The sequence below is a fragment of the Rhizobium sp. Leaf311 genome (genome assembly GCF_001423445.1).
In the GTDB taxonomy this organism is placed as follows: domain Bacteria; phylum Pseudomonadota; class Alphaproteobacteria; order Rhizobiales; family Rhizobiaceae; genus Agrobacterium.
Map to the genome: position 1 here is coordinate 882,903 of NZ_LMNZ01000004.1, position 94,938 is coordinate 977,840.

The 94,938-nt window shown below is 56.4% G+C and carries 86 protein-coding genes, 3 tRNA genes and 1 pseudogene (1 of these 90 cut by a window edge); 43 read left to right on the top strand and 47 right to left on the bottom strand.

From position 1 onward, the window contains the following. Positions 1-900 carry the 5' portion of an extracellular solute-binding protein gene (locus ASF69_RS10000; RefSeq protein WP_062587280.1) on the bottom strand. The gene continues 927 nt to the left of window position 1, outside the view, so 900 of the gene's 1,827 nt are visible here — the first part of the coding sequence; the start codon lies at positions 898-900; its stop codon lies beyond the left edge, outside the window. A gap of 319 nt (positions 901-1,219) precedes the next feature. On the opposite strand from ASF69_RS10000, the gene ASF69_RS10005 reads away from it, so the two are divergent. Then, positions 1,220-1,867, top strand: a complete 648-nt coding sequence (locus tag ASF69_RS10005) for an invasion associated locus B family protein (protein ID WP_062587098.1) — start codon at positions 1,220-1,222, stop codon at positions 1,865-1,867. Positions 1,868-1,946: 79 nt separating this feature from the next. On the opposite strand, the gene hspQ is transcribed toward ASF69_RS10005, so the two are convergent. From hspQ to ASF69_RS10025, 4 genes are all read right to left on the bottom strand, one after another. After that, positions 1,947-2,276, bottom strand: a complete 330-nt coding sequence (gene hspQ, locus ASF69_RS10010) for a heat shock protein HspQ (protein WP_062587099.1) — start codon at positions 2,274-2,276, stop codon at positions 1,947-1,949. Positions 2,277-2,346: 70 nt separating this feature from the next. Continuing rightward, a complete protein-coding gene (locus ASF69_RS10015; protein ID WP_062587100.1) occupies positions 2,347-3,273 on the bottom strand; it encodes a DMT family transporter in 927 nt (308 codons plus the stop codon). A gap of 117 nt (positions 3,274-3,390) precedes the next feature. Continuing rightward, positions 3,391-4,800 carry a type I glutamate--ammonia ligase gene (gene glnA, locus ASF69_RS10020; RefSeq protein WP_062587281.1) on the bottom strand — a complete coding sequence of 470 codons (1,410 nt, stop codon included), beginning with the start codon at positions 4,798-4,800 and terminating at the stop codon, positions 3,391-3,393. Positions 4,801-4,866: 66 nt separating this feature from the next. After that, positions 4,867-5,205 carry a P-II family nitrogen regulator gene (locus ASF69_RS10025; RefSeq protein ID WP_007753933.1) on the bottom strand — a complete coding sequence of 113 codons (339 nt, stop codon included), beginning with the start codon at positions 5,203-5,205 and terminating at the stop codon, positions 4,867-4,869. A 346-nt stretch (positions 5,206-5,551) separates the two neighbouring features. On the opposite strand from ASF69_RS10025, the gene ASF69_RS10030 reads away from it, so the two are divergent. Next, a complete protein-coding gene (locus ASF69_RS10030; protein ID WP_062587101.1) occupies positions 5,552-7,027 on the top strand; it encodes a bifunctional ADP-dependent NAD(P)H-hydrate dehydratase/NAD(P)H-hydrate epimerase in 1,476 nt (491 codons plus the stop codon). Here the strand turns inward: ASF69_RS10030 and ASF69_RS10035 are convergent. Further along, positions 7,024-8,064: a GlxA family transcriptional regulator gene (locus ASF69_RS10035; RefSeq protein WP_062587102.1), complete on the bottom strand. Its 1,041-nt coding sequence runs from the start codon at positions 8,062-8,064 to the stop codon at positions 7,024-7,026. The genes ASF69_RS10030 and ASF69_RS10035 overlap by 4 nt on opposite strands. Before the next feature lie 33 nt (positions 8,065-8,097). Between ASF69_RS10035 and ASF69_RS23070 the strand changes: the two genes are divergently transcribed. Then, positions 8,098-8,349: a hypothetical protein gene (locus ASF69_RS23070; protein ID WP_156462018.1), complete on the top strand. Its 252-nt coding sequence runs from the start codon at positions 8,098-8,100 to the stop codon at positions 8,347-8,349. A 111-nt stretch (positions 8,350-8,460) separates the two neighbouring features. Then, complete coding sequence (locus ASF69_RS10040) at positions 8,461-8,886, top strand: response regulator (RefSeq protein ID WP_062587103.1); 426 nt, start codon at positions 8,461-8,463, stop codon at positions 8,884-8,886. A gap of 55 nt (positions 8,887-8,941) precedes the next feature. Here the strand turns inward: ASF69_RS10040 and glgX are convergent, their stop codons facing one another. Next, complete coding sequence (gene glgX, locus ASF69_RS10045; protein ID WP_062587104.1) at positions 8,942-11,026, bottom strand: glycogen debranching protein GlgX; 2,085 nt, start codon at positions 11,024-11,026, stop codon at positions 8,942-8,944. 126 nt (positions 11,027-11,152) lie between these two features. After that, positions 11,153-11,275, bottom strand: a pseudogene (locus ASF69_RS23585) (DUF1127 domain-containing protein); the annotation flags it as partial. A 296-nt stretch (positions 11,276-11,571) separates the two neighbouring features. Between ASF69_RS23585 and ASF69_RS10055 the strand changes: the two are divergent. The 3 genes from ASF69_RS10055 to ASF69_RS10065 all read left to right on the top strand — a co-directional run bounded on the left by ASF69_RS10055 (position 11,572) and on the right by ASF69_RS10065 (position 13,677). Continuing rightward, the gene (locus ASF69_RS10055; protein WP_062587282.1) at positions 11,572-12,468 is read left to right on the top strand and encodes a LysR family transcriptional regulator; all 897 of its coding nucleotides are present in this window, start codon (positions 11,572-11,574) and stop codon (positions 12,466-12,468) included. 116 nt (positions 12,469-12,584) lie between these two features. Next, complete coding sequence (locus ASF69_RS10060) at positions 12,585-12,746, top strand: hypothetical protein (RefSeq protein ID WP_062587106.1); 162 nt, start codon at positions 12,585-12,587, stop codon at positions 12,744-12,746. 208 nt (positions 12,747-12,954) lie between these two features. Then, entirely contained in the window at positions 12,955-13,677 is a 723-nt protein-coding gene (locus ASF69_RS10065; RefSeq protein WP_244475445.1) for a phosphodiester glycosidase family protein, read from the top strand. Between the two features lie 12 nt (positions 13,678-13,689). On the opposite strand, the gene ASF69_RS10070 is transcribed toward ASF69_RS10065, so the two are convergent. Then, on the bottom strand, positions 13,690-14,043 hold the full coding sequence (locus tag ASF69_RS10070) for a hypothetical protein (protein WP_062587108.1): 354 nt from the start codon (positions 14,041-14,043) through the stop codon (positions 13,690-13,692). Between the two features lie 651 nt (positions 14,044-14,694). On the opposite strand from ASF69_RS10070, the gene ASF69_RS10075 reads away from it, so the two are divergent. Then, positions 14,695-16,098, top strand: coding sequence for an L-serine ammonia-lyase (locus ASF69_RS10075; RefSeq protein WP_062587109.1), 1,404 nt, complete (start codon positions 14,695-14,697; stop codon positions 16,096-16,098). A gap of 54 nt (positions 16,099-16,152) precedes the next feature. Continuing rightward, a complete protein-coding gene (locus ASF69_RS10080; RefSeq protein ID WP_062587110.1) occupies positions 16,153-16,587 on the top strand; it encodes a DUF1489 family protein in 435 nt (144 codons plus the stop codon). 123 nt (positions 16,588-16,710) lie between these two features. On the opposite strand, the gene ASF69_RS10085 is transcribed toward ASF69_RS10080, so the two are convergent. The 3 genes from ASF69_RS10085 to ASF69_RS10100 form a co-directional block, all read right to left on the bottom strand. Next, on the bottom strand, positions 16,711-17,322 hold the full coding sequence (locus tag ASF69_RS10085) for a transglutaminase-like cysteine peptidase (RefSeq protein ID WP_062587111.1): 612 nt from the start codon (positions 17,320-17,322) through the stop codon (positions 16,711-16,713). 555 nt (positions 17,323-17,877) lie between these two features. Continuing rightward, positions 17,878-18,489, bottom strand: coding sequence for a PilZ domain-containing protein (locus ASF69_RS10095; protein ID WP_062587113.1), 612 nt, complete (start codon positions 18,487-18,489; stop codon positions 17,878-17,880). An 81-nt stretch (positions 18,490-18,570) separates the two neighbouring features. Next, a complete protein-coding gene (locus ASF69_RS10100; RefSeq protein ID WP_062587114.1) occupies positions 18,571-19,140 on the bottom strand; it encodes a PAS domain-containing protein in 570 nt (189 codons plus the stop codon). A 315-nt stretch (positions 19,141-19,455) separates the two neighbouring features. On the opposite strand from ASF69_RS10100, the gene ASF69_RS10105 reads away from it, so the two are divergent. Together ASF69_RS10105 and ASF69_RS10110 are read left to right on the top strand one after the other, a co-directional pair. Beyond that, positions 19,456-20,232 carry a rhomboid family intramembrane serine protease gene (locus tag ASF69_RS10105; protein WP_062587115.1) on the top strand — a complete coding sequence of 259 codons (777 nt, stop codon included), beginning with the start codon at positions 19,456-19,458 and terminating at the stop codon, positions 20,230-20,232. A gap of 127 nt (positions 20,233-20,359) precedes the next feature. Beyond that, entirely contained in the window at positions 20,360-20,794 is a 435-nt protein-coding gene (locus ASF69_RS10110) for a CBS domain-containing protein (RefSeq protein WP_062587116.1), read from the top strand. A 65-nt stretch (positions 20,795-20,859) separates the two neighbouring features. On the opposite strand, the gene ASF69_RS10115 is transcribed toward ASF69_RS10110, so the two are convergent. From ASF69_RS10115 to folE, 3 genes are all read right to left on the bottom strand, one after another. Next, positions 20,860-21,822, bottom strand: coding sequence for a patatin-like phospholipase family protein (locus tag ASF69_RS10115; protein WP_062587117.1), 963 nt, complete (start codon positions 21,820-21,822; stop codon positions 20,860-20,862). Between the two features lie 146 nt (positions 21,823-21,968). After that, positions 21,969-22,433 (bottom strand): phosphoribosyl-AMP cyclohydrolase, encoded by a 465-nt coding sequence (hisI, locus tag ASF69_RS10120; protein WP_062587118.1) that lies wholly within the window; start codon positions 22,431-22,433, stop codon positions 21,969-21,971. Positions 22,434-22,515: 82 nt separating this feature from the next. Next, the gene (folE, locus tag ASF69_RS10125; RefSeq protein ID WP_062587119.1) at positions 22,516-23,142 is read right to left on the bottom strand and encodes a GTP cyclohydrolase I FolE; all 627 of its coding nucleotides are present in this window, start codon (positions 23,140-23,142) and stop codon (positions 22,516-22,518) included. A gap of 259 nt (positions 23,143-23,401) precedes the next feature. On the opposite strand from folE, the gene ASF69_RS10130 reads away from it, so the two are divergent. The 5 genes from ASF69_RS10130 to ASF69_RS10150 all read left to right on the top strand — a co-directional run bounded on the left by ASF69_RS10130 (position 23,402) and on the right by ASF69_RS10150 (position 27,161). Then, positions 23,402-23,842: an iron-sulfur cluster assembly scaffold protein gene (locus ASF69_RS10130; protein ID WP_062587283.1), complete on the top strand. Its 441-nt coding sequence runs from the start codon at positions 23,402-23,404 to the stop codon at positions 23,840-23,842. Between the two features lie 3 nt (positions 23,843-23,845). Further along, positions 23,846-24,229 (top strand): membrane protein insertion efficiency factor YidD, encoded by a 384-nt coding sequence (gene yidD / locus ASF69_RS10135; protein ID WP_062587120.1) that lies wholly within the window; start codon positions 23,846-23,848, stop codon positions 24,227-24,229. 5 nt (positions 24,230-24,234) lie between these two features. Beyond that, positions 24,235-24,666 (top strand): DUF2267 domain-containing protein, encoded by a 432-nt coding sequence (locus tag ASF69_RS10140; protein ID WP_062587121.1) that lies wholly within the window; start codon positions 24,235-24,237, stop codon positions 24,664-24,666. 110 nt (positions 24,667-24,776) lie between these two features. After that, positions 24,777-26,783 (top strand): threonine--tRNA ligase, encoded by a 2,007-nt coding sequence (gene thrS, locus ASF69_RS10145; RefSeq protein ID WP_062587122.1) that lies wholly within the window; start codon positions 24,777-24,779, stop codon positions 26,781-26,783. A 72-nt stretch (positions 26,784-26,855) separates the two neighbouring features. Continuing rightward, positions 26,856-27,161 carry a hypothetical protein gene (locus ASF69_RS10150; RefSeq protein ID WP_062587123.1) on the top strand — a complete coding sequence of 102 codons (306 nt, stop codon included), beginning with the start codon at positions 26,856-26,858 and terminating at the stop codon, positions 27,159-27,161. A gap of 15 nt (positions 27,162-27,176) precedes the next feature. Here the strand turns inward: ASF69_RS10150 and ASF69_RS10155 are convergent, their stop codons facing one another. Further along, positions 27,177-28,157 (bottom strand): hypothetical protein, encoded by a 981-nt coding sequence (locus tag ASF69_RS10155; protein ID WP_062587284.1) that lies wholly within the window; start codon positions 28,155-28,157, stop codon positions 27,177-27,179. A 109-nt stretch (positions 28,158-28,266) separates the two neighbouring features. Here ASF69_RS10155 and ASF69_RS10160 point away from each other — a divergent pair, with 109 nt between their 5' ends. The 3 genes from ASF69_RS10160 to ASF69_RS10170 all read left to right on the top strand — a co-directional run bounded on the left by ASF69_RS10160 (position 28,267) and on the right by ASF69_RS10170 (position 30,730). After that, positions 28,267-28,848: a nitroreductase gene (locus tag ASF69_RS10160; RefSeq protein WP_062587124.1), complete on the top strand. Its 582-nt coding sequence runs from the start codon at positions 28,267-28,269 to the stop codon at positions 28,846-28,848. Beyond that, positions 28,848-29,456, top strand: a complete 609-nt coding sequence (locus ASF69_RS10165) for a flavin reductase family protein (RefSeq protein WP_062587125.1) — start codon at positions 28,848-28,850, stop codon at positions 29,454-29,456. Before ASF69_RS10160 ends, ASF69_RS10165 begins: the two co-directional genes overlap by 1 nt. A gap of 140 nt (positions 29,457-29,596) precedes the next feature. Continuing rightward, positions 29,597-30,730: a DUF2336 domain-containing protein gene (locus ASF69_RS10170; protein ID WP_244475435.1), complete on the top strand. Its 1,134-nt coding sequence runs from the start codon at positions 29,597-29,599 to the stop codon at positions 30,728-30,730. A gap of 3 nt (positions 30,731-30,733) precedes the next feature. On the opposite strand, the gene ASF69_RS10175 is transcribed toward ASF69_RS10170, so the two are convergent. After that, positions 30,734-31,144 (bottom strand): hypothetical protein, encoded by a 411-nt coding sequence (locus tag ASF69_RS10175; RefSeq protein ID WP_062587126.1) that lies wholly within the window; start codon positions 31,142-31,144, stop codon positions 30,734-30,736. Between the two features lie 114 nt (positions 31,145-31,258). Here ASF69_RS10175 and ASF69_RS10180 point away from each other — a divergent pair, with 114 nt between their 5' ends. Together ASF69_RS10180 and ASF69_RS23075 are read left to right on the top strand one after the other, a co-directional pair. After that, positions 31,259-31,714, top strand: coding sequence for a GNAT family N-acetyltransferase (locus tag ASF69_RS10180; RefSeq protein WP_062587286.1), 456 nt, complete (start codon positions 31,259-31,261; stop codon positions 31,712-31,714). A 144-nt stretch (positions 31,715-31,858) separates the two neighbouring features. Continuing rightward, on the top strand, positions 31,859-32,470 hold the full coding sequence (locus ASF69_RS23075) for a hypothetical protein (protein WP_156462019.1): 612 nt from the start codon (positions 31,859-31,861) through the stop codon (positions 32,468-32,470). A 25-nt stretch (positions 32,471-32,495) separates the two neighbouring features. Here ASF69_RS23075 and ASF69_RS10190 read toward each other — a convergent pair whose 3' ends face one another. Next, positions 32,496-33,689, bottom strand: a complete 1,194-nt coding sequence (locus ASF69_RS10190) for an AI-2E family transporter (RefSeq protein ID WP_062587128.1) — start codon at positions 33,687-33,689, stop codon at positions 32,496-32,498. A gap of 227 nt (positions 33,690-33,916) precedes the next feature. On the opposite strand from ASF69_RS10190, the gene ASF69_RS10195 reads away from it, so the two are divergent. Then, on the top strand, positions 33,917-35,644 hold the full coding sequence (locus tag ASF69_RS10195; RefSeq protein WP_062587129.1) for an ABC transporter ATP-binding protein: 1,728 nt from the start codon (positions 33,917-33,919) through the stop codon (positions 35,642-35,644). Positions 35,645-35,652: 8 nt separating this feature from the next. Here ASF69_RS10195 and ASF69_RS10200 read toward each other — a convergent pair whose 3' ends face one another. Next, entirely contained in the window at positions 35,653-35,886 is a 234-nt protein-coding gene (locus ASF69_RS10200; protein ID WP_062587130.1) for a hypothetical protein, read from the bottom strand. Between the two features lie 158 nt (positions 35,887-36,044). Here ASF69_RS10200 and ASF69_RS10205 point away from each other — a divergent pair, with 158 nt between their 5' ends. From ASF69_RS10205 to ASF69_RS10215, 4 genes are all read left to right on the top strand, one after another. Beyond that, positions 36,045-37,304, top strand: a complete 1,260-nt coding sequence (locus ASF69_RS10205; protein ID WP_062587131.1) for a glycerate kinase — start codon at positions 36,045-36,047, stop codon at positions 37,302-37,304. A gap of 89 nt (positions 37,305-37,393) precedes the next feature. Beyond that, positions 37,394-37,522: a hypothetical protein gene (locus ASF69_RS23750; RefSeq protein WP_280136381.1), complete on the top strand. Its 129-nt coding sequence runs from the start codon at positions 37,394-37,396 to the stop codon at positions 37,520-37,522. 129 nt (positions 37,523-37,651) lie between these two features. Continuing rightward, the gene (locus ASF69_RS10210) at positions 37,652-37,852 is read left to right on the top strand and encodes a hypothetical protein (RefSeq protein WP_062587132.1); all 201 of its coding nucleotides are present in this window, start codon (positions 37,652-37,654) and stop codon (positions 37,850-37,852) included. Between the two features lie 390 nt (positions 37,853-38,242). Continuing rightward, positions 38,243-39,217, top strand: coding sequence for an alpha/beta fold hydrolase (locus tag ASF69_RS10215; protein ID WP_348271376.1), 975 nt, complete (start codon positions 38,243-38,245; stop codon positions 39,215-39,217). Between the two features lie 123 nt (positions 39,218-39,340). Here the strand turns inward: ASF69_RS10215 and ASF69_RS10220 are convergent, their stop codons facing one another. From ASF69_RS10220 to ASF69_RS10235, 4 genes are all read right to left on the bottom strand, one after another. Next, positions 39,341-40,003, bottom strand: a complete 663-nt coding sequence (locus tag ASF69_RS10220; RefSeq protein ID WP_062587134.1) for a TetR/AcrR family transcriptional regulator — start codon at positions 40,001-40,003, stop codon at positions 39,341-39,343. 146 nt (positions 40,004-40,149) lie between these two features. Next, complete coding sequence (locus tag ASF69_RS10225; protein WP_062587287.1) at positions 40,150-43,959, bottom strand: vitamin B12-dependent ribonucleotide reductase; 3,810 nt, start codon at positions 43,957-43,959, stop codon at positions 40,150-40,152. 688 nt (positions 43,960-44,647) lie between these two features. Then, entirely contained in the window at positions 44,648-45,145 is a 498-nt protein-coding gene (gene gpt / locus ASF69_RS10230; protein ID WP_062587135.1) for a xanthine phosphoribosyltransferase, read from the bottom strand. Positions 45,146-45,278: 133 nt separating this feature from the next. Further along, entirely contained in the window at positions 45,279-46,136 is an 858-nt protein-coding gene (locus ASF69_RS10235; protein WP_062587136.1) for a GGDEF domain-containing protein, read from the bottom strand. A gap of 482 nt (positions 46,137-46,618) precedes the next feature. Between ASF69_RS10235 and ASF69_RS10240 the strand changes: the two genes are divergently transcribed. The 3 genes from ASF69_RS10240 (at position 46,619) to ASF69_RS10250 (ending at position 47,923) form a co-directional block, all read left to right on the top strand. Continuing rightward, positions 46,619-46,693: transfer RNA gene (locus ASF69_RS10240), tRNA-Glu, on the top strand. A 164-nt stretch (positions 46,694-46,857) separates the two neighbouring features. Then, positions 46,858-47,301 carry a VOC family protein gene (locus tag ASF69_RS10245; protein WP_062587137.1) on the top strand — a complete coding sequence of 148 codons (444 nt, stop codon included), beginning with the start codon at positions 46,858-46,860 and terminating at the stop codon, positions 47,299-47,301. Positions 47,302-47,392: 91 nt separating this feature from the next. Continuing rightward, positions 47,393-47,923 carry a lipocalin family protein gene (locus ASF69_RS10250; protein ID WP_082469668.1) on the top strand — a complete coding sequence of 177 codons (531 nt, stop codon included), beginning with the start codon at positions 47,393-47,395 and terminating at the stop codon, positions 47,921-47,923. Between the two features lie 71 nt (positions 47,924-47,994). On the opposite strand, the gene ASF69_RS10255 is transcribed toward ASF69_RS10250, so the two are convergent. Together ASF69_RS10255 and ASF69_RS10260 are read right to left on the bottom strand one after the other, a co-directional pair. Then, positions 47,995-48,840, bottom strand: coding sequence for a PhnA-like protein (locus ASF69_RS10255; protein WP_112961830.1), 846 nt, complete (start codon positions 48,838-48,840; stop codon positions 47,995-47,997). 251 nt (positions 48,841-49,091) lie between these two features. Beyond that, entirely contained in the window at positions 49,092-49,964 is an 873-nt protein-coding gene (locus ASF69_RS10260; protein ID WP_062587139.1) for an ATP-binding protein, read from the bottom strand. Between the two features lie 233 nt (positions 49,965-50,197). Here ASF69_RS10260 and yajC point away from each other — a divergent pair, with 233 nt between their 5' ends. The 5 genes from yajC (at position 50,198) to ASF69_RS10285 (ending at position 55,037) form a co-directional block, all read left to right on the top strand. Beyond that, a complete protein-coding gene (gene yajC, locus ASF69_RS10265; RefSeq protein WP_062587140.1) occupies positions 50,198-50,554 on the top strand; it encodes a preprotein translocase subunit YajC in 357 nt (118 codons plus the stop codon). A 62-nt stretch (positions 50,555-50,616) separates the two neighbouring features. Next, on the top strand, positions 50,617-53,181 hold the full coding sequence (gene secDF, locus ASF69_RS10270; RefSeq protein WP_062587141.1) for a protein translocase subunit SecDF: 2,565 nt from the start codon (positions 50,617-50,619) through the stop codon (positions 53,179-53,181). Beyond that, positions 53,181-53,573: an Mth938-like domain-containing protein gene (locus ASF69_RS10275; protein WP_062587142.1), complete on the top strand. Its 393-nt coding sequence runs from the start codon at positions 53,181-53,183 to the stop codon at positions 53,571-53,573. The genes secDF and ASF69_RS10275 overlap by 1 nt, the downstream gene beginning before the upstream one ends. Positions 53,574-53,588: 15 nt before the next feature. Beyond that, complete coding sequence (locus ASF69_RS10280; protein ID WP_062587143.1) at positions 53,589-54,437, top strand: phytoene/squalene synthase family protein; 849 nt, start codon at positions 53,589-53,591, stop codon at positions 54,435-54,437. A gap of 93 nt (positions 54,438-54,530) precedes the next feature. Next, entirely contained in the window at positions 54,531-55,037 is a 507-nt protein-coding gene (locus tag ASF69_RS10285; RefSeq protein ID WP_082469669.1) for a hypothetical protein, read from the top strand. Here ASF69_RS10285 and trmFO read toward each other — a convergent pair. The 3 genes from trmFO to ASF69_RS10300 all read right to left on the bottom strand — a co-directional run bounded on the left by trmFO (position 54,977) and on the right by ASF69_RS10300 (position 62,016). Further along, entirely contained in the window at positions 54,977-56,458 is a 1,482-nt protein-coding gene (trmFO, locus tag ASF69_RS10290) for a methylenetetrahydrofolate--tRNA-(uracil(54)-C(5))-methyltransferase (FADH(2)-oxidizing) TrmFO (RefSeq protein ID WP_062587144.1), read from the bottom strand. The two genes, ASF69_RS10285 and trmFO, sit on opposite strands and share 61 nt — an antisense overlap. A 310-nt stretch (positions 56,459-56,768) precedes the next feature. After that, complete coding sequence (locus tag ASF69_RS10295; RefSeq protein ID WP_062587145.1) at positions 56,769-59,282, bottom strand: FAD-dependent oxidoreductase; 2,514 nt, start codon at positions 59,280-59,282, stop codon at positions 56,769-56,771. A gap of 160 nt (positions 59,283-59,442) precedes the next feature. Next, positions 59,443-62,016: a mechanosensitive ion channel family protein gene (locus ASF69_RS10300; RefSeq protein WP_156462020.1), complete on the bottom strand. Its 2,574-nt coding sequence runs from the start codon at positions 62,014-62,016 to the stop codon at positions 59,443-59,445. A 152-nt stretch (positions 62,017-62,168) separates the two neighbouring features. Here ASF69_RS10300 and ASF69_RS10305 point away from each other — a divergent pair, with 152 nt between their 5' ends. The 3 genes from ASF69_RS10305 to ASF69_RS10315 all read left to right on the top strand — a co-directional run bounded on the left by ASF69_RS10305 (position 62,169) and on the right by ASF69_RS10315 (position 67,816). Continuing rightward, positions 62,169-62,420 (top strand): GlsB/YeaQ/YmgE family stress response membrane protein, encoded by a 252-nt coding sequence (locus tag ASF69_RS10305; protein WP_062587290.1) that lies wholly within the window; start codon positions 62,169-62,171, stop codon positions 62,418-62,420. A 161-nt stretch (positions 62,421-62,581) separates the two neighbouring features. Continuing rightward, positions 62,582-62,657, top strand: a tRNA-Lys gene (locus tag ASF69_RS10310). A 773-nt stretch (positions 62,658-63,430) separates the two neighbouring features. Beyond that, entirely contained in the window at positions 63,431-67,816 is a 4,386-nt protein-coding gene (locus tag ASF69_RS10315; protein WP_162238070.1) for an Ig-like domain repeat protein, read from the top strand. Positions 67,817-67,867: 51 nt separating this feature from the next. Here the strand turns inward: ASF69_RS10315 and ASF69_RS10320 are convergent, their stop codons facing one another. Continuing rightward, a complete protein-coding gene (locus tag ASF69_RS10320) occupies positions 67,868-68,704 on the bottom strand; it encodes a phage tail protein (RefSeq protein WP_082469671.1) in 837 nt (278 codons plus the stop codon). A 178-nt stretch (positions 68,705-68,882) separates the two neighbouring features. Continuing rightward, positions 68,883-69,719 carry a phage tail protein gene (locus ASF69_RS22730; protein WP_082469672.1) on the bottom strand — a complete coding sequence of 279 codons (837 nt, stop codon included), beginning with the start codon at positions 69,717-69,719 and terminating at the stop codon, positions 68,883-68,885. 976 nt (positions 69,720-70,695) lie between these two features. Here ASF69_RS22730 and ASF69_RS10335 point away from each other — a divergent pair. Then, positions 70,696-70,908 (top strand): hypothetical protein, encoded by a 213-nt coding sequence (locus ASF69_RS10335; RefSeq protein WP_062587149.1) that lies wholly within the window; start codon positions 70,696-70,698, stop codon positions 70,906-70,908. Between the two features lie 154 nt (positions 70,909-71,062). Here the strand turns inward: ASF69_RS10335 and ASF69_RS10340 are convergent, their stop codons facing one another. After that, complete coding sequence (locus tag ASF69_RS10340) at positions 71,063-72,130, bottom strand: NAD(P)-dependent alcohol dehydrogenase (protein ID WP_062587150.1); 1,068 nt, start codon at positions 72,128-72,130, stop codon at positions 71,063-71,065. Positions 72,131-72,244: 114 nt separating this feature from the next. Then, positions 72,245-72,970 (bottom strand): lipoyl(octanoyl) transferase LipB, encoded by a 726-nt coding sequence (gene lipB / locus ASF69_RS10345; RefSeq protein WP_062587151.1) that lies wholly within the window; start codon positions 72,968-72,970, stop codon positions 72,245-72,247. A 188-nt stretch (positions 72,971-73,158) separates the two neighbouring features. Here lipB and ASF69_RS10350 point away from each other — a divergent pair. Both ASF69_RS10350 and ASF69_RS10355 read left to right on the top strand, forming a co-directional pair. After that, positions 73,159-73,243, top strand: a tRNA-Leu gene (locus ASF69_RS10350). Positions 73,244-73,417: 174 nt separating this feature from the next. Beyond that, complete coding sequence (locus ASF69_RS10355) at positions 73,418-74,566, top strand: hypothetical protein (RefSeq protein ID WP_062587152.1); 1,149 nt, start codon at positions 73,418-73,420, stop codon at positions 74,564-74,566. A 90-nt stretch (positions 74,567-74,656) separates the two neighbouring features. On the opposite strand, the gene ASF69_RS10360 is transcribed toward ASF69_RS10355, so the two are convergent. Together ASF69_RS10360 and purL are read right to left on the bottom strand one after the other, a co-directional pair. After that, complete coding sequence (locus ASF69_RS10360; protein ID WP_062587153.1) at positions 74,657-74,890, bottom strand: BolA family transcriptional regulator; 234 nt, start codon at positions 74,888-74,890, stop codon at positions 74,657-74,659. Between the two features lie 19 nt (positions 74,891-74,909). Next, positions 74,910-77,144, bottom strand: a complete 2,235-nt coding sequence (purL, locus tag ASF69_RS10365; RefSeq protein ID WP_062587154.1) for a phosphoribosylformylglycinamidine synthase subunit PurL — start codon at positions 77,142-77,144, stop codon at positions 74,910-74,912. Between the two features lie 275 nt (positions 77,145-77,419). Here purL and ASF69_RS10370 point away from each other — a divergent pair, with 275 nt between their 5' ends. Next, positions 77,420-79,252 carry a HAMP domain-containing methyl-accepting chemotaxis protein gene (locus ASF69_RS10370; protein ID WP_062587155.1) on the top strand — a complete coding sequence of 611 codons (1,833 nt, stop codon included), beginning with the start codon at positions 77,420-77,422 and terminating at the stop codon, positions 79,250-79,252. A gap of 78 nt (positions 79,253-79,330) precedes the next feature. Here ASF69_RS10370 and ASF69_RS10375 read toward each other — a convergent pair whose 3' ends face one another. From ASF69_RS10375 to purC, 4 genes are read right to left on the bottom strand one after another with little or no spacing between them, the layout of a single operon-like run. Further along, complete coding sequence (locus ASF69_RS10375; RefSeq protein WP_062587156.1) at positions 79,331-79,741, bottom strand: hypothetical protein; 411 nt, start codon at positions 79,739-79,741, stop codon at positions 79,331-79,333. Between the two features lie 59 nt (positions 79,742-79,800). Next, on the bottom strand, positions 79,801-80,472 hold the full coding sequence (purQ, locus tag ASF69_RS10380) for a phosphoribosylformylglycinamidine synthase subunit PurQ (protein ID WP_062587157.1): 672 nt from the start codon (positions 80,470-80,472) through the stop codon (positions 79,801-79,803). A gap of 16 nt (positions 80,473-80,488) precedes the next feature. Then, positions 80,489-80,731 carry a phosphoribosylformylglycinamidine synthase subunit PurS gene (purS, locus tag ASF69_RS10385; RefSeq protein WP_062587158.1) on the bottom strand — a complete coding sequence of 81 codons (243 nt, stop codon included), beginning with the start codon at positions 80,729-80,731 and terminating at the stop codon, positions 80,489-80,491. Between the two features lie 17 nt (positions 80,732-80,748). Next, a complete protein-coding gene (purC, locus tag ASF69_RS10390; protein WP_062587159.1) occupies positions 80,749-81,513 on the bottom strand; it encodes a phosphoribosylaminoimidazolesuccinocarboxamide synthase in 765 nt (254 codons plus the stop codon). A 246-nt stretch (positions 81,514-81,759) separates the two neighbouring features. Here purC and ASF69_RS10395 point away from each other — a divergent pair, with 246 nt between their 5' ends. After that, the gene (locus ASF69_RS10395) at positions 81,760-82,101 is read left to right on the top strand and encodes an ATPase inhibitor subunit zeta (RefSeq protein ID WP_062587160.1); all 342 of its coding nucleotides are present in this window, start codon (positions 81,760-81,762) and stop codon (positions 82,099-82,101) included. A gap of 284 nt (positions 82,102-82,385) precedes the next feature. Here ASF69_RS10395 and ASF69_RS10400 read toward each other — a convergent pair whose 3' ends face one another. The 9 genes from ASF69_RS10400 to bcp form a co-directional block, all read right to left on the bottom strand. Then, on the bottom strand, positions 82,386-82,955 hold the full coding sequence (locus ASF69_RS10400) for an alpha/beta hydrolase (RefSeq protein WP_062587161.1): 570 nt from the start codon (positions 82,953-82,955) through the stop codon (positions 82,386-82,388). Between the two features lie 64 nt (positions 82,956-83,019). After that, on the bottom strand, positions 83,020-84,327 hold the full coding sequence (gene purB / locus ASF69_RS10405) for an adenylosuccinate lyase (protein WP_062587162.1): 1,308 nt from the start codon (positions 84,325-84,327) through the stop codon (positions 83,020-83,022). Between the two features lie 118 nt (positions 84,328-84,445). Next, entirely contained in the window at positions 84,446-85,123 is a 678-nt protein-coding gene (gene rpe, locus ASF69_RS10410) for a ribulose-phosphate 3-epimerase (protein WP_062587292.1), read from the bottom strand. A gap of 83 nt (positions 85,124-85,206) precedes the next feature. Then, the gene (locus tag ASF69_RS10415; protein ID WP_062587163.1) at positions 85,207-86,280 is read right to left on the bottom strand and encodes a branched-chain amino acid ABC transporter substrate-binding protein; all 1,074 of its coding nucleotides are present in this window, start codon (positions 86,278-86,280) and stop codon (positions 85,207-85,209) included. Positions 86,281-86,410: 130 nt separating this feature from the next. After that, positions 86,411-86,833 carry an NUDIX domain-containing protein gene (locus ASF69_RS10420; protein WP_062587164.1) on the bottom strand — a complete coding sequence of 141 codons (423 nt, stop codon included), beginning with the start codon at positions 86,831-86,833 and terminating at the stop codon, positions 86,411-86,413. A gap of 2 nt (positions 86,834-86,835) precedes the next feature. Next, positions 86,836-88,335, bottom strand: a complete 1,500-nt coding sequence (locus tag ASF69_RS10425; RefSeq protein WP_062587165.1) for a DEAD/DEAH box helicase — start codon at positions 88,333-88,335, stop codon at positions 86,836-86,838. Between the two features lie 208 nt (positions 88,336-88,543). Further along, positions 88,544-89,815: a M23 family metallopeptidase gene (locus ASF69_RS10430; RefSeq protein WP_062587293.1), complete on the bottom strand. Its 1,272-nt coding sequence runs from the start codon at positions 89,813-89,815 to the stop codon at positions 88,544-88,546. Positions 89,816-89,887: 72 nt separating this feature from the next. Next, entirely contained in the window at positions 89,888-90,709 is an 822-nt protein-coding gene (locus ASF69_RS10435) for a ferritin-like domain-containing protein (RefSeq protein ID WP_062587166.1), read from the bottom strand. Then, positions 90,710-91,177 (bottom strand): thioredoxin-dependent thiol peroxidase, encoded by a 468-nt coding sequence (gene bcp / locus ASF69_RS10440; RefSeq protein ID WP_062587167.1) that lies wholly within the window; start codon positions 91,175-91,177, stop codon positions 90,710-90,712. It abuts the gene before it with no gap. A 177-nt stretch (positions 91,178-91,354) separates the two neighbouring features. Between bcp and ASF69_RS10445 the strand changes: the two genes are divergently transcribed. Beyond that, positions 91,355-94,753: a DUF3971 domain-containing protein gene (locus tag ASF69_RS10445; RefSeq protein WP_062587168.1), complete on the top strand. Its 3,399-nt coding sequence runs from the start codon at positions 91,355-91,357 to the stop codon at positions 94,751-94,753. Positions 94,754-94,938: the final 185 nt, after the last annotated feature.

Genomic DNA, 94,938 nt, shown 5'->3' on the forward strand with positions numbered 1-94,938 from the left:
ATTGTAGGCTTGCCCCCAGTGAGACGTGTCCGATGTGCCGTTGATCGCGTCGCCTTCAGGATAAATGTCGATATCGCCCTTTTTGAAGGCTTCGAACATGGTGGTGACCTGCAGGAAATAGATGATGCTGATCTCATCGTAATTGTCGAACCCGACTTTCGCAGGAACATCCTTGCCCCAATAGTTCGGATCACGCTCCCAAACGACCCGCTCGCCGGGGCGCAGCGTCTTGATTCGGTAGGGGCCGGAACCGATGACGGGCGACAGCCCCGCCTGCTCAAAGGTTGCCGGATCAATCCCGTGCTGCGGCAGAATGGGGGTCGATGATGCGAGAATGAGGGGCGTTTCGCGGTTGGCGTTTTCGTTGAAGGTGAAGCGCACGCCATGCTCTCCAACCTTCTCCATCTTCTCAACGCCGCTCAGCCTGCTGTTGAAAGGCGGACGGCCTTTTTCCTTCAGAAGATTAAAAGTGAAAATCACGTCATCCGGCGTTACCGGCTTGCCATCCTGCCATTTTGCCTTGGGGTTCATGTTGAACTGGATATAGCTGCGCTCGTCGTCCCACTCCGCACTTTCAGCGAGCAGACCGTAAAGCGAGAAAGGTTCGTCGTTCGAGCGCTGCATCAGCGGCTCATATAGAAGGTTGCCGAATTCCGGATCCCACACACCGCGCGCAGTTGTGCGCATACCCTTCAAAACAAAGGGATTGAGGCTGTCGAAGGTGCCGACGACACCGTAGGAAACACGTCCGCCTTTTTTGACGTCGGGCTTCACATAGGGAAAATTCTTGAAGTCGGCGGGCAGGGCAGGATGACCATGCATCGAAATTCCATGAAGGGGTTCCGCCAACGCCAGACCTGAAAAAAGAAGGGCGGGGATGAACGCCAAGAGGCTTCGCATATTGATGTCCTGTCGCATTCGGGCCGTTTGTTTGGGATTGCTTTGCCGGGAATGGGCGGCCCATCTTGTATTGATTCCCGCCGGAATGTATCACACCCAACTATGGCAGGCATCCGACGAGATAAAATCTCTTGATGCCAAAAGAAAAAGTTGAAGAAGTGCTGGATATCGCCGCCGACGGGATGTAACAGGGTTGCCGAAACCGTCGGGTCACGCATTTGCCTCATTTAAACGACAGTGGAACGGGCAGACGGATACCGGTGATGTTGAGCAGCTCGAATTTTCTGCTTCGCATAAAAATTTAGGAGACGGAACTCTTATGACGAAATTCGCAAACACATTCACCCGTGCAGGCTTGTCTGCTCTCGTTCTTTCGCTGGGTGCCGTGTCTGCTCCAGCCGTATCTCAGGCTCAGCAGGCTGCCGCACCGGCTGGCTCGCCGCCACTTGGCTGGTTCAAGACATGCAGCAAGCAGGAAGACAATGATGTTTGCGTTGTGCAGAACGTCGTTCTCGCCCAGAACGGTCAGATGATAACGGCTGTTGGCCTCATCAGCGTTGAAGGCAAGGTCAACCGCAAGCTTCTGCAGGTTTCCGTTCCGACCGCGCGTCTCCTGCCTCCTGGTGTCATGATGCAGATCGACGGTGGCAAGGGTCAGAAGCTTGATTACGCCGTCTGCCTTCCCGACAAGTGCACCGCCGAAGTGCCGCTGACGGACGCCATGATCGCCAGCATGAAGAAGGGCACCGAGATCGTTTTCACCTCGATCAACTTCCGCCGTGCGCCAAACCCGATCAAGATCGCGCTCAGCGGCTTCACAGGTGCCTATGACGGTCAGCCAATCACCCAGTCCCAGCTTGCTGAAAGCCAGCGTTCCCTCCAGGAAGGAATGCAGAAGAAGGCTGAGGAAGCCCGCAAGAAGCTGGAAGCTGCGCAGGACGCTGCCAAGACCAAGCCTGCAAACTAAGACATCATCCAGATACAGAAAAACCGGCCTTGTTTCAGGGCCGGTTTTATTTTGACTTGGACTTGGCATCACTGAGAAATCAGTGGGTCATTGCAGCCTTGGCACGCAATTCACCATTTGGCGCCTTGTCGAATATGCGGGTGATGTTCGGATTGCGCAGCGGTCGGTCGCTCTCGTCGTGTATCAGGTTCTGTTCCGATACATAGGCGACATACTCCGTCTCATCATTCTCGGCCAGCAGGTGGTAAAACGGCTGGTCGCGATCGGGGCGGATTTCCGCTGGAATGGCATTCCACCATTCTTCGGTGTTTGCGTATTCGGGGTCTACGTCAAATACCACACCGCGGAACGGAAACACCTTGTGGCGAACAACCTCGCCAATCGTAAATTTTGCGTCTCTTTGTTTCATGGCATGAACATCCTTTCCCCATACAATTTGGGGTAAAATATCAAAATATCAAGATATCTTGTGTCAATACTCAATGCCTGCGCCGTAACTTTTCAAGTGGAGCGGTGGCCAGCACCACGCCGCCCGTTACCAGCACTATGCCGAGGGCATGATAATCTTCGAACTGCTCTCCTAGAAACACGACTGCCATGACGATCGAAACCGGCGGCATCATGTAGAGCGTTATTCCTGCAGTGGCCGGGCCAAACACCCGCACGGTGTGGGTGAAGCAGTAGAATGCAAAGATCGACGCGAAGACGATGATGCCGGCAATCTTCGCCCAGGCCGTGAGCGATGCCGGCAGCAATCCGCCGTGGGCAATTTCAATGGCTGCAGGTGGTATCAGAACAAGCGCGCCGGAGAGAGCAATCAATGTGAAAAGGCTGAGAGACATCATTTCCCTGGCGGCGGGATCACGCAGGAGCAGCGAATAGATCGCGAAGGACACTGAGGCTACGAGAATGGCGATATCGCCGAGATTGAAGTTGAGATGAAGCAATTGAGCCGGATCGCCCTTCAAGACGATTGCGACGACGCCCGAAAATGCAACGACCATGCCCACCACTTCGAGACGCCTGATGGCGCGTCCGTAGAGAATGCGCTGGAACAGGATGATGAACAGGGAAGAGGTCGTGTAGATCAATGTGCCATTGGCGGCTGAGGTCAGGGTGAGGGCCCAATAGACAACGCCGCCACAGATGCCCATGCCGAGAAAGCCGAGGATGAGCCAGAGCGCGGTTTTTCGACGGACGAAGTTCCAGCAGGCACGCCAATCGCTAACGACAAATGGCGCTACCAATACAGCCGAGAAGAACCAGCGCAGGAATGCCGTCGTGAAGGGCGAGACTTCGCCGATGACGCCGCGACCGAAAATGACATTGCTTGAAAAGAAGAAGGGAACCGCAAGGAATATCAACCAGTCTCGCAGGCGAGGGGCGGTGTCTGGTGCTGAGGACATGAATTTTCCGGCAAGGCTGCATTATCAACGCGGTGGTGGGATGGTCAGGCACACCCGTTGACGTGACCCTCCAAAAAAGAGAAAGGCGCCCTTTGAGGCGCCTTTCCTGTAAGCTGATCAGGCCGAGTAGTACATGTCGAATTCGACCGGGTGAGGGGTCATTTCGAAACGCATGACTTCCTGCATCTTCAGTTCGATGAAGGCATCGATCTGGTCGTCATCGAAAACGCCGCCAGCGGTCAGGAACTTGCGGTCCTTGTCGAGGCTTTCAAGCGCTTCACGCAGCGAGCCGCAAACTGTCGGGATCTTTTTCAGTTCCTTTGCAGGCAGGTCGTAGAGGTCCTTGTCCATAGGCTTGCCAGGATGGATCTTGTTCTTGATGCCATCGAGACCAGCCATCAGCATGGCGGCAAAGCCGAGATACGGGTTCTGTGCTGGATCCGGGAAACGGACTTCGACGCGCTTTGCCTTCGGGTTGGAGCCGAAAGGAATGCGGCAGGATGCAGAGCGGTTACGCGCGGAGTAAGCCAGCAGAACCGGTGCTTCGTAGCCTGGAACCAGACGCTTGTAGGAGTTGGTCGTCGGGTTCGTAAACGCGTTGATGGCCTTGGCGTGCTTGATGATACCGCCAATGTAGTACAGGCAGGTTTCAGACAGGCCCGCATATTCGTCGCCAGCAAAGGTTGGCTTGCCACCCTTCCAGATGGACTGGTGAACGTGCATGCCGGAACCGTTATCGCCGAAGATTGGCTTTGGCATGAAGGTTGCGGTCTTGCCGTAGGCATTGGCGACCTGATGCACGACGTACTTGTAGATCTGCATCTTGTCGGCGCTGGAAACCATCGTGTCGAACTTCACACCCAGCTCGTGCTGCGCGGACGCAACTTCGTGGTGGTGCTTCTCAACGACAACGCCCATTTCGCCGAGAACGGTCAGCATTTCAGAACGCATGTCCTGAAGGCTGTCGACCGGAGGAACCGGGAAGTAGCCGCCCTTGACGCGTGGGCGGTGGCCCAGGTTGCCGGTCTCATAGTCTGTGTCGTCGTTGGATGGCAATTCGGACGAATCAAGCTTGAAGCCTGTGTTGTATGGGTCGGCCTTGTACTTCACGTCATCGAATACGAAGAATTCAGGCTCAGGACCAACGAACACGGTATCGCCGATACCGGAGGCCTTGAGGTAGGCTTCGGCCTTCTTGGCTGTGCCGCGTGGGTCGCGGTTATAGGACTCGCCGGAGACGGGGTCGAGAATGTCGCAGAGAATAACCATGGTGGACTGCGCGAAGAACGGGTCCATGTGAACCGTTCCCGTATCAGGCATCAACACCATGTCGGACTCATTGATTGCCTTCCAGCCACCGATCGACGAGCCGTCGAACATGACGCCATCGGTAAACATGTCTTCGTCGACGCAGGCAATATCCATTGTGACGTGGTGCAGCTTGCCCTTTGGGTCAGTGAAGCGCAGGTCCACGAACTTTACGTCGTTGTCCTTAATCTGCTTGAGAATATCGTTTGCAGTCGTCATTTGAAACTTTTCCTTGAGTGTTTTGATAACAAGGCGAAGCCCCAGCATTTGCCGGGTTTCGTATTTTTATATGGCGTCGACGCCTGTTTCGCCCGTGCGGATACGAATGACTTCTTCCACGTTGGAAACGAAAATCTTTCCGTCACCAATGCGTCCGGTCTGGGCTGCATTGCGAATGGCCTCAATAACGGCATCCGCATTTTCATCCGCGAGCACGACCTCGACCTTCACTTTCGGCAAAAAGTCGACGACGTATTCTGCGCCGCGATAAAGTTCCGTATGGCCTTTTTGACGACCAAAGCCCTTGGCTTCCGTAACCGTTATTCCCTGTAGTCCGACTTCCTGAAGGGCTTCCTTCACTTCATCGAGCTTAAAAGGCTTAATGATCGCTTCGATCTTTTTCATGAGAAAATATCTCTCCGCTTCTCCCGTTAAAGCGGTCTTTCCGCTCTGCCACAAGAATGCACGTATCGTGCCAGATCGGAAGCGGGTTTAAATAAAAAATCTTCAAAAAATGGCTGGACATCGGCGAATTTTGCTCAACTTGCGCGCTTCAATGGATAATTTGGCTCTCCAACCCATCATTTTTCACTGATTTTTCTCAATATCGCCAGAATTCACAGGATCGCGGATTTCGCCGACGAGACAGTGAAGTGTGGTAAAAATAAGCAAATGCACAAAAAGTAGACTCGCTAAAATGCCTATTTTTGCGCCGATTGCCTTTTGCGAAGTTTTGCGGTGATTATGGGCGATGATGTCCTTGCTGAACTACGCCCTGATAGAACCCGACGCCATGGCACGTGTTGATAAACGTGCAGAAGAAAGCGGCATTTCTGTTGCCGCGCTGATGGAGCGAGCGGGGCAGGCGGTCGCGGCCAGCGCCCTTGCGCATTATCCCCAAGCGCTGCGCTTTGTCGTTCTCTGCGGTGTCGGTAATAATGGCGGCGATGGTTTCGTTGCTGCACGCGCCCTGAAAGAAAGCGGTGCTGAGGTTGCCGTCTACGTCTTTGGTGATATTGGCAAATTGAAAGGCGCGGCGAAGCAGGCCTTCGATTGCGTCGGAATGTCCTTTACTTCTCTTGGCGACTACCGACCCATTGCGGGTGATGTCGTGATCGATGCAATCTTCGGAGCGGGTCTTTCGCGGGATGTGCCGTCGCAGGTCGCAGATATCATCGACGATATCGAGCGCGCGGCCTTGCCGGTCATAGCCGTCGATCTGCCTTCCGGGCTCTGCGGCAAGCGTGGCATCCCTCTTGGCAGGGCATTTCAGGCGCAGCGCACGGTTACCTTCATGGCGCGCAAGCCGGGCCATGTGCTGATGCCGGGCCGGTCACTATGCGGAGACATGGAGGTCTTCGATATCGGCATTCCTCGCCGTATTCTCATGGAGGGGCGCGGGTCGATCTTTGAAAACCATCCCGGGGTGTGGGCAGCTGCGTTCCCGAAGCCGGATGGAGAAACGCACAAATTCAAGCGTGGACATCTGACCGTATTCTCAGGTCCGTCCCATGCCACCGGTGCTGCGCGAATGGCTGCGATGGCAGGTTTTCGCGCCGGGGCTGGAATCGTGACGGTGGCGACGCCGCATGAAGCGCTTGGGGCTTTATCCGCATCTTTGACCGCCGTGATGGTATCCGGCATCGAAACGGAAGAGGAATTGATCGACTGGCGCGATGATAAACGCCACGCGACCTATGTGCTCGGCCCTGGTTTTGGCGACCTTGATAGGGCTCGGGCCTTTGTGTCCCTGTTGCGGGACAAGGCTCTGGTGCTGGATGCGGACGGCATTACGGCGTTCAAGGATGAGCCGCAGAGATTGTTTGACCTTTTCGCGGCCAATGCGCCGCGTATCCTGACGCCGCACGAAGGAGAGTTCGCGCGGCTGTTCCCTGACATTGCTGCGGACAAGACGCTTGGCAAGGTGGAAAAGGCGCAAGCCGCAGCTGCTGCCTGCAACGCCGTCATTGTCTACAAGGGGGCAGATACGGTCGTTGCGGCCCCGGATGGTAGGGCCGTCATCAACGCCAATGCGCCAACCTATCTCGCAACGGCGGGTTCTGGTGATGTGTTGGCAGGGATTGCAGGCGGTCTTCTGGCGCAGCAGGTTCCGGCCTTTGAGGCGGCTGCCGCCGCCGTCTGGCTTCACGGCGAAACCGCACAGAAACTGGGGCCGGGGCTTACCGCCGAAGATCTGGCTGCGGCGGTTCGGCCTTTTCAGCCCTAATGCGCCGGCTTGCCGTGGCTGGCGACAGCCGCCATGCGAGAGGCACTCATCACCAGCTTGCGTTCAGCGCGTTCCTGTTGCGGGGTGCGATTGTAGATTTCCCGGTAGCATTTGGAGAAATGGGACGCGGAGACAAAGCCGCAGGCCACCGCAACTTCAACCACCGGCATGGCGGACTGGACGAGCAGATGGCGCGCCCGGTCCAGACGGATCTCCAGATAGTAGCGGGCGGGCGATCGTCCCATTTCCTGACGAAAAAGCCGCTCCACCTGACGGCGGGAAAGATCGGCATCTTCGGCTATATCGAGAAGCGACAGAGGCTCCGAAAGATTGCTCTCCATTAACTCGATAATCGAGAGGACCTTGTCATTCTGTACGCCCAGGCGCGCGCGCAGTGGTAGGCGCTGGCGGTCATGGGGATTGCGAACGCGGTCTGTCAGTTGCTGTTCGCAAACGCGGTTGACGAGGTTTTCGCCAAAATCCTGACCGATGAGGTTGAGCATCATGTCGAGCGATGCGGTGCCGCCAGCGCATGTGTAGATGTTGCTGTCGACCTCATAGAGATCGGCATAGACCTCAACCTGGGGAAAGGCTTCGGAAAAGCCGGGCAGGTTTTCCCAGTGAATGGCGCAGCGTTTGCCATTTAACAGGCCGGCCTGCGCCAGCACATGTGCGCCGGTACAGAGGCTGCCCACCGCAATGCCGCGATTGTTGGCTTCCCGCAGCCAAGCATTCACGGATTTGTTGCCATATTGCTCGATATCGATGCCGGAACAGATCAGCACCATATTCGGGCGGTTTTCGCCGCTGACCGATTTGCGCTCTTCTGCCAGCGAAGTGTTGGCCTCCAGTGCAATTCCGCTGGATGAGGCGACCTTCTCGCCATCGGCAGAGGCAAGGCGCCACTCATATGCGGCATAGCCGAGCATACGGTTGGCGATGCGCAGCGTTTCTACCGCCGCCGTGAAAGGCAGCATGGTGAACTGCGGAACCATGAAAAAGACGACAGTGCGTTTCTTGGGAGGAGTTTTGCTCATTATGACCATGCTCCATTGCGGAAACGCAATTCCTTGCTTGGAAAAGGCCCGCTGTATATCTCATTTGCGACACTTGCAGCGCAAGATACGACGGCGTTGATCTCCTGTCAAAAAAACAACAGCGGGTGGATGGTCTTGACGACCGTCAGCTATGGCAGCGTGCTTAGGAGGGCAGGCTCCCGTCCGGGAGCTTCTGCCGATATTTTGCATTTTATTAATATTGTTTTCAATTTTTCGGCGCAGCCTTTCAGCACTATCGCCGAGTTGCGCGTTCTATCGACGTGATGAAATGGCGGACGACATCACAGACCGCCGCTTCATCTTTTGTTTCAGCATCGGGTTGCCCAAGAATGGCATTGCCGTTCCTGCCAGGTGCCTTCGAGCGGAGTATTGCGTATGCATGAAGTTGGCCTGACCGTACTGGTCGTAGACGACGAACCGATTCTGAGATTTACCCTTGCGGATGCGCTCGAAGAGGCGGGATATACCGTGCTTGAAGCGTCCAACGTTCTTGAGGCTGTCGCCGTGATCGGTAAGGTGCCTCAGATATCGGCGGTCATTACCGATATCGATATGCCGGGCGGCCTTTCCGGGCTGGATCTGGTAAAGATGCTGAACAACTGCCAGGAGCATATTTCCGTGATCGTAACATCTGGCGGTCATGCGCCGGATGCTCTGGAGTTGCCAAGCGACGCACGCTTTTTCAGCAAGCCCTACCATTTCGACGACATTTTCTTCGCGCTTAAGGCCGCCATTGCGTCCAAAGAACAGGTGCGGAAAAAACGGGGTATTCGTCTGGCTGGCACTCAATCCCTTCAGTAGTCAAAGCAAAACGCCGGAGTTTCCTCCGGCGTTTCTTATTCGTCTGACCCAGAACTTATGCTGCGCGAAGCAGTACCAGGCTGCGGCCTTCGGCCGTGTAGATTTCGCCGTTGGCGATGTTGTTCGAGGGCGCGTCAGGATCAGCGGTCGTTAGCTCGATCGCCCAGCCATGATCTGCATCCGGCAGCTTGAATTCCACGGCACCGTCATGCGGGTTGAACAGGATCAATACGTCCTTCCATTCTTCCGTAGCGTCGTCACCCATTTGGCCGCCGCTGGTCAGTCGCAGACCGAGCGTGGTGCTGCCGAGGTCTTCCCACTGCTCCCGCGTCTGCTCGCCACCGCCGGGATTAAGCCATGTGGCATGGGTGCCGTCTCTCCAGCTGTCTCGACGCAGGATTGAATGCGTCTGGCGCAGTTCGATAAGCCTTGCCGTAAAGCTGCGCAGGGCTTCCGCGCTTGTTGGGAGATTTTCCCAATGGACCCAGCTCAACTCGCTGTCCTGGCAATAGCCGTTATTGTTGCCCATCTGGCTGCGACCGAACTCATCGCCCGCCAGAAGCATCGGCGTTCCATGGGAAAGCAGGAGGGTGGCAAGGAAGTTTCGCTTCTGGCGGTCACGCACCGCGGTGATGTTTTCATCATCGGTCGGGCCTTCGACACCGTAATTGAAACTGCGGTTGTCGTTATGACCGTCGTTGTTGTCTTCCCCGTTCGCATCATTGTGCTTCTCGTTATAGGAAACGAGGTCGTTCAGGGTGAAGCCGTCATGCGCGGTGATGAAGTTGACGCTGGACCAAGGCCTGCGGCCACGCAGGTCGTAGACATCGCCTGAGCCGAGCACACGAGCTGCGAAGTCGCCCGCTGTGCCATCTTCGTCCTTCCAGTATTCGCGGACAGTATCGCGATACTTGTCGTTCCACTCCGCCCAGCCCGGTGGAAAGCCGCCAACCTGATAGCCACCCGGACCGATATCCCAGGGCTCTCCGACCAGCTTCAGCCTGGACAGCACAGGATCCTGCCCAACCGCGTCGAAGAAACCGCCACGCTGGTCGAAGCCTTCCGGCTCACGTCCAAGGATCGTGCCCAGATCGAAGCGGAAACCATCGATATGCATGTCATCAGCCCAGTACCGCAACGAGTCGGTTACGAGCTGCAGGACGCGCGGATGTGATGTGTTTACCGTGTTTCCCGTGCCGGTGTCATTAATGTAGTAACGCGGCTGGTCTGGCATCGTGCGGTAATAGGAGAAGTTGTCGATGCCTTTGAAGGAAAGGGTCGGGCCCATCTCGTTACCTTCCGCTGTGTGGTTATACACAACGTCCAGGATTACCTCGATGCCGCCATCATGGAATGCCCGGACCATGTCGCGAAAGCCTGCCATGCCCTTTGGCCCGTAGTAGCGCGACGCGGGGGCAAAAAATGCCAGTGAATTGTAGCCCCAGAAGTTCTTAAGACCCTTCTCCAGAAGATGGGAATCATCCGGGAAGTAGTGAATGGGCAAAAGTTCTACGGAGGTGACGCCGAGGCTTTTGATATAGTCCACAATTTCCTTGTCGCCCAAACCCTCATAGGTACCGCGAAGCTGTTCGGAAATCTTCGGATGCAGCTGCGTGAAACCCTTGACGTGGGTCTCGTAAAAGATCGTCTTGGACCACGGGACGTTCGGCTTGCTATCTCCCGCCCAATCATAGGCGGAGGGATCAACCACACGGCATTTCGGCATCTTGGCGGCGCTGTCACTCTCATCAAAGGAGAGATCTTTTTCTTCGGCGTCCAGCTTGTAGCCAAATTGCTCCGTACCCCAATCGATATCACCGACGAGTTCGCGCGCATAAGGGTCAACAAGCAGCTTGTTCGGGTTAAAGCGGTGGCCGTTTTCGGGATCGTAGGGCCCATGTACACGGTAACCGTAGAGCGCGCCGGGCTTCAGACCGGGAATATAGCCGTGCCAGATTTCATTGGTGAATTCAGGCAGGGTAATGCGTTCGATTTCGGTTTTTCCGCTCTCATCGAAGAGGCACAGTTCAATACGTTCGGCATGGGCGCTGAAGATTGCAAAATTGACGCCGTCACCATCGAAATTGGCGCCAAGGCGGGTAAAGTCGCCGGGTAAAATTGTGGAACCGAACTGGGCCATTGATATCCTCGTGCTTGATTGGGGCAGGGGGAAATGTGGTGGCCGGTCATTGGTTCCGCAGCGCAAGAAAAAGCCCGCCATGACATATCTGGCGGGCTTTCTATTTAAGGCGTTTCGTCGTGTTTTTCAGCGAACAATACGCGTTGCTTTCTTGTCCGTTGTCGGCCATCCAATATCCTTCAATGTTTCTGGCGGAAGCGCTTCAAGTGCACGCATTGTCTGTCTGCGAGCCCAAGCTGTATTGACAGCTCTCCAGAGCCCGACGAGCCTATCGGTATGCAGCAGGTCCCTCCTCGGGCGTCTGCCATGGGTTATGATAACGGTCATTTCGATACTCCTTTCATCTGCATCTGTGCTTTCTGACAATCAAGATATGCGCTCGAGTGGGGCATCAATCAATCGAATGGTTTTGATGTCATTCATGATGAATTTTGATGGTTTCTTCGACGCATTCTCTGTCTGGCTTTAGAGGATCGAGCATTATTGACATTCAATCAAACGAAATGATATCGATGTATTGATCAGAAAAATTGAAGGCATTCGCCATGACAATTTCCTTCAGGCAGCCGCTGCCTCTTCTCGACAACGATATCTTGCGCACCTTTGTCGCGATTGCAGAAACCGGGAATTTTTCTACCGCTGCAGAGGTCGTCTTTAGAACGCCTTCAGCGGTGTCAATGCAGATCAAGAAGCTGGAAGAGCAGTTGAAGACGACGCTCTTCCTGCGCGATGCGCGGTCCGTCACGCTGACGGCGCATGGAGAGACACTGCTAACCTACGCGCGCCGCATGATCGCTCTTTCCAACGAAGCCGTTTCGCGCTTCGTCATGCCTGAACTTACGGGTGTCGTGCGGCTGGGCGCGCCGGAAGATATTGGGGAGCGGGGACTATTGCCCGGCATTCTCAAACGCTTTGCGGAAGCCTTTCCGGCCATTATGGTGGATGTGACGATCGATGCCAGCTCGCAGCTTTATCGCCGTATGGATGAACACAGGCTCGACCTCGCCTTGGTCAACTGCGCGTCGCTTCCGATGCGCGATACGGGCGAGGTTCTGATGCGGGAGCGACTGGTTTGGACGGGTGCCAGATGCGGCACCGCGCATCTGCGTGATCCTTTGCCCATCTCTATCTGGGAGGATGGATGCATCTGGCGCTCAGAGGCCATCAACTCACTTGAGAAGGAAAACCGGCGTTATCGTGTCGCATATCTAAGTGCCCACACCATGGCGCAAAAGGCGGCTATCGAAGCAGATCTGGCTATCGCTCCGCTTCCGCGCTCCTACGTACAAGACGACATGGTGATTCTGAGCGAAAAGGATGGTTTGCCGGAGCTTGGCTGTTTCGATATCCGCCTCATTCTCGCGGATAATCCAACGCGTCCGGTCCAGGCCGTCGCAGACAGCATCCGCAATGCGTTCAGGGATGTTGCGCTCCCGGTCTAATCAACGCGTGTTATTTTGACAGCGTTGCGGAACCGCTCTCGATTTCGTGCGTTATCTGCGCGCAATCCAGATCATCGTCTGCCGCGAGTGCGCAGACACAAGGGGAGTTTCCACGCATGTCGACACGTTTCTTCGCAACCATTGCAGCCGTTTTCGTTACTCTTGTTTCCCTTAGCTCCTGCGGCAATACGATCCGCGGCGTAGGCCAGGACGTTGCAGGCACTGTGGATGGCACGCAGGCTGCTGGACGCACCGTCGACCGCGCTGCCCGTCGCTAATTCTATCCCACTAATTTCTTTAAAGCCGGCGACGCTCTCGCCGGCTTTTTTGCGCGTCACGATATTGTCAGTGGAGTGGCATAGGAAACGCATCGCCTTGCCCGCGCCGCCGTATTCCAGCTTTGTTTCTCAGGTTAGGAGGCAAGGCGCGTCACACCAGCCTTCACCGCGAGCCATGATCAAGAGATTCTTTCGCTACCTGCTGCCAATGCTGCTTTCGTCTGCGGCTAATGCCTCTCAACTTCCCAGCGACTGCCAGTCAATCGATCATATGGGAGGCCGCTACACCGTATGCAGCTTTGATCCAGCAAAAGCGAAGATAAGGCTCTATCAATGGGATGCCGTCGCTGGAAAGCCTTATGGGTCGTTCGAGGCGCTCTCCTCCGCACTCTGGCGTCAGCACAGCTTTGTAACCTTTGCCATGAATGCCGGAATGTACCACCGAGATTTATCGCCGGTTGGCCTGCACATCGAAAACGGTGTCGAAAAAACGCCGATCAGCACCTCCGGCGGCTGGGGCAATTTTCATATGCAGCCGAACGGCGTCTTCTTTATAGAAGGCGACAGGGCAGGCGTGCTGGAAACAAGCGCTTATCTCAACGCCAATCTCAAACCTGATGTCGCAACGCAATCAGGTCCGATGCTGGTCATCGAAGGGCAACTTCATCCACGATTTTTGCCGCAGAGCGACAGCCTGAACACGCGCAACGGCGTGGGCGTTTCCGCCGACGGCATCGTGCACTTCGCAATTTCGGAAAATCCAGTGCGTTTCTACGATTTTGCAACGTTGTTTCGCGACCGGCTTGCGACCGCGAACGCACTTTATCTGGACGGCAGTATTTCCAGCGTCCACATACCCGCCGCCAACCGCCGCGATAGCTGGCACCCAATGGGGCCCATTATCGCGGTTGTCGAGAACGTTCCGGATTGACTGTAGAAAGCGTCAGATAGGCGCCTTCGGATAGGCTTTTTCCAGCCCACGGGATTTCGAAAGCCCCGCACGAAATGCGGTATAGGCAGCGTGTTGGCTGCTCTTAGACACTTCATGCAGACGGATCTGCATCCGAGCAGGGGCGTTCTCGCCAAACCACTCGCCGCACTTTTCCAGTTTCAATGAGTTCAGAAACCGGGCCTGCGATTGCTGATCGAGAAAAATATGAAGACCTTCCAACAGGTTTTCTTCCTGAAGGGCATTTTCCAGAAGAAGTTTCAGCCAGGACTGATCCTCGGCACTCATGGATGCGATCTTGGCTGCGACCGTATCGCGATCAGGAAAAGATGACGCGTTTGCCTGCATGTTTCTCACCGCTTTGCTTGTTGGTTTTTGCCCGATAATCCAGATCAAACATGTCTTCAAGACTGTGAACAACTCAAATGTGTAAAAGGCCAAAAATGCGCGGCCTTATACACATCTCCCGCTTTGATGATGAACAGTTTCCAACCGGAATTTACACTTTGGTCTAAATTGAGACGGAGCGGCATCGTGGCTGTGTCGAAGTGATCCACTAAGATATTGCTTTTTATTAAACCTATGCAGCCAGTGAATAGCAGCTCGCCGAATGCGCCTTGCTTTAGCCGTTTTTTGCATTTGCGTTCGTCACAAGATTTTAATAAATGGTTCACCACTGGGCCGACGGAAGAGCGGTCTGGAGAGTGAACACGTTGGAGTAATCATGGAAGAAACTGCACAGAAATCCTGCTGGGCTGTCACACTACGCGCACTCGCAGGCTTTGCCGCTTTCCTCGCTTTGACCTACATTTTTGGTAGCCCGTAACAATCTCCGTTAAAAGTTTTAGATATGGCAGCACGGTTTCCTTACAGGAACCGTGCTGTTTTCGTTTCCGCTGGATGTCGCAGCCTGCCTATCTCGTGCCCATATTAGGTGTGGCGCATTGCGGTGGTTGAGATAAACTGGCGTAATAAGTCTATTTATAGGGCAGGACGCATATGTTTCTTTCGGTATTCGACGTTTTCAAGATCGGTATCGGACCTTCCAGTTCGCATACGATGGGACCCATGTCGGCGGCGAACCGGTTTCTTGACACGATATTGTCTGACGAGTGGCCCCGACCGGCGGGCGCGACTGTATCGGCCATCAAGGTCAGCCTGCACGGGTCGCTCGCCTTTACCGGCATTGGTCACGGGTCCGGCCGTGCCGTCATTCTTGGCTTGACCGGCGAGCGTCCGGATCTTGTCGATCCCGATGCAATGGACCGTCTTGTGCTGGAAGTCGAAACGCGGGGCCGCGTGACGCCTGCAGGCCACCCGACCTATGCCTTCCGCCCGGCGGAAGATCTGGTTTTCGATAAGAAGAACCCTTTGCCGGGCCATGCCAATGGCATGACGTTTTCAGCCTATGACACTCAGGGCCGGATGCTGCTGAAGAGGATTTACTATTCGGTCGGCGGGGGATTTGTCGTTACCGATACAGAACTTGAGGCAATGCGCCAGCGCGGCAAGACTGTGGATAACGGACCCAAGGTTCCCTATCCCTTCGCGACGGCGAGGCAGATGCTTGAAATGGCCAACAGTTCCGGGCGAACCATTGCCCAGATGAAGCGCGCCAATGAAGAGACTGTCATGACGCGACAGGAGCTGGACGAGCGACTGGATCAGATCTGGGACGCAATGAACGGCTGTATAGAACGCGGCCTGAAAGGCGAAGGCATCATGCCCGGCGGCCTGAAGGTCAAGCGTCGCGCCCGTTCCATCCATGACAAGCTGAACGCCGAATGGCGCAGCAATCGCCTCAACCCGGTGCTGGCCAACGACTGGCTGAGCGTTTACGCCATGGCCGTCAATGAGGAGAACGCCTCGGGAGGACGCGTCGTGACAGCTCCAACCAATGGCGCTGCGGGCGTGGTGCCTGCCACCGTGCGCTATTTCCGCCATTTCCATGAAGACGCGACGGTGGACGACATCAGGGATTTCCTGCTGACCGCTGCCGCTATTGGCGGGATCATCAAGCACAATGCATCCATCTCCGGCGCGGAAGTCGGCTGTCAGGGTGAGGTGGGCTCCGCCGCTGCCATGGCGGCAGCCGGTCTTGCCGCTGTCATGGGCGGCTCTCCGGCGCAGGTTGAAAATGCAGCAGAAATTGCGCTCGAGCATCATCTTGGCATGACCTGCGACCCGATTGCCGGGCTGGTGCAGGTTCCCTGTATCGAGCGGAATGCACTCGGTGCGGTCAAGGCAGTCACGGCGGCGTCACTGGCTTTGAAGGGCGATGGAGAGCATTTCGTGCCACTCGATGCCTGCATTGAAACCATGCGCCAGACCGGCAACGACATGAACGAGAAATACAAGGAAACATCGACCGGCGGCCTGGCCGTGAATGTGGTGGAGTGTTGACAGGCACAACCTGCCAACGCTTGACGCAAGTGCTAAAACAGCCTTGATAGAGCCATGGCTCTTCATCTCATAAAGCTTTGCGTCGGCGCGGATTCGATCGAGGATGTGCGCGAGTGGGTCTCACACCGTTGCCTGACTGCGATTGCAGCCGGCCTGGAGCCGCACAGCGTTCACACAACACGCATGTTTCCCAAGCGGACCGAGGAACTGCTCGACGGCGGCTCTCTTTATTGGGTCATCAAGGGGCAGGTTCAGGCCCGGCAGACGCTTCTCGATATCCGCCAGTTCAAGGGTGAGGATGGCATCAGTCGTTGCGATCTCGTTCTGGGGCCGGAAGTCATTGAGACCTCGCCAGCACCGAAGCGTCCTTTTCAGGGGTGGCGATATCTCAATGCAGAGGAAGCTCCCCGGGATCTTGGCGGACAGTCGGTTGGCGAAGACATGCCTGCCGATCTTAGACGGGAACTGGCGGAACTCGGGCTATTGTAGTTCCCTAAAAAAAGGGCCGGTTCCGGGGCAACGAAACCGGCCCTTTGGCACGGTCAATCCGGGACGGGGTGCCCTGACCAGCCATAACTTGCAACGGGCTGACAACGTTTCGCTCCGCTGTCCTTACCCCTTGATGCCTGCGACCGCGTTGACGTTACGGCCATCCTGAACCTTCACCCAGCGACCAGGGTTCGTGCTGTCCTGGCGCTTGAGGTAGGTGTATTCGGTCTCCGACCACTCCATCACCTTGTTGCGCAGGTTATCGAGAATGAAGTCGCCGCGGTCGGTCCGCACCGTCAATACCGCATGACCGGAACCGTTAGGCTGCAGAACCACGGTGATCAGCAGGTCGGAGGGCGCAATACCCTTGTTCATGAGCATTTTGCGCTTCAGCAAAACATAATCTTCACAATCACCAACGGTGGTCGGATATGCCCAGCGTTCCTCGACGCCGTAGATCTCCATGTCTGTCATCGGCGTGACCGTGGTGTTAACGGTATAGTTCACATCGAGAATCGTCTTCCACGTCTCTTCAGTCAGACGCAGTGGTCCTCTGTCGCCGGATGTCGCCTGGCATTCGCTCTGATAGGTCTGGCAAAATTCATAATGACCAATCGGCGGATTGGCTTTGCCCATGACACGCATTGCTGCTGCTGGTGATGCTTCTGCTTGGCCCGCAAATGCACCGGCGATCATTGCTGCAATCATAAAACCAAAACGGCTGATGTTTTTCATCTTCTTTTCTCCCCGTTGTGAGGAGAATATTGCCATGAATATTTTTAGCGTCAGAAAACATCGGCGCTAGAATTCGAGCTTAAATTTAGGAAAAACTTCGATTTATTTGAGTTTGTTTTGATTTGTATTTTCATAAAATTTAAATGGCATTTTATCTTTTGCCTTCATTTTTTTGATGATGATTTTGATTAAGTCACTGATATAAAATAATAATATCAGAATATTTATTAACGCGGATGCATTCCGGATGCAGATATTTCCCCTCTTTAGGGTTGCTTTACTATACTTGCGATCGAAATATGTACGTCGTGCGGTTGCTGCTAAGAAAATCCCGCGCAAAAATCGACTTTTGGTTGTCGGAATGTGGATCTAATTCCCGCATTTTTCATGCAGATTTTCTAAAATTTTTTGAGTTTCCCAGAATGGTACGGTTTTATAGCGTTCGGAAACGGCTGTGGCGCCGTTCTATGCGCCGTTCAGTGTCGCTAGAATCATAAAAAAACCGGCTGCGCGTGGGCGCGGCCGGTGTTCGTATTCTTTCCGAAGCTGAAAAGTTCAGAGAAACTCGATGAGGGCGTCGCGCGATTGGACGGCATCGAACTCGATAGCCACACCTTCCATGAAGTGGCGCACAATGCGACCGGCCATATTGCCAAGGCGCACATTGCTTCCAAGCGCAGGGCGTATGTCGATTTCCACAGCGGCGCCGGAAAGCGAAAGGTCGATGATGCGACATGGCGCAATGTTTCCATCGCTCAGCATCAGGTCCGCGCGAGGATTGCGCGGTGTCAGACGGTCATGGCGACGATCTTCCGGCAGTCCGAGTGCGTGGCGCTTGGCAATCCAGGCAAGCTGTGCAGCCAGTTTTTCACGCTTGCGCTCGGTAGCGCTGATAGCGATGACAAAGCCGTCTGGTGTAAGTGACTTTACAATACCTTCAACGCGACCAATGTGCTGTAGATAAGCGATGATGCGGTCACCATTTGCCGGGCGCACGAAGCACGAGATTCGAGCCTTTTCCGCGGTCATATCATGTGCGACGCAATCAAACTCGTCCTGCGAAGGCACCATCAGCCTGCCTGTCAGCGGCACGGGCAGAACCTCTGCGGTGGGCGCTTCCACGTGACGAGTGGCAAAGGCGACGGTGTTTGATCGGGATGAGAACATGGGCGGTACAATAAAGAGTGATGATGCCTACTCTTTACAGGCGGCGAGTTAACAACCCGTTCCGGCACAAAGCGCCCATAATCATCCTCTTTCCCATAATGGGACGGTGCGGCCTTTTGTCCATAGACTCATAGGCGGCACGAAGAATGAGTGTGTCACGGGAACTTCAAGCAGCCTGCTTGACCGGAGGGTCAAGGGGGCAAATGGCTGTCCAAAATCCTGAAGAGGCTGATCCGAAACCAAAGCTCCAAGCAGTCTTGGTGCCGAGTCAGGTTGTGCTGCGAGGGGAAGGAGCAACATCTCAAACTCCTGCGATGCCTGCCCAGTTGCGTTTTCTGCCTGGATTTCGAATAGAACAGGTCGTGCGCGTTCCATTACGCCTTGCGCGATGCGACAGGCGTAACCGGCGGAATCCTCCTGCCACAGCGCGTTGAAAACGTTGTCGCGCAGATCGCGATGGAAGAGATTATAAAGACGCGTACCCGTCAGGCGGAAGACCAGCGAACCGTCGTCCATTTGCGTGAGAACGAAAAGGTCTGGAAGAAGGTGACGAATGGCCGACGGATCGATATCGGCGCGTGCTGGTGCCGTGCGACTCCCGCGCCGATCATTCCAATAGGAGAAAATCTCCCTGCCGCTCTTCGTCCTCATAGCATCGCCTCCTTGAAAGGCTCTCGGCTTTATCTAGACGCCATCGTCAGTTTGCGTCTGTGGTTTCCGAATGCTGAATCTGCTGCTGGGCAAATGGTGTGTCGTCCTGCACCCGTATCGTTCTGATACAGATTTCGACCCGGCTTCGGTGTTCACTCTCATACAAGCGATTTCCGTGCCACGCGTCGCTCGCGCACGTTGTCGTCCTGTGACATTGGGTCGAAATGTCCATTTGCACGGTGCTTCTTTTTAAGGGTCCGTTACTATATTGCTCAGCGGAAACATTGATCTTGCGACGCGAAGGAATACTGGCTCATGGCCCATGACGAAGGCGACATACCGGGACACGGCGAAAACACATCGCCAGCCGCACCACCGAAAACGCCGGTATTCAACCTTCCCGGAGCTCTCGTTGCCATTCTCGCCATTATGGTTGCCGTCCATCTGATCGCGACATATCTGCTTTCGGACGAAAGCTATGGCTATTTCCTTTTCACTTTCGGCTTCATACCGCTGCGCTATGCCATCCCGTTTTCACAGCAAGGACTGGAGTGGCTGTGGACCCCCGTAACCTATTCATTTCTCCATGGCGGTATCGAGCACATCCTGTTCAACGGGCTCTGGTTGATGGCGTTCGGAGCGCCAGTGCTGCGTCGGATTGGGACGTTACGTTTCATTCTGCTGTGGTGCGTATCCGCTGCCGTTTCTGCCTTTGGCCATGCCTGGCTGCACTGGGGCGACGAGACCGTATTGATTGGCGCGTCAGGCGTTGTTTCGGCCCTCATGGGCGCAGCCTGCCGGTTTGCTTTTCCTGCACGGGGCGGTCGTTACCATCCATCAGTCGGGCACCTTCTGCCGCGGCAAAGCATCCTGCAGGCGCTTTCCAACCGCACCGTTTTGATTTTCACACTCATGTGGCTGCTGGGAAATGTTCTCATCGCGGTTGGCATACCGCTGTTTGGAGACGTGGGGGGAGAGGTGGCCTGGGACGCCCACATCTTCGGTTTCATGCTGGGGTTCCTGTTCTTCGCCCTGTTTGACCGCAGTGCCAGAAGCCACGCGGACCGGCAGCAAAACCACTCAATCGATTGAAGTCTGGACGCTGCCGGGAAACATATTGCAATCCCGGTAACGCTGGCGCACCATTGCCCTGTCGTATGATCGTGCGTTTGTGGAGGAGACGCGACGCACGGTCTCGTACACAATGACAGGAGGAACCATGCCGATTTTTGTGAAGGAACTTCTCGACCTGAAAGGCCGCGACGTCGTGACTGTCGGGCCGGATATGTCGGTGGGAGATGCGGCCGCAACCTTGCATGAGCACCGCATTGGCGCGGTTGTCGTGACCGATCAGGACGGTGCCATTCTCGGCATCTTTACAGAACGCGATCTTGTAAGAGCCATCGCAACCCAGTCCTCTGCCGCCCTGCAGGCCAAGCTTGCGGATGTGATGACAAGGAATGTGACCCGCTGTCACGAGGGATCAAGCACGGACGATCTCATGGAGCTTATGACCGGTGGCCGGTTCCGCCATTTGCCGGTTGAAGCCAATGGCCGCCTTGTCGGCATCATATCGATTGGCGACGTGGTGAAGGCAAGAATAGGTGAGATCGAGGCGGAAGCCGAACACATCAAATCCTATATCACCGGGTAACCAAAAGACGCATTGGTACGTCACTCGGAAGTGCGCCTGGTGCGGGCTTCCGATGATCGATCGCGTCACGTCGGCTGGAAGACCTGCTGCATCCGTTGCAGTTCGGGAATTCTGGATCTGGCCTCTTCATAGCCGCGTTCAATGGATTCAGCTGCCCGATGGAATTCGGACAGGCCGATATGATTGATGCGGGGGTGAAGGGTCAGATCAGGCGGGTCTCCGGCAAGACGCGAGCGGGAAATGCGGTCCTGAATGATGTTGAATGCCTGCACCATGACGCCGGGAAGCCCGACCCTTGAGGATGGATCCGCAGCCGGTTTGCCAGTGGCTTCTGGTGAGGGCGTCGCAGCGCCAGCAGCATGCTTGACGACGGCTGAACGACCAAAGATATCGTAATTGAGGTTTACCGCCACCACCAAAGCCTGCTCATAGGCACGGCAGACGGAAACCGGCACCGGGTTGACCAGCGCGCCATCAATCAGCGTGCGGCCATTGCAACGGACCGGTTCAAAAATACCGGGCAGCGCGTAGGAAGACCGAAGGGCGGTAATGAGATCGCCCTGGTGCACCCAGACTTCGTGCCCGGTTTTCAGTTCGGTGGCGACCGCGATGAATGGATGCTCCAGATCTTCGATGTTGAGTCCAACGAGATGTTCCTGCATCCGCTTGGTCAGACGCATTCCGCCAAAAAGGCCACCGCCGCCGATGGTGAGATCGAGAAGCCCTGCTATGCGGCGCATGGTCAGAGAGCGGGCAAAGTCCTCGAGTTCGTCCAGCTTTCCTGCAAGATAGCACCCGCCCACAAGCGCACCGATGGATGTGCCCGCGATCATGCCGATCTTGACACCTGCCTCATCCAAAGCACGCAAGACGCCGATATGCGCCCATCCTCGTGCCGCGCCGCCACCGAGGGCAAGTGCAATTCGGTTGGATGCGATTGGGGGCATGGAGGAGGGCGCCTGATCGATGGCTTTCTCCGAGGACGTCGCGCCCGCCGCGTTTTCGCGGTTCATTCCCCAACCCAACATATTCTGCTCCCAATAACCGTGCGGACAGCGACAAGGCGCTTGCCAGCTTGCGCAGACATGCGCACATCACGGACGTCCGCAGACCTCCTGACATCTGTCATATTCGTAGCAAAATGATAAAAAACCGAAAAGATCGCCGGTCCCGTTTACTCTTTGCCGGGCTGGCCGCGGTAGGTTTCTTCAGGGTCGAAGTGGCGCGTGTCGTCGGTAATGGTCGTTACCGCTTTGCCGTCTTGCAGCGACACCGTGCGGTAGAAGCAGGAGCGACGACCGGTGTGGCATGTCGCGTCATGGCCCGCAACCGAAACCTTGAGCCAGATGGCATCCTGATCGCAATCGACGCGTATTTCCTGAACGGTCTGGAGATTGCCGGACGTCTCACCCTTCTTCCAGATCTTGTCGCGCGAGCGGCTGTAATAATGGGCAATCCCTGTCTCGAGCGTCAGCGTCAGCGCCTGCGCATTCATATGCGCCACCATTAACAGTTCGCCATCCTTGATGTCGGTGACGACTGCGGTCACAAGGCCGTGGGCATCGAATTTTGGCGTAAAGAGACCGGAAGCCTCAAGCTCTTTCTTGTCCGAAGGCGCGGGCGGGAATGTCGAAGACATGAGACCTCTCGTATGAAAGGGAATATATTGTGTGCCAAAGCAAAAGGGCGGCTAGCGCCGCCCTGTGAGACCGGTCTTGATCTTAGCGATTGTAGACCATGGACATGAACCGTGCCTGCTGGGCGGGTTCGGTCTTGAATGTGCCGGAGAAGCTTGTTGTCAGGGTGGTGGAACCCTGCTTCTGGACACCGCGCATGGACATGCACATATGCTCTGCGTCGATCATGACAGCCACGCCGCGAGGCTTGAGCTTGCTGTCGATAGCCTGAGCGATCTGCGCTGTCATTGTTTCCTGGGTCTGCAGACGACGACCGTAGATTTCCACGACACGCGCGATCTTGGAAAGACCGAGGACTCGGCCCGCTGGCAGATATGCGACATGCGCCTTGCCAGTGATTGGAACCATGTGATGTTCGCAATGGGAATAGAAGGGGATGTCGCGCACCAGAATGATGTCGTCGTAACCGCCGACTTCTTCGAATGTGGTTCCAAGAACATCGTTTGCGTCGAGTTCATATCCACTGAAGAGCTCGCGGTAAGATTTTGCGACCCGTTTTGGCGTATCGAGCAGACCTTCGCGGTCCGGGTTGTCACCCGCCCAGCGAAGCAAAACGCGTACAGCCTCTTCAGCTTCCGCCTGCGTTGGACGAGGGTTTGCGGCGCCGTTCTGGGTGCCAGCACCGGGGAAATTCTTCACGATTGCATCCATTTCTTGGTCTCCCGATGCGGTTCAAGGCCGCACCTGAACATGGGTTACGGCTAAAATTCAATATGCCGCGCCTGCTATCTGGTTGTTTTCGGGCAATTTGGCAAGCCTGTCGTCATTTTTTCGGTATCTGAACCATTAAAATGAACCCACCTTGATGACGCCACCGCCGCATAACATATAATGAAGTGATCAAGCAGAGAACCCCCGCCAAATGCAATGCAGCCTTTCGGATCGGCAGGCTGCGCGAATGGACGAGCCAATGGAAGACATTTACAACAATCGTATTCTGGAATTCGCGGGCAACATTCCGCTGACGGGAGCCATGCCGGATGCGGATGCCAGCGCGCAGAAACATTCCAAACTCTGCGGCTCCAAGGTCAAGGTTTATATCAAGCTTCGCGATGGCAGGGTGTCGGATTTCTCGCACGAGGTTAAGGCTTGCGCGCTTGGGCAGGCTTCGTCGTCCATCATGGCCCACCATGTGATCGGTGCCACCAGCGAAGAACTGCGCCAGGCGCGCAGCGATATGCTGGCCATGTTGACTGCTGACGGCGAGGGCCCGGATGGCCGGTTCCTCGACATGCGCGTTTTGAAACCGGTCAAGGATTACAAGGCGCGGCACGCCTCAACCATGCTGACTTTCGACGCGATCTGTGACTGTCTGGACCAGATCGAAGCTGAACAGCGCCTTCCGGCTTGACCTGTGTGCAGCGATCCGAACTGCCAACACGACGGACCAACAGGCGGGCAGGGCAGCCGATCCCGTAACTGGTCAGGGCATTTTCCAAAGACTCCGGGTCGGCTGCTGGGAATGGGTTTTATCCGTTTCTACCAGTTGGTATTTTCCGGCTTCATCGGCAATTCCTGCCGACACATTCCGACTTGCTCTGAATATGGCTATGAGGCTATCGCGCGGCATGGTTTCTGGGCCGGCGGCTGGTTGACGCTGTTTCGTGTCGCGCGTTGCGGGCCCGGCGGCACCAGCGGTCTTGACCCGGTTGCGGAAAGACTGGACGATAGCTGTGTCTGGTGGGCCCCCTGGTCCTATTGGAAGCAGGGGCGAAAGGTATTCAACAGGGGAGAGTGACCGCTATGCCCATGCCCATGGAATATCGTCAGGCATCGGTGGATTTCGACCGCTTCATGGAGGAATTGAAAGAGGTCTCGATGCTGCGAACGTCGCATCAGGCGTACACCATGCTTCAAGCCGTTTTTCAGGTGTTTCGCCGCCGGTTGACAGTCCAGCAGGCTATCTCCTTTGCAAATGCTCTGCCGCCTGTTCTTCGCGCAATTTTTGTCAGCGATTGGGATACGAATGAAGAAAAGCGAGAATTCGGTACCGAAGCCGAGATGATGGCAGAGGTGCGCGCGTGGCGCCACAATCACAACCTCTCGACCGATTCGGCCATTCGCGACGTCGGAGAGGCATTGCGCCGCAGCCTCGATCCGGAAGTCTTTGGCCGCGCGCTTGCGAAACTGCCCGCAGAGGCTGGTGAGTTCTGGCAGTTGCCGGTGCTGTCTTAAAATTCTTTACTCAATGGCCATTCCGCTTTATCACCCGCGCGTTCACTTTCCGGTGTAGCCGGTCAACATCACCACCCGCATTCGTTGGCGGGACTGGACAGGAGATTTCAATGTCAGAAGCCGTTTCCCTCACATTCCCAGATGGTTCCGTTCGCCAGTACCCGGTCGGCACGACCGGTCGCGATGTCGCCGAATCCATTTCCAAGTCGCTTGCAAAGAAGGCCGTCGCGATTGCGCTGGATGGCACCTTGCGCGACCTTTCCGATACCATCGCCGACGGCAAGATCGAGATCGTCACCCGTGACGACAAGCGCGCTCTGGAACTGATCCGCCACGATGCCGCTCACGTGATGGCCGAAGCGGTTCAGGAACTGTGGCCCGGCACGCAGGTCACCATCGGCCCTGTTATCGAGAACGGCTTCTACTACGACTTTGCCAAGAATGAGCCCTTCACACCGGAAGATCTGCCGAAGATCGAAAAGAAGATGAAGGAAATCATCGGCCGCTCCAAACCGTTCACGCGGGAAATCTGGAGCCGTGAGAAGGCCAGGGAAGTCTTCGCGGCCAAGGGTGAGAGCTATAAGGTCGAACTCGTGGATGCGATTCCCGAGGGGCAGGACCTCAAGATCTATTATCAGGGCGACTGGTTCGACCTTTGCCGTGGCCCACACATGGCCAACACAGGACAGATCGGCACCGCCTTCAAGCTGATGAAGGTTGCCGGCGCCTATTGGCGTGGGGACAGCAACAACCCGATGCTGACGCGTATCTACGGCACTGCCTGGGCTACGCAGGAAGAACTGGACCAGTATCTCCACATTCTGGCAGAAGCGGAAAAGCGCGATCACCGGAAGCTGGGCCGTGAAATGGACCTGTTCCATTTCCAGGAAGAAGGCCCGGGCGTCGTATTCTGGCACGGCAAGGGCTGGCGCATGTTCCAGACCCTGACGGCTTATATGCGCCGCAATCTCGAAGGCACCTATCAGGAAGTCAACGCGCCGCAGGTGCTGGACGCTTCGCTGTGGGAAACTTCGGGCCACTGGGGCTGGTATCAGGAAAACATGTTCGCCGTGAAATCGGCCTATGCCTTCACCCATCCCAAGGATGAGGAAGCCGATAACCGCATCTTTGCGCTGAAGCCCATGAACTGCCCAGGCCACGTTCAGATCTTCAAGCATGGCTTGAAGTCTTACCGTGAACTCCCTGTTCGCCTTGCGGAATTTGGAAACGTCCACCGCTATGAAGCATCTGGTGCCTTGCACGGGCTGATGCGCGTTCGCGGTTTCACGCAGGACGATGCGCATGTCTTCTGCACGGAAGAGCAGATGGCAGCAGAGTGTCTGCGTATCAACGATCTCATCCTGTCCGTTTACAAGGACTTCGGCTTCGAAGAAATCGTGGTCAAGCTGTCGACACGGCCTGAAAAGCGCGTTGGTTCCGACGAGGTCTGGGATCGCGCCGAAAGCGTCATGACGGATGTTCTCAAATCCATCGAGGAGCAGTCCGGCGGACGCATCAAGACGGACATTCTGCCGGGTGAGGGCGCGTTCTACGGTCCGAAGTTCGAATACACCCTGAAGGACGCCATCGGTCGCGAATGGCAGTGCGGCACCACGCAGGTTGACTTCAACCTGCCGGAACGCTTCGGTGCCTTCTACATCGATCAGGCCTCGGAAAAGCGCCAGCCGGTCATGATCCACCGCGCCATCTGCGGCTCGATGGAGCGGTTCCTCGGCATCCTCATCGAGAACTTCGCCGGTCACATGCCGCTGTGGTTCGCGCCGCAGCAGGTCGTGGTCGCCACGATCACCTCCGATGCGGATGATTACGGCCGCGAAGTCGCAGAAGCTCTGCGCGATGCAGGTCTGACCGTCGATACGGATTTCCGCAACGAGAAGATCAATTACAAGGTCCGCGAGCACTCCGTCAGCAAGGTGCCCGTCATCATCGTCTGCGGCAAAAAGGAAGCGGAAGAACGCACCGTCAACATCCGCCGCCTCGGCTCGCAGGCCCAGACGTCCTATACGCTGGACGAAGCGATTGCAAACCTCGTGGATGAAGCGACACCGCCGGACGTCAAGCGCAAGCGGGCTGCCAAGGCTGCCAAAGCGGCATAAGCAGAAGATAGGAAACGGCGCTCAAGGGCGCCGTTTTCATGTCATGCGTCTTAAAAATGAGAGCAGGACTCGATGTTCACCGAGAAGAGCTTTTCCCACATCAGGAATGAGAGAGATTTCCTGAGAATGCAGTCACTGCTGGCGGATCTGGTCATCCCGCTAAGAAACATAGTCGCTGCCGAGCTCCAGCGCGGAAACAAGATCGCCGATGTCGGTAAGGACTATCCTGACAACGGGTCTGTCCATGTCACGATGCGGGATAGGTTTGATGACAGATACGCGTCGAAAGACGCCCTGTTTTCGCTATGCGACGACCCGCACTATTGGCACGCGGATTATTCGAGCGTCACGCATCCACGTCATCTTTTGATTTGCTGACGTTTTCACCTAAGCCTATTCAAAATCGCCAGTTGTCTCGTCCGGGGCCTGGTCCTTCATCAGGACTTCAACATCCGAGTCCTGTCCACCAGCCACCCTGAAGTTGCGCTGGTAGACCTTTTCCTTATTGCGGGCGATGGCGGTGTATTCGCCGTCGGCAAGCACCATGGTGGAAAAGGCGCTGACGCTTTCGTTGACGATGTCGCCGGAGCCGGTCAGGACCGACCAGGCGGTATCGGCAATGGCTTCGCCGCCATGTTCGGAAACAAGTTTCAGCGTCACCTGCGCAGCATGGTGCTGGAGTGTAGCTTCCGTCAGCTTGCCCGCTTCGACCTGAATGTCGGCGCGCACAACGGCATTGATGCCGCCATATTCCGAGACGACATGATAAGTTCCGGCGTTAAGGCGGATGACGGTATTGGGTTTGACGTCGGACATCACCAGACGCCGCTCGCCATCTTCCTGCGTGTCGGATGAATAGACGGAGAATTTTAGCTGGTTAGGCGAAATGCGCTTATCGGTCCCAACAACCGCGTTCAGCACGAAGCCGCCTGCATCGAGTATGAGAACCTGTTTGTCGATCTTGCCGCTGGTTGGCACGCTGACCTTCTTGGTCACGCCCGCGCGTCCGAAGGAGACGTTGACGAAGTAATCGCCGGGCGACAGGTGAAATTCTGCCGAACCGCCCTCCGAACTCGCGAGCATGGGAAGCTTGCCGTCAGGGCCGGGGATGGGGCTGAACACCCGCCAGGCCAGCCCTTCCATCATCGGCTCGCCGTCGTTGGTCAGCTTTGCTTCCATCACGACATCGCGCGATTTGTCTTCTTGCAGGGCCGGAGAAATTGGAGCGCTGAAGGCATTCAGCTTCGGCATCTTCGGCGTGCCGCCCAATTGCTTGAAGTCCTTGAAGGCGTCTTGAGAGAAGGCGACATTGTGCAGCGCAAGGCTGGAAACCAGCGCGACGCAAAGGCCGGTCGCAATTTTGATGGACGTCATTTCTCTCAACCGGATTGACTTCTTGTTTTTCTGGGACCACTTCAAACGCAATGCCGTGGCGATTTCAAGGCCCTTAATTTCAGTTGTACGACAATGGAACGGTTCTGACATGAAAGACAATATCACTCTCATCGATTATCTGAATGTTCGGCGCTCGACGCCCGCTTTGCAATTGACGGAGCCGGGCCCGGATCGTCGCGAAATCGAGGAAATACTGCGTCTGACCGTTCGCGTCCCCGACCACGGCAAGATCGCTCCATGGCGCTTCATCGTCTATCGCGGAGAGGAGCGCAAGCGTTTGGGTGAAGCGGCTCTGAAGCGTGCGCTGGAAAAGACACCGGACCTGGGTCCCGAATATCAGGAGGTGGAGCGCACGCGTTTTACCCGTGCGCCCGTCGTCATCGCAGTGGTCAGCACGGCTGCCCCCCATGCCAAAATTCCGGAATGGGAACAGGTCATGTCCGCCGGTGCCGTGTGCCTCAATATGTTGTTTGCGGCCAACGCCAACGGTTTTGCCGCAAACTGGCTGACGGAATGGGTGTCCTATGACGAAGCCTTCCTGCCGGAACTCGGCGTCCAACCTGGCGAAAAGGTTGCGGGTCTGATGTTTATCGGTTCCACGACGTTTCCTGCAGTCGAGCGTCCGCGTCCGGAACTTGCGGATGTCGTGACATGGATTGGTGAAAGCTGATGTTTTACGCCACTGACAAAAATCTTCACGGCCTGCCGCACGATCCTTTCAAGGCGATCGTCGCGCCGCGGCCGATCGGCTGGATTGGATCGAAGGGCAGGGATGGCACGCTCAATCTCGCGCCCTATTCCTTCTTCAATGCCGTGTCGGACGCACCCAAATTGGTGATGTTTTCCTCCAGCGGCCACAAGGATAGCGTTCGCAATGTCGAGGAAAGTGGCGTTTTCACTGCAAATCTTGTCAGCCGCCATCTGGTTGAGCAAATGAATACCTCGTCCGCCCCTGTTGCGTACGATGTCAACGAATTTGAGCTTTCCGGGCTGACGCCAAAGCCCGGCGAGCTCGTTGACGCACCCTTTGTCGGGGAAGCCTATGCGGCGCTGGAATGCCGCGTAACGCAGATTATCCAGCCGGTCGATGTCGATGGGGTGAAGGCGCAGAGCTGGGTCGTGTTCGGCCAGGTTGTCGGCATTCACATCGATGAGGCCGTAATAAGGGACGGGATGATCGATATGGCAATCGCCCGTCCGATAGCGCGCATGGGTTACAGGGATTATTGCGATGGCGGCGCAGAGGTCTTCCAGCTGACGAGGCCCGGTGCGCGCTAAGAGACATTAGCAACAGTTAAATTTTATGGTGAACCAAACGTAAACCATTTGCCCTTACTTCTATAGCTCTGATGGCAGCAAACCTTTCTGAGGGACGGACTGCTGCTGGTCGTCGGTGCTGTCTGGTGTTGGGGCGTAGGTTGATAGTACAAGCATTTCTTCGTTGGGCTTCCAAGGCTGGAGCAAATGATCGCTCCAAGGCGGCTACTGCGCTTGCTCAGGCATATCTGGAATCTTCGCTGCCAACGGATCGGCAGGCGAGCGCTTACGACGCCATGACATTTCTGCTGGATGACCCGTCACCCAAGGTTCGACTGGCCCTGGCCGAAAAGTTGGCCTTTTCGCCCGATGCGCCCCATCCGATTCTTTTTACCCTTGCGCAGGACCAGCCGGAAATTGCCTGCGTCGTGCTGGTGCATTCCCCCGTTTTGCGGGAAACGGATCTTGTAGATCTGATCGGGACTGGCACAACGATTACGCGCGCCATGATCGCCGCGCGCCCTGCGCTCGAAACGGGTGCCTGCGCCGCCATGGCAGAAATTGGCGACGCACTGGAGATTTCCGTCCTTCTGGAAAATCGCAGCGCCTTCATGACGCCTTTTGCCCTGCGCAGGATCGCAGAGAGACATGCGGCTGACGCCGAAATCCGTGACCTCTTGCTGCGCCGCGAGGACTTGCCGGTGGATGTCCGCTATATGATCGTTGGGCACATCGGGGCTGCTCTGGCTGCGTCAAACCTTGTGCGCCACACCATGACGCAGGCGCGTGCCACCAGCGTCATCCGCGAGGCATCGGAAGCGGTAACCGTGGCGCTGGCAGACGATGTGGAGGCAGAAAGCCTGCCTTGCCTCGTGGAGCAACTGCGCGACCGTGGTGAGTTGACGCCTGCTTTCCTGATGAATGTTCTGTGTTCCGGCAAGCTGGAATTCTTTGCTCTGGCTGTTTCCGACCTGTCAGGCCTTGCAGACCGCCAGGTCCGTGCAATCTTGTCGACTGGAAGGCACCACGCGCTGAAGGCACTCTTTCTGTCGATTGGTCTTACCGGGCCGATCCTCGATATCTTCATGGAAGCAACGGTGCTCTGGCGCGATATCGTCGTCACACCATATTCCAATCCAATCGCTGACCTGTCGTCGGACCTGCTCGCCAAATTTTCCGGTGTCGAAACTGATCCGACGACGCGGGAGTTGCTGCATATGGTTGAAAGACTGCGGATCAATCAGCAAAGACAACGCGCCCGCTCGTTGGGTGATCTCGTCGCAGAAGCTGCGTAAAGCTTATTTCGAGAAACGTCGGGCGATCCAGGAATAGCTGTCTTCCACCATGCGTACGGGCTTGCCCAGCACTTCCTTTACGCCCTCGGTTGACGGCAGGATCCTGCGGACGCGGGTGATGGCGCTCTGCGTCAGTGTCTGCTCTTCCTGCTGCGCAAGTGCGGGCGGAGTTGCTGGCGCTTCGGGCGTCTGATCTTGGGTGTTGGCCGTTTCGGTTCCGGGTGCATCGGGCGTCTGGCACACCGCAACCACCACCGGGTAGGAGGCGTTCGCGAAATTAACGAGCTGCTTTTCCGATTCGGCATCGCATAGTTCGATACTGGTCCACCGCTGCTGCAGCGTCGCAATATGTTGGCAATCGGTCGCGCTGTCGTCGCAGCCGAGAATGGTCATCAAAACAAGCGCAGTTCTCATTTTCGCTCTTTTGCCCCTGGAAGAGAAATTGTCTTATCTGTGCGCATGATCTAGAGAAATTGCAGTCTTATTGCGACAGAACGAGCGCCTTCCCACAAAATAATGGAACTGAAAATGCCTGTGTCCATCACATTGGAAAGCCCACGCCAGCCGGAAATAATCCGGCTTCTGGAGATGTCCGATGCCTACGCGGCATCGCTTTATCCCGCGGAAAGCAACCATCTGGTCGATATCGCAACTTTGGAGCAGCCGAATGTCTCGTTCTTCGTGGCCCGCAACGAAGGCGAGATTGTCGGCTGTTGTGCACTTGTGGAAAAGGGTGATGGGACTGCGGAAATCAAGCGACTGTTCGTGGACCCGCAGGCGCGCGGAATGAAGATCGGCAAGCTCATGCTTGAGGCACTGGGAGAGCTTGGACGTCAGCACGGCGTGAAAGCGATTCGGCTGGAAACCGGCATCAGCCAGCCGGAGGCCATCGGACTCTATCGCAAGGCGGGTTTCGTGGATATCGAGCCCTTCCCACCCTACAAGCCGGACCCTCTCAGCATGTTCATGGAGCTGAAAATATAGGTCGGCCGGTAAACGCGATGTTTACCAAGAGTTGACTATAAATACCATCAATGGTAGAAAAACTACGTTTATATTTCGCATGAGGTGAAGGTAACGCTTTGGCTTGCCGCTGATGAGCGACGGCGGCCGAGTTGGGGTGCGGAAATGACGTTGGTCTCAAATCCAAATTCAACTGCTTTACTGATTTTGCAAAAAACAAATATCAACCAAGTTACAGATCAGAAAATATCTCTCTCATCATCCAATCTGGCGGCCGCCTCAATCAGTGCCAAATCTTCGATTGGTGTTACAGCTCAGCCTTCGCAAGCGGAGTCGAAGATTGCTGGCGCTTTATACAGTGTGAATAGTGTCAGTGTGACGGAGATGAAGCTCGATCTCATCGACAGGACTGGCAAGGCACTTGGTGTAAACCAGGAGGACTATGCCTCTAGAGATGAGTTTGTCGATGCGATGCGTCGGGCCCTGGGCAAGTTGAAAATTGAAGGCGGAATGGCCGCCGTTATGGCGCTGGAGAAAGAGCTTGGTTTGGACAAGCTTGACGTGTCTGTCGACGATGTTATTGCAAGCGCCGCCGATCCTGATAGCAACGATAAGTTGACGAAGGCTCTGAAAGAAGAAGCTGGCATTCTCTCTGATGAAGAGGGAAATGAAGAAGAAGTCGAAGGTGAAGGCGAAGACGAGGACCAAGCCTCAGCTGTCTTTCAGGCAGATGAAATCGGTCTCTATAGCGCCGTTACGCTGATAGCGCAGGCTTAAACCTGGTTCTCCAAAGGCGGTAGCGTCAGATTGCCGTCTTTCTCAGCGGCGGAGGTTCGTCAATTGCGACCTCCGTCTCCAGCACTTCATTCTCCGTAGCCGAAAGTTCAACTTCGCGAACCCATTCGCGCCATACGGCGACCAGCAGGGCCATCAGGACCGGGCCGATAAACAGGCCAAGGAAGCCCATAGTCTTCACGCCGCCGACAAGGCCGAAAAATGTTGGCAGGAACGGCAACTTGATAGGGCCGCCGACGAGGCGAGGGCGAATAGTCTTGTCAACGATAAAGAGTTCCACCGAACCCCAGGCAAAGAGCCCGATGCCCGCGCCGACAGAGCCGCTGGCGACCAGATAGACCGAAACGAGCGTGAAGGACAGCGGTGCACCGCCGGGAATGAGCGCCATGACACCGGTCAGCACGCCGAGCGTGACCGGCGAGGGGACGCCAGCAATCCAGTAGGCGATACCCAGAATGATTCCCTCGCCGATGGCAATCAGGGTCATGCCGGTAACGGTGGAGCTGATGGTTGCCGGAACAACGCGGGAAATTCTCTCCCAGCGGGTCGGCAGAATGCGTTCGCCCACAAGATCGATCTGGCGCGCGAATCCCACACCGTTGCGGTAAACAAAAAACAGCGCAATCAACATGAACAACAGAGTGAGAATCAGGTGGAAGGCACCATTGCCCGCTGCAACGATAGCGCGGTAGATGTTGCCGATATTCGCGCCACTGACCAGCTGAATGACTTCGCCGATTGCGCCGGGCGTACCCACATAGCGAACCCATTGCTCACTCATCCATGATCCCACGCCGGGAAGCGCAGCAATCCACTGCGGAACGGGGGCTCCGGTCTTGTTGACCTCAACCGCCCAGCCGAACCATTCGCGGACTTCGCTGGCTGTATAGGATGCGGCAATAAAGATCGGCACGATGAGGAAGGTGATGATCAGCAGCAGCGCGATGGTTGCGCCAACCGTGTTGTTGCCGCCAACCCGGCGCAACAGCTCTCGGTAGACAGGCCAGCTCGCAAAACCGATGACCAGTGCAGCCAGAACCGGCACAAGAAAACCATAGAAGAAATAGATGCCAGCCGCGACAATAAGAACCAGAAGCCAGCGCGCCGCAGAAATGGACGGTACCAGCGCGGTGCGTGCATGTGAGGCTGGGCCGAGCCAACGGGGCTCGCCGGTTTTCCTTGGAGTGTCAACCTTACTCAAAATCGCGTCTCTTTCGCATTCCCCGGACAGATTTTTATTCTGTCATCATTTGATGGACAGTTTACAGCATATTCTGCCAGCATTTCGTTTTTATAGTGTTCGCATATCCTACTGAACGATTTTGGTAAAAATAACGCAAGCAGCCTTGGCCTCGTTCACTGAATATGAGAATTGAGGACATGTTTTGCAAACTTGATGGCGGTCCTCAACCGTTATGGATTTAGACCATGCTTTCCAGATTCTTCTCTTACTACCGGCCATATAGAGGGCTGTTCATTCTGGACTTCTCATGCGCAGTGCTGTCGGGCCTGCTGGAACTGGGATTTCCGATGGCTGTGAAGGCTTTCGTGGATTTTCTTCTGCCGGCTGGGGACTGGTCTCTCATTCTTCTCGCCTCTATCGGTCTTCTCGTTATCTACGTCTTGAACACCGGCCTGATGGCGATCGTCACCTATTGGGGGCATATGCTTGGTATCAATATCGAGACCGATATGCGGCGCCACGCATTCGACCATCTGCAAAAGCTCTCGTTCCGATTTTTTGACAATCAGAAGACCGGTCATCTTGTCGGCCGGTTGACCAAGGATCTCGAAGAAATTGGCGAGGTGGCGCATCACGGTCCGGAAGATCTTTTCATCGCCCTCATGACGTTCCTCGGAGCGTTCTTGCTTATGCTCTCCGTCAACGTCCCGCTGGCGCTCATCACCGCTGCCATTGTACCAATCACGGCGTGGGTAACGAGCCGTTACGGCAGCCGCATGACCAATAATTTCCGCGCACTTTACGGGCGCGTCGGGGCCTTCAACGCCCGCATTGAGGAAAACGTTGGCGGAATGCGCGTGGTCCAGGCCTTCGCCAACGAGAACCACGAACGTGCGCTGTTCGAAACCGAGAACCAGCAGTACCGCCAGACAAAACTCAACGCCTATAAGATCATGGCTGCCAGCACGTCACTCAGCTATATGAGTATGCGGTTGACGCAGATGATCATCATGATTTGCGGTGCCTGGCTTGTCTTGACCGGTGACCTGACCAATGGTGGTTTCATCGGCTTTTTGCTTCTCGTCAATGTGTTCTTTCGCCCCGTCGAAAAGATCAACTCCGTCATAGAAACCTATCCCAAGGGCATTGCCGGTTTTCGCCGCTTTACCGAATTGATTGACACCGACCCCGACATTACGGATGCGCCGGATGCGGTGGATGCACCTGTGTTGAAAGGCAACATCTCGTACAGCAATGTCAGTTTTGGCTATAGCGATGGCAAGCAGGTGCTCAGCAACATCGATCTGGCGATCAAGGCGGGAGAGACGGTTGCTTTCGTGGGTCCGTCGGGCGCGGGCAAGACGACGCTCTGCTCTCTGCTGCCCAGATTTTATGAGGTGTCAGGTGGATCTATCACCATTGACGGGATCGATATCCGCAAACTGAAACTGGCCTCTCTCCGCAGTCAGATCGGCATCGTTCAGCAGGATGTCTTCCTCTTTGGCGGCACGATCCGTGAGAATATCGAATATGGCCGGCTGGGAGCAAGCGAGGCCGAGATTTGGGAAGCTGCCCGCCGCGCGCGTCTGGACGGTGTGATAAGCGAGATGCCTGATGGGATGAACACAATCATCGGCGAGCGGGGAGTGAAACTTTCCGGCGGGCAGAAGCAGCGTATGTCTATTGCGCGAATGTTTCTGAAAAATCCGCCTGTGCTCATTCTGGATGAGGCAACTTCGGCGCTCGATACGGAAACGGAACGGGCGATTCAAGCGTCGCTGGGCGAGTTGGCGAAGGGGAGAACCACTCTCGTCATCGCGCACAGGCTGGCGACGATCAGGGACGCATCACGCATTGTTGTCGTGGATGAGACTGGTATCGTTGAAACCGGTAATCACGGCGAACTGATCGACGCCAAGGGGCCGTATAGCCGTCTTTACCACGCCCAATTTGGGGCTCAGTTGCTCGCTTGATGCGCGCTTTAGGGCTGGCTTGGACTTTCGATGCCGGGGTTCGAATCCGGTTTCCCGGGATGTGACGTAACGAGGTAGGTCACAGCAATCGCACAGGCCGCAGCAATCAGGCAGAAGATAAGGGCAAGTGTGAAGCTCCAAGGTTTGGATTTGCGCCGAGACCAGACGAACCTGCGGCCGCGTAACCGTTCCTTGTCCGGATTGTTGTGATATTCCGGCCCCAGATTTTCCGTGTTTGCCATGGCTCCCTCCGATACACAGGTCGATCTAGGTGGCAACGCCTCAAGGCCAGAGAAGTTCAATCGCGCTGCCAGATTGGACCACCGTGGACTTGCGAAGCTTGCCTGCGCCGGTCATGCTGTCGCAAACAGCGCGCGTCTTTTTTTGAGGGAGGACAACATTGGTCTTTGAGCCACGGGCTTTTCTGAGGGATTTATTCTTTGCTGCTGTCAAAGCAGCAGACCCTTACGAGGCAATCGTTCGTCATCTTCCGCAGCCTCCAAAGGGTCGCACGATCATCATCGGGGCGGGCAAGGCCTCGAGTCAGATGGCTGAGGCATTTGAGCGCGCATGGCCGCATCCCCTCGAAGGTTTGGTGGTGGCGAGACACGGGCCTGTTGCCGCTTGCGAACGAATTAAAGTCATTCAATCCGCGCACCCCGTTCCTGATGTCGCAGGCCTGGATGCCTCACAGGCATTGATGGCCTCCCTCGAAGGGCTAACGAAGGACGATCTTGTCATCGCGCTTATCTCGGGCGGTGGATCCTCGCTTTTGCCCGCGCCTCCGGCGGGATTTGAACTTGCCGATGAAATTTTGTTGAACAAGGCTCTCCTGGCCTCCGGTGCCCCGATTTCCGCAATGAATGTGGTGCGAAAGCATTTTTCGCGCATCAAAGGTGGCAGGCTTACAGCGCTTGCCCATCCGGCCAGGGTCGTCAGCCTTGTTGTGTCTGATGTGCCCGGCGACAATCCCGCCTTCGTTGCCTCAGGGCCGACAGTGCCGGACGAGGGGAGTGCGCAGGACGCAATCCGGGCTATCCGCGATTATCGGATCGATTTACCGGAACGGATGGTAGAGAGCATCTCACATGCCACCGCCCCCATGCCGGGCGACAATATTTTCGCCCGCAACGAAGTGCACGTCATAGCCTCGTCGCGTGTGTCGCTCGAAGCGGCAGCGGAGCTCGCACGACAGCGCGGTGTCCATCCGCTCATTCTTTCAGACAGTATCGAAGGCGAAGCGAAGGATATTGGACGTATGCACGCCGCACTTGCGCGGGAGTTTGCTAGCAGCGCTGCCTTCAAAAAACCGATGGTTCTCCTTTCCGGCGGTGAAACAACGGTCACCATTGGCAATGGCGGCTATGGCAAGGGCGGCCGCAATACGGAGTTTCTGCTTTCCGCAGCACTCGACCTGCAGGATGTGGCCGGCGTCACCGGTCTTGCAGCTGACACGGATGGGATCGATGGTTCGGAGACCAACGCTGGCGCATTCTGTGATGGCGGCAGCATTGCGCGCATTCTTGCCGCTGGCGGCGAAGCGCGAAGATTTCTGTCTGGTCATGACGCGTGGTCTGCCTTTGATCTGGCGGGCGATCTCTTCGTTTCAGGCCCGACCGGAACGAATGTGAATGATTTCCGCGCTTTTTTCGTGGGTTGAGCATCTGCCTTTGCATGCCCGCCAGAAAGCGCTTGCCTTTACAGTTCAGATGGCCGCTAAGTTGACAAACCAAACCGGGAGGATATTCGATGGCCAAGGGTCAAGTTCGCAGCAACAAGGAAATCAGAAAGCCGAAAAAGGACAAGGTGGCTCCCGCCGCTGCTCCCACACTCGGTTCGCAGGTGAAAGCCAGCGAAAGCACGACGAAGAAGAAGTAAACAGGCGCCGAATGTAACTCCGGTGCCCCGTTGGGCACTGGAGTTCAGCGCAACAGCCGCAGAGGGCTGTTTTGAAAGACGCAACACGGCTGCATCTGTCAGCCATGGAGAACCGACATTATCAAGATCATGGTTTTGCTGCACAGCGCTAACGGCACCGACTGGCAGTCCCCACCCAAAGGCACCGGCCTGAAGACGCTTGCTGAAGCCGAAGAGCAGGGCTTCATCCAGATCCGCGGTGAATTTCAAAAACGCCAATTCCGCCTGACAAGTCTCGGCCTTGAATACGTGAACCGCGACAAGCGGCGGCTGGAAGCACGCCGTATGTGACGCATCGAACCGGAGCTGCCTTGCCTGAGATGGGAGGGCGGTTCGGCCATGTTGCAAGGCAGCGCAGCTGCCGGCCACCCATCCTGCGCATCTTGATTTGTCTTTTCGTCAGCAATCACGGCGGTTGGTCTCAACCTTATTTCATCACATACAAGCTTTTACGCTCCGCTTCGCTTTAGAGTGATCGATGCTTCCGCGTGCTGTCGCCTAGATTTCGGCGCACCGCTGCAGACCTTGTCATTTCTGCCGTACCTCAGGAAATGCCTCGCTGGCGTTGGCGTACTTGTACGCTCCATCTGACGGTTACACTCACATGTCGACTGCTGTCGGTCAGGGAAAAATCCTGGAGTGCTCACAAAAATATTCGCCCATTGACATTTGAAAACCGTAGTGTTTTGTAATTATGGACAGCACGTCGCCGAGGCAAGGTTCACGCCGGACGGATGCTGCCATAGGGAGAAACGCATGTTTAAAGATATTGAATTTCCGGTTTCCGGTACCGTTTTGCGTGGGCGGCTTTTCCTGCCTGAAAACACAACCGGCCCTGTTCCAGTGGTTATTGCCCATTCGGGAATCGGCAGTGTTGCCGAGGGTATTCACAGGGATGCCCCACACTATACCGGCGTTGGGCTCGGTGTGCTGTTTTACGATCATCGTGGCTACGGCTTGAGTGGAGGGGAGCCACGTCAGCTCGTCGACCCCTGGCAGTTCGGTCGCGATCTTCGAGACGTCATCACGCATCTGTCGTTGCGCCCCGAAATTGATGCCAGCCGGATTGCCGTTTGGGGCATCAGCCTTGGTGGCCAGGTCGCGCTGTTCGTGGCAGGAACCGACCGTCGCGTTGGCGCTGTTGTTGCGCTCGTTCCGCCAGTTTCTGGTTTTTCTGCAAGAAAATTGTTTGCCCCAGAAGCATTGAAGCGACTGGAAGACGCGATTTACGCAGACCGTGATGCGCAGATGCGGGGTGAGCCGCCCGTTACCTTGCAGGTTATTGGCGAGCAGAAGCCCGGCGGCCCTCCGGTCATGTTTACCGATCCATCCGGCATCGAATTCACCAAACACTACAACGACATTCCAAGCTTCCGCAACGAACTGGCGATCGCTTCGCTCGACCGGCTGTTCGAAATGGAAACGCCTGCTTACGCAGAGCGCATCAAGGCGCCTCTCTTGCTGGTGCTCGCCTCTCAGGACACCGTTGCGCCAGTTGAGGATGCGCGGAAGATGTTTGAGATGGTTCCCGGTGAAAAGGAGCTGCTTGAATATCCCGGCCAGCACTACGGCATCCTTCTCGATCGATATCCAGAAATCGTGGCGCTTTCTGCTCGGTGGATAGCGAAGAAATTCGGCCTGGAGGCAGGCGAGTAAAGACCGGCCTCGGCAGGCGTGCTGCGTCTTGCTGAAGTCTACACAAGTGTCGCCCGGTAACCGGGCGGCATCTTATCGGGTGGCCCGTCATTGGATTTATGATCCAGACGTCCGCGATGGGGCCTACCGGGAGGGCGGTAGTCCCAGCCCCGATGACATCATCGCAACCGCAGCAGATGCGCGGCGTGAAAGCTCTTCGTTTCGCAACTCTTCGGCCTTGTCCGGAAAACCAAGGTAGCGAACAAGCGCGTCTCCCAGAGTGGCCCCCAACAGAAGATCCGCAACGGACTGGGCCGTGCCGGCAATGCTTATTTGCCCGCGTTCCATCAACAGTTCCAGACGTTCAGCAACCATGCGGGTCAGAACGTCATAGGCATTTTCGAAGAAATTCTGTGTCACGTCCGGCAGGCTTCGAGCTTCGGCTATAGCAAGTCTCGCCAAGGCAATCCGGCGCGGCTCGAGAAGAAAATGGGCAATGTGGAGCAGCGTATCGCATAAAACCTTGCGAGGATCGTCTTCATCGGCAATCAGCGGCAATGGCGGAACACTGTTCTGGAAATCCACGACGGCTGTGAATATGTCGCGCTTGTCGGGAAAAGTCTCGTAAAGCGTCCGCTTTGACATGCCCGCGCGCTCCGCAATGCGGACCATCGTCGTGTTGACGTAGCCGACCTCCACGAACAGCGCTTCCGCAGCATCCAGAATTCGCGCTCGACGTTCCTGCGCGGTCAATACCGGAGGGCGACCCGCACGAGGACCTTCTGCTTTGGCTTTGATCGATTCCATGCTTGCGTTTGCCTATTCATAGCGCGACAGCCGACAGTCTTGGCGCCCGGATTATGGTTCCTCTGGAAGTAAGAAACGAAAAAGGGCGGCTGATATCAAGCCGCCCCACTTCGATTACTCCATTAGAGATGGAGCACAGGTGTCAATCAAGAGCATCCGCTCGTTGCACCGCAAGTGTCGCACTTTTCGCATGTGCCGTTCCGCACCATGGTGAAGTTCTGGCACTCGGAGCACATGTTGCCGGTGTAGCCCTGGGCAATCGAGCGCATACGGCGTTCGGCTTCCTTTTTCTTGGCTTCCGTCTTGGCAGAGGCTGCGTCGGCGGCGGCTTTGTCGGAGAAGAGGGCGGTGGCTGCCTGTTCGGATTCGGTGGCCAGTGAGTCTTCTGCGATTTCTTCAGCCTGTTCCTTGGCGCGTTCCTCGTAATCACGCTTGAACGCGACGACTTCCGAGGTGGAAGCGGCAATGGCTGGCTCGAGCTTGCGGACGGTGTTGCCGGAGATCTGCGTCACGTTGCCGGAAGCGCGGGCAGGGGCGGCGGTGGCCGATCCCTTGGGCTCGGAAGCCGTACGCTCGCTGCCACTGCCGGAAACCAGCGTCGGCTTGTAACCGCGGGTCCAGCCGGTGGACAGAAGGTTTGTCTTGCCTTCCTGAATGCCCTTTCCGAGTGCCGTCTGCGAGAAGTCCGACGTATCCACGTGGGCCAGATCATGACGGCCAAGGTAGGAGACGGCGAGTTCGCGGAACACGTAGTCGAGGATCGATGTCGCATTCTTGATCGCGTCATTGCCGATGACCATGCCGGCTGGTTCGAACTTGGTGAAGGTGAAGGCCTCCACATATTCTTCCAGCGGCACGCCATATTGCAGGCCGAGCGAGATGGCGATGGCGAAGTTGTTCATCATCGCACGGAAAGCGGCGCCTTCCTTGTGCATGTCGATGAAGATTTCGCCGAGGCGTCCGTCACCGAATTCGCCGGTGCGCAGATAGACCTTGTGGCCGCCAACGGCTGCCTTCTGGGTGTAACCCTGACGGCGGTTCGGAAGCTTCTCACGCTCGCGGCTGACACGCTCGATCACGCGCTCGATGATCTTTTCGGTGATGGTGACGGCCTGCGCTGCCTGTGGCTGAGCGATCAGCTCGTCCAGTGCATCTTCGTTGTCATCATCTTCGACCAGCGAAGCGTTAAGCGGCTGGGAAAGCTTGGAGCCATCGCGGTAAAGCGCGTTGGCCTTCAAAGCCAGCTTCCAGGACAGCATGTAGGCTGCGCCGCAATCTTCAACCGTTGCATCATTCGGCATGTTGATGGTCTTGGAAATCGCACCCGAGATGAAGGGCTGCGCTGCCGCCATCATGCGGATGTGGCTTTCTACCGAGAGGTAACGCTTGCCGATCTTGCCGCATGGATTGGCGCAATCGAAAACAGGCAGATGCTCGTCCTTGAGGAACGGTGCGCCTTCCAGCGTCATCGCGCCGCAAACATGCACGTTGGCCGCTTCGATATCCTTCTTTGAGAAGCCGATGTGCTCAAGCAGGTTGAAGCTCATGTCCGACAGCTGCTCGTCGGAAACCTTGAGGGTCTCCTTGAGGAAGTCAGCGCCGAGCGTCCACTGGTTGAAGACGAACTTGATGTCGAAGGCGGCTTTCAGCGCGCCGTTGACGGCTTCGATCTTCTCATCGGTAAAGCCCTTGGCGCGTAGGGTCGATGCGTTGATGGCAGGAGCCTGGTTGAGATTGCCATGGCCGACTGCGTAGGCTTCGATCTCGGCGATCTGGCTTTCGGAGTAGCCGAGCGAGCGCAGGGATTCTGGCACAGCGCGGTTGATGATCTTGAAGTAGCCGCCACCGGCCAGTTTCTTGAACTTCACCAAAGCAAAGTCAGGCTCAATACCGGTCGTGTCGCAATCCATGACGAGGCCGATTGTGCCTGTCGGTGCGATAACGGTGGTCTGGGCGTTGCGGTAGCCATGCTTCTCGCCAAGCTCCAGAGCCCTGTCCCATGCGGCGACCGCGTGGGTGATGAGGTCAGGATCCGTGCAATCCGCATGGATGAGCGCAACCGGGTTTACCGACAGGCCTTCATAGCCATAGGCAAGACCCTGGGCAGCACGGCGGTGGTTCCTGATAACGCGCAGCATGTTGTCGCGGTTCGGCGCAAAGCCCGGGAAGGGGCCAAGCTCGCCAGCCATTTCAGCTGACGTTGCATAGGAAACGCCCGTCATGATGGCAGTCAAGGCACCGGCAATCGCACGGCCTTCATCGCTATCGTAAGGAATGCCCGAGGACATCAAGAGGCCGCCGATGTTGGCATACCCGAGGCCCAGCGTGCGGTATTCGTAAGAGCGTTCGGCAATTTCCTTGGATGGGAACTGCGCCATCATGACCGAGACTTCGAGAACAACAGTCCACAGACGGACGGCGTGTTCGTAATCGGCAATATCGATCTTCTTGGTCTGGGCGTCCTTGAACTGAAGCAGGTTCAGCGAAGCAAGGTTGCAGGCCGTATCGTCAAGGAACATGTATTCCGAGCAAGGGTTGGATGCGCGGATGGGGCCAGCGGCTGGCGATGTATGCCAGTCGTTCATGGTGGTGTTGAAGTGCAGGCCCGGGTCAGCCGATGCCCATGCGGCATGGGAAATCTTTTCCCATAGAGCGCGGGCCTTCAGTGTCTTCATGACCTTGCCGTCCTTGCGGGCGGTGAGGTTCCAGTCGCCATCGTCTTCAACGGCGCGCAGGAAGTCATCCTTCAGTGACACGGAGTTGTTGGAGTTCTGGCCCGAAACCGTGAGGTAGGCTTCCGAATCCCAATCGGTGTCGTAGGTCTTGAATTCGATTTCCTTGTAGCCCTGCTGGGCGAACTGGATGACGCGCTTGACGTAGTTCTCGGGAACCATGTCCTTCTTGGCAGCGCGGATTTCGCGCTTGAGGGCAGGGTTCTTGGCAGGGTCGAAGCAATCGCCATTATCTGCTTCGCAGTTCACGCAGGCCTTCATGATGGCCTTGAGGTGCTTGGCAACGATCTTGGAACCGGTAACGAGGGCAGCAACCTTCTGCTCTTCGTTCACCTTCCAGTCGATGTAAGCTTCGATATCGGGGTGATCGGCATCAACAACGACCATCTTGGCCGCACGACGGGTGGTGCCGCCGGACTTGATGGCGCCAGCTGCGCGGTCACCGATCTTGAGGAAGCTCATGAGGCCGGAGGAGCGACCGCCGCCGGACAGTTTTTCGCCTTCGCCACGCAGGTAGGAGAAGTTGGAGCCGGTGCCGGAACCGTATTTGAACAGGCGCGCTTCACGAACCCAAAGATCCATGATGCCGCCTTCATTGACCAGATCGTCTTCAACGGACTGGATGAAGCAGGCATGGGGCTGCGGGTGTTCGTAAGACGACTTGGACTTGGTCAGCTTGCCGGTGAAGGGGTCGACATAGAAGTGGCCCTGGCCGGGACCATCGATGCCATAGGCCCAATGCAGGCCGGTGTTGAACCACTGTGGAGAGTTTGGCGCAACGCGCTGGGTTGCCAGCATGTAAGCCAGCTCATCCTTGAAGGCGAGGGCGTCTTCTTCCGAGGAGAAATACTTGCCCTTCCAGCCCCAGTAAGCCCATGTGCCGGCGAGACGGTCAAAAACCTGACGCGCATCGATCTCGGAGCCGTAACGCTCACCTTCGGGAATATCCTTCATCGCCTTTTCATCGGCAACAGAGCGCCAGAGGAAGGAAGGAACGTCGTTTTCCTCAACCTTCTTCAGACGGGCAGGGACGCCAGCCTTGCGGAAATATTTCTGCGCCAGAACGTCTGTCGCAACCTGTGAGAACTGCGCGGGAACGTCGATATCGGCCAGGCGGAAGACGATGGAGCCATCCGGGTTCTTGATCTCGCTGACCGCCTTTCGGAATTCAATCTCTGCATAGGGAGACTGGCCGGGCTTGGTGAAGCGGCGTTCGATGCGCATTGTCTTAATCCTCGTCTTGGGCGCCCAGGGCCAGGGCGCAAAAATTCTCTCCGGCTTCGCGCCTCGTACGCGCAGCCGGTTGATGTCTTTCGCAGTTGAAACGATCATCTTTGGATGTCGTTCCTCTATCTCGTGGTGATTTCGGCTGCAAGCATACCATATATAGTATTAACAGTTTGCTGTCGCCATATATCCCGCATTTGTTTTGGCAACATGTTTCCGTTCACAAACAGCTGATTGCGTTCCACCCCCTCATGGCCGGAACGCAGGCAAACGCGTGAACTGAAACTGGAAAGAACCTGTGGTGAGAAACCCGATTCCATTGCCGCCGCAACATGACATTACATTGCGGGATATGAGGTGATTCCGTCAAGGCCTAGTTTGAAGGGCTTTATTAACCACAAGATATTGTGTGGGGCGCCTGTGGAAAACGGGGAAAGAAAAAGGCATTATAAAATTCAGTAACTTGGATCAATTTTAACCATATTTGAGCCGACGTCCTCACGTTGCGGAAGGCGACTATCTTCTTTTTTCGCGCAAAATTTCAGTGTTGTGTACAAGCAACAGAAGGGTGATTTCCACAGAAGCCGATTTTCGTGTTGACGAGACAATTTTCGAAAAACGGACATGAAAAAGGCCACCCGAAGGCAGCCTTTGAAACCGGTATGGTGGTACAGAAAAACGGCATTTAGCCGCGAGAGCCCTTTGCAATCGGCTCCTGATAGGTGAAGCCGAGATCCCATGGGAAATAGATCCACGTGTCCTGGCTGACTTCTGTAATGAAGGTGTCGATGGTCGGCACGCCCTTGGGCTTGGCGTAGACGCAGGCGAAATGAGCCTTGGGCAGCATTTCCCGCACTTCGATTGCCGTTTTGCCGGTATCGGTCAGGTCGTCGATGACGAGAATGCCTTCGCCGCCCTTTTCCAGCAATTCAGGAGAGATGCCTTTCAAGAGCTGCGTCTCACCCTGATTGATATAATCATGGCGCGTTGCGATGCAGACGGTATCGATGAGGCGGATGTTCAATTCGCGCGAGATGATCGCTGCGGGAACAAGGCCACCGCGCGTAATGCAGACGATGGCGGTGAACTCCTGGTCCAGGCCGGCCAGACGCCATGCCAGAGCACGGGCATCACGGTGAAATTGATCCCATGAGACGGGAAAGGCTTTATCGGGAAGGGACATGGGGCGTCTACCATCTGGTCAAAATTGTCGATGGCTTTGGCTAATAGCGGCAACATCGCCAGAAAGGCAAGGGCGGGAGGTCTTTCTATGGATTGTTTCCCGCCTTGCCGCGCAAAAAAAGCCAAGTGGCCGTCTATTGGCTTTTGTCGGCAAAGGCACCGATCACGCGGTTTCGACCTGTTTCCTTCGCGCGGTAAAGGGCTGCGTCGGCGCGACGCAACAATTGCTGTAAACGCTCGTCAGCTTCGGCCTGGACAACGCCGAAGCTGCAGGTGATGCGTCCCTTGGGGAGGGGTTCGAGATAGCACTCCTGAAACGCAGCCCGCAGTCGCTCGGCAATCTTCAGCGCCGCTTCACCGGAGGTGCGGGGCAAGATGATGCAGAATTCCTCGCCGCCAATGCGCGAGGCGAGATCGTAAGGGCGCAGAGAGTCCTTCACGATTTCCCCAACGATCATCAGCACGTTGTCGCCTACATCATGGCCGTAATCGTCATTGATCATCTTGAAGTTATCGAGATCGAACAGGACCATTGAGAGGGGCTCGCCCGCCCTTTGGGCGCGGGACTGCAATCCGGGAACCTGCTCGGTCAGCGAGCGGCGGTTACCCAGGCCGGTCAGAAAGTCCGTGGTGGCCTGATGCTTCAGCTTCTTCGTCAGTTCTTCCAGCTGTACGAGAATCGATTTGGTCGCGTCCGTCACCACGGCGATCTCATCCTTGCCGGGCGCATGAAGTTTGAGAACGCACTTGTCGTCAGGATATTTCTGCAGAGCCGCTGCCAGATGTTGGAGCGGCCTGATGAACCGCCACATCACCAACAGGCACACCCCCGTGCCGACAACAGTCGCGACCAATATCAACGTGAAAATGGAGACCGGGCCGGTGTCCAGGCCGGTTAGAAGATAAACGACCAGGGCGATCAGAGGGACGTGAACACTCAGGAAAGAAACGAGAAAAATCTTGGCAATCAGTGAGCGTTGCAGAATTGACATCAGCGGGCGTCTCTCAGTCTCTGTCCTGACCCGGTATGGTGACGGATCGTTTTGAAATTCAACGGGAAACGAAATCGACTTCAAACAAAGCAATTCCGTGGCGATGCGCGACGGAATGTATTCACGGAATCTAATTTTTCAATTCCTGATGTTGTAGATGATTTATCTTGTGGCCGCACTTCGTGGATAACCCATGCGCTGCAGTTGCTCGGTTGCCATGTCCAGCAAGCGCTTTCAGGATTTTTGCCAGTCGGGATCGGTAGATGAAAAGCGGGCAGATTCTCTGGCTACCAAGGCTCGAAACAGGACATCGCGCCAACCCATCGCTAATTCACACACAAAATAAGCCCCTGTTTTGAATGAACAATCCTTGTTTTTCAGGGCGTCTGGGCGGCTCCGTCATTTTTTTGTCAAAAGGTGCATTTTCCCGCTTGCGGTATCAAAAAGCTCTGACTATAAGGGCGCCACACCGCAAGTGTTACGCGCCCTTCGTCTATCGGTTAGGACGTCAGATTTTCATTCTGAAAAGAGGGGTTCGACTCCCCTAGGGCGTACCACTTATCCATTCTCTCCTCGTTATTCTTATGCCGCTGCCAAGAATTGGCCGAATGTGTCTGCGAATAGCTGACGAGCTCTCCCTCCCATTCGTCGGTCCAGTTTCGCAGTTGACGGAACGCTCGATACGGCGATTGTAGCATCCGGCATTCCGGAGGAGAGATCAGTGACATCAGCCGCACCATTTTCGCTTGTTGGTATAGACCACGTCGTTCTTTTGGTGGACGACATGGGCAAGGCCCTTCGTTTCTATCATGAGGTCATGGGCTGCCGACCGGGCTATTCCTATCCCGCCCTGGGCATGGAGCAAGTATGGTGTGGCGCATCGCTGATCGTGTTGTGGGATATCACGCATCCCGGCGGGCAGAAGGCTGCGCCACCTGTGGCTGGCGGTCGCAATGTTGATCACATCTGTATAGCGACGGGACCATTCGAGCATGATGCCCTGCGGGTGCATCTTGAAAATCATGGTGTGGCCATTCACCGGGAAGCGATGCATGGCGGGGCGAGGGGCATGGGTCACTCCTTCTATATTTATGATCCCTTCGGCAATATGCTGGAGATAAAGGGACCGGCAGAATATCCGGACGGGCGTGAACAGGCTTCGTGACGCCCCAGAACACGCTTTCCTGAACTGGCGCCATGCAACCTGCTTGCAAAACGGGAGTTGTTACGCAAATAGAATTTGCGGAGCATTAACCATGACAACATTCATTCGCCCGCTTGCGGCCGCCTTGGCCTTCTGCGGTCTCAGCGCCTGCCTTGTTGACGAAGCCAAGGCGGAAACCGGCGTCGTTCGCACCGAAATGTCGCATTACACCGGCAAGTGGCTGGAAATCGGGCGTACCCCCATGTGGCTAACGGATGGTTGCGTCGCAGGTTTCACCATCTACAAACCCGGCGATGCACCCAATAAGATCGCCGTCCAGGATGGCTGTCGCGAGGGCTCACCGCAGGGAGATTTGAAGACCGTAGAGGGCATAGGAACGATCAGCGATTACAAGGCAACCAATGCGAAGCTGAAAGTCCGGTACCCTCTGTTCATCACATTCAATTATTGGGTCAGATACCAGTCGCCGGACCGCAGCTGGTTCATCAGTTCCGATCCAGACATGAAAAACCTCTGGATTTACGCACGAAGCGTGCCGTCTAAAGCCAAGTTGGCAGTAATGGTAAAGAAAGCAAAGGATCTGGGATACGACACCAGCAAGCTGGAATTTCCGGAGTTCTAAAAAAACGAGCCTGAAGTCAAAAAAATGCCCGCGTTGACCGCGGGCATTTCTGTTTCTGTCAGATGGATTGTTTACTGAACAACGGTTTCGCGACGGCGTTCGGTATGGGCAGCACCCATATTGCCACCAAAGAGAGCGGCAACCGCACCAAGAAGCAGTGCACCAAATGCGACATAGGAACCAGTCGATACGGCAGTCGCCGTTGCCTGGGCAGCCTCGGTAGCGCGGACCTTGGCCTGTTCTACAGCCTGCTTGTACTGGTTTTCATAGTCTGTGACCTGCTGACGGGCCTGATCGACAGGAATTCCCTGGGCGCGAGCAAGAGCGTCTGCTGCACGGTTGCGTGCATCTTCCGCCTGGGCCTGATCTCCTGTCAGGGCTGCACGAACGGCGCTGACCGCCGCATCACGCAGAGCCTGCGGATCGTTGCCGCCGCTTGCTTCACGAATTCGCTGCTCGATCGTTGCAACCGGGTTGCTGGCATTGGCTAACGAAGGCGCTGCAGCAGTGGTTGCCGTGGCAATTGTCGAACCTGCGCCCGAGAAAACGCTGGTTACGCCGGAGAACGCACCACCGACCAGTGCACCAACGGAAGTGGTCAGCATGTAGAAGACGACGAGCGTGGTGACGGCCCATGTGGTCAGGCCGTGCAGGGCGCCCGTCGAGCGTACGACTCGGCCAGACATGCGGCTGGCGACATAAGCGCCGACGAAGGCTGCAATGATGCCGCTGACAATCATCCAGATGACAGAGCCGGTGGACAGCGAAGCCGCCGTTGGCGTGTCATTCTGCGCTGGGTCGATAACGCCTGCACCGATGGCAAGGCCAAGAAGATTGAGAAGCAGGTGAAGGGAAAGGGCAATCGCCACGCCGGCGAAAACACCACCCCAAGAAATATTGGTAATCGAATCCCGCATGACAGGAGCGCGAACGCCTGTTGTGGACGATGTATATATTGTCTGATCAGTCATTATTGATCTCCTGTGAAGCAACGCGAGATCGCGTGTGCCATCACAACGGAAATTTTGTCCGTTAGTTCCGCCGCTGACTAGGAAATACTAATTTAGACCGAGCGTCTTTCTGACGCAATTATCGCTTTCTATTTCAAGCATTTGCGACGGCGCTGCATCTGAGCGCGCCGCCCCTCAGAAGTGGCTGACGTGAAATCTTACCTGTCCAGGCGTTTACGTAACCGTCCCGCGAGATCCTGAATATATTGCCATGCTACACGACCGGACCTACCGCCACGTGTCGTTGCCCACTGCAATGCCTCGTGATGCAGGGTTTCGCGGTCCAATCCGAGGTCGAAATGGTCAGCGTAGCCATCGATCATGATAAGGTAGTCGTCCTGACTGCATTTGTGAAAACCGAGCCAAAGCCCGAATCGGTCGGACAGCGATACTTTTTCTTCGACTGCCTCCGAGGGATTGATGGCTGTCGACTGCTCATTCTCCATCATGTGCCGCGGCAAAAGATGTCGGCGGTTCGACGTTGCGTAGAAGAGGACATTGTCCGGGCGACCCTCAATGCCGCCATCCAGTGCTGCCTTCAGCGATTTGTAGGCGGTGTCGTCGTGGTCAAAGGACAGGTCGTCGCAGAACACGATGACGCGCTGGTCTGACGTCTTCAGGATGTCCATGAGAGCTGGCAGGGTGTGAACGTCCTCGCGGTGGACTTCCACCAGCTTCAGCGGCACGCCAGCCGCCACCCGCACGTCTTCGTGAACGGCTTTGACGAGCGATGATTTACCCATGCCGCGCGCACCCCATAAAAGCACGTTGTTTGCGGCAAAGCCCTCTGCGAACCGCAGGGTGTTTTCGTGAAGGATATCGCGAACATGATCGACACCACGAATGAGTTTCAGCGCAACGCGGTTGGGCCGTGCGACGGGCTGAAGCCAGGAATTGACCGGCACCCAGACGAAGCAATCCGCGCTGTTCCAGTCATTTACAGCGGGTGCAGGGCCAGCAAGACGTTCCAGGGCTGCCGCCAGACGGCGTACTTCGGAAAGCAAAGCCAGATTTGTTTCGTCCGATGTCATCTTGTCGTCTCCAGCACGATCTGAAACGTCTGATCCATCTTGTATGAAGCGGGCGCTACAGTAGAATTTACGCGGGTTAGCATGGTGTTTATCGCCTTGAAAGGTTATGAGGCGTGGAAACGGTACGGCGGACTGTCCGTGTCTGTTGCATTCTAGGGGATCGCAACTATATTCCGGCGGCTTGAAAGCCGGCCAGTGGCTAAGACTGCGCCCGAAAATCTGAGGAGTTCTTTATGTTCATTAGCCAAGCTTTTGCCCAGGACGCGGCAGCTGCCCCTTCCGCTCTCGGGTCTGGCCTTGAAATGCTTTTCCTGTTTGCCCCGCTCATGGTGGTCTGGTATTTTTTCCTGATCCGTCCGCAGCGGGCGCAGTTGAAGAAGCGTCAGGAAACGCTGACGGCTATTCGCCGTGGTGATCAGGTCGTTCTCGGCGGCGGCATCGTCGGCAAGGTGACCAAGGTCATCGACGATAGCGAGCTGGAAGTCGAAATTGCCGAAGGCGTGAAGGTTCGTGCATCGCGCACCTATATCGCCGAAGTGCGCGTCAAGGGTGAGCCGGTGAAAACCGAAGCCCCTGCAAACACCAAGTAACAATAAGCAGGTTGCGGCTAACGCAGCCTGGGTTCTGACACCCAACCCTGACCGAGACCTAAATGCTTCATTTTTCCCGCTGGAAAACAGCCTTTATCTGGCTTGCCGTGCTGATAAGCGTGTTCATCGCTTCTCCTAATCTGTTCACCGACAAGCAGCTGGAGGGTATGCCTTCCTGGTACAAGGACAATAAGGTAACGCTAGGTCTCGACCTTCAGGGTGGCTCCCACATCATGCTCAAGATCGAGCGTTCCGACATCGTGAAGGAACGTCTCGAAACCATTGTGGGCGATGTGCGCACGCAGTTGAGAGACGCAAACATCCGCTATTCCGGCCTCGCCGGAAACGGCCAGCAGATTCAGGTTCGCATCAGCGACCCCGCGCAATACGAGGCCGCAAAGACGGCCTTGCGGGATGTCGTGCTGCCTGTCTCTTCCGGCACTCTGGTCGGCACATCGATCACGGAAGTGACGATGAGCGATGGTGGTGACAATCTCCTGCGCCTCAATCTGACGGATGAGGGAATCAATTATCGCCTGTCTTCGGCTGTCTCCCAGTCGATCGAAGTCGTTCGCCGCCGCGTGGACGAAGTCGGTACGACCGAGCCGCTCATCCAGCGTCAGGGCTCGGACCGCATCATCGTTCAGGTTCCCGGTCTGCAGGACCCACAGCGCCTGAAGTCGCTGTTGAACCAGACGGCCAAGCTGTCATTCCGCATGGTCGATACGTCCATGCCGGTCCAGGAAGCCCTGAACGGTCGTCCTCCGGCAACGTCGGAAATCCTCTATTCGCAGGACGATCCTCCGGTCCCCTATCTGGTGGAACGCCGGGCACTGGTTTCGGGCGACAACCTCGTGGATTCGCAGGCCAGCTTCAATCAGCAGACCAATGAACCCGTCGTCACCTTCCGTTTCGACAGCCGTGGCGCGCAGCGTTTTGCGCAGGCCACCCAGCAGAATGTCGGCAAGCCTTTCGCAATCGTTCTCGACAATCAGGTCATCTCCGCGCCTGTGATCCGCGAACCTATCATCGGCGGTTCCGGCCAGATTTCCGGCAACTTCTCGGTTCAGGGCGCCAATGACCTCGCAGTTCTGCTGCGTGCAGGTGCTCTTCCGGCTACGCTGACGGTTGTTGAAGAACGCACCGTTGGCCCAAGCCTTGGTAGCGACTCTATCAATGCAGGCCTGATGGCCAGCGGCATCGGTGCCGCCGCCGTCGTCATCTTCATGTTCGTTTTCTACGGCTTCTTCGGCCTGCTGGCGAACATCGCGCTGATCGTCAACATCGTCATGCTGCTGGCCGTGCTCAGTATCATCGGTTCGACGCTGACCTTGCCGGGTATTGCCGGTATCGTTTTGACCATCGGTATGGCGGTCGACTCCAACGTTCTGATCTACGAGCGTATTCGTGAAGAGGTGAGGAGCGGCAAGCCGCTGATTTCTTCGCTAGAGAGCGGTTTTACCCGAGCCTTTGCGACCATCATGGATGCGAACATCACGACCCTGATCGTTGCCAGCGTTCTGTTCTACATGGGTACGGGTCCGGTCAAGGGCTTTGCGGTTACGCTCGCCGTGGGTATCGTTACCACCGTGTTCACCGCCTACACGCTGACCGCGTGGATGTTTGGTGTGTGGGTTCGTCGCAGCCGTCCGAAGGTTCTGCCAAAGGGAATTCGCACCGCGATTTTCGATGGCAAGGACATACCTTTCATGCGCTATCGTCGCTATGTCTTCATCTTGAGCGGCATTGTCATGCTCGCTTGCGTTGGCGGCTTCGCGACCAAGGGCCTGAACCTCGGCATCGATTTCCAGGGCGGCTCCGTTATCGAGGTCAAGGCTAAGCAGGGCGATGCCGATATCGCGGATATCCGTGATCGCCTGAGCCAGCTGAACCTGGGTGAAATCCAGGCCCAGGGCTTTGGAACGGCGCAGGATGTGCTGATCCGCATTCAGGCGCAGGAAGGCGGCGAAAATGCCGAACAGTCTGCAATCACGCTGGTGCGTGGCGAGCTTGAGGATAAATACGAGTTCCGCCGCGTTGAAGTGGTTGGTCCGGCTGTTTCGGGCGATCTGACCTTCACCTCCACCATCGGCATTGCGCTCGCCATGGTCGCCATCATGGCCTATATCTGGGTGCGCTTCGAATGGCAGTTCGCGCTCGGCGCCATCATCTCGATGGTTCATGACGTGGTCTTCACCATCGGTCTGTTCGTGTTCTTAGGAATCGAATTCAACCTCACCAGTATCGCTGCCATTCTGACGATTATCGGTTACTCCTTGAACGATACGGTGGTCATCTACGACCGTATTCGAGAAAACCTGCGTCGCTACAAGAAGATGCCGCTTTCCATGATAATCGACGTTTCGCTGAACCAGACACTTTCGCGTACGATCCTGACCGGTCTTACCGTTATGCTGGCGCTGCTTGCGCTCTACCTGTTCGGCGGCGAAGTCATTCGCTCCTTCACATTCGCCATGCTGTTTGGTGTCGGTATCGGCGTCTTCTCGTCGGTCTATATTGCCGCACCGGTGCTGATTGCCTTCAAGCTTCGTCCGTCTGGCAATGATGCTGAAGACGACAAGGCCGAGGCCAAGAATGGCGCCATCGGCGGCAAGCCGGCCGTCTGATGGCAGGTGGTATAGAAATACGCCCGGCCCATTTCCCCGGCCGGGCGCCCATCGATGCATACGGCAATGGCGGTTTTCGTTTCGCCGACATGTCGCATCGCGGGTCAATTTTGTGTCTGCCGTCAGGAATTCACGGTTGGAATGTTACCGATCCCGCAAAGATCACTCTTGAGGATCTCTCGAAAGCCATCGAGCAGGCTGGTGAGATAGAGTTTCTGCTGGTCGGAACAGGTGATGGAATGCGCCTTCTTCCCAAAGAACTGAGAGCAGCCTTGAAAGAAGCCGGTATTTCTGTTGACGCCATGAGCACAGGTGCCGCAGTGCGGACCTACAATATCATGCTCTCGGAATCACGCGCCGTTGCAGCGGCGCTCGTTGCCGTGGAAGGCTGAGAGGCGCTTACAGCCATGACGCAGCAGGACACCACCATTGATCCATGCCTGACGACCCTGCGCGATACGGATCGTGATCGGTATCTCGCGTGCCTTTTGGCGCCCGCTGACAAGCGTCCTGCACTTGCCGCTCTCTACGCCTTCAACGCGGAGATCGCCCGCATCCGTGATCTGGTCCGCGAACCGCTTCCCGGCGAAGTCAGAATGCAATGGTGGCGTGATCTGCTGGAAGGCACGCCCCACGGTGAAAGCCTTGCCAACCCCGTGGCATCGGCTCTTCTGGACGCTGTCGAAGCTCACAAGCTTCCGCGTCAAACACTGATCAACATGATCGAAGCGCGAATATTCGATCTCTACGACGACGTCTTCGAGGACCGAAACGCGCTGGAAGGCTATGCCGGGGAAACGGCATCGGCACTTATTCAGCTTGCCAGTATTGTGCTTTCGCCAGAGGATGCAGTCCGCAATGCTGAGACCGCTGGCCATGCCGGGGTTGCGCAGGTGATGGCCGGTATGCTTCTGCTCATGCCTCTGCACCGACGCCGGGGACAGGTCTACATTCCCGGCGATATGCTCGCTGCTGCCGGTCTCGACCGTGAAACATTTCTGGAGGGGCAGGACAAGGAACGAATCTCCGCTGCCATCGAGATATTCTGCACCCATGCGCAGGACCATCTGGCAAGCGCGCGCAGAGTAGCGATCGCCAAGTCCGTATTTCCTGCCTTCATCCCGGTTGCGCTCGCTGGCAGTGCCATTTCTGCGGCAAAAAGGGCCGGGGCATCGCTATTGGAGAAGCCGATTCAGCCATCGCAGCTTCATCGGCAATGGCTCCTGGCCAAGGCATCGTTTCTGAAACGTTTCTGATGTTCTCAATATTCGCACAAGGCTGGATGCTTAAGAACCGGCTTTCAGGTGAATGTTACCGCTCATAAAGAGCAGCTGCATGGAGCGACATCTATGAACCCCGAAATCTGGTTACTCATTCTGGTTCCATTGGGCTTTTTCGGGGTCTATGTCTGGCGTCTGAAACGCGATCCCGATGACGAGGATCTTCGTGATACGGGGCAGGCAATTCTGGATTTCTCGCGCGCTTTCCCCACCGAAGCCATTCGCAGCCTGCACATGACCGAGGATGCAAAGACGGTGTTTGTGCGGCTGCATGATAACAAGGCCGGCTTCATGCGCAACATGGGCAAGCATCATGCCTGCATGTTGATCGATCCGGAGCGCATCACGGTCGAGCATCTTGAAACGGGCGATGGCTTTGTCGTCACATTTCTGGATAACCAGAAATATAGCGGAGCCTATCGTTTCAAGTCACCGGGCGAAGCGGCGGAAGTATCCTTGTGGCTGCTCGGCAGCTATCTGGAAGCTGCCGAGGTCGAGCCGAAGGTCGATGCCGATCAGGCTGCCGAGGCGCCTGAAGCAGAAGATGCGTTGCCTTCGCCATCGTCTTCCGGCTGAGCGAAGACAGGGGCGGGTACGCCCAGCCACGCAGCGCAATCGGTGAGAGCACGTCTTGCCATTAGCTGACGTTTCATGACCGTCTTATCTTTGCCGCGGAAACGCTTGACGCCTTCCGGCTTCACGATCGAGCCAGGTGCCAGTTCCGGAAACAATCCGAAATTGACGTTCATCGGCTGGAACGACCGCTTGCCCGGTTCCTCATCGGTGGAAAGATGGCCGCCGGTGATGTGGTTCAGCAGCGATCCCAGCGCGGTGGTGGCGGGCGGCAGGCTCACCGGCTCGCCTTTGCGCTCGGCGCTTGCAAAACGGCCCGTCAGCAAGCCGATGGACGCACTTTCGACATAGCCTTCACAGCCCGTGATCTGACCGGCGAAACGCAGAGACGGACGCGATTTCAGCCGCAGAGACGAATCCAGCAGAATGGGTGAGTCGATATAGGTGTTTCTGTGAAGCCCGCCGAGCCGGGCGAATTCGGCATTTTCCAGACCAGGAATCATGCGGAAGATATCCGCTTGGGTGCCGTATTTCAGCTTCGTCTGAAAGCCGACCATGTTGTAGAGCGTACCAAGAGCATTGTCCTGTCGGAGCTGCACGACCGCGTATGCCTTGACGGTGGGGTTATGGGCGTTGGTCAGGCCCATGGGCTTCATCGGGCCGTGACGAAGAGTTTCCCGTCCTCGCTCGGCCATGATTTCGATGGGCAGGCAGCCGTCGAAATAGGGTGTGCCCTCCCACTCCTTGAAGCCGACCGTATCGCCTGCGACCAGCGCATCGATGAAGGCGTTATATTGCTGCTCGTCCATTGGGCAGTTGATATAGTCCTTGCCGTTGCCACCGGGGCCGACCTTGTCGTAGCGCGACTGGTACCAGCAAATGTCCATGTTGATGCTGTCGCGGTGAACAATGGGGGCGATGGCATCGAAGAAGGCGAGCGCGTCCTCACCCGTTTCGGCCTGAATAGCGGCAGCAAGGTCCGGCGAGGTCAGGGGGCCCGTCGCGATGATGGTGTTGTCCCATTCCTCCGGCGGAAGGCCTGAAATCTCTTCGCGGACGATCGTTACCAGAGGATGCGCCTCCAGCATGGCTGTGACGGCTGCCGAAAAGCCATCACGATCCACAGCCAGAGCGCCGCCGGCAGGCACCTGATGCTTGTCGGCGCAGGCCATGATGAGCGAGCCGGCAAGCCGCATTTCGGCGTGTATGACACCTACCGCATTGGCCGTGGCGTCATCCGAGCGGAAAGAGTTGGAGCAGACGAGCTCAGCAAGCGAATCGCCCTTGTGCGCTTCGGTTGGGCGCACGCCGCGCATCTCGTGCAATATCACGGGAACGCCCGCTTGGGCGATCTGCCACGCAGCTTCCGAACCGGCCAGTCCACCGCCGACGACATGAATGGGGGAATAGGTCTTGTCTTGCATCGCGCACCCGCACCGCCGTACAGCACGTGAAGTGCTTTCAGGCGGACATGTTTGTTTGATTGTGAGCCCGCCAATCTCGGCAGGCAATTTTGCGGATGCAGTACCACGGGAGAGGGTAGAGGCCAAACATTTTCGGTGGCGGAGAAATATGAGGCAACAGCGACGCCGTCATCCTCTGGCTTGCCCTGAGGGTTTATTCACATTGAATGTCGGGGGTTAGTGCGGTCCTCGGGCCAAGCCCGAGGATGATGGAGGCAGGGGAGGTAGCGTTGAAATGGTCAAGCCCTGCTCAGATGATGAGGAGGCGAGCCTACGCCCGCAGCACTGCGTTATCAGGGTCAAACGGGCTCTCGCCGACGACTTCGGCGTCATACAGATCCCCCAATATCCTGATCTTCAGCTTTGTCCCAACCGCCGAATGATGCGGTGAGAGCATGGCAAGGGCCAGCGATTTGCCTATGCGCCAGCCGAAGCCACCCGAGGTGGCGCGGCCGACGACGTTACCCGATGCGTCGTAAATCGCTTCGGAGCCGCGCGCGTCCACCGTGCTGTTGCCTGAAACCTCCAGCGTTGAGAATATCCACTTCAGGCCAGCGTCCTTGCCCGCCACCACGGCATCGCGCCCAATGAACTGTTTTTCCGGCTTGATGAAACGGTCGAGACCAGAGGTGTAGGCGTTGTACTCGACCGAGAGCTCGCGCCCCATGTTGCGATAGGATTTTTCCAGCGACATGGAAACCATGGCGCGGATGCCAAACGGCTTGATGCCAAATTCAGCACCGGCCTCCATCAGGCGGTCAAAGATATAGGTCTGCATTTCGATGGGGTGGTGAAGTTCCCAGCCCAACTCGCCGACAAAGTTGACGCGCAATGCGTGGGCTGTTGCGACACCAACCGAAATTTCCTTGCCGGTCAGCCAGGGGAAGTCCTTGTTGTCGAGACTTGTGCGGGTCAGCTTCTTCAGGACCTCGCGCGATTTCGGCCCAGCCAGCGCCAGAACGCCGTATTTCTGCGTTATTGGTTGAAGGATAACAGAGCCGTCCGTGGGCATCAGTCGGCGCAGCACATCATGGTCATGCGCTTCCAGCCCGCCCGCAGAAACAAGGTAGAAGCGGCCCGGCGCCCATTCGTAAACCGTGAATTCCGCCTTTACGCCACCGCTCTTGGTCAGGAGATGCGTCAGCGCAATGCGGCCCCGCTTTTTGGGGATGGCGTTGGCAAGGATTGAGTCCAGCCAAGCCCGTGCGCCAGGGCCGGAGACTTCCATCTTCGCGAAGGCCGACATATCAAGCACGCCGACATTCTGGTTGACGTTCTTCACCTCGTTGCCGACATGCTCAAAATAATTGGAGCGGCGGAATGACCATTTTTCAACGATGCGACCATCATCCAGCGGCGCAGCGTGATTGTGGTTGGTGATGACATCGGCACCGACACCCAGTTCTTCCGGCTTCAGAGCGTAATCGTCGGGCGCAAACCAGTTGGCGCGCTCCCAGCCATAGACGCTGCCGAAGACGCCGCCGAGTTTCTTGAGACGGTCATAAACCGGCGTTGTTTTTAGCGGACGGGCCGCGGCGCGCTCCTCGTCAGGATAGTGCATGGTGAATACGTTGGCGTAGGCTTCCTCGTTTTTCGCAATGAGGTAGCCCTCGGTTGCGTAAGGTCCGAATCGGCGCGGATCGACACCCATGAGATCGAGCGTCGGTTCGCCATCGACGATCCATTCCGCAAGTTGCCAGCCCGCACCGCCTGCAGCGGTAATACCGAAGGAGTGGCCTTCATTCAGCCAGAAATTCTTGAGGCCGGGGGCAGGGCCGACAATCGGGTTTCCATCCGGCGTGTAGGCGATCGCGCCGTTATAGACCTTCTTGATACCGACTTCACCGAATGCCGGAACACGGGCAATCGCCGCTTCGATGTGAGGCATCAGGCGGTCCAGTTCCTCCTGGAAGAGCTCGTATTCGCTCTGGTCGGAGGGACCGTCGACATAACAGACGGGAGCGCCGACCTCATATGGGCCAAGGATCAGACCGCCCGCTTCTTCGCGCATGTACCAGGCGCTATCGGATTCGCGCAGCACGCCCATCTCAGGCAGACCCTGGCGACGACGCTCCAGAATATCCGGATGCGGTTCCGTGACGATGTACTGGTGTTCCACCGGAATGACCGGAATATTGATGCCGACCATTTCGCCGGTTTTGCGAGCAAAGTTGCCCGTACAGGAGATGACGTGCTCGGCGATGATCTCGCCCTTGTCGGTCGTCACCTTCCAGTGGCCGTCAGGCTGCTGCTCCAGCGCCGTAACGGTCGTGTTGCGATAGATGGTCGCCCCGCGATCTCGCGCGCCTTTGGCAAGCGCCTGTGTGAGGTCCGCAGGCTGGATATAGCCATCATCCGGGTGCTGGATCGCGCCCAGCAGGCCGTCCGTCTCGCAAAGCGGCCAGATTTCCTTGACCTCTTCGGGTGTGAGCATCTTGACATTGACGCCGATGGTTTCGGCGATGCCGGAGTAATACATATACTCGTCCCAGCGGTCCTTGGTGCGCGCAAGACGAATGTTGGAAACCTTGGAAAAGCCGACATTCATGCCGGTTTCCTGCTGAAGTTCCTCGTAAAACTTGACGGAATATTTGTGGATCTGGCCCACGGAATAGCTCATGTTGAACAGGGGCAGCAGGCCAGCAGCGTGCCAGGTAGAGCCGGAGGTCAGTTCCTTGCGTTCTATCAGAACCACATCGCTCCATCCCTTTTTGGCAAGGTGATAGAGCGTAGAAACGCCGACAACGCCGCCACCGATCACCACCGCCCGCGCATGTGTCTTCATGATGCAAGTTCCCCTTGAGGCATATCGCCCGTCATGCGGGCGTTTTCAAACCACTATTGCCGGACTATGCAATGTCGCACCGTCGCTTAAACGCCTGATTACGACATGCAAAAGGCTCGCCGCGACGGCGAGCCTTTTGATGATTTTCAAGGAGCTGTGCTTAGCCCCGCCGGTTGCGCACGGAGCTTCTCGAACCCTCATCTTCGGCGGGTTTCGACGCGGCTTCGTCCTCTGCAGGCTTAGGCGCTTCCTGGCTGCGCGCTGCGGCTGCTGCCGTGTGGGAGGCCACCGCTTTTTCACCTTCTTCTGCCAGAAGTGCTGCCAGAACCTGCGGGTTCGTTTCGCCTTCCATGTGAATGTTGAGATTGCGCTGGGGCATGGGGATGTTGATGCCTTCCTCGCGGAAGCGCTTGAGTATCTCCATACGCAAACTGTTCTTCACGGTCAGCCCATGGTTGAGGTCTGCCAGATGGAACCGAAGTTCGAAATCCAGCGAGAAATCGCCGAAGCGCAAAAACTCCACGTGCGGTTCCGGGTTGCGAAGCACAGGCGGTTGTTTCTTGACGAGCTCCAGAAGGATGTCCATCACCTTCTGCGGGTCTGTCTCATAGGCGACGGAGACAGGGATTTCAGCGCGCTGAATTCTGTTGCGGTGGGTCCAGTTTCCTACCGAAGAGTTGATGAATTCCGAGTTCGGCACAATGATAGACTGACCACGGAATGTCTCGATCTCCGTTGCGCGGACGGACAGCCGTTTGACCGTGCCTTCAACGGCACCCGTCACAACCCAGTCGCCGACCTTGAACGGCCGCTCGACCAGAAGGATGAGGCCGGATACAAAGTTCGATACGATATTCTGCAAGCCAAAACCGATACCGACAGACAGGGCGGAGGCGACGAGGGCAAGACTCGATAGGTCCAGACCGGCAGAGGAAATGCCGAAAATGGCTGCAACCACGATACCGAGGTAGCCTATGCCCGTGCCGACGGAGTTACGAACACCGGCATCGACCTGACCGCGCGCCATGACGTTTCTGTCCAGCCACTTCTGGAACCAGCGGGTAATCACATAACCCGTCACGAACACCAGGATACCGGTGATGATGCTGATGAGCGATATCGATGTCTTGCCGATCGAGAACCCCGTCAGCAGACGATAGGCCCAGCTTTCGATATCGCCGGGCTGGAAGCCCCAGGAGAAAAGGACCAGCGGCACGCCGAAGGCAAGGGCTGCGCAATAGATACCAAGCCCTGCAGCCAGACCGGCCTGATCGAGCGGGACAGGTCCCAATCCAAAGCGCCGTCCCAAATAACGTCCCACCAGCGTTTCTGCAAAAACACCCTGCTTTGCAACGGCGCGACCGGAGAGAATGCCGATGTACATAGTGGCGATAACGGCGCCGGTTGAGACGATCTGTGTCGCCAGAAAGCGGGCGAGACCCACATAGCCCGTCAGGCAAGCGCCGATGAGCACCGCGCCGGCAATGCGCAACAACACTGAAAGCCAGCGTGGCATTCTACGGTCCCGTCCATCCGCATCACCTTCATTGCTCGCCAGCGGTTTGACGAAGGACAGGCTGAACAGGATGATGCCGATGATGATCGATGCGACAAAGCTCTTTGCGACCGTGAGAATGAGTGGAGAGTTCAGCGTCTCGCTGATGGTGCTGAACAGATAGTCGAGGCCGTTGACCAGCGCCATGACGAGCATGGCAGACGAGATGATGTGCGCCCCCCGGGTGGATACGTTCAGCAGGCGCCATTCGGGCTGGGTCGGCGAGAAGATTGCGTAGGTCAGACGTGAGACGAAATAGACGAAGGCGACGATATATATCGACACGAAGAAGATCGGCGCGATGTCTGACCTGAGCACGCCGAAATTATCGAGCAGAAACGCCGATGCTGTCATGAACAGGAAAACAGACATGGACTGCACGGTGGTTGACCAGAAGGCCACCGACAAACGACGCAAATAGGATGGCTCACCGGAAAACGCCCGCCGTTCCATCCTGTGGCCAAGCAATCGATAGCCGCCGACCATGAACAAGAGCGCGGCCACAATCGACAGGGAAACGGCCCCGAACATGGACAGTCGCTTGTAGTTCCAGACGAATATTGCCCAGCCCGTGACGGAACTGCTCAAGGCCGCAATTTCGCCGCCGAAGGCTTTGCCCGCTTCCGCAAGCACAGGCAGGGAGATTTCCGTTCGCTTGAAGAGCGTGGCCGCAAATAATGCGCGGCGCAGCGACGTGATATTGTTGGAAAGGCGAGAGGCATTTGCCGCAAGGTTTTCGGCATCGCCTAAGACAGCATTGATCTGCGATTTCTCCGCGTTCAATTTTGTCCGCTCATCCGTCACGACGCTTGCTTCGGGTGGCTGGCCTTCCTTGGGCGGTTCTCCAAGAGACGTCACACGCGCATTGATCTCATCCAGGCGCGCACGCAGCTGAGCGACCGTGGCGGCTGAGTTGCCTGCAAGATCATCGGCGCGGCCCTTGATATCGACCAGTTTTGTATCGTCCGTGCGTTGGCTTTCCGTCTGCTGTGTGATTTCGGCCAGCAAAGCCTTGTTCTTTTCCAGACGCGCTTGTGCTCTCTGGGCAAGCGGCATCGATGTGTCTTCGGTAACGGTATCGGGCGATTGCGCGACAACCGTCTGCACCGGCAAAATCCACAAAGCCATGAAGGCCAACAGGATCGGCAGGACACGCCGCTGCCGTATGGAGAATGTCATCTTAAATGCCCTTCTGCTCTTTCCGAATCACTGCGCCAAATTAGTCGCAGACTTCCATGTTTCAAGCGCGCCATTCGCAAAGCCGTACACTCCACCTTGAAGAAAATATTAGAGTCTCCAAATATGATGACGCAGCAACCGAGGAGGAAATTATGGAATCTGCTGGAATTGGCTGGATCGCCGCAATCATCATTGGTGGCGTAGCCGGCTGGCTCGCCGAAAAATTCATGAAGAGCAATATGGGTGTTTTCATGAACATCCTGCTTGGGATCGTCGGCGCAATCGTCGCGAACACGATTCTTGCGGTATTCGGCATCGTCCTTACGGGCTGGCTTGGATATTTGCTGGCAGGATTCGTCGGCGCCTGCATCCTGATCGCAATCGCGCGCGCTTTCAGGCGGTGATTGCCAACAAAATTATCGGGCTGTAAAGCCCGGTTTTTAAGGGTTTTCCAGCGCGGATGTCATTTTTCTGACGTATAAATCCAAGAAATTTCATTTCCGCGCTGGACAATCACAATGTTCCTCTTTATACGCCCAGTCACACCGCCAGACACGGCGGCGGCGGGTGATTAGCTCAGTTGGTAGAGCAGCTGACTCTTAATCAGCGGGTCGTAGGTTCGAGCCCTACATCACCCACCATTCTTCCTTTTACTACAACACTATATCCTGGTTTGTTGATGCAGCACGCCAAGCGTAGGCGCGTTTGATAGCTGCGTTCTTATCGTACTAAAATAAGTTTTCTTACTTCCTGGCGCATTTCGACCGGTATCGGATTATTGATACAGCTTTCCGCTTGAATAACGCGCAGCACACCTCCGCTTGGCAATGTTTCACCTATTCGCCGCGGGAAAGCCCAGCTGCGCTTTGCTCTCCAGCCACGTGTCTCTCTGATCCTCACCAAAAAGTTTTGTCTTGTTGGCTTGGCGACTGCCGGCCTCCCTGCCAAAGGACACACTGAAATCAGCTTGATTGCCGCCATCACGTGCTGGGCTGTTGTAGTTTTGAGACAGATTGCGGGATTTTTCAGCTCTACCTGGCGTTGCTTATTGCGCGCACCGTGTTTTCCAAACTATGCATCCATAGGTACACATTAACTGGCGACGACTCACCTCATCATTGAGGATGACTGCGTTCGCTTATTGATATTGATGCGAACATACGCGTTCGCCTTGTGCGGTGCTGGCTAAAACATGTATTTTGCGATTTTTTCTTTAGTTTTACTTATGCTTGCCGCATCGACCAGATCAAGGGCAAGTCGCAGCCTGAATTTTTTGGTGCTGACCGTTCTAGCGTTGGTGGCACATCTTCAGCCTGCTTTAGCGCTCTCAAACGCCTGCTCCGCAGTTAACGTGCCGTTCACGACGGCCGAGGCTGGTCAGGGTGCTTTCGACACTCAACCTTATGATGGAAGCTTGTTTGATTCTGGTGAGGAATTCGTTTTCACGGTCACAACGCAGAACTCTATTGCCGATGAAATGGACCCTGCAAACGATGATCACACTAACTCCGCAGTGGGCTATTGGAGCAGTGACATTGCTGATGATGGTGATCAATACCGCCCTACCGTCGGTGCAGAAGTCAACGAGACAGTCATTATTCCAATCAATGTGACGACGAGTTACTATTTCGGGATCCAGGGATCGCAGATGCCGGGCGGGGTGTCACAAGGCGAGGCGTCCATGACTCTGATCTGCCGGGCATCCAGTAATACCCCTTCATCCGATGCAACCCTTTCGGCCTTGACGCTGAGCTCCGGCACACTTTCACCAAGCCTTGCTTCCGGTACGATCACCTATACTGCCTCAGTCGGGAATGGTGCATCCTCTTTGACCTTGACGCCGACGACAAACAGCGGCGGAACGGTGACGATTAACGGGAACGCGGCGGCATCCGGGCAGGGCTTTCCTGTCTCTCTCAGTGTTGGCGACAACATGCTCAGTATTGTGGTGACTGCCGCTGATGGTACAACCACGAAAACCTACACACTGACGGTCACGCGCGCGGCTGCTGCTCCCGTGGTAATCTCTCTCAGCCCCTCTACCGGCAGCACTTCGGGTGGTACCGCCATCACCATCGCCGGTACAGACTTCACAGGTGCAACCAACGTCACCATCGGCGGCCAGGCGGCGACGAATGTCAGCGTGGTATCCGCAACCCAGATTACCGCTACGACGCCCGCTCATATCGCGGGTGCTGTGGACGTGGTTGTTACCACGCCTGGAGGCAGTGGTACGCTTACCAACGGCTTTACGTATTCGACCAGTACCCCAACAGTCGTGGTAACGGCCTCCAATGCCAATCCGTCGCTGGGCGACACGGTGACGTTTACGGCCACGCTGTCGAATGGGTCTTCGCCATCAGGGACGGTGACCTTCAAGGACAATGGCGCGACGCTTGGTACGGGTACGATCTCCGGGACGACGTCAAGCTATTCCACATCTGGCCTGAGCACCGGTTCGCATTCGATCACCGCCGAATATGCTGGCGATACCAACAATGCTGCCGCGACTTCGTCGGCACTGACCGTCACGGTCGGTCAGTCCACCCCGACAGTCGTGGTAACGGCCTCCAATGCCAATCCGTCGCTGGGCGACACGGTGACGTTGACGGCCACCCTGTCAAATGGCTCGTCGCCATCGGGAACGGTGACGTTCAAGGATAATGGCGCGACGCTTGGCACGGGTACGATCTCCGGGACGACGGCAAGCTATTCCACATCTGGCCTGAGCACCGGTTCGCATTCGATCGCCGCCGAATATGTTGGCGATACCAACAATGCGGCTGCGACTTCGTCGGCACTGACCGTCACGGTCGGTCAGTCGACCCCGACGGTGGTGGTGACGGCCACCAATGCCAATCCGTCACTGGGCGACACGGTGACGTTGACGGCCACGCTCTCCAATGGCTCGTCGCCATCGGGAACGGTGACCTTCAAGGATAATGGCGCGACGCTCGGCACGGGTACGATCTCCGGGACGACAGCAAGCTATTCCACATCTGGCCTGAGCACCGGTTCTCATTCGATCACCGCTGAATATGCTGGCGATACCAACAATGCAGCTGCGACGTCATCCAGCATCACGGTTTCGGTCGGTCAGTCCACCCCCACAGTGGTGGTGACGGCCTCCAATGCCAATCCGTCGCCGGGCGACACGGTGACGTTGACGGCCACGCTGTCGAATGGCTCGTCGCCATCGGGAACGGTGACGTTCAAGGACAATGGCGTGACGCTCGGCACGGGTACGATCTCCGGGACGACGGCAAGCTATTCCACATCTGGCCTGAGCACCGGTTCGCATTCGATCACCGCTGAATATGCTGGCGATACCGACAATGCAGCTGCGACGTCATCCAGCATCACGGTTTCGGTCGGTCAGTCGACCCCGACAGTCGTGGTGACGGCTTCCAATGCCAATCCGTCGCCGGGCGACACGGTGACGTTGACGGCCACGCTGTCGAATGGCTCTTCGCCATCAGGAACGGTGACGTTCAAGGACTATGGCGCGACGCTCGGCACCGGTACGATCTCCGGGACGACGGCAAGCTATTCCACATCTGGCCTGAGCACCGGTTCTCATTCGATCACCGCCGAATATGCTGGCGATACGAACAATGCAGCTGCTACCTCGTCGGCACTAACCGTCACGGTGGGTCAGTCCACCCCGACAGTCGTGGTGACGGCTTCCAATGCCAATCCGTCACTCGGCGACACGGTGACGTTGACGGCCACGCTGTCCAATGGGTCTTCGCCATCGGGAACGGTGACGTTCAAGGATAATGGCGCGACGCTCGGCACGGGTACGATCTCCGGGACGACAGCAAGCTATCCCACATCTGGCCTGAGCACCGGTTCGCATTCGATCACCGCCGAATATGCTGGCGATACGAACAATGCAGCTGCGACTTCATCGACCCTGACGGTCACGGTCGCTGCGCCTGTCTTCACCTTCAGTCCTGCAGGAGGCGCGCTTTCCGCTGCGGTGGCAGGGAGCGTCTACGATCAGGCAGTCACAGCCAGCGCCTCAGGCGGCACCCTGCCGCTGAGTTACACTCTTGGGGCAGGCACGCTGCCTGATGGCTTGACGCTAAACACCGCAACCGGAGCAATTTCCGGAACGCCGACAACTGCCGCAAACTATGCTTTCACGATTACGGCGACGGACAGTTCCTCTCCACCCAACAGTGCCTCCGCAAGCTACACGCTTGTGGTCAATGCGCCGGCAGCCTTCTTTTTCTCCCCTGCTGGCGGATCGCTGCCGGAAGCCATGTCTGGAGAGGACTATCAACAGCCAGTTTCTGCAAGCAGTGGAACAGGAGCGGTGACCTACAGCATCACGTCGGGTAGCCTGCCGCCTGGCTTGACACTCAATGTTACAACCGGCGAACTGAACGGTCCGCTTGATGCAGACACGGAAGGCGATTACAGCTTTACGATCCGAGCTCTCGACAGCGCCAATGTCGCGGGAACAGCGAGTTACACGTTACATGTCGCGCCACGCGCGGTGAAAGTGGTGGACAAGACTGTCAGTGTGGCCCCGGGTTCGGCTCCGAACAATATAAACCTTGCGGCCGGTGCAACGGGTGGGCCGTTCGTGTCCGCGGAAATCACCATGATCACCCAGAACAGTGCCGGCACCTTCAGCGTCGTGAACGGTGAGTTTGCGCAGGCGAGTGGTCCGACCCCCACCAGTTGGTACCTGAAATTCAGACCGAACCCGGCCTTTTCCGGCAGTGTAACCGTAGGGTTTAGATTGACCAGCGCATTGGGCGTTTCCAATACAGGATCGGTCACCTATAACATCGGATATGACGCCGCCAGCGTGGCCGAAGATATAGACACTCTCGTTCATGGCTTCGTAGAGACGCGCCAGAGTTTGATCGCATCGATGATCAAGATACCTGGGCTTCTCGAACGTCGGCGGATGGGGCAGGCCACGGATGCCGTTACGGCACGGATGAGTCCATCGGTCATGGGTGTCACCCTCGGCTTCTCCACAAGCCTTGCCCAGATGGAGGCCGCGCGCGACAATGGCGATGGGATTGTGGCGGATGGACAGGTGCCATTCAATATCTGGATCGATAGCACATTCATGGCGCATAACCGCGATGACAATGGGGACAAGTGGGGCAATTTTGCCATGGTCTCTGTGGGGGCTGATTACCTGCTATCGTCAAGAGCGCTCATCGGTCTGTCGTTTCACTACGATCGCATGACCGATCCGACGGGAGAGGATGCGACGTTGACGGGCAATGGCTGGTTCGCCGGTCCCAATGCATCTTTCGAGATTGGTAAAAACATCTTCTGGAATACCAGCCTGCTCTATGGCGGTTCCGCCAACAGCATCGACACGCAATTCTGGGATGGCGATCTCGATACGACCCGTTGGATGTTCGACACGTCGATTAGGGGCGTATGGAACCTCGACGACGTCACAACCTTGATCCCAAAATTGCGCACGCTTTATTTCTCCGAAACGGTCGATGACTATTCGGTGCGCAACAGCGATGGTGATGTGTTGACGATCGACGGCTTTACCGAGGAGCAGTTGCGGGTAAGTCTCGGCGCTGAGTTGGCCCGCCAGTTCACCCTAGAGAACGACAGGGTTTTGACGCCGAAGCTGGGTCTTACAGGCGGTGTATCTGACCTTGATAACAACGGTGCCTTCGGCCAGCTTTCGGCAGGCCTGTCGCTCGAGACAGAGAAAAACTGGAATATTGACGCCGGCCTGCTCTTTAATTTCTCTGCAGGCGACGAGAAATCACTCGGTGTGAAGGTCGGGCTAGGCGGAAAGTTCTGACGCGCATTGAAAGGGGCGGTGCCCCTTTCAAATGTCCTCGTTTTGAACAAGTCATGGTCTGCTGGGGTATATACCGTCGGTTACAATGCAAACGGTCATGCCCATTCCGGGCGACTGGATTGAGACTTGTTCGCTTGAAAAAGATTGCACAGGCGCTACAAAAATCGTTCCGCCGGTGATTCCAGTCGGGACGTTGAATGCGATTTGACCGTTACCCGCAGAGCCTGTCAGCTTGACGTCCAGTCCGCCCAGTTGCACTTGCGTCGCCGTTGAATTGGAGGGGGCATAGATCGTCGCCGCCTGATTGCCACTTCCACCCATGCCGAGGAGAGAGCCGGTCCGAGGCTGCGCGACGCCGGGCGTTTGCACAGCACTTAGTGTTGCGGTTATGCCGAGTGATCCGGCGCTCGGTGGCACCGTAACCTGGGTTGTTCCTCCGCCACTCCCGGTAAATGTCGCGGTGTGCACGTGGGGTTTCAGTGGGACCTGACTTATATCCAAAGCCAGCCTGGAATGCCCCACCTTTTGAGAAAGGTTGATATAAGCGAGACCCGGTCCGCCCCCTTTGTTAAGTACCGCACGTCCCGTGAGGTCTGGAACTGCAAAATATCCAGATCCGTATCCGCCGTAAAGCGTGCCAATCAAGGAGTACAAAGCATTATATCGTGCTATCGACGGCAATTGGCTATCGGCCCTTACGAAACCGGCTGGGCACCAATCAAAGGCAAATGTACAAATGGTTCCGGTATAGGACTCGTAGTCACAAGCTGCTGCTGGCGTGGCGCTAACGATCGCCACAGTTCCTAAGGTGGCACCCCAACCGGTTATCATTCCCAGGCTGGTTATTCCGGCCAGCAAATGCCGCATTGGCTGTTTTGATAATGTCATGGTTTCTCCTTATGTCCGCACGGCATGCGTTAGGCCAAGTCCCATACGTCCAGAACAGGTTTTATGTTCTCAGACGAACAGGGGACCTCAATCCGTGTGTTTAGGTCGAGCTCGACGAAAGTTTTGACGGGTGTTGAAAGGATTTTCTCATCCCTCTCGCATGTCATTTTGCAGCTGCTTACGGTCTGGGGGGAAACAGGCCATTTGTGGCAATGCATACTGTTAGGCCCAGACCTGGGGACTGGGTGGAGACACCGGCGCTCGGAGATGCCGCAGCAGATGCTACAGCAACAGTTCCGCCTGTGATTCCTGTCGGAACATTGAATTGTATTGGACCGTTGCCCGAGGAGCCTGTCAGCTTTACGTCCAGCCCTCCCAGCTGCACTTGCGTTGCCGTTGAATTGGATGGAACGTATATCGTCGCCGCCTGATTCCCACTTCCACCCATGCCGAGGAGTGACCCCGTCCGAGGTTGCGCGACACCGGGCGTTTGCACAGCACTAAGTGTTGCGGTTATGCCGAGTGATCCGGCACTCGCCGGCACAGTAATAGTGTTGTTTCCTCCGCCAGTGCCAGTAAACGTCGCGGTGTGGGTGTGCGGCCTCAGTGGAACCTGATTTTCATTCAAAACGATTGAGCTTTGCCCCACTTTTTGCCCAAGTAGAATGTTGTCGAGACCCACGCTTTGCCCGGTGCCGACGACCATACGTCCTCGAAGATCTGGAATGGCGAAGTTGTCGCCAGACACATTGCCATATGTGGAGCCAATCAAAGCATATAAGGGCTGATATTCATTCTTGGAGAGCGACCGACCATCAGCTGGCACGTAGTTTTTGGGGCAATAATCAAACGGGAATGCACAAATTGACCCGACATAGGATTGATCGCTGCAAGCTTCTGCTGGCGTGGCGCTGACAATCGCCAGGGATCCCAGAGCAGCACTCCAGCCGCCGACCATCCCCAGGCTAGCCAATCCGGCCAGGACACGTCGAACTGATTGTTTGGTTGATGTCATGTTTCCTCCTCATGTCCCACGGGACATGCGATGTGCTCATTCCTGTGCGTTGCGGACGCGCTTGGCAGCGCAAATCACCCATAAACGAACACAACTTAAAATAATCAAAACATATCTAATAATATTTTAGATTGCATTCAGGTTTTTGCCCGCTGCATTCATTATCTAGAGCACATGGTTTTTTTCACCCTCTCCGCTGCATTCCCCGCGATGAAATGACGGCATGGGTGGGCGAGGGAGTTTAAGCTTAACGAGAATTCGATCAGGCGATGTTGGGCGAAGAGTACGGCTGATCAATCTTCAGACGCCGATGTCGTCACAGAGTGCTCTATCAGATGGAACTGCAACCCAGTCGTGGGCCGACGTAGGTCATCGTGATGGGTTTCCGCGTTCGAACGTCTTATTCATGCAACACACACCCGAAACATCGACAATCGACTTTGGCGGTCCCTAAAGCCGTCTCATTCTCGATCATAATCTCGGTGATGAGAGTTGTAACCAATATATTGATTCTTGTGGCGGGAGTTGTCGTCAGCGGAATTGCGGCCGCGGCATCCGTGGCCGTCATGGCTCAGGCTGGGGCGCTGGGCGCGTGTTTTGGAGAGGGCTGCGGCTACGCGGGTTTGTTCTTGGCTTTCCCACTCACCTGGTTCGTTCTGTTTTCACTTTTTCTGATGGCAATGCTTATCTGGCGGCGCAAGCCGAAAAGAGATTACTAAACGAAATCGTGCGTTTACACGTTTTTGTATATTTTTTGCACGAGTTGCACGCGGAGAGCGGGTGGAAAACGTTGGGCGATGTTGTTCATTACCCTTCATGAACTTGACACATAGGCACATATATCAGACTCTCCCTGCCGCTGGGGGATTCGTAGCTTGGGCACTCGGCCACTATCATGGTGGGCAGGTTCCCAGGCGTTTGAACTTGAGCGTTTCCTGGAATCAGATTCAGGAGGCGCGACAGAATGGAGTGCTTAATGCGCGCTTTGATCAATTCTCCGTCGCTCTCGGTCGACACTATGGATTATCAGGCTGAATGCCAATTCGCCCTCGAACCTTCGATCCATGGATTGTTGGAAAAGGCGGAAGGTGCGGGTTGGGACCGTCAACATGCCGTATTGGCAATTGTTGCCCTTGCCAGCACCCAGGTTCCAGAAAGCGATCTTACGGACGACCGGACGCTTTCCTGACGCAAGACACTGCGCTTCATGATTTCAGGTGGTGTGGTTTGGACCACAAGGCGACGTGGCCCTGAAATCAGTCTCGACGCATTTCCAAAATGCTGAAGATCAATAAAAAACCCGCCGAGTGACCGGCGGGTTTTATTGTTTCAATCAAGCAGGATCAGGCGGCGGCCTGCCTCGGCATGCTCTTCATATCGATTACGAAACGATAACGCACATCGCTTTTGATCATGCGTTCGTAAGCTTCGTTGATCTGGTCCATTTCGATCATCTCTATTTCGGCGGCGATGCCATTCTCCGCGCAGAAATCCAGCATTTCCTGGGTTTCAGGAATGCCACCAATCATGGAACCGGCAAAGGTCTTGCGGCCTGGGATGAGGCTGAAGGCATGGACGGACAGTGGCTTTTCAGGCGCGCCGACCTGCACTAGTGCGCCATCGCGCTTGAGCAGCGCGAGGTAGGAATCGATATTATGGTCTGCGGCCACAGCATCGATGATGAGATGAAGGCTGGAAGCAGCCTTCTTCATCTGTTCTGCATCCTTGGAAACGATCACCTCATGGGCACCGAGCTTCTTAGCGTCCTCGGCCTTGCTGGGGGAGGTGGTGATCATGACGACTGTCGCGCCCATGGCATTGGCGATCTTGACGGCCATATGGCCAAGGCCTCCCAGACCCACAACGCCCACTCTCGTGCCGGGACCAGCATTCCAGTGACGGAGTGGAGAGTAGGTGGTGATGCCAGCGCACAGAAGCGGAGCTGCCGCAGCGGGATCAAGACCTTCCGGGATATTGAGTACATAGCGGTCGTCAACAACGACGTGGGACGAATAACCACCCAGCGTGTGCGCGCCATCCCCCATGGCCTTGTCCGGCGAATTGTAGGTGCCGGTCATGCCTTTTTCGCAATACTGCTCCAACCCCTCGGCGCAGCTTGCGCAATCACGGCAGCTATCGACAATACAGCCGACACCGACACGGTCGCCCGTCTTAAACTTTGTGACTTCGGAGCCGATTCGGCCAACGCGACCGACGATTTCATGTCCGGGCACGCAGGGAAACAATGAGCCTGCCCATTCTGCACGTGCCGTGTGGATGTCGGAATGGCATACGCCACAGAATTCTATCTCGATCTCTACGTCCCTTGGACCAGGATCACGCCGCTTGATGGTGGCGAATTTCAGCGGTGAAGAGCCATCATCGCAGGCATAGGCTGAAGTTGTGAACATTGATGTCACCTGTTTTTCCGGTTTATGGGATTGAGCAAGGCACTGGATTGATACCCAGCGCCGCAACGGCAGGAAACGTCCCGCAGTCCCGAAAGGTTGCCGCGGACGGTTATTCTATGAGACGATTTCGCTTTCGGCCGCACCAAACACTTCCTCGAAGGCTTCGCGCAGCAGAACATCGACATCTTCCATCATAACCGGCAATCCCAGATCGACAAGACTTGTCACGCCGTATCGCGTGATGCCGCAGGGAACGATTCCGGTGAAATGCGACAGGTCCGGTTCGACATTGATCGACAGTCCATGGAAGCTTACCCATTTGCGAAGGCGAATGCCGAGTGCAGCGATCTTGTCTTCGCTCATGGAGCCGTCAGGCAAGGTAGGCTTTTCAGGGCGCCGGACCCAGACGCCGACCCTGTCTTCACGACGTTCGCCGCGCACATTCATCTTGTCCAGCGTGCGAATGATGACATCTTCGAGGGCTGCCACATAGGCGCGCACATCCTGTTTGCGCCGCTTGAGGTCCAGCATGACATAGACCACGCGCTGGCCAGGGCCGTGATAGGTGTATTCGCCGCCGCGACCCGTGGCAAATACCGGGAAACGATTGGGCTCGATCAGGTCCGCAGCATTTGCGCTCGTTCCAGCGGTATAAAGGGCAGGGTGCTCCAGCAGCCAGACGAGTTCATCCGCTTCTCCCGCAGCGATGGCCGCGACTTCTCGTTCCATCTCTGTAATGGCCTGTTCGTAAGGAACGAGACCATGGGAGATTCGCCAGCGAACGGGCGCAGACCCCGGCATTGGAAACATATCGGTCTGAATATCTGTGCGTGTGAGCATGAAATGTCCTTTCCACAGCCTTCTCGCAGAATGAAATAAGGGCTGCAAGCCCGGCATTTGCGGGCTTCTTTCATATAGGGTGGATGCGTTCGATTTTTAATTTCAAAAATCTGTCATGACGCTCTTGTGCACCCAAAATCCTTTTGCTACATGCACCTCCGTCGGCGCAAGTCGGCATCTACCACGATGCGGTCGTGGCGGAATTGGTAGACGCGCAGCGTTGAGGTCGCTGTGGGGCAACCCGTGGAAGTTCGAGTCTTCTCGACCGCACCAAAGAAACCCGCTTCGGCGGGTTTTTTCTTTTTTATCAGTATTTCCGCTGCATTTCTTCATGCAATATCCAAAGATGGATTTCGCGACCTGATGGTTGCCAGTGTGAAGTATAGGTTTGGTGCCCCTACCAGTGTCGAGCGACTTTAAGGGGCTGCCCGTTTTAGGATTGCTTCCATGACGAAGGTGTCGTCGCGACTGGTCTTTTACTTTCCCGGCTTCGATCCGCTGGATGCCGTGGCGCATCAAAGGCGGTATGCGCGCAGCGCCGGGCAATCCGGCGCGACGTTTGGTGTTGATTATACCGTCGGAAATGTCATACGCTCCGAAGGTGGTGACCGGATGGATGTGCGTGCGGTTCACGATGGACATACGACTCGGGCCACCATCTACATCCATGACCATAATGATCTGATTTCGCAGCTGCGCGATGCCCCGGTGTGGAAACAGATAGCCCTTGGCTTTGAGGCAGGGCAGGGGATTGTCCGCGAGGGCGGAGCCGCAGCCTATTTCAAGCACGCCTGGCGTTTTGGCCTGTTTTTTCTGTTTCCGTTTCTTTTCATTCTGCTAGGCGGCATCGGCGCTCTATTTATTGCCGTTCTGCCTCTTTTATTGGGTGTCTCGGCGCTTTTGCTCGTGCTTACCATTCCGCTGGCATGGCTTTTCTTCATGAAGGGTGTGATGCCGTTTTCGGAGCGGTTTCACACATTGCATCTCTTTGCCGATTGGCGCTTTGCGTTGAAAGTTGCGCAGGAAGACCCGATGGCCAGAGACTGGATCGAGAAAAAGGCTGAGCTTGTTCTCAAGGCGCTGGAACAGCCCGCTGACGAGGTTCTGTTCGTTTCTCACAGCATGGGCGCAAGTCTTGCGCTAGCCGTCGCTGGGCGCCTGCTGGAGCTGAAGGCGGACGCTTTCACCGGTCGGCGCGTGACCTTCGTTACGCTCGGCGGCGCGGCGCTGCAGTGCGGGTTGCTGTCCAGCGCTGCCCGATTGCGTCAGAGCATAGGAGTGATGGCTCACCATGAAGATGTGGTCTGGTTTGATATCCAGTGCCTGACAGACCCCATCCATCTCTACAAGTGCAATACCGCCAAGCTGACGGGGCACGAAGATGCCGACCAGCCAACAATCGTTCCCATCAGGTTCAAGCATTCGCTTTCCGATGAACGATACCGGAAAAACAAGCGGAACTTCCTGCGGATGCACCGCCAATATGTTCTGGGGTCCGATCGTGCATCAGGTTACGATTTTGCGCTGTTGACGGCAGGCCCTTTGCCCGCGGCATCTTTCGCCAATCTGCGTTCGTCCAGGCCGCCACAAATGTAATGTCTGCCGGGCACTGGTGCCTGTGACGTCTAACAAAAAGGCCCGCGCGAAGTTCTCCGCGCGGGCCTTTTAAATGCAGTGGGACTGAATTCAGTCCGGTGCGGACGTTTGCAGTGCGAGGGCATGCAGAACGCCGCCCATATTGCCCTTCAATGCGTCGTAAACCATCTGGTGCTGCTGTACGCGCGTCTTGCCCTTGAAGGCTTCCGCCACGACTTCTGCCGCATAATGATCGCCGTCACCGGCCAGATCGCGAATGGTTACTTTTGCTCCGGGAATTCCGGCCTTAATCATGTCCTCGATGTCGCCGGGCTTCATGGGCATGGTGTTCACTCCTCAATTCTTATTCTGCAGCGACGAGAGTCTCGCCGTCCATGAACTGAGGGAACCATGATTCATGGGCCGAACGCAATTCTTTAATCTCCACGCTGCGGGCCTTACCCAGCTTTACGGCAGAGCCTCCTGTCTTGCCGATTGCGACAAGTGATACGCCTGCGGCAGCGGCCTGCTTCGTCACGGTTTCGAGATTGGAATGGCTGACCGTCAAGACGTAGCGACCCTGATCTTCCCCATAGAATGTCAGGACAGGATTGTGGCCTTCGACAGCATCGATCGTTGCGCCGATATCGGAGGCGATTGCCATTTCGGCAACGGCAAGGGCAAGACCGCCAGATGAGCAGTCATGAACTGCGCTGGTAAGCCCGTCGGTGATCACGCCGCGAACGAAATCGCCGGTCTTCTTTTCGTGAGACAGATCCACATGCGGGGCAGGGCCATCGATGCGGTTGTGGACATCGCGCATATAGACCGACTGGCCGATATGCGAACCAAGACCCTCAGGGGCACCGGCCAGCAGAATGATATCATCGCTTGCTGCAAAGCGGATGCGGGCCATCTTGGCCCAATCGGCCAGCAGGCCAACGCCACCGATGGTTGGTGTCGGCAAGATCGCCTGACCATTGGTCTCGTTATAGAGCGAGACGTTGCCGGAGACGATCGGGAATTCCAGAACGCGGCAGGCTTCGCCAATACCCTTGATGGCATGAACCAGCTGGCTCATGATCTCGGGCTTTTCCGGATTGCCGAAGTTGAGGTTATCAGTCGCGGCCAGCGGCAATGCGCCGGTTGCGGTAATGTTGCGCCAGCATTCGGCAACCGCCTGTTTGCCACCCTCGAAAGCATCGGCTTCCACGTAGCGTGGCGTTACGTCAGACGAGAAGGCAAGCGCCTTCTTATTGTGGCCTTCGACGCGCACGACACCGGCATCACCGCCCGGAAGCTGCAGGGAGTTGCCCTGGATCAGCGTGTCATACTGCTCGTAGACCCAGCGACGCGACGAGTTGTTGGCGGAGCCGACGAGCTTGAGCAGCGCATCGGCAATATCGGCCTCGGGAACATCATTCTCTGCCAGGGGAGCGGCAACCTTTGCAGGCGTCCATGGACGGTCGTATTCCGGCGCCTGATCGCCCAGATCCTTGATCGGCAGATTGGCGACTTCCTCACCATTGTGCAGAACACGGAAGCGCAGATCATCCGTGGTCTTGCCGACGATGGCGAAATCCAGACCCCACTTGACGAAAATTGCCTTGGCGACATCTTCCTTGGATGGTTCCAGAACCATGAGCATACGCTCCTGGCTTTCCGACAGCATCATCTCGTAGGCGGTCATGCGCTCTTCGCGAACAGGAACCTGATCGAGGTTCAACTCAATGCCGAGGTCGCCCTTGGCGCCCATTTCGACGGCAGAGCAGGTGAGACCAGCCGCACCCATATCCTGAATGGCGATGACGGCACCCGTCTTCATCAGTTCGAGGCACGCTTCCAGCAGGCACTTTTCGGTAAAGGGGTCGCCGACTTGAACTGTCGGGCGTTTTTCTTCAATCGATTCGTCAAACTCGGCGGAAGCCATGGTTGCACCACCAACGCCATCACGGCCCGTTTTTGCACCGAGATAGACGACCGGCAGGCCAACGCCCTTGGCTTCGGACAGGAAGATCGCGTCTGACTTCGCCAGACCGGCGGCAAACGCATTGACGAGAATATTGCCGTTGTAGCGGGGATCGAACTCGACTTCACCGCCAACCGTCGGCACACCGAAAGAGTTGCCGTAACCGCCGACACCGGCGACGACGCCGGCCACGAGGTGACGGGTCTTTGGATGGTCAGGCGCGCCGAAACGCAACGCGTTCATGGCAGCGATGGGGCGTGCGCCCATGGTGAAGACGTCACGAAGAATGCCGCCAACGCCAGTAGCCGCGCCCTGGTAGGGCTCGATATAGGACGGGTGGTTGTGGCTCTCCATCTTGAAGACTACGACATCGCCATCATCGATATCCACGACGCCTGCGTTTTCGCCGGGACCCTGGACGACGCGCGGTCCGGTGGTCGGCAGGGTCTTCAGCCACTTCTTTGAAGACTTGTAGGAGCAGTGCTCGTTCCACATGGCCGAGAAAATGCCGAGTTCCGTAAAGGTCGGCTCGCGTCCAATGAGATCAAGGATGCGCTGGTATTCATCGGGCTTGAGCCCATGGGATGCAATGAGTTCCGGGGTGATCTGAATATGATTTGGAAGTGTCATAGGTCTCACGGGGTTCGAGCCGGTACGGGAGTTTCCGGTTCTTTACCGCAAGAGACAGCAGGGCGCGACAGGAAAATGTTCTGTTGGCCCCGCAAAAACTGCCTTTGTATCGTTTTCCAAAGCCTGTCGGCCCATAAGCCGGGCGCTCTCGTATTGCCCGAGGGCTATCGCGACGCAGTCTCGACTGGCTGGTGTGATTGTGTTCGTTACAACCGAGTTTAGTAAGATTTAACTACAATCGAATATTCTTTGACAATTACTCAAGGGATTTCACGATGGCGTCGATTCAGCATAAAATTGTTGTTGCAAGTCTGTGTATTCTGACGTTGACGGGCAGCTCTGCCGGAATTGGTCTGTGGGCGGCTTCAGCCCTGACCAACAATGCGGAACGCATAGCAAGCTCCGCCCAGGTGCTGCGTAACCATATGCAGGCCGACATGATGCATGACGCACTTCGTGCAGACGTCATCGCATCGCTTCTGGCTTCCAACCCGGACGCAGGAATTTCCTACAAGGATGTGAAGCAGGATCTTGCCGAACACGTGGCCTCGTTTCGGGCAATGATTGCGGAGAACAAGGCCCTTGCAACGGACCCTGATACGCAACAGGTGCTGAAAGGTGTTGAGCCGCCGATGCTCGCCTATGTCGAGGGCGCGAGCAAAATTGTAGGCATTGCGGAAAGCGAGCCGACTGCCGCAATGGCGGCGCTGCCGGATTTCATGGAACAGTTTACCGCACTGGAAACCGCCATGGAGGTCGCAGGAGACAATATTGAGAAAGTCTCACAAAATATCGGCGCTGAGAGTAAAGATACGAGTGTCCTGATCTATTACGTGCTGTATTCGCTTCTCATTCTGGCGGTGCTGTTCTCCGGTCTTATGTTCTTTGTATTCCGGAGGACGATGAGTAAACCGATTCTGGCGCTATCTACTGATATGACGCAACTTGCGGCTGGCAACACCGACATCAGCGGGACAGGCATCGGTCGCAAGGATGAGATTGGCTTGATGGCGGCTGCGGTGGAGGTGTTCCGGCAGGCTGTCATCTCCAAGAAGCGAATTGAGGAAGAGGCGGAGGGAATACGCCTGCAGGCCGAAACGGACCGCCTCGCTGCGCAGGAAAGAGCCGAAGCTGTTGCCAGGGAAAAGCTTCGCGTCGCAACGTCGGGGCTTGCAGATGGCCTCAAGCGCCTCGCATCCGGCGACCTTTCCTTCCAGCTCAACGAGGCTTTTTCCCCTGAATTCGAAGCGTTGCGGCAGGACTTCAATCTCTCCGTCAAGCAGCTTGGCGATACGTTGCGCTCCATCACCGACAGCATATCCGCCATTGGCAACGGAACACAGGAGATCGCATCAGGCGCGAATGATTTGTCCCGGCGTACCGAAAAACAGGCGGCGTCGCTCGAGCAGACAGCGGCAGCGCTCGATGAGATCACGGCGAATGTAACGAATTCGAGCCGCCGCACGCTGGAAGCGCAGAGGGCCGCGACATCTGCGACCGAAAGCGCGGCAAAATCCTCTCAGGTCGTCAGCCAGGCAGAAGAAGCGATGCAGCGCATCGAAAATTCCTCCCAGCAGATTTCCAGCATCATCGGCGTGATTGACGAGATTGCCTTTCAGACAAACCTGCTTGCGCTGAATGCCGGCGTAGAAGCTGCCCGCGCCGGTGAGGCAGGCAAGGGCTTTGCAGTCGTCGCGCAGGAGGTGCGTGCACTGGCTCAGCGCTCCGCGAATGCTGCCCAGGAAATCAAGACGCTCATTCAAACCTCTTCGGCAGAGGTCGGCAGCGGCGTTGAACTCGTGCGTGAGACAGGGATCGCATTGCATGAAATTGCCGGTCGTGTCGCCGGCATCAACGAACATATGGATGCAATCGCAACGTCTTCGAAGGACCAGTCGATCGGACTTTCCGAAGTTAACACCGCAATCAACTCGATGGATCAAACAACGCAGCAGAATGCGGCCATGGTGGAGCAATCCACGGCAGCGTCGGCCGCATTGTCGCAGGAAGTCGAAAAGCTTCACGACCTCGTCGCTCAGTTCAAGCTGGGAACCACGCAGGCTTCGGGCTCAGTCGGCCAGCGCGGCAATTCGCGCATGGTCGCCTGATCGGATCGGTTCACGATTATATTGGCAAAAACCCGTCACGCGCCGGTTTCAATCGGGGCTGACGGGCATTCCTTGAGATCAGGAGCAGCCTTTGCCGCCATTGGCCCAACGCTTCACGTCATTTGCGATGCGTGCCGAGTGGGCTTCGTTCATGACCGGTCCAAATGCATCAAGCTTGGCTGGATTGCCCTCCGCCTGAACGACGAGCATGGGGCGAGATTCCGGGCTGTTGCGCGGCACGAGAAGGATACGCGGGCGGCCGGAGAAGGAGTTGAGTTCCGGAGCAAGTCGGTAAGCTTTGAAAGCCGGATCGCCGGACTTGAACCAGCAGGCATTTGCACCCAGCGCAACCCGCTCCATTGTCGGCAGTGCGGCCCGCGAGGCGGAAGAAGCAACCGGCTTGGTCTCAGACTGACAGGCGGCAAGCGTAAAAGCGACAAGGCCGAGGCCCGCGAAGTTCAATGCATAACGAAGGGGCAGGCGGTTCATCGCTTCAATCCATGACTGGGGTCTATAACAAAGCCGGTTTAATCCGACTTTGTTAATATTTAAGCTGCGATGACGCCAAGCGCTGACGCAAACAGACCGCGACCATCATTACCACCATGGGCGGCTTCGATGAGGTTTTCGGGGTGCGGCATCATGCCCAGAACATTGCCCTTTGCGTTGATGACGCCTGCGATGTCGTTGAGCGAACCATTCGGATTGGTGCCTTCGGCATAACGGAAAACGACCTGGCCGTTGCCTTCCAGAGCGTTGAGCTGTTCCTGTTCAACGAAGTAGTTGCCGTCATGGTGGGCAACGGGCGAGCGGATGATCTGGCCCTTGTCATAGGCGCGAGTGAATTCCGTGTCGTTGTTGACGACTTCAAGCTTCACTTCGCGGCATACGAACTTGAGCGAGGCATTGCGCATCAAGGCGCCGGGCAGCATGCCAGCTTCGACCAGGATCTGGAAGCCATTGCAGACGCCGAGCACCTTCACACCCTGTTCTGCTTTTTCCCGGATGGCCTGCATGACTGGCATACGGGCAGCAATGGCACCGCAGCGCAGGTAGTCGCCGTAGGAGAATCCCCCGGGGATGACGATAAGGTCGACATCGGGAATTTCGGTTTCGGTCTGCCAGATGGTGACAGGTGCCTTACCGGAAATCCGTGTCAAAGCCGCGATCATGTCACGGTCGCGATTAAGGCCAGGAAGCTGGACGACTGCGGATTTCATGGGCGGCTCCTTGGTGTCAGAGGATAGCGATAGAGTAGTTTTCGATCACTGTGTTGGCGAGCAGCTTTTCGCACATCGCCTTCAGATCGGCTTCGGCTTTCGCCTTGTCGCTGGCGTTCAGTTCCAGGTCAAAGACCTTGCCCTGACGTACCTGGCCAACGCCATCGAAACCGAGGCTGCCAAGCGCGCCTTCGATTGCCTTACCCTGCGGATCGAGAACGCCGTTCTTGAGCGTAATTGTCACCCGTGCCTTGATCACCTGATGCTCTCCTGAATTTACTTTACCAGAACCGGGCCGGTGCCACGGATGGGTTCATTTTCGTTGATGATGCCAAGACGGCGCGCGACTTCCGAATAGGCCTCCAGCAGACCACCCATATCGCGGCGAAAACGGTCCTTGTCCATCTTTTCCTGCGTCTCGATATCCCAGAGGCGGCAGCTATCCGGAGAAATCTCATCCGCCAGAATGATACGCATCATGTCGCCTTCAAACAGGCGGCCGCATTCGATCTTGAAATCGACGAGCTGGATGCCGACGCCGAGGAAAAGGCCAGACAGGAAGTCGTTGACGCGGATGGCAAGCGCCATGATGTCGTCGAGCTCAGCCGGATTTGCCCAACCGAAGGCAGTAATGTGCTCTTCGGAAACCATGGGGTCTTCGAGCGCGTCGGACTTGTAATAGAACTCGATGATCGAGCGGGGTAGTACCACGCCTTCATCGATGCCAAGGCGCTTGGACAGCGAACCGGCCGCGACGTTGCGAACGACGACCTCGAGCGGAATCATCTCCACTTCCTTGATCAGCTGCTCTCTCATGTTGAGGCGGCGGATGAAGTGTGTGGGAATGCCGATCTTGTTGAGGTGCGTGAAAAGATATTCCGAAATGCGGTTGTTCAGAACACCCTTACCGTCGATGACCTCGTGCTTCTTCTTGTTGAAGGCGGTTGCGTCGTCCTTGAAGAACTGAATAAGAGTCCCCGGCTCAGGACCTTCGTAAAGGATCTTGGCCTTGCCTTCGTAAATACGGCGGCGACGGTTCATAATAACAAATCTCTTGGTTGGCGCCAAATGAGCGGCGTTCGTTACGGTGTTGAAGCGGTCCCATAAAGGAAAAGAAGCAATTCCACAACAAGGCAGGGCGCGTTCGCTGCAATTCTGGCCTGTGCGTGTTGCTTCCGCGAGGGGCGGGTTCCGCAATTACGATTTTTCAACAGTTTTATTTTACCACTGGAGCGTCCCCACGAAGAGGGCTCAAACAATATTTTAAATAAAAACCGGGATAAAATTATGTCTAATAATGAACGTGCCAAATCTCTTGAAAATGTTTACTTCAACGGCGAGCATATGGCGTTTCGTCTTCATGCGATGCGCAACAAGCTTATCGGGCTTTGGGCTGCCGCACTGCTCAAAAAAGAAGACGCGAACGAGTATGCCAGTGAACTTGCGGCTTATGTCGTGAGCCATAGCGACGAATACGCCATTATCCAAAAGCTGAAGGCAGATTTCACCCAGGCGGGCGTGACTGTAGCTGACGATGAAATTCACACTCACATGAGTGATGCTTTCAATTCTGCTGCTCAAATCCTGCGCGAGGGCATGGAACAGGCGGACAAAAAAGCCGTCGCTTGATCTTCATAGCATAGAGCCGCACGTCTACTTGCTTTTCAGGAGACTGGCGGCTTCCTCGTTGCGCTGGATTTGCGCAGGCGCCAGCCGTGGATGCGTACGGCTGGAAAGTTCGATACCTGCGTATCCAGGCATCACAGCGCAGTGCCCTCAGCGAATCATATTCTGTATTTTGCAGGATTTGAATCTGCTCTGCGCTTTCTAAGCTTCCGGCAAACAGTTGATGCCGGGGAAATGGGCCTGAGTTGATAACTGACCAAACCGTTGCGATGTGCTACCGGTTGTCTTCACTGAAAGCCGGGAGGGGTCTTCAGCTTGCTGAGAAACTGGGCGAAAACCATAGTTCCCTCCGGCCATGGGCCATGACCGGACTCCGCGTTGATGTGACCCGACATGCCTGCGTCGATCAAGAGAGAACCCCAGGCATTGGCAATATCGCCAGCATGTTCATAGGTACCAAAAGGGTCGTTCTGGCTGGCGATGGTGATGGCCGGAAACGGCAGAGGGTCTCTTGGATAGGGACCGAAAGTCATGAGGTGCTTTGGGCGGATATCCGGGTTGGCGACATCGGGCGGGGCGACGAGCATCGCGCCGGCGATCCTGTGGGATATCTGCGGCAGCGCGTGCATGACTGTCGGTACGCCGAGTGAGTGCGCAACCAACACGACGGGCCGTGTGCAGGCATTCACTTCCTCGACCAGCCTTGCGACCCAGTCTTCCTTGACCGGCTTTGACCACTCGGCCTGTTCCACGCGCCGTGCGGTGGAAAGCTTTTCCTGCCAGCGGCTCTGCCAATGTTCCGGTCCGGAGTTGGTGTAACCCGGGACAATGAGGATATCTGCTTCTGATGCTTTCATGCCGCTTATCTCGGTATGAAAGACGCCGCAGTCAAGGCTGCAGCGGCTTGTTTGATGATCTTGATCAGCTCTGGCCGAAGACGCGATTGAAAATCGTGTCCACATGCTTGGTGTGATAGCCGAGATCGAATTTCTCGCGAATGGTTTCTTCAGGCAGCGCCGCGCGAACTTCTTCGTCGGCAAGCAACTCTTCCAGGAAGTCTGCGCCGTGTTCCCACACCTTCATGGCATTGCGCTGGACGAGACGGTAGGAATCCTCACGTGATACGCCAGCCTGGGTGAGTGCCAGGAGAACGCGCTGGGAATGTACGAGCCCGCGGAACTTGTTCATGTTCTTCAACATGTTCTCGGGATAGATGACCAGCTTCTCAATGACGCCTGCCAGGCGGTTGAGGGCAAAATCCAGCGTGATAGTCGTATCGGGGCCAATGGCGCGCTCGACCGAGGAGTGGCTGATATCGCGCTCGTGCCACAGCGCGACATTTTCCATTGCGGGGACGACCGACATGCGCACCAGACGTGCAAGTCCGGTAAGGTTTTCCGTCAGCACCGGGTTGCGCTTGTGAGGCATGGCAGACGAGCCCTTCTGACCCGGAGAGAAAAACTCTTCGGCTTCAAGAACTTCCGTACGCTGCATATGGCGGATTTCGATAGCGACATTCTCGATGGACGAGGCAATGACACCGAGTGTGGCGAAGAACATTGCATGGCGGTCACGCGGGATAACCTGTGTGGACACGGGCTCCGGCGACAGGCCGAGTGCCTTGCAGACATGCTCTTCAACCGAAGGATCGATATTGGCGAAGGTGCCGACCGCGCCCGAAATGGCTCCGGTGGCGATTTCCGCACGGGCATTGACGAGGCGGGCGCGGTTGCGGTCCATCTCGGCATAGAAGCGGGCAAATGTCAGGCCCATCGTGGTCGGTTCGGCATGAATGCCGTGGCTGCGACCGATGCGGACGGTATCCTTGTGCTCAAATGCGCGTGTCTTGAGAGCGGCAAGCACGCGGTCCATATCCGCAATCAACAGATCTGCGGCGCGAACCAGCTGGATGTTGAGCGTGGTATCCAGAACGTCCGATGACGTCATGCCCTGATGAACGAAACGGCTATCGGGACCAACAAATTCCGCCAGATGGGTAAGGAATGCGATCACGTCATGCTTGGTGACGGCTTCGATTTCATCGATACGGGCCACATCGAACTGGGCAGCGCCACCCTTTTCCCAGATCGTCTTGGCGGCATCCTTTGGGATGACACCGATTTCGGCCAGCGCGTCGCAGGCATGTGCCTCGATTTCGAACCAGATGCGGAACTTGGTTTCCGGCGACCAGATTGCGACCATTTCCGGTCTGGAATAACGAGGGATCATGGCAATGGCTTTCTTTGAGGAGGAATTTTTCTGCCCCTTTAGCAAAGTGTGCCGGCAATCTCAACGCATCGAGACCGCCGAAAAATGGGGATGGGGCAGGGGCCGCCCCTTATTTCGGTCAGTTACGGCCCTGTTCTGCCGAGGCACGCACCGCCGATACCATCTTGCGATAGTCATCCACGCCGTCACCTTTGAAAATAGCAGAACCCGCGACCAGCACATTCGCGCCAGCGGCAATCGCGCTTCCGGCAGTATCGATGGTAATTCCGCCGTCGACCTCAAGCTCAATCGGTCTGTCACCAATCATGGACTTGGCGGCGCGGATCTTGTCCAGCATCGCAGGAATGAATTTCTGACCGCCGAAACCGGGATTGACGCTCATGATGAGGATGAGATCGACATCATCGAGCACATTTTCCAGTACCGACAGCGGCGTTGCGGGATTGAGTGTCACGCCGACTTTCTTGCCCAGAGTGCGGATCGTCTGTAGCGAACGGTGCAGGTGAGCGCCGGCTTCCGCGTGCACGGTAATGCCATCGCAACCGGCCTTGGCAAAAGCTTCAAGATAGGGATCGGCGGGCGCAATCATCAGATGGCAATCAAAGAAGGCCTGGCTGTGCGGACGCAGGGCCTTGATGACATCTGGCCCGAAGGAAATATTCGGAACGAAATGTCCGTCCATCACGTCCAGATGAATCCAGTCGGCTCCGGCTGCCGTCACATCGGCAACCTCTTGTCCGAGCTTCGCAAAATTGGCGGCGAGAATGGATGGGGCGATCCGCACGGGAAGAGACATCTGCAAAAGCTCCTGCACTAAAGGTCTTGCGGGCCTTTATCATCGATAGCCCGGATCAACAATCGTCATGCAACCGTTTGCGCCTAACGCTCAGCCCGGTCCACAGGAACAAACGCCGTTCCGTTCCAACGCTGGAGACGATAAGGGTTTGCCTGCAATTCGTGGCGGTCGTTGAAAACGATCTGGCCGATGGCTGTTTCAAAAGCCGTGCCGATCATCAGCTCAGGTGCGGGCTTGCCCTGCGCCTCGCTAAGCTCGACAAGCTTGGCTGTAATCTGTGTTGCGGCGTAGGCGGGCAGGGCGTAGCCCTCCGGCTCCACCTTTGCAGCCCGCAATGCGGCCACGGCATCCGCCGCCTGGGGTGCGAGGCTGTATTCCGGCAAGGTAACGGCCAGTACGCCCTCCTGAAGCGGGACGGGATTGTTTGCCGCGCGCATCGTGTCGCCTGAGAGGATCGTCAGGGCCAATTTCTCGGCAGCGGCATCTCTGGCTATGACGGCAACATCATTGCGCTCGGCACCGACGAAAACATGGGTAATGCCGGTGCGGCCCAACCTGCGAACCAAGGCAATCTGCTGTTCCTGCGCGGGTCGCAAAGTATCCGTAAAGGTAGGCTTGAGACCGGATTCCTCGAGCTTGGACCTGATGCGGTCAACCAGTTCGCGGCCATAAATGGTCCCGTCGTCGATCAGGCCGAAGGAGTGACCTTTCCAGTCACGAAGGATGACATCAATCAGCGCAGACGATTCATCCATGTCGGAAGGGGCGAGACGGAAAAGCGGCCATCCGCGCTTGAGCGTATCTTCCATGAGGCCGGAAGCACGGCTGGACAGTGTGATGGCCGGGATTGCGGCATTCTTGAGGATTGGCAAAGCGTCGGCCAGTGTTTCCGTGCACAGAAAGCCAACGACGACGCTGACCTTGGCTGCGACCAGCCCATCGGCGATCGCGCCGCCGCTGCCCTCTTCGCAGCTTTCATGGATCTCCATCACATCGAGGCCAGCTTTTGTGGCTGCAACCTGTACCCCCTGGCGAACCTGCGCGCCGAGCATCTCATAGGCACCGCTCTGCGGCGCGACGATACCGATTGTCGCGGCACTTGCAGCACTGGCCAGACTTAGGCTTGCCGCGATGATGAGCAGGCGAAATAAATGCATCGACCGGATGTGTTCCTCTTCCTGTTCAGCGATGTTTATCGACACGCGACGGATTACAAAAGAGGAAATGCTGCCTAAATCACGCTTACAGACTAAATCCCGGCGTATTTTCAGCAAGGTAGAGCAATTTCTACGACTGGGACCGACGATTGCGTAAATGCTGAAACGCATCCTTGGCGAAAAGCGACAGTGGCTGAGGAGGATCTTCCATGTCGAACCAGCCCATATCGGATAATTTTTCCGGTTCCATTAACCGCGCGTCGCCACGCACGTCATCTGTTACATAGATGAGGGAGAGCCAGTGCTGGCCGTCTGCTGGAATGATCTGTTCGCTGACACAAAGCAGGTGAGTTTCACCGATCAAGAGACCGGTTTCTTCTTCGGCCTCTCTTTTTGCAGCGGTGGCGGCGGTCTCCATATGGTCAACCTTGCCGCCAACAATGCTCCAGTGTCCTGCTTCGGGCGGGTTCTCGCGCTTGTACAGCAGAACCTTCCCGTCACGCTGGATCAGAAGTCCGGCACCAACGCCTGGAAAATGCGTGCCCGGTTTCACGGTCACGCCTTGGCGTTGGCCACGATCAGCATGAAAGCAGGAATATCGTCGCCGAAACCAACGGGTGTCGGGCCATCGTCGTGGTCGCGGTAGTGGCGGCGCCGTTCGCGATTGTCGTCGTTCGCAGGCGGCGCGTTGTGGTTCCGCTCGAAATTGCGGGGGGCCTTCTCGTGCTTGCGCTCTGCCTTCAACTTTTCGCCTCCGTTGGCCGCAACATCGACGATTGCAGCTGGCTGAATGGGTTTTACTTCTGTTTCGATCTGCTCGGTAGGCTCACGACGATTTCTGTCGCGACCACGGCCGCGCTGTTCCTTTTCCTTGCCACGGCGCGGACGCTCGGAAGCAAAGCTTTCCATTGGCGCAGGCAGCGCCGTCAGGTCGCCATTCAGCCATTCAATCTTTTCATTGATCAGCTTCTCAATGGCGTCGAGATATTTCGTATCGCGACGATTCACTAGCGTGAAGGCGGCACCGGAGCGACCTGCACGTCCGGTACGGCCGATGCGGTGAACGTAGTCTTCCGCATGGATCGGAACGTCGAAGTTGAAGACGTGGCTGACATCGGGAATATCGAGACCGCGGGCAGCAACATCCGATGCAACGAGCAGCGTAATCTGATTGTCCTTGAAGCCCGCGAGCATCTTGGTGCGTGAATTCTGGTCCATGTCACCATGCAGTGCGCCGACCGAAAAACCGTGACGCTCAAGCGAACGGAAGAGATCGGCGACATCTTTCTTGCGATTGCAGAAGATGATCGCGTTCTTCAAATCTGTCTGGGCCTTGATCAGTTCGCGAAGAATCGCGCGCTTTTCATAGTCCTTGTCGTGTGTGGCAACGATGCGCTGCGTCACCGTCTTTGCCGTTGAGGAGGGCTTGGCAACCTCAATGCGCACAGGGTTCTGCAGGAAGCGATCTGCCAGCTTCTGGATTTCCGGCGGCATGGTTGCCGAGAAGAACAGCGTCTGACGGGTAAAGGGAATCATCTTGGCGATTCGCTCGATATCAGGGATGAAGCCCATGTCGAGCATGCGGTCCGCTTCATCGATGACGAGGATTTCCACGCCGGTCATCAGCAGCTTGCCGCGCTCACAATGGTCGAGCAGGCGGCCGGGGGTGCAGATGAGAACATCGGCGCCACGCTCCAGCTTACGGTCCTGCTCGTCGAAAGAAACGCCGCCGATCAGAAGCGCAACGTTCAGCTTGTGGTTCTTGCCGTATTTTTCGAAGTTCTCGGCTACCTGGGCTGCAAGTTCTCGGGTAGGCTCCAGAATAAGGGTGCGCGGCATTCTTGCGCGCGCTCGGCCTTTTTCCAGAAGTGTCAGCATCGGCAGGACGAAGGAAGCAGTTTTGCCCGTGCCAGTTTGCGCGATGCCGCAAATATCGCGTCGTTCGAGTGCTGGCGGAATTGCGCCCGCCTGGATAGGCGTCGGCGTCGAGTAGCCGGCATCTTCGATAGCGGAAAGGACTTTTTGGCTCAGGCCAAGATCAGAGAATGTTGTCAAAGGAAAAACGGTTTCCGTGTTGGTTCGAAAAGAACACTTCGCTGTCAGAACGGCGACGCCGCAGACTATAGCGGCGAGATAGGCCCAAATTGCCCGAAAGTCAAGGAAACAGGGATTTATCCCAAAATGATACATCCTGGCGAGACGAAAGCATTACGCCCCGCAATCGGTACGCTACTCCGGAAGAGGTGGCGCTCGTCCCTGCCTGTTACTGCAAGTATGTTTTCAATTCCGTCCCGGCGACAAGAAATCGCATCGGGTCAACAGGCGTATCGTTGAGCCGCACTTCATAATGAACGTGTGGCCCGGTTGAGCGTCCGGTGCTGCCAGCCCGACCAATGACGTCTCCAATGCTCACCTTTTCGCCTTGCCGGACCAGGATTTGCGAGAGGTGGCCATACCGTGTCGTGATGCCTCGGCCGTGGTCCACCTCCACCATGTTGCCGTAACCACCTGAAAAACCGGCATTTATCACTGTCCCGGCACCGGTGGTCTGGACGTCTGCGCCGGTTTCGGCAACGAAATCGACACCTGCGTGCAAGGCGAGCCGACCGAGGAAGGGGTCGATCCGATTTCCGAACTGACTTGAGATTTCCCGTCCGGGAGCAGGATTGCCGAAGGGCAGGGCGACCGCAGCGCCCCTGACCGTTTCCAGCCGGTTCAGTGCATTGTCGAGATTGCTCAGCGACGCTTCAAACGTGTCAGCGCTGGCCGTTAGAGGCTCAACGAATGGTCCACCGACATTATCTTCCGTATGCTCCTCGATTTTGATGCCGGTACGCCTGATGATATCGGCCATGGCATCCGCCTTGGTTTCGGCGCCCGTCGTCAGTGTGGCGATTCGGTTCAATTGGTCGCTTTCAACCTTGCTTAGCGAATCGATCATTCTTGAGAGGCTGCGGTCCGACAAGCGGTCGCTGCCTGCCGAGTAAGTCAGGCTGCCCTTCAATTCACTTGCCTTGCCGGTGGGAGCTATCAGGATTTCGAGTGCGTTGCTGGCGCCGGAAACGCTAGCGCGCTTGTCAGGGCTGAAGGCGTTCACAGGCGGGGCCTTGGCTTCACTTTCCATGAGGCCGGATTTCTCCGCCCGATCCATCAACTCGCTCATGCGCCCGTGGCGGGAGGTCAGGGCGCTTTGTTGCTGGAGCAGAAGCTCGACCTTTCGTTCCACGACCTGTTGATCCAGCAATTGCTTGGAGGTGACGCGGTCCACCTGCGCACGCAGGGCCGCGATGCGGTCTTCATATTCTCGCTGGATGCGGGATTGGCGGGCAATGGTTGCGCCAACCAGATCGTCACGCAAAATGAGGTAGGCCGTCGAGCCGATATAGCCGATACTCAGCAAGCCGGCGAGGCAAAGCGCGCTGGCTGCAAGCCAGGGGCGGATGGTGATGTGACGTACCTTTTCGCCGCTGGCGAGAATGAGGACGTGCTGTTGGCGCCGTTTGCCAAATGACAGGCTTTTACCCGCGTCCGTCAAAATTCCACCTCCGGCCAATTCGTCCTGAGGCAATAGTAATTTGTTAAGGTTAATGAAACTTTGACTTTCCCATCAGCTTTGGCTGACAGCGGTGAGGGAACGATAAAAAGTGGGTGTAAGACCGGCTTCCGCGCGCGCCAGATCATTAAAGGGCGGTTTCAACGGGCCGCGAAAATTGGCGCGAACGAGTTGGCGAAACGTTTCGGCAGGATCCTTCCGTTCCCTGGCGCAGAGAAAACGGAACCATTTTGCTCCGATCGCGACATGGCCTTTCTCCTCATTGTAGATGATGTCCAGAACGGCAGCACTTTCGAGATCGCCTGTCTCGCGCATTTTGGCTTGCAGGGAAGGTGTAACATCCAACCCGCGCGCCTCCAGTATCAGGGGCACGACCGCAAGCCGAGCGGTAAGGTCGTTGCGAGTGGCGTGGGCTGCCTGCCAAAGGCCATCATGCGCTGGCAAATCTCCGTAGTCCGCCCCAAGGTCTCTCAATCGCTGGCGGACCAGCTTGAAGTGCTTGGCTTCTTCAAAGGCCACCTGCATCCAGCCATCGAAAAATGAGTGCGGGACAGGCTCGCTGGCATAGCGCGCGACGATATCCAGAGCGAGATCAACGGCATTGAGTTCGATGTGGGCGATGGCGTGCAGAAGTGCGATCCGGCCTTTGAGGCTATGCAGGGAGCGTCGCTCGACGGCTGTAGGTGCGACGAGTTCCGGCTTGTCAGGCCTGCCGGGACGGTCCGGCAACTTCGGGTCCAAGGGAGAGCGCAATGATATCCGTCGCTCGAACCAGCGCGTTGCGACATTCTGTGTCAATGCGGTTTTGCGATCAAGATCGGCACAGGCGATGGCTTCGCTCGCGCCGCCTCGCAGAGATATCGGGGCAGACGGCATTTACAGCGCTCGGATTGCCTCGAGAACGATCTGAGCGTGACCTGCGGGCTTCACCTTGCTCCAGATTTTGGCGATCTTGCCATCGGGTGCAATCAGATAGGTCGTGCGTTCAACGCCCATGTATTTCTTGCCATACATGCTCTTTTCCTTCCAGACGCCATAGGTCTCCAGAACAGTCTTCTCCTCGTCGGAGGCGAGCATGACGGTAAGCGCGTGTTTTGCCGCAAACTTGTCGTGACTTTTCACAGAGTCCGGGGAAATGCCAATGACGACTGAGTTTGCAGCCTCGAAATCGGCTCCCATCGCGCTGAAATCGAGCGCCTGAACGGTGCAGCCGGATGTGTCATCCTTGGGGTAGAAATAAAGCACGACCGCCTTGCCTTGAAGGCTTGCAAGATTGATCTCACCGCCGCCGTTTCTGGGAAGGGTAAAATCCGGAGCCTTATCGCCGATTGCCAAATCTGTCATGGGTGACCTTTCTTTCGCCGGATTGTTGAGTACATGGGCCAGTATTGGATATATACCGAATAAGAGCGTCGTCCAGTCTTGTGACGAGTCACGCGGTGTGATTGGTTCGTCCCGTCACGTCGATAAGGCCCTGATTTCCATCATGGCCGGGGCAATTCCAGGAGCAAGCACAGACGAATGGCGGAAATTCGTGGCGAAAAGGTCAGCTTCAGCAAGCGCGAGATAACGCCGCTGCACGAGATGCCTTCTGCGCAGGTGGAAAATCCCATCATCGTTCATTGTCCGGCGCCGCGTTCCATGATGCGGACGCTGTTCAAGGTCTTTGCGGCCATGATCGTGCTGGCCTTCATTTCGGTGGGCGGCATCATCCTGTCTGTTGAGACGGGCTCGATCGATGCAACACTTTCAAAGCAGGCAAAGCAGGCGCTCGAACATGCGCTTGGCTCCCGTTACGAGGCGCGGATCGGCTCTACCACCGTCCGCTTTGCATCCGGCTTTCATCTGGCCCTCGTGGCGCAGGATGTGGATATCATCGAGCAGGATACCGGCCTGCATCTCAGCCGTGCACGTGCCATCGGCATGGCGCTTGATCCACTTGCGCTGATCACCGGACGTGTTTCCGTTCAAAGTCTCGAAGCGACCGGCATGGAGCTCGATACGGCTTTGCTTCCGAAGGGCCAGGCGCTCGACTGGGCAAAATTTCGCGTTGCTGACGTGCCATCTTACCTGGAACTCGCTTTCACCGAACTGGATCGTTTCGCGGTGGCTTTCGAACGCAGCGGGACCGAGGAAATCGATCTTTCCGATATCGCCATCCGGCTCCCACCGAAGGAGAATGGCCAGCCGCGCGTGATTTCGTTGCGAGAATTGTCGTTGGTGCCGGATGGACAGGGCGGTTATTCGCTGGATGGCAATGTCGCATTCAACGGCGAGGTCGCGACCCTTTCCCTGAGCGCCAAAGGCGCAAGCGGTGTCATTGACGGCTTTTCCGCCCGCCTGGATGGCTTCGACATCGGGCCACTGGTGGAACAGCACGACCCGGAAGGGCTCATGCATCAGGGGCTCAACGTCAAGGCTGGCCTCGACATCGTCGGCAACAGAAAGGTCGCAGACCAGCAGCCGTCGCTGGGTGTGTCAATGGGTGTAGGCGATGGCAAGCTCTACATCGGTGGCGACGCGCAGACGGTGACGAGCGGCCTTATCAAGGCACGTTATGATTTTGACAACAATGTGATTGCCGTAGAGGATTCGCAACTGACGCTGGGCCAGACAATTTTGCCCTTGCGTGCGCAGATCCGCGACAGCGCGGCCGGTTTCGACCTCGCGCTTCGCATGTCGCAGGCAACAGCCATTGCTGAAGGCGGAGGCGAGCCACCGGTTACCTTCGATCTCAATGCCGACGGTACCTTCGACAAGACGACACGCCGTCTGGACGTGCCTGCGCTCTACGTGAAAAGTCCACTCGGCGACATGGCGGGTTCCCTCAAGGTCCATTTCGGCGGTCAAGGGTCTCCCGAGATCAGCTTTGGCGGACAGATTGCCAAGATGGAGGCCACGGCGGTAAAACAGCTCTGGCCGTTCTGGATGGCGCGCAAGGCACGCCCATGGGTGGTTGCAAACCTTTTTGGCGGGACGGTCAGAAACGGATCGATTGCCGTCTTCATCCCCGAGGGAAGAATGTGCGGGCCGGGCTGCCCGCTGGAGCTTGCCGCCAGTGAATTGCAGATCAAATTCGACGTGGATGATACGCGCCTGAACGTCGCGGGCGACATACCGCCGTTGCGCGACGCCTCCGCCCACTTCGAGCTTGTCGGCGAAAGGATCGATGTCGATATCAGGAAGGCGACGTCGTATTTTCCATCCGGTCGCACGCTTGAGCTTCAAAACAGCCACTTCTCGATCAATTCGGTCTATGAGAAGCCGCTGATGGCCGATCTCGACCTGAATGTCTCAGGCGCGGCGGATGCCGTTGCCGAACTCGCCTCGTTCAAACCGATCAATGCGCTGAAGGATTCCGAGTTCAAGCCCGAGGATTTTTCAGGGCCTGTTACTGCCAATGCGAAACTGACCATCGGCCTGCTCGCCAGCCAGCAGCCTCCTGCACCGGAATGGACGGCAAAGCTTGATCTGGACGGTGTTTCTCTCACAAGGCCATTTGCAGGTCGAAAGGTCTCGGCAATCGACGGACCTCTTTCTGTCGACAAGGATGCCCTCAGCCTCAAGGGCAAGGCGCATATCGACGATGTGCCAATGGAGCTTGAACTGGTTCAGCCGACGCGCAAAGCGAGCACGGTGCCGAAGCAAATGGTGCTGAAGGCGACACTTGAGCCAGGCCATATCGCAAAACTGGCACCAGAACTGACGAAAATCCTCGGTGGCACCACGCTGCTTGAACTCAACGGTTCTGACCCTCATCATCAAACTGTGAAGCTCGACCTCTCCAATGCCTCCATCATTTTGCCAGGCATAGGCTGGACGAAAGGCGCCGGTATTCCGGCAGGCGCATCCTTCGTGATGGACACGGTCGATGGTAAAACGTCGATCAGTGACTTCTCGTTGAAGGGCGATGGCTTCGGTGCAGCCGGTGAACTGAGTTTCGACAAGAGCGGGCTGACGGCTGCGAATTTCTCGCGCTTCCAGCTTTCCCCGCAGGACGATTTTGCCGTGTCGATTTCCTCGGCGCGTAAGAATTACACGATCAATGCAAGCGGAAAGTCGGCGGACCTTCGTCCGCTCGTCGCAAAGCTTCGGAGTTCCAGCGGCAAGGCTGGTAGTCCGGCAGCTGCCGGTGAAAGTGATTTCGGTTCCTTTTCGGTCAAGGCGCAACTCGACAAGATCTATGGTTTCAATGATGAGGTCATGAGCAATGTCAGTGCCGACGTCAATCTACGCGAAGGCAAACTGCGGACGGTCGATCTCAAGGCTGTCACCAGTCGTGGACAGGCGGTCGTGGTGCAGACCACCAATCGTGGAGACGGTGGCACAATCAATCTTACCACCAGCGACGCAGGTTCTTTCGCCCGCTTCACCAATCTATACTCACGCGTGCGTGGCGGCTTGCTGAATCTGGCGCTGACAACAGCCAATGGCAATGACTGGAGCGGGTCGCTGGATCTGAGAAACTTTGCGGTTCTCAACGAAGCAAAACTTCAGGACATCGTGGCGACGCCGACGGGAGAGGACGGGCGCAGCCTCAACACTGCCGTCAAACGCAACATCGATGTGAGTTCGGAGAAGTTTCAGCGCGGTTTTGCAAGGGTAGTTTACGTTAACGGTACGCTTGCTCTTGAAAACGGCGTCGTGCGCGGAGAGCAGATCGGAGCGACCTTCCAGGGAATCGTCAAAGACCAGAACGGCAATATGGATATGACCGGTACCTTCATGCCGGCCTATGGCCTCAACCGCCTTTTTGGCGAACTACCTTTCATCGGCATCTTTCTCGGAAACGGCCGCGACCGCGGACTTCTGGGCATTACCTTCAAGCTGACCGGCCAGACGGATACGCCACGTCTGGCAATCAATCCGCTCTCGCTGATCGCGCCGGGCGTTTTCCGTCAGATCTTCGAATTCCAGTAAAAAAAGGGGCCGCGCGATGCGGCCCCGTCTATCAGCAATGGCAAAATGCCATTCTGTTCTGCCACGGCTGCTTTGCTGAAAAAAGTTGAAAAAACAACTTGATATCAGTCGCGCCGCTGTTAGTTCCCGTTCCCGTTCCCGTTCCCGTTCCCGTTCCCGTTCCCGTTCCCGTTCCCGTTCCCGTT

Bases quoted from the DNA above. Each gene is read 5' to 3' on its own strand.
- ASF69_RS10005 (WP_062587098.1), top strand. From the start codon at position 1,220: ATGACGAAATTCGCAAACACATTCACCCGTGCAGGCTTGTCTGCTCTC.
- hspQ (WP_062587099.1), bottom strand. From the start codon at position 2,276: ATGAAACAAAGAGACGCAAAATTTACGATTGGCGAGGTTGTTCGCCAC.
- ASF69_RS10015 (WP_062587100.1), bottom strand. From the start codon at position 3,273: ATGTCCTCAGCACCAGACACCGCCCCTCGCCTGCGAGACTGGTTGATA.
- glnA (WP_062587281.1), bottom strand. From the start codon at position 4,800: ATGACGACTGCAAACGATATTCTCAAGCAGATTAAGGACAACGACGTA.
- ASF69_RS10025 (WP_007753933.1), bottom strand. From the start codon at position 5,205: ATGAAAAAGATCGAAGCGATCATTAAGCCTTTTAAGCTCGATGAAGTG.
- ASF69_RS10030 (WP_062587101.1), top strand. From the start codon at position 5,552: ATGATGTCCTTGCTGAACTACGCCCTGATAGAACCCGACGCCATGGCA.
- ASF69_RS10035 (WP_062587102.1), bottom strand. From the start codon at position 8,064: ATGAGCAAAACTCCTCCCAAGAAACGCACTGTCGTCTTTTTCATGGTT.
- ASF69_RS10040 (WP_062587103.1), top strand. From the start codon at position 8,461: ATGCATGAAGTTGGCCTGACCGTACTGGTCGTAGACGACGAACCGATT.
- glgX (WP_062587104.1), bottom strand. From the start codon at position 11,026: ATGGCCCAGTTCGGTTCCACAATTTTACCCGGCGACTTTACCCGCCTT.
- ASF69_RS10055 (WP_062587282.1), top strand. From the start codon at position 11,572: ATGACAATTTCCTTCAGGCAGCCGCTGCCTCTTCTCGACAACGATATC.
- ASF69_RS10060 (WP_062587106.1), top strand. From the start codon at position 12,585: ATGTCGACACGTTTCTTCGCAACCATTGCAGCCGTTTTCGTTACTCTT.
- ASF69_RS10065 (WP_244475445.1), top strand. From the start codon at position 12,955: ATGCTGCTTTCGTCTGCGGCTAATGCCTCTCAACTTCCCAGCGACTGC.
- ASF69_RS10070 (WP_062587108.1), bottom strand. From the start codon at position 14,043: ATGCAGGCAAACGCGTCATCTTTTCCTGATCGCGATACGGTCGCAGCC.
- ASF69_RS10075 (WP_062587109.1), top strand. From the start codon at position 14,695: ATGTTTCTTTCGGTATTCGACGTTTTCAAGATCGGTATCGGACCTTCC.
- ASF69_RS10080 (WP_062587110.1), top strand. From the start codon at position 16,153: ATGGCTCTTCATCTCATAAAGCTTTGCGTCGGCGCGGATTCGATCGAG.
- ASF69_RS10085 (WP_062587111.1), bottom strand. From the start codon at position 17,322: ATGAAAAACATCAGCCGTTTTGGTTTTATGATTGCAGCAATGATCGCC.
- ASF69_RS10095 (WP_062587113.1), bottom strand. From the start codon at position 18,489: ATGTTCTCATCCCGATCAAACACCGTCGCCTTTGCCACTCGTCACGTG.
- ASF69_RS10100 (WP_062587114.1), bottom strand. From the start codon at position 19,140: ATGAGGACGAAGAGCGGCAGGGAGATTTTCTCCTATTGGAATGATCGG.
- ASF69_RS10105 (WP_062587115.1), top strand. From the start codon at position 19,456: ATGGCCCATGACGAAGGCGACATACCGGGACACGGCGAAAACACATCG.
- ASF69_RS10110 (WP_062587116.1), top strand. From the start codon at position 20,360: ATGCCGATTTTTGTGAAGGAACTTCTCGACCTGAAAGGCCGCGACGTC.
- ASF69_RS10115 (WP_062587117.1), bottom strand. From the start codon at position 21,822: ATGTTGGGTTGGGGAATGAACCGCGAAAACGCGGCGGGCGCGACGTCC.
- hisI (WP_062587118.1), bottom strand. From the start codon at position 22,433: ATGTCTTCGACATTCCCGCCCGCGCCTTCGGACAAGAAAGAGCTTGAG.
- folE (WP_062587119.1), bottom strand. From the start codon at position 23,142: ATGGATGCAATCGTGAAGAATTTCCCCGGTGCTGGCACCCAGAACGGC.
- ASF69_RS10130 (WP_062587283.1), top strand. From the start codon at position 23,402: ATGGAAGACATTTACAACAATCGTATTCTGGAATTCGCGGGCAACATT.
- ASF69_RS10140 (WP_062587121.1), top strand. From the start codon at position 24,235: ATGCCCATGCCCATGGAATATCGTCAGGCATCGGTGGATTTCGACCGC.
- thrS (WP_062587122.1), top strand. From the start codon at position 24,777: ATGTCAGAAGCCGTTTCCCTCACATTCCCAGATGGTTCCGTTCGCCAG.
- ASF69_RS10150 (WP_062587123.1), top strand. From the start codon at position 26,856: ATGTTCACCGAGAAGAGCTTTTCCCACATCAGGAATGAGAGAGATTTC.
- ASF69_RS10155 (WP_062587284.1), bottom strand. From the start codon at position 28,157: ATGACGTCCATCAAAATTGCGACCGGCCTTTGCGTCGCGCTGGTTTCC.
- ASF69_RS10160 (WP_062587124.1), top strand. From the start codon at position 28,267: ATGAAAGACAATATCACTCTCATCGATTATCTGAATGTTCGGCGCTCG.
- ASF69_RS10165 (WP_062587125.1), top strand. From the start codon at position 28,848: ATGTTTTACGCCACTGACAAAAATCTTCACGGCCTGCCGCACGATCCT.
- ASF69_RS10175 (WP_062587126.1), bottom strand. From the start codon at position 31,144: ATGAGAACTGCGCTTGTTTTGATGACCATTCTCGGCTGCGACGACAGC.
- ASF69_RS10180 (WP_062587286.1), top strand. From the start codon at position 31,259: ATGCCTGTGTCCATCACATTGGAAAGCCCACGCCAGCCGGAAATAATC.
- ASF69_RS23075 (WP_156462019.1), top strand. From the start codon at position 31,859: ATGACGTTGGTCTCAAATCCAAATTCAACTGCTTTACTGATTTTGCAA.
- ASF69_RS10195 (WP_062587129.1), top strand. From the start codon at position 33,917: ATGCTTTCCAGATTCTTCTCTTACTACCGGCCATATAGAGGGCTGTTC.
- ASF69_RS10200 (WP_062587130.1), bottom strand. From the start codon at position 35,886: ATGGCAAACACGGAAAATCTGGGGCCGGAATATCACAACAATCCGGAC.
- ASF69_RS23750 (WP_280136381.1), top strand. From the start codon at position 37,394: ATGGCCAAGGGTCAAGTTCGCAGCAACAAGGAAATCAGAAAGCCGAAA.
- ASF69_RS10210 (WP_062587132.1), top strand. From the start codon at position 37,652: ATGGTTTTGCTGCACAGCGCTAACGGCACCGACTGGCAGTCCCCACCC.
- ASF69_RS10220 (WP_062587134.1), bottom strand. From the start codon at position 40,003: ATGGAATCGATCAAAGCCAAAGCAGAAGGTCCTCGTGCGGGTCGCCCT.
- ASF69_RS10225 (WP_062587287.1), bottom strand. From the start codon at position 43,959: ATGCGCATCGAACGCCGCTTCACCAAGCCCGGCCAGTCTCCCTATGCA.
- gpt (WP_062587135.1), bottom strand. From the start codon at position 45,145: ATGTCCCTTCCCGATAAAGCCTTTCCCGTCTCATGGGATCAATTTCAC.
- ASF69_RS10235 (WP_062587136.1), bottom strand. From the start codon at position 46,136: ATGTCAATTCTGCAACGCTCACTGATTGCCAAGATTTTTCTCGTTTCT.
- ASF69_RS10250 (WP_082469668.1), top strand. From the start codon at position 47,393: ATGACAACATTCATTCGCCCGCTTGCGGCCGCCTTGGCCTTCTGCGGT.
- ASF69_RS10255 (WP_112961830.1), bottom strand. From the start codon at position 48,840: ATGCGGGATTCGATTACCAATATTTCTTGGGGTGGTGTTTTCGCCGGC.
- ASF69_RS10260 (WP_062587139.1), bottom strand. From the start codon at position 49,964: ATGACATCGGACGAAACAAATCTGGCTTTGCTTTCCGAAGTACGCCGT.
- yajC (WP_062587140.1), top strand. From the start codon at position 50,198: ATGTTCATTAGCCAAGCTTTTGCCCAGGACGCGGCAGCTGCCCCTTCC.
- secDF (WP_062587141.1), top strand. From the start codon at position 50,617: ATGCTTCATTTTTCCCGCTGGAAAACAGCCTTTATCTGGCTTGCCGTG.
- ASF69_RS10275 (WP_062587142.1), top strand. From the start codon at position 53,181: ATGGCAGGTGGTATAGAAATACGCCCGGCCCATTTCCCCGGCCGGGCG.
- ASF69_RS10280 (WP_062587143.1), top strand. From the start codon at position 53,589: ATGACGCAGCAGGACACCACCATTGATCCATGCCTGACGACCCTGCGC.
- ASF69_RS10285 (WP_082469669.1), top strand. From the start codon at position 54,531: ATGAACCCCGAAATCTGGTTACTCATTCTGGTTCCATTGGGCTTTTTC.
- trmFO (WP_062587144.1), bottom strand. From the start codon at position 56,458: ATGCAAGACAAGACCTATTCCCCCATTCATGTCGTCGGCGGTGGACTG.
- ASF69_RS10295 (WP_062587145.1), bottom strand. From the start codon at position 59,282: ATGAAGACACATGCGCGGGCGGTGGTGATCGGTGGCGGCGTTGTCGGC.
- ASF69_RS10300 (WP_156462020.1), bottom strand. From the start codon at position 62,016: ATGACATTCTCCATACGGCAGCGGCGTGTCCTGCCGATCCTGTTGGCC.
- ASF69_RS10305 (WP_062587290.1), top strand. From the start codon at position 62,169: ATGGAATCTGCTGGAATTGGCTGGATCGCCGCAATCATCATTGGTGGC.
- ASF69_RS10320 (WP_082469671.1), bottom strand. From the start codon at position 68,704: ATGACATTATCAAAACAGCCAATGCGGCATTTGCTGGCCGGAATAACC.
- ASF69_RS22730 (WP_082469672.1), bottom strand. From the start codon at position 69,719: ATGACATCAACCAAACAATCAGTTCGACGTGTCCTGGCCGGATTGGCT.
- ASF69_RS10335 (WP_062587149.1), top strand. From the start codon at position 70,696: ATGCGCGCTTTGATCAATTCTCCGTCGCTCTCGGTCGACACTATGGAT.
- ASF69_RS10340 (WP_062587150.1), bottom strand. From the start codon at position 72,130: ATGTTCACAACTTCAGCCTATGCCTGCGATGATGGCTCTTCACCGCTG.
- lipB (WP_062587151.1), bottom strand. From the start codon at position 72,970: ATGCTCACACGCACAGATATTCAGACCGATATGTTTCCAATGCCGGGG.
- ASF69_RS10355 (WP_062587152.1), top strand. From the start codon at position 73,418: ATGACGAAGGTGTCGTCGCGACTGGTCTTTTACTTTCCCGGCTTCGAT.
- ASF69_RS10360 (WP_062587153.1), bottom strand. From the start codon at position 74,890: ATGCCCATGAAGCCCGGCGACATCGAGGACATGATTAAGGCCGGAATT.
- purL (WP_062587154.1), bottom strand. From the start codon at position 77,144: ATGACACTTCCAAATCATATTCAGATCACCCCGGAACTCATTGCATCC.
- ASF69_RS10370 (WP_062587155.1), top strand. From the start codon at position 77,420: ATGGCGTCGATTCAGCATAAAATTGTTGTTGCAAGTCTGTGTATTCTG.
- ASF69_RS10375 (WP_062587156.1), bottom strand. From the start codon at position 79,741: ATGAACCGCCTGCCCCTTCGTTATGCATTGAACTTCGCGGGCCTCGGC.
- purQ (WP_062587157.1), bottom strand. From the start codon at position 80,472: ATGAAATCCGCAGTCGTCCAGCTTCCTGGCCTTAATCGCGACCGTGAC.
- purC (WP_062587159.1), bottom strand. From the start codon at position 81,513: ATGAACCGTCGCCGCCGTATTTACGAAGGCAAGGCCAAGATCCTTTAC.
- ASF69_RS10395 (WP_062587160.1), top strand. From the start codon at position 81,760: ATGTCTAATAATGAACGTGCCAAATCTCTTGAAAATGTTTACTTCAAC.
- ASF69_RS10400 (WP_062587161.1), bottom strand. From the start codon at position 82,955: ATGAAAGCATCAGAAGCAGATATCCTCATTGTCCCGGGTTACACCAAC.
- purB (WP_062587162.1), bottom strand. From the start codon at position 84,327: ATGATCCCTCGTTATTCCAGACCGGAAATGGTCGCAATCTGGTCGCCG.
- rpe (WP_062587292.1), bottom strand. From the start codon at position 85,123: ATGTCTCTTCCCGTGCGGATCGCCCCATCCATTCTCGCCGCCAATTTT.
- ASF69_RS10415 (WP_062587163.1), bottom strand. From the start codon at position 86,280: ATGCATTTATTTCGCCTGCTCATCATCGCGGCAAGCCTAAGTCTGGCC.
- ASF69_RS10435 (WP_062587166.1), bottom strand. From the start codon at position 90,709: ATGCCGTCTGCCCCGATATCTCTGCGAGGCGGCGCGAGCGAAGCCATC.
- bcp (WP_062587167.1), bottom strand. From the start codon at position 91,177: ATGACAGATTTGGCAATCGGCGATAAGGCTCCGGATTTTACCCTTCCC.
- ASF69_RS10445 (WP_062587168.1), top strand. From the start codon at position 91,355: ATGGCGGAAATTCGTGGCGAAAAGGTCAGCTTCAGCAAGCGCGAGATA.